Origin of the sequence: Bremerella cremea (assembly GCF_039541315.1) — a bacterium.
GTDB classification, from domain to species: domain Bacteria; phylum Planctomycetota; class Planctomycetia; order Pirellulales; family Pirellulaceae; genus Bremerella; species Bremerella cremea.
Genome location: NZ_BAABFZ010000005.1, coordinates 346,029 through 461,371 on the forward strand (window position 1 = coordinate 346,029; position 115,343 = coordinate 461,371).

The window sequence follows — 115,343 nt, forward strand, 5'->3', positions numbered from 1 at the left end:
GCCCATCGTGGTCGACATTTCCTTACCCTTGCTGCCGCCAAGGAATTCCTTGTAGGCTTCGAGCGTTGGAATGGTCGAGACTGGGTAGTTCTTCGGTCGCGAAGGGACGTAACCGCCCAGCGATTCGCGACGCTTCTGCAGGTAACGCATTTCAGCGCTATCTTCCGGCGGACGGTAGAACGGAGCCTTGACGACTTCTTCGTCCGAAATCGGAATGCTGAATCGCGTACGGAATTCTCGCAGCTCTTCTTCGTTGAGCTTCTTCTGGTTGTGGGTGACGTTGCGGCCTTCGCCTGCTTCGCCCAAACCATAACCCTTGATCGTCTTCGCGATGACGACGGTTGGCTTGCCCTTGCATTCGGTCGCTGCCTTGTATGCGGCGTAGACCTTTTCTGGGTCGTGACCACCGCGAGTCAGCTTCTGCAGCTTCTCGTCGGAGTAGTTCTTGACCAGTTCGAGCAGTTCTGGGTATTTGCCGAAGAAGTGCTTACGGATGTAATCACCCGATTCGACGACGTACTTCTGGTACTGACCGTCGACCACTTCTTCCATTCGCTTGACCAAGAGGCCGGTCTTGTCGGCTTCTAGCAGAGCATCCCAGTCGCTACCCCAAACGACCTTCACAACGTTCCAGCCAGCACCACGGAAGACCGCTTCCAGTTCCTGGATGATCTTGCCATTACCACGGACTGGGCCGTCGAGACGTTGCAGGTTGCAGTTGATAACCCAGGTCAGGTTGTCCAGTTGCTCACGCGAAGCGAGGCTGATGGCACCCAAGGTTTCTGGTTCGTCGCATTCGCCGTCGCCGAGGAACGCCCAGACGCGGGTCTTGCTGGTGTCCTTCAAACCACGGTCGTGCAAGTAGCGATTGAAGCGTGCCTGGTAGATCGAGCAGATCGGACCAAGACCCATCGAGACCGTGGGGAATTCCCAGAAGTCTGGCATCAACCAAGGATGTGGATAGGACGACAGGCCCATTTCAGGCTGCAGTTCGCGACGGAAGTTCTCGAGGTTCTTTTCGGTCAAACGACCTTCGACGAACGCTCGCGAATAGATCCCTGGCGAAGCGTGACCCTGGAAATAAACCTGGTCACCTTCAAAGCCGCTGCCACGACCACGCAGGAAGTGATTGAAAGCGACTTCCACCAGCGTCGCGCTGGAAGCGAACGTGCTGATGTGACCGCCGAGGCCTTCAAAATTCTTGTTGGCCCGAGTCACCATCGCCATCGCATTCCAGCGAATGATGCTCTTGATGCGGCGTTCAAACTCGCGGTTGCCCGGATAGGCTGGCTGATCCGAAGAATGGATCGTGTTGATATACGGCGTGTTGGCGGCGAAAGGAATATCGACACCACGTGCATGAGCACGATTTTCTAAAGCCGAAAGAAGGAAGCGAACCCGGTCGTCGCCTTTGCCTTCCAAAACGTAGTCGAGAGAATCAAGCCATTCCTGAGTTTCAGCTGGATCCACGTCGGCAGCGAAGGTCGCCGGATTGTTCCGCATCAAATTCTCTTCGGCCGGCATCATTTTGGCGTTCGCCATGCAACTTCCCTTTTATTCAGTCCGTTGCTTAACGCCAGTCATGTCATACGGAGTCGCCGCGTACTCTTTGCGCGGCTTCGTCTGGCGAAGCAACCCTCGATTAACTTATCTCAAAGATCAATCTCGGTTTAGGCCCGAGGCAGGCTTCGAGTCTGAATTCTACCGCGCTCGCTGCGTTTGTCAGCGAGTCGCGGACGAACCCTCTTCCGGTTCTGCAACCCGCAGAATCATCAGAAGCCTTAACATTTACGCAAACTATTACCAGAGAAAGCCTTACGACTTCTTCTTTGGCTTGTAAATTTCCGTGGCCGTGCCGAAAAATACCTCGCCCGCGTTCATAACCGTCTCGCTCAGAGTCGGATGCGGGTGGACAGTCGAGGTCAAATCAAAGACTTCAGCACGCATTTCCAGAGCCAAAACGGCTTCCGAAATCATCTCGCCGGCACCTGGGCCAACGATACCACAGCCCAGGACGCGCTGCGTTTCTGGGTCGATGACCCATTTGGTCAAACCATCGGTGCGGCCCAGTGCCTGAGCACGACCACTGGCAGCCCATGGGTAAAGGGCCACTTCGACCTTCTTGCCCATCGCCTTCGCTTCTTCTTCCATCAGGCCAGCCCAGGCAATTTCTGGGTCGGTGAAGATGACGGCTGGAATCGCAGCCGGTTCGAAGGAGACAGGATGTCCGAGGATCGCTTCCACAGCGGTACGACCTTCGTGGGTCGCCTTGTGGGCCAGCATTGGATTGCCGGTGACGTCGCCAATGGCCGAGATCTTCGGATCAGCAGTACGCAGCTGCTTGTCGACGCCGATGAAGCCACGCTTGTCGACGACAACCTGGGTGTTTTCCAGACCGATGCCCTTGGTGTTCGGCCATCGGCCGATCGAGACCAGGACGCGGTCGTATTTGAACGTTCCGAACTTACCGGGGCCTTCGAATGCGACTTCAACCTTGTCGTCGCGATCACCCAGCGAACCAACCTTGGTATTGGTGAAGATGCGGCCCTCGAACAGTTCGTCGAGCTTCTTGGCCAATGGCTTGACCAGGTTACGGTCGGCACCTGGCAGCAGACCGTCGGTCAATTCGACGACGCTAACCTTCGTGCCAAGGTGGGCGTACACCGTGCCCATTTCAAGACCGATGTAACCACCACCGATGACCAGCATGGTTTCTGGGATGTCTTGCAGCTCAAGAGCACCCGTCGAGTCCATCACGCGGGGAGAGTCGATCTGGAAAGCTGGAGGAACCGCCGCGACCGAGCCCGTAGCGACGATCGCGTGATCGAACGTCAGCTTGCCACCTTCAGGAATCGAAGGGTCGTCCCCTTCCAACTGGATGGTGCTGGAATCAATGAAGCTGCCCTTGGCCTTGATGACGGTGACGTTACGCTTCTTGGCCAATTGCCCAAGGCCAGTCGTCAGCGACTTGATCACGCCTTCTTTACGGGCGCGAAGCTTATCCAAGTCGATCTGAGGCTCACCGAAAGTAACACCCCAGTCCTTGTTCATCTCGTGGACTTCGTCGATCACCTTGGCCACATGTAGAAGGGCCTTCGACGGGATACAACCGCGGAGCAAACAGGTACCGCCCAGACGAGTATCCTTCTCGATCAGCGTGACTTCCATTCCTTCGTCAGCAGCCAGAAACGCCGCTGCGTAGCCCCCGGGACCACCTCCGATGACCGCCAATTGGGTATGAGCCATGATGTCTCTCTAGCAAATTTTCTAAGGCAATAAGGTGAGTTACTTCACTGAGATGCGATTGTGGGGCTCCACGTCTCAGTATTCACGGTAACAGGGCACATTGAACCAAAAAAAAAGGGATTCCGCGACGGGCCATCGTGCCGGAATCCCTTTGAAATCTACGAATTGTTGCGAATTGCCGAAAATGAACTTTCGGAAATTAACGCGACATAAATTCGACCACCATATTCACGTCGACCGGCAGGCTGATATCTTCCGGGCCTGGCACGGCGTCGAAGGTCGCCGAAAGGGTTTCCGGGTCAGCCGACAGGAACGCGGCTGGTTCACCCGAAGCGTCCGAGTGGATGCTGCGATACATGATCTGCAGCTTCTCGCGACCACGGACGTTGATGACGTCTCCAGGGCGAAGCTGGTACGATGGCTTGTCCACCTTCTGGCCATTGACCAGGAAGTGGCCGTGCACGATACCCTGACGGGCCTGGCAGCGGGTCAAAGCCAAACCAGCACGACGCACCACGTTGTCCAAGCGACGTTCGCAGAGGGTCAGCAGGTTTTCACCCGTGTTGCCCTTGCTGTGCTTGGCGTGGTCGAAGTAGCGGCGGAGCTGTTTCTCACCGATACCGTAATAGTGCTTGATTTTTTGCTTTTCCATCAAAGCAGCACCGTAGTTCGACGGTCGCTTCGGACGGTTGTGCATACCTGGGGGAGAAGGCCGGCGGTCGGCGGCGCGCATGGCACCACGGCTTTCGTAAATGACAGCTCCGAGACGACGATTAACTTTGGCCTTCGGACCGGTGTAATGGCCCATGAACGATTAACTCCTACACTACTTTCCCAGGAATCCACCAACTGTGATCGCAGCGGGAATGACGATTCCTACATCCACGATTGTTCCCCTGACGACAAAGAGAGTCAGGGTGGAAACCACACATTGTGCCGAAGCACTCCTCCTTTGACAAGGGGGCACCGCTAGCCCTACGGCGAAAATTCGTTATCGTCCGATTATGCTCAAGTTTCACCCCTCCAACCTCCCCTTAGCCCCTGTTTTGCCTAGGACAAAGTTCAAGAGTTATTCGTTATTAATAGGCCCCGTCCGAGATCTAACTTTGCAGATCGGGGAAAACTCGGCGATAATCAAAACTTCACACCCCTTCTCTACCCTCGCCTCACAATCAACTCTCGAAGGAATCTTGCCCATGCGACAGCCGTCTCTCAGTCGTCGTTCCTTTCTCCGCACCTCTGCCGCAGCCGCCATGGTTGCTGGCACTGGCTTCCACTCCCTGGCATCCGCAGCGGAATCGAAGTCGCCTAACGAGCTTCTCGATATCGCGTGTATCGGCGTGGCGAACCGCGCCGCGGAGAACGTCCGAGGTGTCAGTGGCCAAAACCTCGTGGCCATGTGCGATATCGACGACAACTATCTGAATCAGGCTCTCAAGCAGTACGCCGATAAGAAATCGAATCGCTACAACGATTTCCGAGTCCTGCTCGACAAAGAGAAGTCGATCGACGCCGTGGTGGTCAGCACGCCAGACCATACCCACGCTCCGGCTTCGATGTGGGCCATGCAGTTGGGCAAGCATTGCTATTGTGAAAAGCCACTGACGCACACCGTGCACGAAGCCCGCGAGATGACGAACTATGCCGTCAAACACAAGCTGGCGACGCAGATGGGAACGCAGATCCATGCCGGCGATAACTATCGCCGCGTGGTGGAAGCGATCCAGGCCGGCGCTGTCGGCGACGTCACGCACGTCGATGTGTGGGTCGGTAAAGGCTGGGGCGGCGGTACGATCCCGACCGATCCACCACCGGTTCCCAAGAACGTTCACTGGGATCTCTGGCTCGGCCCAGCAGCCGAACGAGCTTACTCGCCGGTTTACATGCCAGCCCAGTGGCGTCGCTGGTGGGACTTCGGTGGCGGTACGCTTGGTGACATGGGTTGCCACTACATCGACCTGGTGTTCTGGGCTTTGAAATTGAAGTACCCAACCAAGATCGGAGCGGAAGGTCCTTCGCCAGATCCGAACACCGCGCCACTCGGCCTGACGGTGAACTACACGTTCCCAAAGACCGACGTCGCACCGGCCGTCACCATGAGGTGGCGTGATGGCGATCACTGCCCACGCGAGATCAACGGGCAAGCGGTTCCTGGCAGTGGCGTGGTCTTCCACGGTACGAAGGGAATGATGATCGCGACCTACGGCGACTTCAAACTGCTGCCGGAAGATAAGTTCACCGACTGGAAAGCGCCAGAGCAAACCATTCCGCGGTCGATCGGCCACTACGAGGAATGGATCAAGGCTTGCAAAGAAGGTACGCCAACGACCTGTAGCTTCGACTATAGCGGTCCGTTGACCGAAACCGTCTTGCTGGGCAACGTCGCCTTCCGCACCGGCGGTCCCATTGAATGGGACGCCAAGTCATTGAAGGTCACCAACAACGATTCCGCCAACCAGTACATCGAGCGGAAGTACCGCGAAGGCTGGCGAATCTAAGTCGTTCAATTTGCAAATGAAGCAGCCCTGGGACATCCAACGATGCCCCAGGGCTTTTTTGTTTCTTGATCTTCAACTCGAACGTTCTTCCGCAACGATTCAATTCAATTCGGCCATACGTTCGGATGATGTGCCTCGCCTCTATCCGCTAGTCGATGAACGGCGGATCGGCCGGGTAGACGGCCACTTCAATCGAGTGCCCATCGGGGTCTTGGAAGAACGTTTGATGGATGTTGCCAGCGTTGACCCGTTGAATAAACGGGATGCCATGTTCGTTCAAGATTTCGACCAACTGGCGGTCATCTTCCAGGGCGAAGGCGTAGTGGTCGGCGCGCGAATTGGGGCCTTCGCCGAACTGACCGAGGTGTTCGGTTTCCAAGATATGAATCTGAATGCCATAGCCAACCAGCCAGGCCCCAGGGAAATCGAACGGCGGGCGTTCGACCTCGCGAAAGCCGAGGACATCGCGGTAGAAGTCGCGGCTTACCGCGGTGTCGCGAACGGCCAGGGCCAGGTGATTTAGTCCCTTCAACGGGAGTGGTCGTGTCATGCTTGCATTCCTTCGAGCGAACGTTTTCGAGGTGCTTCTAAGATACTTTCAGCACAACCCCCTGTCGCCATGGGTACAGTTGCGACTGTCACCAAACGGTTGTTTAGCTGTTAGCGATTTTCCTTAAACAACCCTCAACTTTGTTGCCTTTCCGCGGCATCCCGCCCATTCGCGAGTCGTAGTTGGCTGCTTACAATCAATCGAATGGGCCCCATGTTTAACTTCGCGCAGAGCACTCGCTAGGACCACCATTCAATGAAAGCGCTCGTCAAGCGTCATGCGGAAAAAGGGTTGTGGCTGGAAGACGTCCCGGAACCAACCATTGGCATTAACGACGTTCTGATCAAGACCTTGAAGACCGGCATCTGCGGCACCGACGTCCACATCTACAAGTGGGATGCGTGGGCTCAGAAAACCATCCCGGTTCCGATGGTCGTCGGTCACGAGTTCGTTGGCGAGATCGTCGAAGTTGGCTCGAACGTTCATATCTTCGAGCCTGGCCAGATCGTCAGTGGCGAAGGTCACGTCGTCTGTGGCAAGTGCCGCAACTGCATGGCGGGTCGTCGCCACTTGTGTGCCGATACCGTCGGCATCGGCGTGAATCGCCCAGGGGCCTTCGCAGAGTACATTTCGATTCCGATGACCAACGTCTGGCATCATGCCGATGGGATTCCGCTCGACGTCGCTTCGATCTTCGATCCGTTCGGCAACGCCGTGCACACCGCCCTCACCTTCCCGGTCCTGGGCGAAGACGTCCTGATCACCGGGGCAGGTCCCATCGGCTGCATGGCCGCGGCGGTCTGCCAGTATGCCGGGGCTCGCTACGTCGTGGTGACCGACGTCAATCCATGGCGTTTGGAACTGGCCAAGAAGCTGGGTGCGACTCGTGTCGTCGACGTGCGGAATGAAAAGCTGAGCGACGTCCAGAAAGAACTGGGCATGGTCGAAGGCTTTGACGTTGGCCTGGAAATGTCGGGCAACGCGGTCGCCTTCCGCGACATGATCGCCAACATGAGCCACGGGGGCAAAATCGCGATGCTTGGCATTCCACCAGATGAAATCTCGATCGACTGGAACGATGTGATCTTCAACATGCTGACGATCAAAGGCATCTACGGCCGTCTGATGTACGAGACCTGGTACCAGATGACCGTGCTGCTGCAGGGCGGCTTGGACATCAGTCCTGTTATCACGCACCACTTGCCGTTCACCGAATATGAAGCAGGCTTCGAGGCGATGTTCTCTGGCCAGTCCGGCAAAGTCGTTCTCGACTGGGCCGAACTTACGTAAGACACCATCCGCGGCGCGAACGAACCTCGCGCCACCCTCGACTCCGGTCCTCAGCGCACTTCTTTGGCCTGAGGACTTGGGGACACGACACGATGAGGAGCGAAGACAACCATGTGGAATTCTGACATTCAATCGCGTTACGCCGGCATCTTGAGCGAGATCCAAGAGGCAGGCCTGTACAAGAACGAGCGAACGATCCTGTCGCCGCAGAAGTCGAAGATCGACCTGCCGCAGCAGCAATCGGTGCTGAACATGTGCGCGAACAACTATCTCGGCCTGTCGGACAATGCCGAGATTATCGCCGCCGCTAAAGAAGGACTGGAACGCTGGGGCTACGGTCTGTCGTCGGTTCGCTTCATTTGCGGCACGCAGCAAGCGCACCAGTCGCTGGAAAACGAACTGACCAAGTTTCTGGGGATGGAAGACACCATCCTCTATTCGTCTTGCTTCGACGCCAACGGCGGCTTGTTCGAGACGATCCTCGGCCCGGAAGATGCCATCATCTCGGACGAGTTGAACCACGCCAGCATCATCGATGGCGTTCGTCTCTGTAAGGCGAAGCGGTTCCGTTACAAAAACAACGATATGAGCGACCTGGAAGCCAAGCTGAAGGAAGCATCGGATGCTCGCGTTAAATTGATTGCCACGGATGGCGTCTTCAGCATGGACGGCTACATCTGCAATCTTCCGGACCTTTGCGATCTGGCCGACAAATACGGCGCGATGGTCATGGTCGACGACTCGCACGCAGTCGGCTTCATGGGCAAGCATGGCCGTGGCACGCACGAGCATCACGACGTGATCGATCGCATCGACATCATCACCGGTACCCTTGGCAAGGCGCTGGGTGGTGCCTCAGGTGGTTACACCAGCGGCCGAAAAGAAATCATCGACCTGCTGCGTCAGCGATCGCGACCTTACCTCTTCTCGAACACCTTGGCCCCGCCAATCGTGGCAGGCTCGCTGAAGGCCCTGGAACTGATCCAAGCTTCGACCGCTCTGCGTGACAAGTTGGAGACGAACACTAAGTTCTTCCGGGAAGAGATCGCTAAATTGGGGCTCGATGTGCTGCCAGGCGAACACCCCATTGTGCCGGTGATGTTCTACGACGCCAAAGTGGCCGCCGATTTCTCTGAACGTTTGCTCAAACGGGGTGTCTACGTGATTGGGTTCTCCTACCCAGTGGTGCCTCAGGGTAAGGCTCGAATCCGAACCCAGGTCTCGGCTGGTCATTCCCTGGAAGAGCTAAAATTTGCCGTGGAACAGTTCGCCGCCGTCAAAGCGGAACTGGGCCTGTAACAGATATTAATGGTGCGAGTGGTCAGGAGAGTGTGCTTCTCCTGGCCACGACGACCCGGCGGTTTGCCCGGGCCTCTACTCTGCGCTAAATCGCGTAGTTCGTCGCCCAACCTCTTAGCGGGCAACAACTTTAGCCCAGTTGACTACTCGCCCCACGGCAACCTAGGATGATCCCTTTCACCATCGAATTAGTTCATCCTCCTACCGTTCGTTCGTACCCATGCACAAAACGAAGGTCGCCATTGTCGGCGTAGGAACCGTCGGAGCCGGCGTCGCCAAAATCCTGCTTGATCACGGTGATCGTACCGCGCGTAACGCCGGAACCACGCTGTGGTTAGAGAAAGCAGTCGTCCGCGATCTGAGCCGGGCTCGCGATTGCGAATTGCCCGAAGGCGTGCTGACGGACGACCTGAACGAAGTCACCAACGACCCAGATATTAAGGTCGTCGCGCAGCTGATTGGGGGTATCGAACCGGCCCGCACCATCATGCTGAAGCTGCTGGAAAGTGGCAAAGATATTGTCACTGCCAATAAAGCGCTGATTGCGGAACATGGTGCCGAGTTGTTCGCTCGGGCTCGCGAACTGGGCCGCTGCATCGCTTTCGACGCGGCAGTGGCTGGTGGGATTCCGATCATTACCAATCTCAGCCAGTGTCTGACTGCTAATCGGATCACCTCTCTCAGCGGCATCCTGAACGGCACCTCGAACTTCATTGCTTCGGCGATGGAAGAACAAGAGGCAAGCTATAAGTGGGCCGTCAAAGAAGCCCAGCGACTTGGCTATGCCGAAGCTGACCCAACGATGGACGTCGACGGCACCGATGCCGCTCAGAAGTTGGCGATCCTGGCGCACATCGCGTTTGGCGTGAAGATCGACTGGAAGAGCATCCCTCGCGAAGGGATCGACAAACTTCAGCCAGTCGACATTCGCTTTGCAAAAGAGCTGGGCTACCGCATCAAACTGCTGGCCTCGGCCCAGCTAAGCGACGATGGCCTGGAAGTCCATGTTTCTCCGACGCTGATCCGCGAAGGGGAACCTTTGGCAGAAGTTCGTGGCCCGTTCAATGCCATCAGCGTTGTTGGCGACCAGGTCGGTCCGCTCTTCTTCCATGGCCAAGGTGCCGGGCAGAAGCCAACCGCATCGTCGGTGGCCGCCGACATGATCGACATGGCGGTCGGGCGCACCGCGTTGACCTTCCGCACGCTGAAGCTGTTCACCGAAACGCACAGCGATATTCAGGTCTGCACGTCGGACAAGATCCGCGGCCGCCACTACTTCCGTTTCAGCGTCGAAGACCAGCCAGGCGTGCTCGCCGACATCGCTCGAGTTCTGGGAGACCAGGGAATCTCGATCGCCTCGGTCATTCAGCACGAGCCAGAACATCTCGACGGCGACACCAAAACGTACGTTCCGCTGGTCATCATGACCCACGTGGCAACCCAGGGCCAGGCAGGCAAAGCGTTGGAAATCATCGCGAAAATGCCTTCGGTCAAACCGGGTGCCCGCAAGATGCTGGTCCAAGACTAAGCACGCGGCCTTGGCTGAACCTGAGAAACGGATTTGCTCTGCGGCGACTGTTTCTCCATCCAAAGCCCCACCGGCGCGAAATGCCACGGAGATTCGCGTCGGCAAGTTCACTCTGCCTACATCCCATTTACGTCGGTTTTCACGAAGGAGATTCGGGAACTATGAAATACGCGATTGTCATTCCCGACGGCTGCGCTGATGAACCGCAAGAATCGCTCGGTGGGAAGACCCCACTGGAAGCCGCCAACATCCCGAACATGGACGCCGTCGCGAAAGCTGGCGTTGTTGGCCGTGCGGACAACGTTCCGAGCCATCTGCCGGCCGGAAGCGACGTAGCCAACCTCAGCCTTCTCGGTTACAGCCCGCTGGAATACTTTACCGGCCGCGCTCCGCTGGAAGCCGCCGCCCAAGGCATTCAACTTGGTGCCGACGACTGGGCGGTCCGCTGCAACCTGGTGACGATCCAAGACCAGATCATGAAGAGCTTCACGGCGGGACAAATCTCGACCGAAGAAGCTACGGCACTGCTCGAGTCCGCTCAGCAGGAACTGGCCGGCGAAGGGGTCGAGTTCCATCCTGGCGTCAGCTACCGAAACCTGCTGATCTATCGTGGTGAAGGGCGTCCGGCTCCGTTTACGATGGATACCCGCACCACGCCTCCGCACGACCTGAGCGACAAGTCGGTTGCCGACAGCTATCCGCGCGGCCTGGGCAGCGACTGGCTTGCCGACATGATGAGCCGCAGCGTCGAGCTGTTCGCCAACCATCCGGTCAATCAAAAGCGCATCGCCGAAGGCAAGCCGCCAGCGACCAACGTCTGGCTATGGGGTCTGGGTCGTCGCCCTGCCCTGACGCCGTTTGCGGACCTGTATGGCAAAACCGGCAAGATGATCACCGCCGTCGACTTGCTGCGAGGCTTGGCCGCGCTGATCGGGTGGGATCGCATCGAAGTCCCAGGTGCGACCGGCTACCTCGACACCGACTATGCTGCAAAGGGCCAATACGCCATCGACGCACTGGATTCGACCGACGTGATCTGTGTGCATGTCGAAGCCACCGACGAAGCCTCGCATGAAGGTAGCGTCGAAGAAAAGATCAAGGCCCTGGAAGCGATCGACGGAAAGATCGTCGGCCCACTGCATGAAGCCCTGAAGAAGCATGGCGAATATCGCTTGATCGTGCTGCCCGATCACCCGACCTTCTGCCGTACCAAGACCCACAGCCACGGCTTCGTGCCACTTGCCATGTGTGGCAGTGACATCGAAGCAGACTCGTTTGAAACCTACAACGAGCGCAACGCCGACGCTTCGCCGCTAAGCTTCGACGAAGGTTGGAAGATGATGCCTCACTTCCTCGGCGTGTAATTTTGAGGCCGCGGCGGTTGCCCGGCCAGTCTCTTTGCCCAGTGTTACCTTATTACGGATGACACCATTCCATGTCATTGATTGTTCAAAAGTTCGGGGGAACCAGCGTCGCTGATTGCGAGAAGATTGTTGCCGCCGCGCGAAAAGCGATTCGCGCGCAGCGTGAAGGTCACCAGGTGGTGATGGTCGTCAGTGCGATGGGTAAGAATACCGACGTGCTGGTCGATCTCGCGCAGCAAGTGAGCGACAATCCACCTGCCCGCGAAATGGACATGTTACTGTCGACTGGCGAACAGGTCAGCGTCGCCTTGATGGCGATGGCGATCGACGCCCTCGGCTCGAAAGCGGTCAGTTTGACCGGTGCCCAGATCGGTATCCGCACCGACAGCACCCACACGAAAGCTCGTATCCGTTCGATCGAAACTTCGCGCGTCAAAGAGTTGCTTGACGAAGGCAACATCGTGATCGCTGCCGGTTTTCAGGGGATCGACGAGAACTACAACATCACGACCCTCGGTCGTGGTGGTAGCGACACGACCGCTGTGGCTTTGGCCGCCGTGCTGGATGCCGACGCGTGTGAAATCTATACCGATGTTGATGGAGTCTACACGACCGATCCACGCGTTTTGCCAGAAGCCCGTCGCGTTCCACAAATTGCTTACGACGAAATGCTGGAACTGGCGAGCCTGGGTGCCGGCGTGATGCACAGCCGTTCGATCGAGTTCGCCAAGAAGTTCGGCGTGCCGATCCATGTGCGAAGCAGCTTCACTGATATCCCTGGCACGTTGATCGTTCAGGACCCGGAATCGAAGACCCGTCCTGTCAGCGGCGCCGCGATCACCAAGAACGAGGCCCGGATCACGCTGGAAGGCATTCCGGACGAACCAGGCGTCTCGCTGGAACTATTCCGCCGAATTGCCGCGAAGGCGATTTCGGTCGACATGATCGTCCAGAACATCAGCTCGGACGGCAAGGCGAACATCTCCTTCACGGTTCCCAAGAACGAACTGAAGGTCACGCTCGACGCCGTCAAACAGGCTGCAGAACTGCTTCGCCCAGAGAACGTCACCTACGACGAGCATGTCTCGAAAGTCTCGGTCGTCGGCCTCCAAATGGCGAACGTCCCAGGCGTGGCCGACAAGATGTTCCGCGTTCTTTCAAGCGAAGGCATCAACATCCAGGCCATCTCGACCTCGGAAATCAAGATCTCGGTCCTGGTCGCCCAGTCCGATGCCCAGAAGGCTCTGCAGATCGTCCACAACGGCTTCGAGCTTGATGTAACGCCAGAAGACTCGCCGCTGGAAGTGAGTGCCGTTCGCGTTCGCGACGTGACCGATCCGGCCGTCGTCGTGCAGCGTCTGCGTGAGATGGAAGACCTGGCGATCGACGATATCCAACTCGATCGCAGCCAGGCCCTGCTGGCCGTTCGCCGTGTGCCCGATCGCCCTGGCATTGCCGCCCAGATTTTCGAAGCGGTCGCGTCGAAGGGGATCAACATCGACGTGATCATTCAGAACGTCGGTCGCGATGGAAGTGCCAACGTCAGTTTTACCTGCCCAGCGTCCGACTACGAAAAGGCTTACGCTGCCCTGGAAGAAGTCGTGCAGGAAATGGGGGACGGCGAAGTCCAAGGCAACCGCGAAGCAGCCAAGCTATCGGTCAGCGGGATTGGCTTGCGTAGCCACACCGGTGTCGGCGTCCGCATGTTCAAGGCTTTGAGCAGTGCCGGCATCAATGTCGATCTGCTCAGCACTTCGGAAGTTCGCGTCAACGTGATCGTTGACGAGCACGAAGGCGAGCCAGGCCTGAAGGCGCTGGAAGAAGCGTTCAAAGACGTTCTGATCGATACCTAATCGATCGGGCGATTTCTCGAATCAACGAAGAAGGCCACCTGCGGGTGGCCTTTTCTTGGGGGATGACCGATCGGAAAGCCTAGACTTCCGACTCTTCCAGCACGTGTTCTTCCACATAGATCGGCAGGTGCGGCTGACTGGTGACCGCCACGGCAATCGCGTCCGAAGGCCGGGCATCGATCGAGACCAGTTCGCCATCGACCTTCACGCGCAGATTGGCGTAATAGGTCCCTTCCTTCAGATCGGTGACCACCACGCTGTCGAGTTCGCCTCCCAAACGCTCCACGATACTGACGATCAAATCATGCGTCAGCGGTCGAGGCGGGATGAAGTCCTTCACGCGACGATGAATGCTCGTCGCCTCGAAAATGCCAATCATGATCGGAAATTGGCGATCTCCGTCGACTTCTTTCAGATAGATAACCTGCTGGTCGTTTATCTCGCTGATGATGATCCGCGAGAGCTCCATTTGGATTGGCATGAGGGTGATCAGTCTTCCACAGTGATTCTCGTTCAACTGACTCGATTATATCCCTGGGAAAAGCTGTGGGAACAGTCCTTCGGCATGGAACTGTCCCCAGCGAGACAAGGGCGAACGGGTCGCTCCTTGTCGAAATCGCTAGAAGCGGCCTATTTAGCGGCCGATTCCCGCAGACGAGCCAAAGCGGCCTCGGTGCGTTCCAGTTCCTGCTTGGCCTGATCCAGGCTTTCCCGTTCGCGAGCCACGATATCGGCAGGAGCTCGGCTGACGAAACTTTCGTTCCCCAGCTTCTTTTCCTTGCTCACCACCAATTGCTGCAACTTGGACAGTTGCTTCTCGTTACGGTCGATTTCGGCTTCGACGTCGATGAAGTCCTTCAGGTCAACGAAGATCTCCATGCTGCCGACCGTCAACGTCGCGTTGGTTTCTGGCACTTCCACCTTCTGGCCCAAACCGCTGCTCTTGGCGTTGGCCATCGAGAGGAAGTACGGCGACATTGTTTCCAACAGCTTGGCGGTTGGCTCGTCGCAACGAATGACGAACTCAATCGTGTCTTTCGGCGCGATGTTCTGCCGGCTGCGGATTTCGCGAAGACTTCCCAGTGTTTCCTCGAACACGGCGAACTGACGCTCGATCGACTGGTCTTCCCACTTGCTGTCGATTTCTGGCCAGGTCGACAACATGATGCTCTCGGTCGCGTCGGTCAGCGACTCAAGACCACGCGTCGGGGCGATCTTGCCCAGGGTTTGCCAGATCTCTTCGGTGATAAACGGAATGATCGGGTGCAGCAGCCGCAACATGCAGTCGAGCACGTACGTGATCACGCGCTGAGCGACCGGACGCTGCTTCTCGTCCTGAAAGCGTTCCTTCAGCATCTCGACATAGAAGCTGCAGAACTCGTCCCAGGCGAAGTCGTACGTCGCGCGGGCCGCGTCGGCGTAGCCGTAGCTTTCGTAACAGCGGCTCACTTCCTGCGTGACCGTGTACAGTCGGGACAAGATCCAGCGATCTTCCAACTGCAGTTCGTCCGCCGAAACCGTGCCAGGCTCGAAGCCTTCCAGGTTCATCATCGTGAACCGAGCGGCGTTCCACAGCTTGTTGCAGAAGTTACGCCCCAGCTCGAAGCGTTCGCTGACGATTGCTCCGCGCGGCAGTGCCTTATCTTCGGCACTTTCAGCCCACTGGGTGCTGAACGGCTTGCCACACTTCTTGCACTCGATGCGCGGCTGCTGACGGTTCTTCTTCGTTTGATCGATGAGGAACTGGCAGTGCGGGCACTCGAACTGCACCGGCATGCGGACGTCTTGCGTTTCGGTGGTCAGATAGGCGAGACCGAATCGCAACGAGTCGGCACCGAACTTCTCGATCACGTCCAGAGGATCGACGCCATTCCCCTTCGATTTGCTCATGCGTTCGCCTAGACCATCGAGAATGGTCGGGTGAATGAACACTTCGCGGAACGGGATCTCGCCCATGTTGTTGATACCGGCCAGCACCATACGAGCCACCCACAGGGTGATAATGTCGCGGCTGGTGATCAGCGTGCTGGTTGGGTAATAGTATTCCAGCTCTGGCGTCTTGTTCGGCCAGCCCAATGTCGAGTGCGGCCACAGAGCCGAACTGAACCAGGTATCGAGCACATCTTCTTCCCGCACGAAGCCCATCGCTTCATAGCGAGTTGCCAGGGCCGCATCTTCTTCGGCGATGCAGACGTGAATCTGGCTGTAAGGCATCGTGACGCGAGCAGCACCCTGAATGGTGCCGATCTTTTCGGCCGCTTCCAGTTCTTCGTCCCGTTCGACCTGGAACTTGACCTTGCCGCTCTTGATATCGGGATCCGATTCGAGCTTGGCGACCATCTTGTCGTGGTCTTCTTTGTAGGCACATTCCTGCGACCAGATCGGAATCTGGTGGCCCCACCACAACTGGCGGCTGACAGGCCAATCACGCTTTTCGCTGAGCCAGTCGATGTAGCCGTTGGCATAGCGGGATGGGAAGATCTTCACGCGGCCATCTTTGACGGCGTCCATCGCGCTCTGGGCCAGTTCGTCCATCTTGATGAACCACTGGTCGGCCAGGTAAGGCTCGATCGGCGTTTTGCTACGGTCGGAGTAGGCGAGCTCGATCTTGCGGTCTTCGATCTTGTCGAGCAGATTCAACTTCTCGAGATCTTCGATCACCATCTTACGGGCCTGAGGAATCGTCAGGCCGATGTATTCCCCGGTCGCCTCGTTCATCGTGCCGTCGGGATTCAAGATGTTGATCATCGGCAGATCCTGGCGACGCCCCACTTCGTAGTCGTTCGGGTCGTGCGCCGGAGTGATCTTCACGCAGCCGGAACCGAGTTCTGGCTTGGCCCACTGATCGGCAACCAGTGGGATTTCGCGATCGACCAGCGGCAGCATCAGCTTGCGGCCTTCAAGAGCCATGTCACGCAGCTTGATCAGCTGTGGCAGCATCGACTCGCGACGCGCTTGGATCTCTTCGATCTGGGTCTGGATGCCCGCCTTTTCTTTGCCTGGGGCTTCCTTGAGCTTCTCTTTCAGCTCGGCTTCGATCGTGTTGAGGGCCTTTTCCGGATCAGGGTGAACCGCGACGGCCGTATCGCCCAGCATCGTTTCCGGACGCGTGGTGGCGATGGTCACATACTTCGGTTCGCCTGGCTTCGGATCGATAACCGGGTATTTGAAGTGCCAGAAGTTACCGTCGGTCGTTTCGTGGAAGACTTCGTCGTCGCTGACCGCGGTCTGCAGGAATGTATCCCAGTTGACCAGACGCTTGCCTTTGTAAATCCACTTCTTGGCGAACAGATCGAAGAAGGTCCGACGCACCGCGCGGGCACACGTTTCGTCGAGCGTGAAGCGGGTGCGATCCCAGTCGCAGCTACTGCCAAGTCGCTTGAGCTGGCCCAAAATGCGAGCTTCGTACTGATCTTTCCAGTCCCAGATTCGCTTGACCAGCTCTTCGCGGCCCAGATCGTGACGGCTCTTCTTTTCCTGCTCGAAGATTCGGCGTTCCACGACGGCCTGGGTGGCGATCCCGGCATGGTCCGTGCCCGGGATCCACAGGGTGTTGAAGCCCTTCAGCCGCTTGTAGCGAATCAGAACGTCTTGCAGCGTATTGTTCAACGCGTGCCCCAAATGGAGGGCACCAGTCACATTCGGTGGTGGAATGACAATCGTGAACGGCTCGCGACTGGGATCTGGTTCGCTGTGAAAAAATCCCTGCGATTCCCAGTACTCGTATATCTTGGGCGAGATCGAAAAATCGAAACGATTGGGAATGTCCTGAGCGGAAAACGCCACCAGTATGACTCGCTATGATTTGAAAAAGATGTTCAGGTCTACAATCCAGTATCCAGCAAGCGGAGTCCTTGCCCAGTCCCTCACCCGCTTTTTGACTTCTAATTCGCGGCGGCGACCTCGTCAGGCGTCCCCTGCTTGCTGGCAGCTTCGTCCTTGTGAAGTTTGTATTCAACGGCATCGACCAGTGCATTCCAACTGGCCTGAATGACGTTTTCGCTGACGCCAATGGTACCCCAGACGTCACTTTCGTCGCTGCATTCGATCTGCACGCGGGTTCGAGCGGCGGTTCCCGCTTCGCTATTCACCACGCGAACCTTATAGTCGACCAGTTTCATCCGCTTCAGGTTCGGGAATACCCCGTCCAGTGCCTTGCGGAGAGCCGTACTAAGGGCATCGATCGGGCCGTCCCCTTCGCCCACTTCGTGCCGCAATTGATCGCCGACCTGCAGCTTGATCGTTGCTTCGGTGGTCAATTCCATATCTTGCTGGTGGACGAAGTCTTCGACCTCGACATGATACTTCATCGTCTTAAAGTGCGGGGTGAAGGTTCCCAGGGTCTTGCGGACCAGCAGTTCAAAGGAAGCCTCGGCGGCCTCGAACTGGAAGCCTTTGTTCTCGAGATCGACCACGCGGGCCAGGATTTCGTCCATCACCTTGCGGTCTTGCTCGATGTTCATCTTGGTGGTTAATGCCATGATGTTCGATCGTCCCGACAGTTCGCTCACCAGTACGCGACGTTCGTTGCCGACCAGCTCTGGCGAGATGTGTTCGTAGCTGGACGACGCACGATTGACCGCATGCACGTGCATTCCACCTTTGTGGGCGAAGGCACTTTGACCAACGAAGGCCTGATTGTTGCGGCGATTGACGTTGGCCGTGTCGTAAACGAACCGCGAAAGCTCCGTCAGGTGATTGAGGCCGTCCCCACCGAGAACCTCGTAACCCTTCTTTTTCAGGGCCAGGTTTGCCACGCACGAGATCAGGTCGGCATTGCCACAACGTTCGCCAAAGCCGTTGATTGTGCCTTGAATCTGCTGGGCACCTGCGTCCACGGCCGACAGCGCATTGGCCACTGCCAGATCGCCATCGTTATGGGTATGAATGCCGACAGGGACACCGAATGGCTCTAGAGCTTCGATCGCGGCTCGGGTCAGCGAAGCGATCTCTTCCGGCAAGCTGCCGCCGTTGGTATCGCACAGCACTACCATCCGGGCCCCCGCTTTGGCCGCGGTTCGGATCGTTTGAGCAGCGTAATCGGGGTTGGCTTTCCAGCCATCGAAGAAGTGCTCGGCGTCATAGATTGCTTCGCGGCCCTTTTCGACCATGATGCCGATCGAGTCCGCGATCATCGCCAGGTTCTCTTCCAGGCTGACCCGCAGCACGTCGGTCACGTGGAAATCGTGGGTCTTACCGACGATCGTGACCACGGGGGCTCCTGAGTCAAGCAGCGCGTTCATGCCAGGATCTTCGTCCGCGGTCATCCCTTTGCGGCGCGTCATTCCAAAGGCACAGACCTTGATATTCTTCAGGTCCATTTCTTGAACGCGGCGGAAGTACTCCGAATCTTTCTCGTTGGAAGCAGGGTAGCCCCCTTCGATGTAGTCGACCCCAATTTCATCCAGACGTTCGGTGATTGCGAGCTTGTCCTGCAACGAGAAGCTGACGCCTTCTCCCTGGGCACCGTCACGCAAGGTCGTGTCGTAAATCTCGATCTTCTTCATGGGGCGATCCGCATACTTTTCACGACCCGAGGGGGAACTAATCCGGGTCAGGTCGGTTCAACAAAAAAGCCCTGAAACCTTTGTGGCGTCAGGGCTTACCTTTGAATCTTTCGTGTTCGCAGTCCCTACGCCGAAATGGTGGGTTCTCCCACAATGGTAATCACAGTGATCTGGATGATGGGCTGCAACATGGTAAACGCGAGGGGCATTTTCTAGGTGTATTTAAGCCGTAAGTTTAGGTGTGGTAATAAGAACTGTCAAGTTAGGACACCTGTCAGGGGAAATTGTCGAAGAAGCCTGAAACAGGCGGCCTCCCCTGGCAGCTAGCGGCTAGGCACTCTCTTCGTAGTACTCTTCCTCGTCGTCTTCGTCGGACTCCTCGTACTCTTCTTCCTCGTATTCCCCTTCTTCCTCTTCGTACTCAGCCTCTTCCTCTTCTTCGTACTCGTATTCCTCGTCTTCCGCCTCGGCGTCTTCCTCGGTTTCGTACTCTTCTTCTTCGAGCTCGTCTTCGACCTCTTCGTCGATTTCCTCTTCTTCTTCCTCATCTTCGACAACATGAGGTCGGATTTTGTTCGAGCGTTTCGCTTTTGGGGCTGGGGCCTCTTCGATCTCCAGTTCCGGTTCGGTCGGAGCGGCCTGTCCCGACTTCATCAATTCCCAGTCTTCCGGGGTAATGATCACTTCGCGGGCCTGTGAACCGTTGTAAGGTCCCACGATGCCATCTTCCGCCATGAAGTCGATCAGTCGGGCACCGCGGCCATATCCCACGCCTAAGGCTCGCTGCAGCAGCGACACACTGCCGCGCTGCTCGGCAACAATCACGTCGACGGCCGCTTCGTACAGCTCGTCCCGCTTCTTCATCTTGGCAGGGTCGGCGGTGGCGCCATCTTCGACCTTCAGCTGAACCAGTTCTTTGACGAAGTCTTGCTCGCCGGTGCTGACGAACTCGACTACGCGGTTGATCTCTTCGTCAGAGAGGTAGGTACCCTGACCACGCATCAGCGTACTGGTACCTGGCCATAGGAACAGCATGTCACCGTTACCCAGCAGCTTGTCGGCACCCATTTCGTCGAGAACGACGCGGCTGTCGGTACGGCTAGCGACCTGGAACGAAATACGAGCTGGCAAGTTCGACTTGATCAGACCGGTGATAACGTCGACCGTTGGCTTCTGCGTGGCGAGGATCAGGTGGATACCGACCGCTCGTGACTTCTGAGCCAAACGAATGATGTGCTGTTCGACTTCCTTCCCGGCGGTCATCATCATGTCGGCGATTTCATCCGCCACGATCACGATGTAAGGCAGGTTCGTGACGGCGTTGTTCCGCTCCCCTTCGTCTTCCAGTCCCAGCTTGTCCCAGATTGCTTCTTTGCCGAGAGAATTGAACGCACTCAAGTGACGTACGCCCACTTCGGCCAGCAACTGGTAACGCTCTTCCATCTTATCGACGGCCCAAGCCAGGATCGCTTCGGCCTTCTTCATGTCGGTCACGACCGGATGCATCAAGTGCGGCAGTGTGCGGTAGCAGCTCAATTCGACCATCTTCGGGTCGATCATCAGCATGCGGACTTCGTCGGGTCGACGCGTCATTAAGATCGACGTGATCAGCGCGTTCAAACAGACCGACTTACCGGTACCCGTTCGACCGGCGATTAGAAGGTGAGGCATGGCCGCCAGGTCAACCGCCAGCGAGTTCCCCGAGACGTCTTTCCCAAGGAAGATCGGCACCTTCATCTTGTTGATGCGGCCGCTCGCTTCTTCCATCACTTCGCGCAGGCGAACCATCTGGCGTTCGTCGTTGGGTACTTCGATACCGACGGTGTTCTTGCCAGGGATCGGGGCGACAATACGCACACTTGGCACGCGGAGGGCAATCGCCAGGTCGTCGGCCAGACCGGTGATCTTCGACAAACGAAGGCCTGCTTCCAGTTCGACTTCGTACTGAGCGATAACCGGGCCCGTTTCGATTTCGACCACCTTCACATTGAACCCGAAGTTCAGGAAGGTCTTTTCGAGGGTCTTTGCCTTCTTGCGGACTTCGCGTTCCTGTTCATCGAACGAGAAGTCGTCGCTCTCGATCAGCAGCTCGATCGGAGGCAGTTCGTAGTTTTTCGGGTTTTCCAGACCATTGGCGGCACTGTCGAGCTCGCTCATGACATGCTTGCGAGCGTCGTCCTGCGGCTTCTTGCTGTTGCGGTTCTTTACCGCCAGCGGCGCAGGCTCTGGCTTGTCGACACGGGTAATCGGAACTTCGTCTTCGACTTCTTCCTCTCCCAGTTCTTCTTCGACTTCTTCGTCGATTTCCTCTTCTTCTTCGAGCTCTTCTTCCTCTTCGACTTCCTCGTCACCGCTGGCGGCTTCTTCCTCGAAGACCTCTTCGCCATCTTCGAACGGAATCTCTTCGTCGACGTCAGTCTTGATCTGGCGACCGCCAATCTTGATGCGTACGCCCTTTTCGTCGTACTCATCCTCGTTCGCGACTTCTCCGTCTTCACCATCTAAGCCAAACTCGGCCCGGAGCTTCGCGCGGCGTTCTTCGGCAAGGCGTTCGCGGCGAGTCTTCCAGGCTGCGGCACCGGCCTGGGTCTTTTCTTTCGCCTTCACCAGGCCCCAGACCGTCAGGCGAACCAGTTCGTACTCGGTGCAAAGCAGTAACCCACACGCAGTCGCGGCCAGACACAAGATGATCGAGCCGGTCGTGGCGAAGTGTTCACTGAGGAACTGTTGCCCCACCAGGCCAAGTCGTCCGCCAGAACTGCTGATCGGGCCTGGCGATGCCCCCGGAGCGACGATGGTGACAAGCGTCGTAATACCGGTCAGGGTCACCAGCCAGCCGATCAATCGGGCACCGGGCGAGGTAATTTCCTTCCGCATCAACAGGAAGAAGTCGAGCGTGCCCAGGCTGAATACGGCAAAGTAGGCTCCGATACCGAGAGTCACCAACAGGAAGTCGGAGACCAGGGCTCCCATGCCACCGCACAGGTTATGGACCTGGTTCGGCTGGGGAAAGCTGACCTGATCGGGCTGATAGATATTACTGAATGGTGGCGGAAGCTCGCCAATGGCGTCATCGGCACGATACGACAACAGCGATAGCGCCAAGAAGATTGTCAGGGCAGACAATCCAATCGCGATCATATCTCGCTGGATGCTTCGCTCTTCGAACATTCGACGCTGCTGGGAAAACGGGGAGTATGAGCGAGGCTGCCCCCAGACGGGTGACTGGGACCTGACGCTCCACTTTCCTCCTTCGGCTCTGCTAGCGATCAAGCCGTAATGCGATTTCCTCGCACCGGCGCGATTCGCCAGTTCGCAGATCCGCCAACGCCGAAAGATTCGGCAGAACCGTTACAGGTAGTCGTTGGCGAAGTTCTTCACCGATCGCCAGCCCGATTCTTTCCCCGGCTGCAGCACCGCGACCAGCTCGCCAGCACTGGTCATGGCCGCAACTTCGTTTCCACTTGCTTGACCACTGGCGGAAGGCTTCACGTCGATCAGCTTCCCTTGGGCGAGCCGAACAATCTGCTCGGCATCGACCACCACCGACGGCAAGGCTTGAACGGCGCGGCAAGTCGATTGCAGCGACTGTTCGATCTTTTCTCGATTGAAGTTATCGAGTGGATTGAGTGCTTCCTCGATGCGAAAGTCGCCAATCGCCGTGCGAACTAATTCGGACATGATTGCCTCGGTGCCAAGACTTCGCGCGAGGTCTCTTCCCAGCGAACGAACGTACGTTCCGCTGCCACATTCAATCCGCATCGAGAGCTGCGGGTATTCGTACTGCAGGATCTCCAGCTTATAGACCTCGATCTCGCGACTGGCAAGCTTCACTTCTTTTCCCTGCCGGGCGAGGTCGTAGGCGCGCTTGCCGTCGACTTTCAGGGCGGAGTAAGCCGGCGGCATCTGCGAGATCGTTCCGAGAAACTGCGGCAATTCGGCTTCGATCTCAGCGAATGTTGGCTGCGGCGGACTTTCCAACTCAATCACCGCGCCTTCGATGTCTTCCGTATCGCTGTGACGCCCCAACAGAAAGACCGCTTCGTACGTTTTCGGCAATCGCTGGATGTATTCAATCAGCTTCGTGCCCTGTCCCACCGGGCAAACCAGGACGCCGGTCGCCAGTGGATCGAGAGTACCGGCATGCCCTGTCTTGGCGGGGCGAACCTGTCGCTGCACAATGTTCACAATATCGCGAGACGTTTTGCCAGCCGGTTTATTGATATTCAGAATGCCGTGCATTGCCGCCCAAACGCCGAAAGACGTCTTCCTGTCGATTCACAAATTCGATGCGCAATCCCTTGTCTTAACGGTTTCAGCGAGATCCGACAACGCCTGCCCCCGCTTGCCTTGTCAAGCCCAACGAAGCCCTCGCCGAGCGATCGCATCGTGGTTCCGCCAATTTGTTTGACGGGCGTTTGAGATCTCTACAATGAACTCAAGGGAAAGCGTGACCCGCATGGCGTCCTACGCCAGACGCTTCCTTACACAACCATCCAAGCCTCTAATGCCAGGGAGATTTCGTTCGATGTCCGACAACAAGCCCAAGCCGACCACGACTGACGCCGGCATTCCCGTCCCCAGTGACGAGCATTCGTTAACCGTCGGTCGCGATGGCCCGATCGTGCTGCACGATCATTATCTCATCGAACAGATGGCCAACTTCAATCGCGAGCGAATCGCCGAACGTCAGCCACATGCGAAGGGTTCCGGTGCGTTTGGTACCTTCGAGGTAACCCATGACGTGAGTGCCTACACGAAGGCAGCCGTCTTCCAGCCGGGCACCAAAACCGACACCCTGATTCGTTTTTCGACCGTGGCGGGCGAACGTGGCAGTCCCGATACCTGGCGAGACCCGCGCGGGTTCGCGCTGAAGTTCTATACGACCGAGGGCAACTACGACATGGTGGGGAACAACACGCCGGTGTTCTTCATCCGCGATCCATTGAAGTTCCAGCACTTCATTCGCTCGCAAAAGCGACGTGCGGACAATGGCCTGCGGGACCATGACATGCAGTGGGACTTCTGGACCCTTTCGCCCGAGTCGGCTCACCAGGTCACCTGGCTGATGGGCGATCGAGGGATTCCCAAGAACTGGCGACACATGAATGGCTATTCCAGCCATACCTACATGTGGGTGAACGCCAAGGGCGAACGCTTCTGGGTAAAGTACCACTTCAAGACCGATCAAGGAAACGACTTCCTGACCCAAAATGAAGCGGAAAAGATCGCCGGTGAAGACTCCGACTATCACCGCCGCGATCTGTTCAACGCGATCAAGGAAGGCAACTTCCCAAGTTGGACGCTCAAGATGCAGATCATGCCGTTTGAGGAAGCGGAAACGTATCGGTTCAATCCGTTCGATCTGACGAAAGTCTGGCCTCACGGCGATTATCCGCTGCACGAGGTGGGCAAGCTGACGTTGAATCGCAACCCGACCGACTTCCACACCGAGATCGAACAGGCCGCCTTCGAGCCGAACAATCTGGTACCAGGCATCGGCGCGAGCCCCGACAAGATGCTGCTGGGTCGGATGTTCGCCTATGCCGACGCTCATCGAGCCCGGATGGGTGTGAACTATAAACAGATTCCGGTGAATCGCCCCAAGTGTCCCGTACACAGCTATAGCAAAGATGGCGCGATGCGGATCGATAACGTTACCGATCCAGTCTACGCACCAAACTCGAAGGGAGGTCCTCAAGCCGACCCGAGTTTGAATCCGGTCAACGATGTCTGGGGAGCCCAAGGTGACTTCGTCCGCGAAGCTTACACGCTGCGGAAGGACGACGACGATTGGGGTCAGGCCGGCACGCTGGTTCGCGAAGTGCTGGACGACGCAGCCCGAGATCGCCTGGTCTCGAATGTGGTCGGCCACTTGAGCCAGGACGTTTCTGACCCGGTCCTGGAACGCGCCTTCACCTATTGGAGGAACATCGACCAGGAAATTGGCGACCGTATCGCGAAGGGAGTGAAGGGGAAGTAACCGTTTTCCCTCGCCCAAAGGCAGACGTTCGAAATCGAAAGAGCCCGTCGACCATTCATCGACGGGCTCTTTTTTTGGCTGGTCTGGAATGTGTGGATGCTATTCCGACAGTTCCAGGTTCACTTCGTTCGTCCCGACCCTGAGGACCGTCAGCAACGTGCTCGTCTGAGCACTTTGGTACTTCTTCGGAACATTCGGCATGTCCTTCGGTTTCATCGCGGGTGGCGAGTTCGGTCCGAGCGAGACTTCGACTTCTGGAGGCAGGATGATGACCTGATAGTCACCTGGGTCCATCCCACCGGCAGCACGAATTTCGTACTTGCCTTCTTCGTCCAGGACATCGCTGGCACTGTCACCAGTCGCCTTATTGCGAAACGACACGGTCGCTTCAGTGACTGGTTGACCCTTAAAAGTCACAACACCCTTCACGGTACCAAGCGGTTCCGACTTACTGCAGCCACAGATGACCACGGCAGCCAGGGCGATCGAAAACAGTTTCCAATTCAGCATCATCTTAAAGTTCTCAACGATTAGAACGTGAATGAAATCGATTGCGTTACGGGATCGTCAACACGTTGCCGTCATCGCGATCGACCAGGTTCTTCCACGTTTGCACGTCGAGGGTTTCCGCCAGGAAGTTCACGTGCCCATCCAAGCCCAACGCCATCACACCGCCTGGGTGCGCGGAGATGAGGGGCGAGTTGCACTTTTCGTTGCCCATCGTGGCCGCATCGTAAGTACGGGTACCCAGACCACGAATGACCGTGGTCTCGTTCCAGCAGCGATAGGCGGCTCCGGTCACACTGCCGGCCCCTTTAACCTCTTGCATCGGGCTGGTACCGTGCCAGCCACCATCCTGCCACGAAGCACGAATGTCGTACTTGGTGCCGGACGAGTCGACGACGTAGTCCGCTTGTTCGGCGACGACGATCGTGTTCGAGGTACCGTCGGTACATGCCGACATGTTCAAGGCACGGATACGAATAATCATGCCACCTGCCGAGATCGGCGAGTTGCCGCTGTTCACGTCGGTATCGGTCGACGAGTGATTGTTCGAGCCCGAGATCGCCACGTAGGAAGGCTCGATTTGCTCGGTCGCTCCGGCGCTGTTCGATTCGGTCCAGAACAGTTCCATCGGCGACGAAGGACAAACCATGTAAGGAGGCGCGATGCGATTCAGGACGTCCTTATTGTTCAGCGAGGCCGTGTCGCCACCACCCATCCAGAAGCCACCCTGATTCACCAACAAGCGATCGTACAGATTGCCTTGTTCGCAGAACGGCAGGATGTGAACCCACCAGTTGGCGCTGTGACTTCCCTTGGCGGCCTGAGGTGGCAGCACATTATGAGTGTCGTGATAGTTGTGCAGGGACAAACCGACCTGCTTCATGTTGTTCGAGCAACTCATACGTCGAGCTGCTTCGCGAGCCTGTTGGACGGCGGGCAACAGCAGTGCGATCAACACACCGATGATGGCAATGACCACCAGCAACTCGACGAGCGTAAAGCCACGAGACTTTTTCATGGGGGTGCACTTTCCTAGGTAGGAAGGAGGGGGTGGGAATTCGAAACGGAATGAATTCGGGGGAATCGCACCAGGCACAAAGAAGCGTGCATGAATCCTGATCAACAAGAATCAACGGTTCGGCTTGGCTTGAAATTGGGTAGGTAAGAAATGCCAGCGCGCCCGGAAGGTGGGTGATGGAGGTTGGACGCGTCAGATTTTCTATCTCTGTTCTGGCAAAATTCTAGTGACCCCGCTTCTGGGACTCAATAGAAACCCCGACTCCATTACGAGAACTTACGGGCTAGATCGCGAATATCACGCCATTTTTCTCCCTGTTTTCCATAACCCCCCGACAGGCGATATCCATCGGGGGGGAATGGGGGCAGAAGGTGGCTAATCAATAGCCAGAGCTCCGCAAGCTGCCCGGTCTGCCTAAGTCTCGTCTTCGGCGACCACCACCAGGCGGTCTTCTGGCCCGAGCGTCCAGCGGGTGTTCTTCTCTGGGATCAACTTTACCCCGAAGTTCTGCTGCATGTCGGTCTCCATTGCCTGGATTTTGACACCGATACAGACTTCGTTGCGCTGCTGTGCGATCGCCATCATATCGGCGAACGAGACTTCGATCGGGAACGAGGTGAAGTAAAGCCGAGCCGGCTTCAGGTAGATCTCGGAACCATCTTCGGAGAACAAGTCGTCATAGACCGCTTTGATACTCGCTTCTTCGCTGATTTGGGCGAGGATCGTACTGACGAACCGATTGGAAATGATGAAGTCGTGCACGCCGGCTCGGGCCACCAGTTCCTGGTTATCGGAGTCCATCACCTCGGTGATGATTTTGGTCTTGGTGATGTCGATGTCGGGGCCGGCCTCTGAGAAGATTCGCCGCAGCAGGATCAGAATGACAATCGTTTCTGAATCAGATGTTTCGGAATCCGCTTCCTGATCGCCAGAACTGAGGATAATGATGTTGTCGTAGTGAAACGGCTGCAGCGCTGTCAGCGAAGGAATATCAGTCGGGTTCGACTCGATCAACTGAATCGTCAGGTTCTCCAGCGACTCGTTCAACTGAGCGACCGTCTGCCGAACGTAATCGGTTGGCTCACGCATCATGATGTCGATCTGCGAGCCCGCTTGGACGTAGTCGGCATACTCGCGGACGATCAGCGGAACCTTCTCGTTCCAACCGATGAGCAGTTCGCGTTCGATCGATGGCTCGCTCTTGCGCCCTTCGGCCAGCGGTAATGTTTGCGGCACCGCGACCGGCTCGGATCGAAATTCGATGGTCGAGTCATCTTCGGCCAGAATCAGAATGTCGTCATCCTTCTGCAGCATCAGGCCGCTTTCTGGATTGATCACCACGGTTCCATCCGCATGCCGCAATCCAATCGGGACGCCATCAGGAAAGTGATAGATCGCTTTGCCGAACGCGATTCCGCTCCAATCGGCCTGGTGAAAGTAAAGTTCGCATCCGTCGAACGACAGCACCTCGGCATACACCACGCTCAGTCCGAGGGAACGGCTGGTTTGCACCAACAGCTTCGCCAAGATCTCTTGCCCGTCGATCGCGGTCACCTCCGGTGAGATTTCCTCGGCGATCTCGCGGCTGCGCTGCTGGAACAGTTCGACCACGATGTTGAGCTCGGTTCCCTCTTCCTTCGAGGCAACCACTCCGAGAATCGTCTTAATCGTGCGGATATCGCTGGCCGCTTTTTCCGCTTCGTTGGCAGACTCGCCGCACGATGCCAGGATGACGACGCTTTTGCTCGTCGGCAACGACACGATTTCCAGGTTATGCTTGGCGGAAGGCTTGCCCGACCGGGTCACGATTCGAGTCGTTTGTCGGTCCGTAACATGGACCTTCAAATAGTCGTCCATCTCTTCCTTGGGAAGATCGGCGAGAATCACCACGCAGGCATCGTCTTCACTTTCGTTGGCAATGATCAACTCGCGAAGGATCTCTGGCACGCGGTGGTTCCAGCCGAGAATCAACGTATGATCTGACTCGATTACGCGTGAGAACCCTTTCCGCAGCTCTGACAATTTTTGATCGAGAGCGGTCGTGATGAACGCGATCAGCATCGACAAGATGATTACCCCAGCCAGGCCGGCCAGCACGCCAGAGACCTTGAACAGCGGCGAAGCGAACTTATCCTGGTTCATGTTCCCGGGGTCGGTCAGTTCCAGAAAGATGATGTAGGACTGCCCCAGAAACGAATCGTGCGTTTCGTGCGAGACACCCTTCGGATGCATGAGCATGCTCACGCCGCGCAGGCCAGCCAGCAATCCGAACAGCACCAGAAACACGACCACCAGGCTGAAGAAGATCGATCGCCCTCCTTTGGAGATGAACGTATCGAACTTGTACCTCAGGCGCTCACGCAAAGTGGGTGTAGTCACGGCGATTCCTCACAGGAGCAAGACGTTTCAGCTGGTGCGGCAACAAGGTTGCGAGACGAGATCATCGCGCGAAAGATACCTTTCCGCGATCCGTTCGACAGGCAGTCTTATAACCGACTGCTGATGCCGAAACCAGCATTTTCCTGCGGGAATTGACAGAGTCTTACGGCGAGAGGATTTCCCTGTTTTCGCCTTGATTTCCGTTGGCTAGCCGCGTGAAGATTGGGCGTTTCCAGCCGCTGCCGGAAACGCCTGAGGTTTTGGCCAAGTCGGAGCTAGACGGCCGACTCCAATGCTGGATAGTCGGTATAGCCAACCGGTCCCGGCGAGTAGTAAGTGTCCGGGTTGGGCTCGTTCAGCGAGGCATCCTGCATCAACCGCTGCGGCAAGTCAGGATTGGCAATGAACTTCTGCCCGAACGCGATCGCGTCGGCTTCGCCACGCTCCAGACAAGCAATCGCCGTGTCTCGATCGTAACCACCATTGGCAATGAAGACGCCGTCGTACAACTTACGAATCTCAGGCGTGACTCGCGGTGCATCCGGATTGTAGATCCGACCTGGGCGAATCGATTCCGCCACATGCAAGTAAGCGAGACCCAGCGGATTCAAAACTTCCGCGACGTAGCGAAACAGCGAGATCGGATCGCTGTCGAACATGCCGGTTCCGTTCATCGTCGGGCTGATTCGCAGGCCAGTTCGATCGGCCGACCAAGCATCGGTTACCGCTTCGATCACTTCCAGCAGAAAGCGAGTCCGGTTCTCTTTCGATCCGCCATACTCGTCGGTGCGTTGATTGGAACCGTCACGCAGAAACTCGTCGATTAAGTAACCGTTGGCACCATGGATCTCGACCCCATCGAAGCCTGCGTCACGGGCACGTCGCGTTGCGGTGGCGTAGTCTTCGACGATCTTACGAATCTCGGGCTTGGTCAGCTCGTGAGGCACGACATAGGGCTTCTTTCCGGTCGGCGTATGAGCTTCGCCGGCGGCCAGAATTGGGCTTGGTCCAACTGGCAACTTGCCATCTTGATAGTCAGGATGCGAAACCCGCCCCATGTGCCAAAGCTGCACGACCATTCGACCGCCGGCGTTGTGCACCGCATCGGTAACCTTCCGCCAGCCGGCGACCTGGTCGTCGGAGTAGATCGCTGGAGCACCATGCCAACCGAAACCTTGCGGGCTGATCGCCGTCGCTTCCGAGATAATCAGCGCCGCACTGGCCCGCTGGGTGTAGTACTCGGCCATCAGATCATTCGGAATCCGATCGGTGGCCCGGGCACGCGTGAGAGGAGACATCAGAATCCGATGAGGCATCTGAAACGCCCCGGCCTGAAGCGGTTGAAACAGGACGTCATCGTCGTGGGTCGACATCGGCAGCGTCTCCAGTTTAGAGATGGAAAGAGCGAGCGAAGCCGAATTCTAGGCAGCATCCCACAAGTCGGCCACCCCTTGCGTTGTCTAGTGTCGGCCCTCCACATAATTGGTCATCTGATATGCAAAACGATCACGTAGAAAATGAGAAGCTTTCTGCCAGAACGTTTGCCTTCACGCAAACTTCTTGGGGGGAATTGTTCCTTAGCGAGCGAACAACCAGCCTCGAAACGAAATCGATCCAGCCCACCGAGCTGGATCGATCTTTTTGTTTTCAATCGTGATGTCGATCGTGCTTAGACGATCGCGGCGAAACCAGCGTAGAACGCGGCTTCCACTTCTGTCTGGGTGATGGTACCCACAACAAATACACGAACGCTCATCACGGTGACGTCGTTATCGTCTTTCAGCGTGAAGGTAGCGAACGAACCGCGTTGTTCCAGCTCTTCGGCACTCGCAGTGAACTTCACCTTTTCGTCGGTCTGGGTTCCCCAGCTAATGGTCGAGTACGCGCTGCTGAAGCCCTCGAACAGCAAGCTATCGCCATCGGCGAAGTCAAGGATCGTGTCGACGTCCTTTCCGTTGGACGATGCTTCGTCTGCTTTGAAGACAAACGTATCTTTGCCGCCGTCACCCTTCAGGATGTCGTTACCTTGGCCACCGTTCAGAATGTCGGCACCGGCACCACCGCGGATCTTGTCGTTGCCGGTTCCGCCATCGAGTTCATCGCGACCACCGCCACCCGACAGTTCGTCAGCGCCGCCGTCGCCGTAAAGATCATCGCCACCGTTGCCACCGACCAGGGTGTCGTTGCCGTTCTTACCTGACAATTCGTCGGCACCCCAACCGCCATCGAGCAGGTCGTTGCCGTCGCCACCATTCAGGATGTCGTCACCGCTTTCGCCGTACAGCAGGTCGTCGCCAGCCTGACCGAACAAGATGTCGTTGTCGGCACCGCCGTGGATCTCGTCGTTGCCGTCGCCACCGTACAGCTTGTCGTCGCCCGTGTTGCCCAGCAGGAAGTCGTCCCCTTCGTCGCCGTAGATGCGATCGTCACCGCTGTCGCCGGCAATGATGTCGTTGCCTTCGTCACCGTATAGGACGTCGTCACCAGCGCCGCCGCCAATGCGATCGTCACCGTAGTTGCCGTTGATCTTGTCGTCGCCGTCATTGCCATAAAGCATGTCAGCTCCACCGCCACCCGAGATAGTGTCGTTCCCTTCACCACCGTAGATCGTATCGGCGCTGCCTTCGCCGTAGAGGAGGTCGTTGCCTTTGTCACCATAGATGGTGTCCGAGCCTGCACCGCCGTGGACTTCATCGTCGTCACCACCGCCCCAGATCGTATCCGCACCGCCACCCCCGGCGATGAAGTCGTCGCCAGGTCCACCCAGCAGTACGTCACCTCCGTTGAGGCCGTAGATCGTGTCGTCGCCGCCATTGCCAGCGATTTGATCGGCATCGTCGGTGCCGGTAAGTGTGTCGTTGTCAGGACCACCGTTGACCGAGAGCATCGCCCGTTCTTCGAGCTGATAGCCCGCGGCGACGCCACCCGTGACGCGGCTTTTCCGTTTCGATTTGGAAGCCCCACGATTGGCCTGAATGAACTTCTTTAACATTGCGCTAAACGACGATTTCATGCTCTGTTCCTAACTGAAGCTGGCGGTCGACACGTTGTTTGCCTCTCGGGCTGGAAGCCCCGCCGAAATGACCACATCATCCGACACAACCGTTACAACCTAACGGTGGTGTTTCTACCGGCAGCGAGTATGATTCGTCAACTAACGAAAAGCTTTGAAATCGTCGTAACCTCCTCCCATGCCAACTCTTCATACGTGGCATACCTGATCTAAATTTGACCACACCCATCCATCAGCGAGAATCTGACCTGCCTTAGACCGAACGCTGCGGCTCCATTAACCCCTAGATTTGGCCAACACCTCCCACCCGGCCCAAACTAAGCGACTTAAACGAATCTGGTGAAAGATAAATAAATAGATTCTCCAAGGTTTTGAGTATCTCTACCTAGTCTTCGCAAAGCCCGTTTCTTCTGAAATTGAGATCGTTTGGAGCGTCACTCGTGATAAGACATAGCACCAGCTCTCGCCCCGACGGCATTCAACTCCTTCATCGCCTTGGGAAAACATACCGTCACGTGGATGCCGGTTTCGCGTGATGTTCTCACTGGCACACCCTCACCGGATTGCGCCGCTTAAGGACGAGCCTGTTTGAACCTCCGCACGCAGGTCGCCTTTGCCCCTCGGTTAGATTCATTGACCACTGCATGTTATCCGTGAACATCTTTTCCCGATTGATTGCACGTGTGACACGCTCTTGCGGTGTTGGCCTGACTGGCTGTGTTTACATTTGTTGGTAGGCCGTCCACTTCTGGACAAGACTTTCCAGATCCTGCTGCGACCGGGGGCGATACCCCTGGCGGTGCGATCGTCGGCGAGTACAGCTCTTCGCTGGGGGGAACCCATTTTCCACGCGCATCCGTTTCACATCGCACGGAAGGGAGCTGGCCACGCGCATTCGTTCACCGACTTTCGACTCTGCCGTTCCCCTACTGCCGAACGATTAAGGGCGTTTCACCGCAGTCGCTTGGCATCGTTCGACACGGTCGGTCTATTCGAACTGCGCGGCAACACCTGTTTCGCGGTCGCCCCCAACCTACATTGGCAACAACATCCAACTCCATAGGATCGGTGACGGGGTGAGAACGTGATGGGCCGGGAGCAGCTGCCGACCTGCTTAATTTCGGCAGGCCCCGGTTAGAGTCAGAACTGGTTGTCCGCTATAACATAAGGACCAGTTTCCCCTACGAATCTTGCCCTGAGGAACCGCCCTTATGTCGCGCACGAAAAGTCACGAGATTTTTGCCCGAGCCAAGCATTTGATGCCAGGCGGGGTCAACAGTCCGGCCCGTGCTTTCGGGGCGGTCGGTGGCGAACCCATCGTGTTCGAGCGTGGCGAAGGGGCTTATCTCTACGACGTCGATGGCAATCGCTACATCGATTACATCGGCTCGTGGGGCCCGATGATCCTAGGGCATCTGCATCCAGTCGTGAAAGAGGCTCTGCATGCCGCCGTCGATCAAGGAACCAGCTTTGGGGCTCCAACCGAACGCGAGAACACGCTCGCCGAGCTGATCATCGACATCGTTCCTTCGGTCGAACGGGTGCGTCTGGTCAACAGCGGCACCGAAGCGACCATGAGCGCCATCCGACTGGCGCGCGGCTTCACCGGTCGCAGTAAGATCGTCAAGTTTGCCGGTAACTATCATGGCCACGTCGATAGCCTGTTGGTGGCGGCCGGCAGCGCGGCAGCCACGCTTGGCGTACCGAATTCGCCGGGGGTTACGCCTGGCACGGCTCAAGACACGATCGTTCTTCCGTACAACGATACCCAGGCCCTGACCCAGCTATTCGAGACCCACAAAGAAGAGATCGCCGGCGTGATCTTCGAACCGGTTGTCGGCAACATGGGCTGTGTGCCGCCGGCCAAGGGTTTCCTGGAAACCATGCGTGAGCTGTGCACCCACTACGGTGCCGTCATGATCATGGACGAAGTGATGAGCGGATTCCGCGTGGCGATGGGTGGGGCCCAGCAACTGTTTGGCATTACGCCCGATCTGACCACGATGGGCAAGATTGTCGGCGGTGGTCTGCCGATCGGTGCCTATGGCGGTCGAGCCGATATCATGGGGCACATTCTTCCCGCCGGCGAAGTCTTCCAGGCCGGTACCCTAAGCGGCAACCCGCTGGCAACCGCGGCCGGTATCGCCACGCTCAAGACGCTGAAAGAAACGAATCCTTATCCCGAGCTCGACGCGAAAACGAAGCGTCTGGAAGAAGGCCTCTTGGCGGCTGCCAGCTCGGCAGGAATTCCGACCGTGTCTGGACGGGTCGGCAGCATGTTGACGATCTTCTTCCACAACGAACCCGTTCTGAACTGGGACATCGCCGCCCAGTGTGATACCGCAGCCTACGGTCGCTTCTTCTGGCAACTGATCGAACGAGGCGTCTATTTCCCCTGCAGCCAGTACGAAGCCCTTTTTGTTTCGGCGGCGCATACGGACGAAGACATCACGGCCACGATCAGCGCGGCGAAAGAAGCGTTCAAGGCGTTGTAGAAGTCGCCCGCGCGGCTGGATGAAGGTAAGCAGGGAAACGAGCATGTTTCCCTGCGAAGGATTAAAGCCAGCTTACGCTTCGGCCTCCAGCTTTTCTTCGGCAGCACTCTTGCGATAGTACTTTGGATTCAAGCTCCAGAAGTCATCCGACCTGCCAGCCAGGAAGTCGGAGATTCCCACGCGTCCCACCGCTTCTCCGGTGGGTGCCCAGTAGTTCTCGTCCACAACGCGAACGCCTTCCGGCACCAACTGATGCTTGTTGCGGAGGCCTGGCCCGGTGATCGATTCGCCAGCGACCAACGACTTCATCAGGGCTTCCTGATCGATGATCTCGGTTTCCAACACTTCCAGGCACTTGCCCTGGTCGTTGCATTCGTAGATGGCGTGGAAGAACTGGTTCCGCTGAGCATCCATGACCACGTGCAGCCGCGAGACCTGTTCGTTGCAGCGAGCCGCGATGGCGCGAAGCGAATTGACTCCAACCGTCGTTGCACCGGCCACATACGCAATCGTCTTGGCGGTCATCACCCCGATTCGGAGACCGGTAAACGAACCAGGCCCCTGAGAAACGATCACCAACTGCAAATCGGTTGGTTTCCAACCTACCTCGGCGACCAAATCCCGCAGCAGGGGTGTTATGGCCTGCGTAGTCGGCATGTTCGGATCGAACCACTGGGCAAGCAGCAATTCGGAGCCTTGAAAGAGGGCCAACGAACTTTGCCGGGTCGATGTATCGAGTGCAAGCGTCTTCAAGAATTCGATTCCTGGACACGAACAATGGGGTGAGGAGAGTCACCTACCCGCCATAACGGAAGTAGTGACTGACGCACGATTTGGCCGATCTTACCCGAACTCAGCGTTCGGTTCGAGTTGGCAGGCAGCGTCTCTGCCCCAAGATGCCCATTGTCATTGTTTTTGGGTTATCTTGACCGTAGGGTTGCTTCAACCTAAATTTATATCCTATATCAGGTTGCGACTGCTTCCCTCGATACGGATCCGTAGCGTGACGAAAGTGCCAGTCTTTCGATCGTGTGCTGCGAGATCGACCCCAGACCCATAGACTCGGAAAGGTAGTCGGGCGTGAAACGTGCCCTAATCAGCGACATCCACGGAAACTTGGAAGCCTTAAACGCGGTCTTGGACGACATTCGACAGCAAGGGATCAGCGAGATCTATTGCCTGGGCGATGTCATCGGCTATGGGCCGAACCCCGTCGAATGCCTCGACATGGTGCGACGCAAATGTGCCATGTGCCTATTGGGGAACCACGATCAAGCCGCTCTGTTTGATCCTGAAGGCTTCAATCCGGTAGCTTTCCGAGCCATTCTTTGGACCCGCGACCAGATCGACAATTCGACCGGCGGCGCCGCAGCTGTGAACGAACGCTGGGACTTCCTGGGGGAACTGCCTCGCACGCACGTCGAACCGACGCGCCTGTTTGTGCATGGTTCGCCTCGAGATCCAACCAACGAATATGTTTTCCCGGAAGATGTCTATAATCAACGGAAGATGGAAAACCTTTTCGACCGCGTCGAGAAATTCAGCTTCCAGGGTCACACGCATATTCCTGGCGTTTTCACGCCAAGCCTCGAGTTCTTTGGCCCGGACGAGTGCGACCACGAATACCGATTTGGCGACGAGAAAGCGTTGTTCAACGTCGGTAGCGTTGGCCAGCCTCGCGATGGCGATCCTCGCGCTTGCTACGTGATCCTGACCGACGAGTCGGTCGTGTTCCGTCGCGTCGACTACGATTCGAGCGTTACTGCCAAGAAGATTTACGACACACCTCAGCTAGATAACATGCTGGGTGACCGTCTGCGGGATGGTCGTTAACAACCACGCCGCGGCTATCCGCCTCCCGCATTGCAAGAGATCGAGCCCACGATGAAAACGGCTGTTGTCAGCGACATTCACGGCAACCTGGAAGCACTTACCGCGGTGCTGGCCGATATCGAGTCGCAGCAGGTCGATCGGATTTATTGCCTGGGCGATGTCGTCGGGTATGGTCCGAATCCTCGCGAATGCGTCGACATCGTTCGCAGTTTCGATCTCTGCATCCTGGGCAATCACGATCAAGCTGCCCTCTTCGACCCCGAAGGTTTCAGCCAAGGGGCCGAACAGGCGATCTTCTGGACCCGTCGCCAATTGGAAACGGGCGGATCGCAGGAAGAAGCACTCAGCCGGTGGCATTTCCTCTGCGGACTGCCTCGCACCCATCAAGAAGAACGACGGTTGTTCGTCCATGGCTCGGCCCGCAATCCGCTGAGCGAGTATGTCTTCCCGGAAGATATCTACAATCCGAAGAAGCTCGAGAAGATCTTCTCGCTGATTCCGAATGTCTGCTTCCAGGGACACACCCACGTTCCAGGCGTGTTTTACGAATCGGCTCAGTTCGTCAGCCCGAAAGACTTCGAAAACTCGACGTATTATTTCAATGGCGAGAAAGCGATGATCAACGTTGGCAGTGTTGGCCAGCCACGCGATGGCGACCCACGCAGCTGTTATGTGATCGTCGACGAGAAGTCGGTCACGTTCCGCCGCGTTGAGTACGATCAAAACATCACGGCCGACAAAATTCGAGGCATCGACGACCTTGACGACGGCCAGGGCGAGCGACTCTTCGAAGGGCACTAAGGCCTCTTCCCTTCCCTAAACATTGCTCTCGCCACAACTCTTGCCGGAGGTTCTTCCCTCCGACCTTAGTGCCGCCTCTAAGGTGATCCTTGGCTCAGCCAAGATTTTCACGGATTCCTGGCAAAATTCCGTAACCCCTTCGCGGCGATCGCTATTCGCCCATACCTCAAGCCTCTTTTCCTAGCGTTTTTCCACCTCAGGAAACGCGTTACTTCTCTCGAGAAGGAGTCCTCATCCATGCATACGTTCAAGCGTTTGCAACCCAATCGTTCTGGTTTTACGTTGGTGGAGCTTCTGGTGGTGATCGCCATTATTGGTGTGCTGATCGCCCTGCTCTTGCCCGCCGTTCAGCAAGCGCGCGAAGCTGCGCGCCGCATGCAGTGCACCAACCAATTGAAGCAGCTAGGCCTCGCCTGCCACAACTTCCACGATACCTTCGGCAAGTTTCCTGGCGGATCGCACCAAGATGCCTTCGCCGATCGAACTCGCACCAATCCAGACGAATATCACCACGACGACCGTGGCCGCTGGAGCTACCTGACCGTATTGCTTCCGTTCATCGAACAACAAGCCATGTACGATCAATTGACGTCGACGCACGTCGGGTCGGAATATCCCTGGAATGGCACCACACTGCTACGAAACCAGATTCCAACCATTCTCTGCCCATCCGATGGCAACGGCAGCAAAGGGGCCAACGATCAAGGTCGCAACAGCTACCACGTCAATCGTGGTGACTATTGGAACAACTGGGATTGGTGGGAATGTCGCGGCGTGTTTGGTAACCAGTACCGCGTGACCAAGAAGTTCAGCAGCCTCACCGATGGCTCGAGCAACACGATGATGATCTCAGAAATGCGAATCGGCGTGCCGAACAGCACCAAGATCGGCCAGAACGTTGCCAATGGTGTCGGTCACAGCAACGGTGCCGCCCCAAGTGTGTGTGCTGCCCGCAAAGGTCCCAATGGCTCGCTGACCGGTTCGGTCTATACCCGTGGCGATAACGAACTGCCTGGCTGGCGTTGGTCGGATGCCCATACGGTCTTCACGCAGTGGCACGTCGTCCTTCCGCCGAACTCTCCTTCGTGCTCCAACGACAGCGGCGGAACGATCGATCACGAATTGATGACCGCCAGCAGCTACCACCCAGGCGGCGTGAACGTGGTCTTCGCCGACGGTGCGGTGAAGTTTGTTCCCGATACAATCGACACCGGCAATCTGACCGCAGCCGAGTCGGACATCCTTTCCTCGAATCCGCAGGCCTATGCTGGTGCTTCGCTTCGTGGTGTCTGGGGGGCCCTGGGAACGAGCTCCGGTGGTGAAGTTGCCAAAACCCCTTAGTTCATAACCTGCCAGTTTATCCTCGCCTCGGCAGGGGAGCCGAGGCGCTACTTCATTTACCCCAATCTTGGTGCGCATATGTCTCAACACCTTCTTCGCACGAGTCTTCTCGTCCTGCTCGTCGGCCTGGTCGGCTGTGGCAGTGGCAATAACCTCAATACACAACTGGTCGAAGGGGTCGTTACCCTGGATGGTCAAACGGTCGACGGAGCCACCGTCGAGTTCCTTCCCGCCGAGAATGGCGAGGGCCTGGCAGCCTCTGGATTTACGGACAATGCCGGAAAGTTTACGCTCACAGTGTTGAATCCCCCGGAAGAAAATCAGGTCGAAGTCGGCAGCGGAACGACGCCCGGGCAGTACCAGGTCACGGTACGGAAGGCGATTGTGGCCCCCACGCCCGAGTCTTCGTCGCGACAAACGATGGGCAAGAAGACCTATATCGTTCCGCAGAAGTACGAAACGGTTCGCACGTCAGGTCTAACCGCGACGGTGACCGAGGGCAGCAACAACATCCAGCTCGACCTTCAATCCAAATAAGCGATTTGATCCTTCGAATGCCGGCCCAAGCGCAGGAATCGCCATGACCGATTCCGCCGAATTTATCCAGCTCCTGACTTCGCACCAAAGCCGCCTGTACGCATACATCCTCTCGCTGGTCTTCGACCGCAACGAAGCCGACGATGTGCTGCAGCAGACGAACGTGGTTTTGTGGCGAAGCGCTAACGATTTCGACCTGGGGACGAACTTCGTCGCCTGGTCGTTTCGTATTGCCTATTACCAGGTTTTGGCCCATCGCAAACGGCAGCAGCGAGACAAATTGATCTTCGACGACGACATGTTGTCCGAGATCGCCCATGTCGCGTCAGAAAGTGATCAGACGTTTCTCGTGCGGCAACGCTTGATGCGGGACTGCATACAGAAGCTGAACGAACGACAACGGGATGTGATTCAAAGGCGCTACCGCCGAGGTGCCACGCTGGAATTGATCGCGGAAGAAACGCAGCGAAAAGTAAACGCTGTCAAACAGATTCTCTTTCGAGCTCGTGAGAATCTGATTCGTTGCGTCCGAGCTGGATTATCGGAGAATGCCTAAGCCATGGATTCACAGAAACAGCAAGAACTAACCGAACTGATCAATCTGCTACTCGACGATCACCTCTCGGATTCCCAGCGAGATCGCCTGTCTGAACTGCTGCGCGATGATCGCGAGGCGCAACAGCTTTACGCCGAGTATTGCCAGGCCCACGCCATGCTGGCCTGGGAACATGGCGTACTGCCGGAGGTTGACTTCGATCCGATGCTTTCCGAACGGCTTCCCACAGAACAAAGCACCAGCCGGCTTCAAGCACTTCGCTGGTGGCAACGCTTTGCCTTGGCCGCGAGTGTGCTGTGCATGCTGACGTTGGGTTCGAGCATTTACCTGGCCCTACGGCAACAAGCACCAGTCGCCCAAGTCGAACCATCGACGCCTGACGTTCCTGAAGCGATCCAGCCGCCACGAGTTCCCTGGTCCGAACGCACGATCTTCGCCACGTTTGTTACCGGTCGCGGTGCACGGCTCTTTGCGGAAGACTTGCCGACCAATCTTCGTCAGGGCGATTCCCTTCGCAGTGGGCATTACCGCTTGAGCGACGGGTTCGCGGAAGTGAAGTTTCGTAACAACGTCGAAGTGTTGATCGAGTCGCCGGCCGATTTTGAAATCGTCAGCGACATGAAAATGATCATGCATCGGGGGCGTTTGTCGGCAAGTGTCTCGCCCGAAGGAATCGGCTTTTCGGTCGAGACCCCTTCAATCGATTTGACCGACTTCGGAACCGAGTTCGCCGTCGACGTGCTGCCCAACCAGACCAGCGAAGTCCACGTCTTCAGCGGCGAAGTGAAAGTAGCTCCGAAACTAGCCCCGGTCGATCAGGAACGAGTGCAACTGAATGCCAACCAGGCAACTCGCGTCCTCGGGACTAGCGGTATTCCGGAAGGCATCGACATTGCGATGGATCGTTTCTTCCGACACCTCAACGAAACGCCTGAAGGTGATGAGGCCTACCAGCAACTCATTACCAACCTCGATCCGGTTTCACTCTATCGCATGGCACCGTCGGTCGATGGCGTGATCCTGGCCGATCAAGGCCCGAACCATTCCGATGGTATTTTGCTGGCGGATCACATGATCAATCCACCTTTCAAACCCGGTCGCATCGGCAGCTCGCTTTACCTGGAAGGGCCGTACGCCGGCGCCTATGCCAAGGTGCCACGCTATGTCCCGGTCGAAAAAGGTGCGATCACCGTTTGTGCCTGGGTGAAAGCGAACAGTCGACCACGCTGGGCCGCGATCGCCAAGCATTGGTCGATCGAGTTCGACGAGAACAACAGCCCTTACGGCATCGGCGGTCAGTTCCACTTCGGGCTGCACGATTACACTGGCGATCTGGAAGTTCAAGTTCGTGATAAAGATGCCAACGTCATCAAGCTGCGCGAGTACCAACCGCTGCCACTGGGTCAGTGGCAGCATGTGGCGTTCGTGGCGGATGGCCAGAACGTGCGGCTCTATCGCAACGCGGTCGAGGTCGCGTCGGCTCGCTGCGATGGGCTGGCAACCAATGGGCCTCCGTCGATGGCGATTGGGGCCAAGCTGAGCCACGACTGCAGTCAGCCCGACGATCGCAACCCTGGCTATTGGCATGGCCGAATCGACGAACTGGCGATCTTCGATCGCGCATTGACCCCGGACGAACTCTCGCAATTGTTCGAGAACGTTCCGGCCGTAGCGCCGACGAAGTAAGGGGTGCGATCGAGTCGCCTAGCGACAATTAACACGAACTTTACGACGCCCCTTTCCGGTCGAGCGACAACTTCAAGCATCGTTTTTTCCAGACCTGTGAGGTACGCCAGGCGTCGCTCCGACCGTCAATTCTCGCTTCTCCGCAAAATGAATCTTCTTGAAGCGCACGTCGATCGATGGCTGACGATCTTCCCTGCGCAAACTTGAAATCGGTGGTTGGCAAATGGTCTGGGAAGGTTTTACGATAGCCGCGAAAAGCAACAAAGCTGCCTTCCCCTCCCTTCCCCTTGCAGAATGAATCATGCCCCACCAACGCTTCCCTCTCGCGACATTGCTAATCGTTGTTTGCTGTTTAACGAGCATCACCTCGCTGTCGGCTGCCGACCAGGGTCCGATCATCGTCGCCCATCGTGGCGGTGCGTACGAATACGAAGAGAACACCATGGAAGGTTTCCGGGCGTGTTACGATCGCGGCATCCGTGGCTATGAAACCGATATTCGCATGACCAAAGATGGCGTGCTGGTCGTGCTGCATGACGACAGCCTCGATCGCACCCATCAGGCCACCGGTCCCGTCGAAGAAAAGACCGTTGACGAACTGGCAGAGGTCGTGACCAAGAAGGGGCAAAAGCTGCTGTACCTCGACGAGTTGCTCGAGTTCTTCGCCGACAAGCCAGGCGTTTACCTCGAACTGGAAATGAAGACCAAGAACAAGAAGCTATACCCTGACAGCCGCATCGCCGAGTATTGCCAGAAGCTTCACAAGGCAGCCACGGCCCAGCAGCCCGCCGGTTCGACCTATGTCTTCACCTCGTTTGACGAACGTCCCTTGAAGGCGATTCACGAGATCGATGCGAAAGCTCCTTTCATGCTGATCGCCAGTAAGCCTTGCTCGACCGAGTTCATCGAACGCGCTAAAGCGCTGGGTACCAATCGCATGGCATGCCGCATCGAAGGGACATCGCGTGCCGCCATCGAAGAGGCCCACAAGAACGGAATGATCGTGAGCTGCTGGCCCGGCCGCGCCGTGAACGACTACTACATGGCACTTGGCTTGGGGATCGAAGTCCACTGCACCGATATCCCGACGGTCATCCAAAGTGTGAAAGAACAATTGCCAGAAGTCGCCGCGAAGTAAACGCTTCGAGTGCCCAACTCTGGTTACCAACCAAAGGCCTGCGGATCGCTTCCGTGGGCCTTTCTTCGAGATTCAGCTATCTTTCTGCTCGCCATCGGCCTGGCAACTTCTCGCAGAATCTACGCAACCATGGTTCCCCAATGGCGATAACCCCTGCAGCAAGGCAACGGCATCATGCACAAGGGGAACGTCGCGATGGCACCATATTTGAAGAAGCCGGCACTCGATCCGGTTTGGCCACCCAAAGGGTATCAAAAGAAAGTCGAAGTGACCGATGCCGACGATTGGTGGATCTTGGCCGCTGTCCATGGACGTTCGGACCCTTGGGATCTGATTGTCTACAACTTCCAGACCCGCAACGCGGACGAAGTGAACTGGTGCCTTCATCATTTGGTCGGATGCCGCCGCACGACCAAGGATGGCAAGAACTACGGTTTCGGCAAGCCCTGCACGCAGAAGCAATACGTCTATATCCCGCCGGCATCGTGGACGCCGCCCACTTCCGAGGACGAAGATGCCTGGCTGCTGGTTAGCCGGACGCTCAATTCATCCGCCGTCAAAGGCATGCATGTCTCCCTGGCTGGGCTCGGGCTTTCGATGAGCGCGCATGACTTCGCCAAGATTGGCTACCTGGTGAACGTCCGCCGGATCGATGTTCGCCTGCAACGAAGTCATCCCCATGCTGCGGAATATGTCCCGGAAACCGACACGATGATTCTCTCGACGCTCGGCGAAAGTGCCGTCGACCGAAGCATGATCGTGCACGAGGCGGTCCACGCCAGCTTCGACTACCGGCGGAGCCAAGGTGTTTACACCGGCATGATCCAAGAGGAATGCTTCGCCTACGTCGTTCAGATGGTCTATCTGCAGAAAGTACGCGGCAGCACATGGCCCAGCAGTTGGAAAGACTTCGACGCCCACGATACCTGGAAGGCGGCCTGGGTGATCGCCAGCAAGATCCGAACCAACGCCCAGGTCACGAAAGAAGACATCGACAACCTCCGCGCCGCGTACCAAGACTCGTCCGCCGGCCGAGGCATCAGCCCTGATCGCCGGACTAACCATAACGGGATCTATTAACGGCCTGCCCGATCTGACATGACAGGCAGTGATCACCCAGGGGCCACAAACACCTCTTCAGAGGCAGATGTAAGGCGACATCTGCCCCTTACTTCTTATGGGCCGTACTAAACTGCCAAGATTTTGGTAGATATCGGCGAATTCCCCCCTTCGGAAAGGTTTACAAGTGAAATGCGCATCCTTATCCTTCGCAATAGTAAAGCATATCTATTAAATTTGAATTTTTCGTCCCTCTAGGTGCCCCACATGCGTTCGCCTCGCCTTGCCTCCCTCCTGATGACTTTCGTTGGAATTCTAGCCGTTTCCGGCTGCACCTCCGCTCCTTCCGACTTGCCGGAACTTGCCCCTGTCACCGGAACCGTCACTCTCGACAGCAAACCGTTGGCGAATGCCTCGGTTTCGTTTGAGTCGTCCAACGGTCAGGTCGCCTTTGGTCAGACCGATGCCGAAGGCCACTACGAGCTGAACTTCCGTGACGGAGCCAAGGGCGCCGAAGTGGGCGAGAACAAAGTCCGAATCGAAACGGTTCTCGAAGGCCCACCAGCCCCGAACTATCGCGACCCAATTCCAGCCAAATACAACAGCAAGTCGACCCTGACCCGTAATGTCAGCAAGGACAACCCAGTCCAAGACTTCGAGCTGACCTCAAAGTAACTTCCAAGTCATGCCCCACTGCATGCGAGAAATTCCGGTTGCCCCAGGCCGGAATTTCTTATCGCATGTGGTTTGAAAACTCGAAACAACACCCACGCAGCTAATTCAAGGTCCGCTCTTTCAGGGCTGCCCTACCTCTCTTTTCATCAAAATCTGTTTTCCCTTTTCTGAGGATCGTTCCATGTCGCTTCGGAACCCAAAGACCGCTGGCGATCGCCACGGCTTCACGTTGGTGGAGTTGTTGGTCGTGATCGCGATTATTGGCGTCCTGATCGCACTGCTACTTCCCGCCGTGCAACAGGCCCGTGAAGCTGCCCGCCGCATGAGCTGCTCGAACAACATGAAGCAGATCGGCCTGGCGATGCACAACTATCACGACACCTTCAACATCTTCCCACCGGGCTTGGTCGATACCGACCCGGCGTTCATCGAAGGCAACTCGCAAACGGCCGCACAGAATGCCAATGGTTTGGCATGGTCCGCTTTGATCTTGCCTTTCGTCGAACAGAATGCCCTGTACGACGCCGTCCAAACGCAGACCGGCAACTTCGGTCATCACTGGATGGATAAGAACCATGATGGCTCGGCGAACGACCCGATCGACGCCTCGAAGATTGCCATCACCGCCTACGCCTGCCCATCCGATCCTCTTCCAATGATCAACAACAAGCGTGGTGGCTACGCCAAGTGCAATTACAAAGGAAACGCCGGTACCTACGCAGCCAATGACAAGAAGGGGGTCTTCTGGACCTCTTCGGAAATCCATATGCGAGATATCACCGACGGGACCACCAACACGATCCTCGTCGCCGAAAGTGGTGGCAAAGAAGATTCCGCCAGCCAGTTGAACTGCGGCGGGTCGGTCTGCAATTTCAAAGCCGGCATCTGGATCGGTGGCCGCTACGTGGGAAATGCCGCAAGTTGGCACTCCGGCGTGTTTGGTCACGACGTCCTGTCATTCGGCGGCGGTTCGGCCACATATCTGATTGGTCGCTCTTCGGCAAACTGGGGGCACGACTGGATCAACAACAGCACCCACCCTGGCGGGATCATGATCTCGATGTCGGATGCCTCGGTTCGCTTCCTGCCGGAAACGATCGACATCAACATCTACCGTCGGATCTCCGATCGTTCGGATGGCCAGGTGGTCGGCGAGTTCTAAGCCGCAGCCAGCCCCGCGGCGATGCCATGAGTTCTTCAAGGCACCTGACCTCCTAATATCTGGCGGTCGGGTGCCTTTTTTCGTGCCGGAATGTGGGCTGACCGCAGGGCTCGGTTGGGGAAAATTCGGGGCCGGTATCCCGGGAAGGGGCGTTTGAACGCGTAACATTCCGCGATAAATTGCCTAACTCTCCCGATTTCTGGCAAATATGGTCGTTATCCGCTCGAAGAAGAGTTGTGGCGTTTCCAAACACGGCCTTAAAGGTGAGAATGGGGCGGATTGATTCGCTTCCCCCAATTCATGGGTAATTGAAGCGGCCGGCCGCCCTGGCAGGTGTCTGGGCGACAGTGCCACAATCTAGTGGCATGCCCGGCCATGTTTACCCCGCAAAATATTGATATTCCAAGGACCTTCGCTCGTGGAACGGCGCCACATTACGTTTCTTTTGCTTGCCGCTTCGCTGCTGCTAACGTTCAACCTTTTTAATCGAATGAATCCTCCGGAACCGAAACCGGAGCTCGATCAAGAAGAGATCGTTGAGTTCGACGAAAAAGCGAACACGCCTGCCGATAACAAACCAGGCGAAGGTGCCGAGGATGTGGAAGAGGATAAGGTCGTCTACGACCGAACCTTCGCCACGCTCGGATCGATCGATCCTGAATCTGGCTATCGCATGCTGGTGACGGTAGACTCGCGCGGCGGTTCGATCCACCGTGTCGAGCTGAGCAATCCGAACTTTCAAAGCTACGAGCACGATGACGATGGTGGCTACCTAGGTCAGCTCGCCTTCGACGAAACCGATGGCAAGGGTGTCAAAATTCATGTCGTGGGTCCTGGCACTCCTGCTGCCGAAGCAACCTCGAAGACCGAAGGCGCGGCCAACGGCTTGAAGCCAGGCGACCAGATTGTTTCGGTCGATGGCACTTCGGTCACTGATATCGCCACCTTCCGCGAGGCGCTGAAGAAGACGCGACCTGGTCAAGAGATCGAAGTCGTTGTCGATCGTCCAGGCGAAGGGGACGCGGCCGCCACGAAAGTTACTTTCGCGATCCAATTGCGCAAGCATCCGATCGAAGTCATCAAGCCCGATACCTCCACCATCGATGGCCCCGACGGGCTGCCAAAGGTTGTCGACCATCCGCCCGCATTCTTGACCTCGCTGGCCCAGGTCGGTGCCCTGTCGTCCCGCGATGGACTGAAGGAGATCAAAGGTCTCCCTTCGCTGATCGACAGCAACTGGAAGGTGACCCAGGTCTCGGAAAGCGAAGTCCACCTCGAGATGACGCTGTTCCCCAGCGACCTCAAGCAGTTGGGCGAAAACCGCAAGCTGCGTCTGGTGAAAAAGTTCTCGCTGCCCAAGGTGACCGAAGAACAGAAGTCGGTCGAAGGGTTCGATATTCAGTACCAATTGGAACTGCACAACGAATCGGAAGACAGCCTCCCGGTTGCCTATCGTCAGTTCGGCCCGACCGGTTTGCCGCTGGAAGGTTGGTGGTACGCCCACAAGATCAGCCGTGGCTGGGGTACCGCAGGTATCCGTGACGTGACCTGGGAATCGCTCGACACGGGCAAATTCACCCTCTTCACCGTGCACAGCCTCGTCGATCAGGCCCAAAAAGAAGGTGCCGATCCTTGGACACCGCTGATGGCTGCCGGCAGCACCGACAAGACCAAGTACGCCGGTGTCGACGCTCAATACTTCAACTGCTCGCTGCTGCTCGATTACGAAGGCAGCGATCCGAAGTTCCAGATGTCGAAGGCTGCCGGGGCTCCGATTGCTCCGATCAACGAAGCTTACGAACCGAAGACCGACTGCTCATTCCTGCTGCAAAGCCAGGCCTATCCACTGGGTGCCGGCCAAACGGTTACGCAGAAGTTCCGCATCTTCGCCGGTCCGAAAGAGACCAGCGTGCTGCAGCACTACGGTCTGGGCAATGTCGAATACTACGGCTGGTTCAGTGCGGTTTCGTGGCTGCTGCTGCAGGTTCTGCACGGCCTTTACGCGGTGCTGGGCAACTATGGTCTGGCGATCATCGTGCTGACCTTGGCCGTGCGTGGTGCGATGCACCCGATTAGCCGTAAGCAAGCCAAAAACATGCAGATCCAGGCCGCCTTGGCTCCCGAGATCAAGCGAATCAGCGACCAATACAAGGACGATCCAGAAGGCCGCTTGAAGGCCCAGCAGGATCTGTTCAAGAAGCACAAATTTAACCCAGTCGGCGGCTGTCTGATGATGTTCATCCAGTTGCCAATCTTCCTGGGGCTGTACCGTGCGTTGGCGGTCGACTTCCAGTTGCGCCAAGCCCCGCTGATCCCTGGGATCTCGTGGTGCTCGAACCTGGCCGCACCAGACCAGTTGCTTTTCTGGGGCGATTGGATGCCGGAATTCATTTCGCGTCCAACCGGCTTCCTGAGCCTCGGTCCTTACTTGAACATTCTGCCGCTGGTAACTGTGGCGTTGTTCCTGGTGCAGCAGAAGTTGTTCATGCCTCCACCTCAGGACGAACAACAAGAGGTCCAGCAGCGAATCATGACGTTCATGATGATCTTCATGGGGATCATGTTCTTCAAGGTTCCCTCCGGACTCTGTATCTACTTCATCACCTCCAGCATCTGGGGCATCCTCGAGCGGAAGCTGTTGCCGAAGCCGAAGAACATTCCAACGGTGATCGAAGCGAAGAAAGAGGACATCAAGCAGCCTCGCATTCGTCAAAGCAAGAAGAAACGCTAGGCCGGGTCTGACCGAGGAGTTCTCTCCGGCACATGGCATTCGATCTAGAGCAAACGATTGTCGCGATCTCGTCCGCACCTGGAATCGGGGCGAGATCGATCGTGCGGTTGAGCGGGCCTGATTCCGTGCAACTAGCCATGGGCGTTACCACGACGCCCGATGCGACCGACATCGCTCGGGCCCAAGTCGTCACGCGAGAAGTCTGCTTGCCAGAAGGCCGAACGATGCCGGCCGACTTTTGGATCTGGCCGACGTCGCGAAGCTACACGCGGCAACCTCAGGTCGAAATGCACTTGCCAGGCAGCCGTCCGATTGCGGACGAGATCTTACGGCAGCTACGTGCCGCAGGCGCTCAATTGGCCCAGCCAGGCGAATTCACCATGCGGGCCTTTCTGGCAGGGCGACTCGACCTCACCCAGGCTGAAGCGGTGCTCGGCGTGATCGACGCCCAGGGAGAACAACGTTTTCAATCGGCGCTGAAACAGCTCTCCGGTGGTCTGTCGGGTCCCTTGCAATCGGCCCGAGACGAACTGATTGAACTGCTCGCCTTGCTCGAAGCAGGGCTCGACTTCGTGGAAGAAGACATCGAATTCATCACGAACGAAGAGCTCCATCAGCGCGTGACGTCGATCTATGACTCGCTCAGCCAACTGCGGGATCAAATTCAAAACCGAACCTTCGGGCAAGCAGTCTCCAAGGTTGTCTTGCTGGGGTTACCCAACGCCGGCAAGAGCAGTCTGTTCAATGCGTTGACCGAAAGCCACGACGCGATCATCTCGCCGGTGGCAGGCACGACCCGCGATTTCATCTCGAAACGGGTCCATTGGCATGGAATCGACCTGGAATTGATCGATACAGCAGGGCACGAAACGGTCGCCGATACCGATCTGCTGGGAAAATTTATGGAGGCCCAAACCCGATTTGCCACTGACGATTGTGACCTCGGTTTGCTCTGTGTAGACGTGACTTCGGGGCTTTCCGAGGCGGCGTGTCAGCTTCAATTGCGAATGACGGCCGATCGGCTGCTGGTGGTCGCCACGAAGGGGGATTCCAGCCCCGATGCCGACGCTTCCTTCGCGGCGCTAACGACCAGCGCAATAACTCTCAGCGGCGTGAAATCCCTACAAATTGCCATCTTAGAGCGATTGGCCGACTTGGAAGTCAGCAGTAGTGAACTGGTCCCGGCGACGGCGGTTCGCTGCTTAGGTGCGATCGAAGCGACCTTGGGGGCTCTCACCACCTCCTTGAATGGTATCTCGGGATATCATTCCGAGGAACTGATCGCTTCTGAGATTCGTTTCGCTATCTCACAACTGGCCGAAGTGGTCGGTGCGGTCTATACAGACGACCTTCTGGACGTGATATTCTCCCGATTTTGCATTGGAAAATAGGCTGATTATCCTGAATTTTTGCGTCGGGATTGATTGCATAAGGCCCGCCTAACCGCTAAGTTGAAACCTTAGGCGGCGTATAAGGGGCCTGTTCTATCAGAACCGGCGTAGTCGATTTTGACTGCTTCCTGCCGTCACCCGTCCCCATCTCGCCCATCCCTATTTCGCTTAACAATACCTCTCGGTGCCCCCTCGCTTTGTATTTCTTTATTGAGCTATCAGGCCCGAAATAAGGTACGCGTTTGCAAATCAACGAGGAGATTTTGTACATGAGTTCTCGCGAGAATCGTCGTAACTTCATGAAGCTGACCGCTGCTGCGGGTGCTGGCTTCTGGGCAACCGCTGGCGTTCAAGCCCAAGAAACGAAGTCGCCGAATGAAAAGATCAACTTTGCCAGTATCGGTGTCGGCGGTAAGGGTTCGAGTGACTCGAACGACGCTGCTCGCGCTGGCAACATGGTCGCCATCTGTGATATCGACCGCGATCGCCTCGAATCGGCTGGTGCCCGTTACTCGGACGCCAAGCAGTACACTGACTACCGCGAAATGCTCAATGAAATGGGCGACAAGATCGACGCGGTTACCGTCAGCACGCCTGACCACTCGCACGCTCCGGCCACCGCCATGGCCATGAAGATGGGCAAGCACTGCTTCACGCAGAAGCCTCTGACCCACAGCATCTGGGAAGCACGTCGCCTGGGCGAAATCGCCAAGGAGAACAAGGTCGTGACCCAGATGGGCAACCAGGGTACGGCAGAACGTGGCGTTCGTCGCGCTGCTGAAATCATCCAGGGTGGCGGCATTGGTACCGTGAACGAAGTTCACGTTTGGACCAACCGTCCTGTTTGGCCACAAGGCGTTGCGAAGCCAGAACCACAACCAGTTCCAGAAACCCTGGATTGGGAAATGTTCATCGGCCCAGCTCCTTACCGTGAATACGCCGACGCTTATCACCCATTCAAGTGGCGTGGTTGGTGGGACTTCGGTACCGGTGCTCTCGGCGACATGGCTTGCCATACGTTCAACATGGCCTTCATGGCGTTGAACCTGCGTGACCCATCGTCGGTCGAAGCCGAATCGTCCGGCCACAACAGCCAGACCTATCCAAAGTGGTCGGTGATCAAGTTCGAGTTCCCAGAACTCGCCGGTCGCGCCCCAGTCACCATGTACTGGTACGACGGCGGTAAGTTGCCACCACCGGAACTGACCAAGGACCTGCCACTGAACGACGGCAAGCTGTCGACCAGCGGTAGCCTGCTGATCGGTGACGGCGGCAAAATCTACTCGCCAAACGATTACGGTGCCAAGTTCAGCTTGCTGCCAGAAGACAAGTTCAAAGACTACAAGGGTCCAGAGGAAAGCATTCCGCGTTCCCCAGGTCACTTCAAGGAATTTGTCGACGGTATCAACGGCGGTCCAGAACCGATGTCGAACTTCCCGAACTACGCCGGTCCGCTGACCGAAACCATCCTGCTGGGTAACCTGTCGGTTTGGACCACGGGCGAATCGGGCAAGGGTAAGGTCATCGAATGGGATGCCAAGAACCTGAAGGCCACCAACGCTCCAGAAGTGGCTGACATTATCAAGCCGAAGTACCGCGAAGGTTGGGCCGACCTGGTCTAATCGCTGAGGCGACTTGATAGCTGCAAACAGCGAAGCGGAGTCACCCACTGGGGTGGCTCCGTTTTTTTATGCCCAGACTGCCAAGGAAGAATTCGGCGATTCATTTGCGGAATTTGGCACCCTTCTTATATCATTAGAAGCGATCGGTACTTCGGTCTTCGCCTGCACTTTTCCCTCTGAGCTCCGCAATGGCCTTACCCCCTTCCGCAACAAAGACGGCAACCGACGCACACGAGGTCGCGTCGCATGCTCAATCCGCCTTTGTCGAATACGACCGACGGAAGGCCGCGGAAGAAGATGCCCTGTTGATTCAAGCTTTGCAGTCGAACGACCGCGAAGCACTCGGCGCGTTTGTGCAGCGGCAACAAGGGTTCGTCTTCGGTTACCTGCGTTCCCGGATGGTCGACCCGACCGACGCCGACGATCTTTGCCAGGAAGTCTTTCTTCGCTGCCTGGCTGGTAAAGTCCGTTTTCGTGGCGATGTGCCGGTACGCCCCTGGCTGCTCGGCGTGGCCCGGAATGTTCTACGCGAACACATCCGCCGCAATCGTCGCCGCAAAGAAGTCGAATGGACGGAACTTTGCCTCGAGCTCGATTCGCTGACCCAGGACGACAGCTCTGACTATCGCATCGTCCATGGTTGGCTTCATTCCTGCATGGACTCGCTCGGGCATTCGGCCCACGAAGCGTTGAAGATGCACTACTTCGCCCGACTTCGGATGGCCCAGATCGCCGAGAAAATGCGACGCAGCGAAGGCGCTGTCAAACTGCTGGTCTTCCGAGCTCGTCAGGCTCTCAAAGAATGCGTTACCCGAAAGTCGCGGATCGCCTCGGATGAATGACACGCAACTGATCGAGCTAATTCAAGAAAGCCCGATCGAGGAACTCACCTTAGAGCAAATCCAAACCCTGCGCGCTCGCTTATCCGAGTCGGCGCCACTGCGTGACGCGCTCGTCGAGCGACTGCAGATGGAGCATCACCTGGTCGACGTCCTGGGTGCCTCGGGCGATACGCCAGACCAGTTCGTGCAGAAGGTGTTGGCCCGTAAGCAACGTCAGGCATCGACCTCGCGTTGGGGCCTCGGGTTCGGACTGGCTCTCGCTTTATTGTTGGTGATTGGCCTCGCTGCTTTCTATCCGTGGAACCAGGGGACGACGGTTCCCGATACGGCCCAAAACACGTCAGTGCCCACCAAACCCGAAGCTTCCACCGAAGAACCGACCGACACCAAAACAAAACCGGAACCTTCGCAGCCTCTGACGCCTGCTGCCCCGGCAACGTCCCAAGAGCCGATGCCCAATAACGCCGCAGCGACCGAGCCTTCCGCTCCGATGGAAGTCGCCGACGCGGATGGCAGCGACGAACTCGTAGCCCTAACGCCGCGCGACGTCGAACCAATTAGCTTCGCCCATCTGACCGCCCTGCCCGATTCCGATCGGCGCGACTCGCTGAATCGCACACAGTTTGAAACCTGGTTCACCAAGGCCTCGGACAAACTCCCATCCAACATCGAAGAATTCCGCGATGGCGATCGTCCCCAACTACGCATGAAAGGCTGGTTTCGCCTGCGAGGCACTTTGCCCGAATCGTCGGTCCTTCGTTTCCAGCTTTCCGACACGCATCGTGTCCGCTTCCACTTCTACGCCGGCGACACTGGTGTAACGATTGTCAAGCATCAGCACGATTACTCGCCTTGGTACGCCTATGCCATGCATGCAGGCGAAGATGGGATCCAGCCGAGCAATTTGCTGCTGCAAGCCAATGACGGCTATCGAGAACACCGCGGCCCAGCTCGGCACTTCGGTCCGGTCGCCTTCTATTTCGACGACTCCACCAAAGAATTGGTCTTCTACAAAGGGGACGTCGAAGTCATCCGCACGCCTCTGCCCCATTCCCCAGATCGGATTTACTTCGAGGGGGAATCGATCGTGCGGCAGATGAACCTCTGGCCGGTCGGCGATGCTCCGCAGGTCGCAGCCGACTATCCGATCCAATACGAAACCGATCGTCCGGCTGATTTGCCATGGCAATCGAAGCTGGCCGAAGGAACCACGCTAGAGAAGAACGGTGACGGTTCGCTTTCGATGGTCGCCAACAATCCCCAGAACCATAGCTGGGCAACCCTGCCCCTCCCAGGGCACGGCCTGCGGATGGTCGACCTGAAGCTGTCGAACCTCGATCACGCCGCCAGCGTGTTTCTGGCGCAGCCTGCCAAACCGCCAGAGGAAGGCAAAGAGGCCGAAGTCCCGCAACCGCAAGATGGCGTTGTCTTCAGTCGGAATCGTCGTACCGGAAAGCGTTTCGCGCGGTTCTCGTACGTCTTCGACAGCAACCACGAAGTCGACCGTAATCCGCTGGAACATCCTTCGACCGAAGTCGCCGATAACGTCTGGGTACGACTGCTGGTGGGTGGCAGCCAGATCCGTGGCTGGATTAGCCTCGATGGCGAGCATTGGGCACTGCTATCCAGTGAAGACAACGACACCAAGGGACTCTACAACCAGGTTGGTTTCTCGGTGGCGAAGGTCGATGGCGAGCATCGCCCGACGGTTCAAAAGCTGGTCGTTCGCGAACTACCAGGCCTTAACCACTTGTTCACCCCGGAACATTGGAAGCAGGTCGACCAGATTCCCTGGAAACAACTCGGTGACTCTCCCTATCCTGAGGAACCGTTCACGCTGGAAGATGGCACCAAGGTTCCGGCCGACCTGGCAACGCGTCTGCGTCGTTACAGCGGCACAAGTGCTTCGCTCGATCACATGACCGACCTTTGCGAAGAAGCCTTGGCCGCTGCGAAGTCGACGAGCCAGAAAAAGCAGATCCTGGCCGAGATGTTGTTGCTGACGCGTACCTGGCCGCTCGATTACCACGAGAAACGTTTCATCACATGGTGCACCGACCGACTCGATGAACTGTTCGCCCAGCAGCTCTTCACCGAAGATCGCCAGGACTACGCCGCATTCCGCAGGGAATTGTTGAACTTGCCTTCGATGAATCGCGATCCGATGGGCTACTTCGCTCAGGACTGCTTTAATGCCGAGATATTGGCCGCGATCCAGCAACAACGCTGGGACGACATCCTGAACGATAGCGAAGCGCTGCGACACTATTACAGCTACGAGCCCGCCAAGGTTCGCCGTGACTTCCCGATCATCAATTGGGGTGGCGGGATCGCGTCGCGTTATTCAGGCCGCTCCGGGATCGCCCAGGAATACCTGACCGAAGGGCGCTCGACTTCGATGCTGGTCGAAGACCTCAGCAAAGAGGCCTACAACATCAGTGCCGAATTGAACGCCGCGCTCGAAAGCGGAGCGATTGCTGACGCGTGTCGCTTGATCACGCAAATTCCGGAGTCGGCAGCAGAAGGGTTGGCACCCTCAGGCAGCGACCCGAACCACCTCTTCTCCGTTCCAGCGGCCATTCAAATGGCGGTTCAAAATCATCAGCCGCTTCGCGAACAGATGGAGAAAGAGAACGCCGACCTCGCTCAGCTTCGTGTGAACTCGGCTATCCAGCGTGGCGACCGCCAGGTGGTCGAACTGGTCACGCTCCAGTTCTTCGACACCCAAGCCGCCGCCCAGGCACATCTCTGGCTCGGCGATCAAGCGACCGCCGCAGGTGACTTCGCCACGTCGCTGCAGCACTACATGAAGGCTGGTCGTTCGGCTCATGGATCGCTCAAAGGGGAAATCGACGCCCGGCTGTTGATGCTGGGGCATGCCCCGATAGATGCTTCGACCGAACCGCAAGGCGAAGTGGTGCTCGGTTCCTCGAAACTGTCCGCCACGACGCTCGTGGACGAGACGAGCATGCTTCGTGTTTCGGCCCAGTCTGACAACCAACCTACGCCAACTGCCAACAAGTCACCAGAAGCTGGTCCCTGGATTGCATCCGGCACATTGCGGGACACGCCGATTGTGCTGCGTGGTCAGTGGGGCCGCGAGAAAGAAAAGCCTCCGACGTCGATTCGCGATCGCAAAGTCGATTGGCGGGCACGTTACCTCAGCTTCACCTTAGATGGCAACTTCGCCTTGGTCAGCAACCGATTCGAACTTTGGAAGCTTGATCTGGCCAATGGCAAAGAGGTTTGGAAGCAATCGGAAAAAGACAAAGACCGTGGCAAGGCTCATGACTTCCCGTTCACGCAAACCAAGCCGTTGATCGTGGGCAATCTGATCGTCTGCCGCATGCTGCATGAAAAAGGTTTCGCGCTGTATGGTCTCGATCGCAACACGGGCGAGCAGCGTTGGGCGACCAACCTCGACGGCCAACTGGTGCTGGCGACCGATCCTGTTTCGGTGCAAGGCCGAGCACTACTGGTCACGCTGAAAGAAGTATCTCAGTCGACCTACGCGGTTCGTTTATCGCGTGTCGATTTGACCACCGGCGAGATTCTCGACAGCCATCCGCTATTCCGCATCCGTGATACCTGGTTCGATCGGGGCGTGGGCAACATTGTGCTGCACCGCGAACAGTTGCTGGTCGACCTGGGCGGCGTGCTCGCATCGTGCGACATCTCCGGCCACCTTCAGTGGGTTCGCAAGCAATTGACCTTCCCACAGAAGATCGACGATCGCTGGGCGAAGCAGCGGCTTAGCGACATCGTTGTCGTGGGTGATCAAGCAGCCGCGTTTCATGCGGGTATCTTGCGCATGGAATGCTTCGACATCGCGACCGGACACTTGAACTGGACCTATCCTGCTTCCGATGTACGATCCATTCGGCGGACGCTCGACAATCAACTGCTGGTCGAAACGCCCGATCGCTGGGTCGTATTGTCGATGCAATCGGGAGAACCGCTCCACGAGGTTCTGCGTCCAGCTGGCGTGCTGTCGTGGCACCTCATCCCGGATGGGATCGTCAGCCTGGTCTACGTCGAGCCAACGGCGAAAGATGCCCCTGCGTCGGTTCAGGTCATCCAGACCAACCTGACCAGCGGTGAGGAAACCGCGGTGCAAAACTACGAGGTCCCGTCAAAAGAGGATCCGGCCGCCGGACCTCTGTTCTATGCCGACGGCAAATGGTACCTCTGGGCCATGGAAAACCGTGAAAAGGACGAGCGCAAGCTGATGGTCCTGGAATAAGCCTTTTCACGATTCTTTCGCTCGGAAAACGCCGGAAATCACTTTTCCGATCAAAAATGCCAGTTGAGCTTTTTTTCGTGTAACGAACCGTCCCCGCCGGGGCATAGGCTGGTAGAGATGACGCTTGGTACGGCTAATGCCCATTGGTAACGGCCAACGTTTGTTCCGACTGCCAAACCCTAACTCTTCGTACCTGGCCCATGCACTTTTCTCGTTGGACCATCTGGCTGCTGCTTTTGCCACTTTCGTGGGCGTATGCCTCGAATGCCATGGCAGAAGGCGACTGGGAAGTCACTCCCGAAAGTGAAAAAGCACTACAACGCGGGCTGACCTGGTTGGCAGAAAACCAAGGTCCCAACGGTGACTGGGAATCGGACGATCTTGGCCTGGTTGGTATGGGGGCTTTGGCCTTCATGGCAGATGGTCACGCCCCTGGTCGCGGTGAATTCGGACAACCTCTGGAACGTGCTCTCAACAAGATCCTTTCCAGTCCCCGCCCTTCTGGTTTGTTGAATGTCGCCGATGCGCAGCGCGACATGTATAACCATGGCCTGACGACGTTCGTTCTGGGGCAAGCCCATGGAATGACCAACGATGGCCGCATCAATCAGGTGCTCGACCGCGCGTTAAAACTAATCGCCTTCACCCAGGCCGAAGATGGTGGCTGGGACTATCGTGCTGTTCGTCGTGATTCTGGTCACGACTTGAGCCTCGCCGTGATGCAGGCCAAAGCGCTGCGGAGTGCGATGGACACGGGTATTGAAGTCGCTCCTGAAGTCGTCGATCTGGCGATCGGTAGTGTTCGCGAACACTACAGTCCCGAGGGCGTGTCGCGCGATGCTTCCGAAGCGGAGCAGATGAAATACCCTGGCCAGTTCACCTACACCCGTCATGGCGGCAAAGCGTCGCTGGCGATGGCGGCGGCTGGGGTCGTTTGCCTGCAAGAGTTCGGCCAATACGACGACTGGCGTATCGCCAAGAACATGGAAGTCATCCATGCCGAAATCGCCAAGCTGAAAGAGAAAACCAACAAGAACAACGGTCGTCTCCCGTTCGATGCCTATACCCTCTACTATGTCGGTCAGGCACTCTATCAAACCGGTGGCGAAGACTGGAAGCGTTCGTACCCGACCCTTCGCGATGCCGTGGTCGCTTCGCAAGTGGTGCGACCTGAAAACCCTCGCGAACATGGTCACTGGCACGCCGGAGCGCATGTGGGTGGCAAGCCAGGCGACCTGTATGGAACGGCGGTCGGCTGCTTCATTCTGGCGATGCCTAATCGCTATCTTCCGATCTTGCAGGAAGGTCGAATCGAATCGTTTCAGCAAGATGGTGTTCGATAACCCTCACGGAATATAGACGTCAGCAGCATGTTTCCTGTCTTCGTAGCATCTGGTTTTGCGATCGCCGGCGCCGTCATGATGGCTGGCCCTGCGTTGATTCACTTGATGAATCGCAATCGCTATCGCACCATTCACTGGGCGGCGATGGACTTCCTGCTGGAGGCGATGCAGTCCAATCGGCGGCTTTTGCGAATCCGCGATATGCTGCTGATGCTGCTTCGCGCACTCGCTTTGCTGCTCTTTGGTCTCGCCCTGGCACGACCTTATTTCTCCGCCTCCAGCGACACCGCATTACCAGGCACCTCGAAGCCGCCTCATGCGATTCTGGTAATCGACAACAGCATGAGCAACTCGCTCGAGTCGATCTCAGGTTCAACACTCGACGCCTCGAAAACTCAGGCCCGCGACTTCCTCGACAAGCTTCCCGCCTCCAGCCAGATTTCGGTCTTGGCTCTCTGCGGAAGCCAGTCGCGACGCTTGACCGATCCTTTCACCTCGCGAACTGACGCCGCCGATGCGATCGACAAGATCACCGCGACCGACGCCCCAGGGCAGTTGGCGCACGCTTTGAATCAAGCCCGACGCCTCGCCGAGCAAACACCGTCGCTTTCGCCTTACGTGGTGATCTTTGGCGACCAGCAGGCGGCCCAGTGGCAACGACTTGCCAGGGGCAATCCGCCGGAAGAAGAGATGCCGGTGATCCTGGTCGGCAACGAAACGCCAGCCCCCGACAATGCCTGGGTGGAAGAGTTTGGCCTGCCTGATGGCCTGGCCGAGATCGGGATGCCTTCGCGGCTGGTCGCCAGGGTCCGTTACCGTGGTACTCAACCAAGGGCCAACGTCGCTGTTACCTTTCAGGTTCGCGATAACGAAGTCGAAACCAAGTTCATCGATTTCCCGGAAGGAGATTCGGTCCGCACATTGGCCTTCGACTACGTCTTCGATCCGATGGAAGTCGATCCTACTCGGGCCTCGTCGATTCCGCTTTCGGTACATCTCACCGGCGACGCGTTGCCGGCGGACGACTCGCGTTGGCTCGTTGTGCCTTTGGTTGCGTCGACTCCGGTCGTCTTCATCGACCAGTGGAGCGACGCCGAAGAATCGCCTGCCCTTGGCCGCATTGGCGAGACTTGGATCTTGCGGCAGCTTCTCTGCCCGCAAACCGATTCGCAGCGGAACGAACCACACCTGATTCAACCAATCCACCTTTCACAGCGAGAAGCCACTGGCGAAGCGCTGCGTGCCGCATTGCGAGATGCCAGGCTGACCGTGGTTGCTGGGGTGGAAGCCCCGTCGGTCGAACTGGTCACGATGCTTCGCTCGTACGTCGATCAGGGCGGGCAACTGGCAATTGCCGCCGGTGGCAACTTTGATCCTCAGGCCTGGAACGATGTGGCCTGGCTGCAGGGCGAGGGCATCTTGCCGAAGCCATTGGCCGCCGATCCCATCGGCCAAAGCTTGAACAACGTGACCGACGACCTTCAGCCCTTCCGGATTTCGTCGAAAGGCCTGCTCGACCATTCCTACTTCCGCCTGGCCGACTTGGAAGAAACCCAACTGATCGATCTGTATACCGATGCTCTCTTCTTCAAGACGGTTGTCCCAACCGATCCGAACGAAGCGGAGCAAGCCAACAAGACAAATGCTCCGGCAATGCCGGCGGAAGAAAAGTGGCTGACCTGGACGCCTCCGGTCTCGACGATCACTGCCAGTGAAAGCGGCGAAGCGATGGCGGCCACGGCGATGCCTGCCAGTACGATCGCACAGTTCGACAACGGTGTCGACTTCGTCGTCGAGCGTCGCATCGGTTCCGGACGGATTGTCTTTTTCAGCTCTGGTGTGAGTCCGCAGTGGTCGACCTTGCCCAGTACCAATGCCGTGCTGATCTTCGATCGCGTCCTGCGAAACCAACTGGCGTCGACCTTCCAGCGATTCAACTTCGATGTCGGCGAGAACGCGCTGCTGCCGCTGCCCCCTGGCGTAGGCGATTCCAACATTCACCTGGAAGCCCCAGACAGTGGCCTCGTCAGTTCCGTTTCGCCTCGCTTCCTGAATGAAGAGACGCGTGGCGTGCTGATCGACAACCTCGAATCGGCAGGCGTCTATTGGCTGTCGGATCGCCGTGCCTCGGATCCATCCGGCGACTTGGCAAGTGCGAACGCTACCTTCCAGATCCCGATCAGCGCGACGCCAACTTCTTGGGAATCGCAACTTGAACGCCTTGACGAAGCAAGCTTCGCCGCGTTGAACCTGCCACCCCAGTATCAGTGGAAAGCAGGCCAAACGCTCGCCGCAGGTTCCGCCCTGCCCGGCTCTGGCCATGCGTGGTGGCAATGGTTGATCATCGTGGTGATCGTACTGCTGATTGTGGAAATGACCGTCGCCGCGATGCCATCGTGGCTGGCATGGATTGTCGACCGCCGCTCGGAGTCGGCCGGAGCCGCTTCGTAACGATAGGACTATCATGATTTCGCAACTTTTAGGCTGGCTTCTCGGGATCAGCGACGTCGAATCGGTCGACGGCGTCCGCTTCTCGTTGGCTGCCCCTTGGGCGGCTGATCCCACCTGGCTGATCGTTGGTTGTGCGGCCGCGGTCGGCTTTGCGATCTGGTACTACACCCGCATTCAATCAGGTCTTAGTACCATACCCGCCGCCGCATTGGCCGCCACGCGGGCCATCATCCTGACGATCCTCATCGTTACGCTGGCCGATCCAACGGTTCGCCTCACGGCCAATCGGTTGCTGCAACCAGTGCTGTACATGGTGATCGACGGCACTGAAAGCATGAGCATTCGCGACAACTTCACGCCCGATCAATTGGCCGAACTCAACGAAGCGGTCGGGAACGATGGCTCCGGCAGCGAAGCCGCTCCCCCAGCTCTGACACGGCAGCAATGGGTGAAGACGTATCTCGAGCGCGAGCAAGACAACCTGATCGAAAAGTTACAAGCAAAGCACGACGTCCAGCTCGAGTATTTCGTCTTCGACGGCGAATCGACCAGCATTGCCCGCCGGCTTGGTGGTGGCACTGAAAAAGAAACGGTCACGCCAGAAGCAATCGCCTCGGAACTGACCACCAACGGTAAGGTCACGGCCCTGGGCGAGTTGGTCACCGATCTCGGAAATCAATCCTCGCGTCGACTCGGCGGCGTGGTGATGTTCAGCGACTTCGCCCACAACTCGGGCATGGCCCCACTCGGCTCGAGCGGCCCGAATGAACCAACGCCGCTGCAGCGACTCGGCGTTCCACTTTACAGCATCGGAATCGGTGCGGTCTCGACGCGCGACCTGCAAGTCGAGATCCAGCCTCCGTTGAAAATGAAGAAGGCGGAACGCTCGACCATCACCGTCCGCGTTAGCCAATCGGGTGTGCAAGGCGAGTCGGCCCAGGTCACGGTCACCGCGCACCCGATGCAAGGCGACGCGGTTGTCGAAGGTTCGCAGCTGCAAGACATCGTCGTCGGCACACAAACGGTGACGTTTGACTCGTCGATTCAGTATTTGGAGTTCCCCTTCATCCCACAGCAGTCAGGGCGATTCCTGATATCGGCTTCGGTCGAAGTGCTGCCAGGAGAAGTCAGTGAAGAGAACAACCAGTCTTCAAGAGCCGTGAATATCGTCGACGACTACATTCGTTTGACCTACATCGAAAACGAACCGACCTGGGAATGGCGATTCGTCAAAGAAGTGTTTCACCGCGACCGCCTGGTGGGGATGGAAGGTTTCCGCACGTTTCTGCGATCGGCCGACCCCAAAGTCCGCCAGGCGAACGAAATGTTCCTGCCGACGCTCACGCCACCCCGCAGCGAGTTCTTCGCCAACGATGTGATCTTCCTGGGAGACGTTCCGTCGGAAGCTCTTAACGAACGCTTCTCACGAATGCTCAAACAATTCGTCGGGCAATTCGGCGGCGGTTTGGTCGTGGTATCCGGTCCGAACAACGGTCCTTCCGAATTGATCGACACCGAGATCGCCGACATGCTGCCGGTCAAACTCGATCGTTCGCAGTCGATTCGCTCGGCCCAGCCGTTCGAGATGCAGATTACGCCTCTCGGCAAGCAAGCCGACCTTATGCAACTTGGCGATGGCCTCGGTGGCGATCCCCTTCAACCATGGCAAAGCCTCGGCAAGTTGCCGTGGTACCAACCGGTGCTCGGGGTGCATTCGCAAGCCAATGTCCTAGCTCAGCATCCCACCGATCTATGTGCCGATGGCAAAACGCCTCAGCCACTGATCGCCACACGCCGCTACGGCAATGGCGAAGTGATTTACATCGGGTTCAACGAAATGTGGCGTCTGCGACGCATCCATGGAGAACGGTACTATCGCCAGTTCTGGTCGCAGATCATTTCGCGACTTGCCTTGAGCCATGCCTTGGGAAGCCAGAAGCGATTCGTCTTGGCGATGGATCAACCAGAATACCAGGTCGACGATCGGGCACTGCTCTCGGTCGAAGCCTATGACGAGAACTTCGACCCACTGACGCTCGACGATCTACCTGCTGATGGCCTTCAAGCACAAGTCTTTCTCGGCGACACCCCAGGTGCTCAGCCGCAAATGGTGAAGCTGAGCGAAACCCGTCCCGGTCGCTTTGAAGTCCGAGTCCCCGTCTTCGAGGCGGGCCGCTATACGGCTCGCGTAAACGATCCGATCACAGGCTCGCCAAGTGAAGTTCGCTTCGATGTCGTAGGGGCCTCGGCCGAACAGCGGAATCCGGCTCGTAATCTGGCCCTGCAATCGACGATGGCAACTTCGACCGGCGGCAAGTCCTATGAACTGCCCACCGCCGACCAACTGGTCGACGATTTGAAACTGGAACCTGTCGTCGAAGAGATTTCGCGAAGCTTCCCGATCTGGGGAACGCCCCTTTGGTTCATCCTGGTCGTGACCCTATTGATGGCGGAATGGATCGCCCGAAAGCGAGCGAACCTGGCATGAGCACTTCCAAGCTTAGTAGTTTGAAATCGCAGCTCACGCAGTTGCGAAATGCCCGTGATGGCGTTCGCCTGGCAACGGCGCTGACCAGTTCGTTTTTCTGGTTGGCTGGTACGCTCGTGGTCTGGTTCGTGCTGGATTACAGCTTGAACCTCAGCCCGCTCCATCGCGGTTTAGTGATGGCTGCCAGCATGCCCGTCTTGGTGTATGGTATCTCGCAAGCGTTCTCGGCCATGAAAGGCTGGGGCGCGTCGCTGATCGATACGGCAATCTCGGTCGAGCATCGCCATGGAATCGATGGCGATCTGGTCGCGGCCATCCAGTTCGAGCAAGGTCAGGCGGTCGGTTCCGCCGAACTTCGCTCGGCTGTCGTCGACTACGTGGCCGAGTTGAAAAACGAGATCAACATCTTCGAGGGCTTCGATTCCAAACCTACCCGAAATCGTTTTCTGGGGGTCGGTCTGATTGTCGTGCTGGCGATTGGGTTTTGCTTCCTTGCCCCACGGCATGTTTCGGCGTTCTTCCAGCGGCTGGCGTTTTACCACGTCAACTATCCGACCAAGACGCAGATCACCAGCATCCAGATCAACGGACAGCCGGTTGACCTCAGCAATCCTTCGCAGCCAGTAACTGTCGGTTACGGAAGTGCCCTGGAGCTTCAGATTGCCTGCGATGGCGTCGTCCCCACGAACTGTCGTGTCGCTTTGCGTGACGTAAAAGGCGAACAAACCGAGGCTCAGCTTTCGCAAGATGCCGACGCCGATCAGCAGTTCACTTACGCCTTGGACCGACTGATTCAGCCGATTCAGTACCAGGTCTTCGCCGGCGACACGCAAACGCCAGAGCTTTCGATCGAAATCATTCCGCTGCCGGCCTTGAAAGTCGAACTGGCCGCGACGCCGCCTGACTACGCGATAGGCATTCAGCTTTCGGCCGCCAATTCGTCGACGCACATGGCGGTACTTGCTGGCAGCAATGTCTCGCTGAAGGCAATTGCCGATCGCGAACTCAATCCACCCTCGCTCATTTTGCGGCACGGTGCCGAAGAGACGACCTATTCGCTGTCGGCCGATCCTAAGCAGAACAATTCCTGGCAGCTCGATTCCAGCAGCGGTCCTTTGAATAACGTGCAAGAGACCATTGCCTACGAACTGACAGCGATCGACCAGCATGGTCTTCAGCCAGCATCGCCCATCCGCGGGACGATTCGCGTCGTTCCTGATCGGGTCCCGAATGCTTCACTGCAAACGATTCACCACATCGTTTTACCGACCGCTTCGCCCGTGCTGCGGTACCGCGCCACGGATGACTTCGGTCTGGCCGATCTTGTGCTGCGGCTCGATATTCGTCGACCTGATTCGGCAAGTCGAACGGTCGAAGTCCCGATGAAGAGCTTTGCCGACGCCAAACCAGCTCAGACTTCGGTGGAAGGCGAGTACGCCCTCGACCTGTCCCAGGCGGCCCTGGAAGTGGGCGATCTGGTTCAAGTCACCTTGCAAGTCACCGACTTCCGAGGTGGTGCTGGCGAAATGATTGGCAAAAGCGATCCGGTCCATTTAGAGATCGGCGACGAAAGTACCGTCCTCGCAGCGATTGCCGAAGCGGACAAACAGTCGGAACAAATGCTAAGCGAGTTGATCCAACAACAATTGGGATTGGGAGAAAGCCGATGATGCGCTCGATTTTCCTGAGTCTGATCTTCCTCGCACCTGCCATTACCATGCCGGCCTTCACGCCGCTGGTCAGCGATGCGCAAGAGATCGATTCGGCGGCTCTTCGTCGGAAGCAATATACGCAGCAGCAAGCCCAGGCCCTTACCCGCCGGCTGGTCTCGCAAGTACTCGACCTTCAAGCCGCTCAGCTTCGTCAGAATGGTCTGGTCGAAGTTCCGATCTACAACGATATCTTGCAGATGCGAGAGAACCTCGACGAGTTGATCGGCAACGAGATGCAAGGGGTAGTGCAGAAGCTGGTCGAGGCCCAAGAAGTCGACGGCCAACAGCGAATCAACGCCATCACCCAAGCCCAGGACGAAGTCCGCAAGGTCTTGCTGACCTTGATGGCTGAACGTCAGCGACTGTATCGCCGCATGCGACTGGCCCGTCTCCACGCTCAGGTTCGTGAACTGATTACCGTGCAGGAAAAGGTCTCGACGCAGACCCGCGAGTTACCGCAACTGCCGATGCAATCGCGTGATGAAGCTGCCCTGGCAAATCTTTCCCGCCAGACCGATGCCGTGATGATGTTCCATCACCTGGAAGAAGCCCTGCTCGACATGCGGAGCTGGGGTGGATCGCTGGCAACTTCGGCGATCACCGGTCAGCAGGTTCTGAAAGACAATCATGCGTCCGAAGAAGTGCAGCAAGCATTGGCCAGCATTCGCGAAGGTCGCTTCTCAGGGGCTAGCGTTCACCAGGATGCCTTCGTCGCGGCACTCTACAAGATTCTCGAAGACCTGCAGAAAGCTCAAGGTCTTGCCGACAACAGCCTCGAATCGGCGATGAACGAGATCGAGAAGCTGAAGGATCAACAGCAAGAGCTGAAAGAAGAAACCAGCAAATCGGAACTGGCGCCCGAGAAAGCGGACCAACTTTCGCAACAGCAGGAATCGATCCAGAAGAAGCTGGAAGAGCTGGCCAAGTCGATGACGCGGCAACCAGAGAACGCGGAAGCCCTGGAAGAAGCGAGCCAGGCAGCCGCCGATGCGGTCGCCGAACTGTTTGAAGCGGACCAGGAAGCGGCGATGGAGAAGCAGGAAGAGGTTCTCGCGAAGCTCGACACGCTGAAAGAACAACTCCTGGAGCAAGCCGTTCCACCGAATGTTGCCAGTGCCGACCAACGCGAACAACAGATTGCCGCTCTGGAGAATGCTCAGCAAGATCTCCAACAAGCATTGGAAACGCAGACCAAGGCGGAAGATCATTTCGAGAAGGCACCGCAGAACTCTGAAGCGGTCGCCCAGATGGAACGTGAAGCAGGCCAGCAGCTAGATTCGGCGGCCCAGGCCGAGAATCTTCCGGAAGCGGTCAAACCAATGATCGCCGAAGCCAAGGCTCAAGCGAACGAGGCCGCCGCCGCTGCCGAGCAAGCCAACTCCGACAATCAAGCGTCGACGGAAGAGGCCCTCGAACAAGCAACCGACGCTACGCGGCAAGCTCTTGAGAACGTTTCTTCTGAATTGGCCGACGCTAAACGTCAGCAACTGGCAACCAAGATCGGCGAACTGGCGCGAGCCGCGGAAGCGCTCGACCGCGCCGCCGCCGCCCAGCAAGAGATCTCACGCGACGCCGCCAAGATCGCCAACGATCCACAGCAAAGCCAGAATCAGGACATGGAAGCGTTGGCCCAAACGCAAAGTGACATCGCTGCCGTGGCCAACCGTGTGGCGGAAGGGACCAAGAACACCGCTCCCCAGGCCGCCGATTCCATTGCCGAGGCCCAGCAGCAAGTGGCCGAGGCCAGCAAGGCTGCCCAGCAGATGGCCAAACCGCAGCAGTCGGCCGAAGCGACCAGCAAGCAGGCCCAGCAGCTTCAGGCCGATTCGCGTGAAGCCCAGCAGCAGTTGAATCAGGCCGCTAATGCTCTGCGTCAGGCAGCGAAAGAAGCAGCCCAGCAGTTGGCACAAACCGCCGGTGACCAGCTCGACCAGATCGATTCGGTCGATGAAGCACTCGGCTCGATGCCTTCCCAACAAGAAATGGCAGCCGCCCAAGCTCAGATGGAATCGCTGGCGAACGAAGCAGGGATGATCTCGCCCGAAGCGGCCGCTCGCCTGCGTCAACAACCAGAAGATAACGCCGCCAACAATCCAATGGGCGGCGCGGACGCTGCCAACAACCCAGCCGACGCAGCCAACGGCGAAATGGCCAACGACGACGCAGGCAATCCTTCGTCGGCCGAAGCTGGGATGCCAGAAGGTTCCGAAGCCAGCCCGGCAGAAGGCTCTGACCCGCAAAGTGGACAGCCAGGGGGAAACCAACCGCAGAACGGTCAGCCTGAAGGAAACGCCCCGGAAGGTGATTCTTCAGAAGGTAGCGACGCGGAAGATTCCCCTTCCGGAGAGTCGGCCGAAGGGGCTGCCCCGATGGAAGAAGGGAGCGGAGCGATGGAAGCTCAGCCGATGAACGCTTCCAACTCGTCGAATGCCCCGGAAGGGATGTCGGCCGAGCAGATGCAGAATCAGGTACAACAGGCCAGAGCCGAGTTGGCAGGTCGCCGGCAGCCGATCGCCGCTGACAAGAAGGCAGCGGAAGCGATCGCAGATTTGCTCGAAAACGTCTCTGGATCGAGCGAAAAGATCCAAGAGCTCTCGCAGCAATTGATGGAGAGCAACAGCGGCGAAGGCAACGACTCGCCAATGGGTGAGGGAGACGAATCGGCCGAAGGAAACGAAGGCCCGATGGAAGGCAGCGAAGGCGAAGGAGCCGTCGGGGAACCCACCGCCGAGAATCCAATCGCGTCACAGCTTGCTCAATCGATGATGCAGTTCGCCCAGTCCCAGCGTAAGGCTACCCAGTTGGCAGCGAACGCAGCCCAGCAGGGTCAGATCGCCAATCAACCCGTTCGCGAGGCACTACAAACGGCATCGCGTCTGCCAACGCCGATGCTACAGCCAGGACCGGCTCCCGATACGACCGCCGGTGAAACGATGCCTGGCGAGGCTTCTTCGGAAGCAGGTGAAGCGTCTGGCGAACCAGCCGAAGGAAGTCCGTCGGAAGGCACTCCTAGCGAAGGATCGCCAATGGGCGGCAACCAAGGCGAACCCGCCAATGGTTCGCCGCAGATGGCTTCGCAGCAGTCACCTGGCAATCAGCCAGCCGCATCGCAGCCAAACGCCGACATGGGAAATTCGATGGTTTCTCCCACGCCTCAGGTAACCGCCCAGGCCCTCGCTGGTTCGGATGCCTTGGAATCGCTGTGGGATCAAATGCCAGAGCTGTTCGCCGATGGTCGCTCGGAATCGAACGAAGTCGCGACGATCGATCCGATGGGGATGGCAGCCCCGGCCTCGGCAATGCTGGACGAACCGCAATCTTCGCAGTCGCAAAGTCCCACCGATGCGATGGCTCAGAACGCCATGCAGGGGCAACCAACCAATAGCCAACCATCGAACTCGCCACCGACCAGTTCGACCGAAGCGATGGCAGGCAGCGAAAGCCAGCCGGAGGAAGCCCCAGGGTCTGGCGGCAGCAGCGACTCGAACCCCGCTTCGCGAGCCTTTGAAAAAGAACCTTGGTTCACGAAGCTACCGCCAGGCGTTCAGCAATCGATTCGGGCCAGTGTCCGACGATCGCCTCCACCAGGCTACGAAGAACGGCTTCGCCGCTACTTCGAGAACATTGACTAAATCAACTTCAACACAACGAACATACCGATAGACCTTCGATTTTGAGGCACCTGAGAAATGGCATCTGATCCGATTTCCCAAAGTGACGTCGCCGCCGTGCAGGAATGCGAAAATGCCTATGGCAAACTGCGCGATGAGTTGGCCAAAGTGATCGTCGGCCAGTCCGAAGTGATCGAGCAAACCTTGGTTGCCATGTTCGCTCGCGGACATGCACTATTGGAAGGTGTGCCAGGTCTGGCGAAGACGTTGCTGGTCAGTTCGTTGGCTGAATCGCTGCACCTGAGCTTCAAGCGAATTCAGTTCACGCCCGACTTGATGCCAAGTGATATCACCGGTACTGAGATCATTCAGGAAGATCTCGAAACGAAGAAGCGTCGTTACGAATTCCTGGAAGGTCCGATCTTCGCGAACCTGATCCTGGCAGACGAAATCAACCGTACGCCTCCCAAGACTCAGGCCGCCATGCTCGAAGCCATGCAGGAACGCCAGGTGAGTGCCGGCGGTACGGTGCGGAAGCTGCCGAGCCCCTTCTTTGTGCTCGCAACGCAAAACCCGCTGGAGCAAGAAGGAACCTACCCAATGCCGGAAGCACAGCTTGACCGCTTCCTACTGCATATCCGCGTCGACTATCCGACCGGTGCCGAAGAATGGGAGATCGCTCGCCGCGTGACCTCGGGTGCCCAAGAGAAAATCGCGGCCTGCATGACCGGCGAACAGATCGTGCAGTTCCAAGACCTGGTGAAACGTGTTCCGGTTAGCGACCAAGTGCTGGGCTATGCCTGGGCTTTGATTCGTGCGACCCGTCCTGGTACGGCCGAGGCACCTTCGTTCGTCAATCAATGGGTGGCCTGGGGGGCTGGTCCGCGTGGTCTGCTGACGCTGGTGACTTGTGCCAAAGCTCGTGCCATTTTATATGGTCGGTATCATGCGAGCATCGGTGATGTGCAAGCGATGGTGAAGCCGGCCCTGCGTCACCGCCTGGCGGCGAACTATTCGGCTCAAGCCAACGGCTACACCAGCGACAAGTTGATTGACATGTTGCTGGAAGAAATCTCGTCGGAAAAGACCTACGCTTGTCCGGCTGCCTAGGCCTTGGCAATTGAACAGAAGGTGTGCAAGTGAATAGCGGCGTCCTTTCGCGATATCTCGATTACGAATTCCTGCGACAGATCTCGGGGAGACCACTCGAACCCCGAGGCCTGGTCAGTGGTAATTTGGCTGGCTCGCACAAGTCGCCGGCGTCGGGCTTTGCGGTCGAATTCTCCGGCCATCGCGAATACGTCCCTGGCGACGATCCCAAGCACATCGACTGGCGTGTCTTCTTCACACGCGACAAGTACTTCATCAAGCAGTATGAAATGGAGACGAACTTTGTCTGCCATTTGATGCTCGATGTCAGCAAGTCGATGCGTTACGGCGACGAAGCGAGCCAGAAGATGCTGTTTGGTTCGCGGCTGGCAGTCAGCCTGGCCCACAGCATCGTGCGTCAGGGAGACAAGGTTTCGTTCACCACGTTCGATACCAAGATCCGTGGCCACATTCCGGCCAGTAACGCACTTCCGCAGATCATTCGCATGTCGCAGCATCTCGACGAGATGGATGCCGACGACACCACTGATCTGAACGCTTGCCTTTCGGAATTCAGCCAGCGCATGGCTCGCCGCGAGATCGTGATGATCTTCAGCGACTTCTTCGGAGACCTCGAGTCGCTCGAGAACGCGATTCAGCGGATTCGCTTCAACAAGCACGACGTGGTACTGGTGCAGCTCATTCACGACCACGAACTGCACTTCAACCTGGACGGCATGACGCGGTTCGTTGGTCTGGAGGTCGATTCCGAACGAATCACCCAACCGGCCGATATCCGGGCCGCCTATCTGAAGGCTGTGGGCCGCTTCAACGAGCAACTGGCTTCGCTGGCCAGCCGCAACAACTGCGACCACGTGTTGGCGTGCACCAAAGAAAATCCGGGCTCGATCTTCTGGGAATATCTCAATCTACGAAGCCTCCAGAATCGCCGCATCTGACCCTAATCGCAAGAACCTGCCGTTTTTTTCTTTACCTCGGACAGGTGATTTCCCGGCCAATTAAGCCGTACGACGCATTCTGTCCGTATCGCGGGGTCAGATTTACCCGTTTTTTGCCTAAGGGTGCCGAAAGTCACGTTGACATCAAAGGTAAGATAGTCATCATTAAGAGAAGTGCGATATTCGCCATCGCAGGGAAGCTCGAAGGGACTGCCCTCAAAAGCACGAGTCCTGGGGAAGATTCCACCCTGTTAGGTTCAAGATTAGGTAGAGCAAAAAAACGCTCGGAGAATCACGATGAAATTCTCGTTTCGCCTTGCCGAATTGCTAAATCACTCGCCAGATCCTAAAAAGCGACCTGGCACCATTAAAGCAATTTGCGACTTCACCGGTTTGGATCGCCACCAGGTCTCTTCTCTGCTGAAAAACGAAGCGAAGTACATTCCGCTATCAGCCTTGGCTCAGGTCTGCGACTTTCTGATCAAACATGGCTACGCCGAAGCCAACCAATTGCCCGGCGCATTGTTCGCAGTCGAACCAGAGAACTTCTGGGAACTGCTCGCACGTCGCAAGCGTGTTGAAATGTGCCTCGGTATTCGAGCCGACGAAAACTGGGCGGAAGGTGCCTGGGTAGTTGCTTCCGATACGATCTTGCAGGGACAACTGCTGACCGGCATCTCGACGCTGGGCGGCACCGCCAAGTATCGTCAGACCGACTTGCCACGCGACATGATGTCTCTGGGTGGCGACGGTTACATCTCGCGCGACACACCGATCCCGCAGCCGGAAGACCTTTTCCAGACACTGGTCTGGGCTCCCGGTCAGGCGGAAGAAGAAGAAGTTCAGCGCCGCGCTCACGAAGTCTATACGAACTTCCAGGCAGTCGATGGCGACAAGGCTTTCATCAGCCTGGGTAGTATTCGTAGCAATCCGGTCATCGAGCTGAGCCTCGCTTCGGCTTTCAATACCGAGCCGTTCATCAGCCAGGACGAAGTTGAAGATCCGAGCCAACGCGCGATTCCGATATACCTGCGACACCGTGAAAAGAACGTTTCGTTCCCAGGTTCGTGCTGCGGTGGCGATCAGTTGTCGAAGAGCTATTCGCCGGACACGCCTGGTTTCTATTACGAAAAAGAAGATGGTAGCTGGGGCTGTGCGAAGTGGGACGAGACCACTTACGAACCAGCTTACTTGATCTACGTTTACCACGAATCGCAGGGCCGCCTCGAGATGATGCTCGGCGGTTACTCGGGTCGAGGTACTCGTCTGCTGGCCAAAACATTGTCGAGCCGTCCAGAAGAATTCTGGCCACCGGTTTACACCGGCAACGGAACGCAGATTGGCGCCTATGTCATTCAGTACGAACTGAAGAAGCAGAAGAAAGCCCGCAGCGTGCTGGTCGCCGATTACTCGGCCACGACCAAGATCATTCCGATCGACCCGAAAGCGATCCAACGCCGCATGACGGTCTAGTCGGCCGCGGCCATCGATTCCAAAGAAAAGGCGTCCGTTCGTTATCGAGCGGACGCCTTTTTCGTTTCGAAGTGTCAGCGAATCGCTTACGGCAGTTCGCGAATCTTGAGGCCTCGGAACTCAATTGGCGAGCCTTCCGATTCCAGGCACAAGTAACCGGTCGCTGGCGAGCAGCCGGTACCACCGGAGACCTCTTCGCCGTTGACCCACAAGCGAACTTCGCCATTGATCGCGCGAACGTAGTAGTGGTTCCATTCGCCGGTTCCCTTGCTCAGCTCTTTACTGGGGAAGCTCCGCTGCTTGTTGGGCGCGGTTGGGGGGAAAGGCGTCATCTTGGCGGCTCCCACGGGAAAAACGTCGCCATGACAGGTAAACCAATCCGCCTTGCGTTTGCCACCATCTTCGTAGGCGGCTTTGTAGCCGAGGTCGAGCACTTGCACTTCAATTCCTTGAGGAAGCCCAGGCTCTGTCAGCTTTTCGAGCGACGAAGGGATCGTCCACACGAAGATGCCGCTGTTGCCGGCGTTCTTCAAATGACGCCACTGGCAGACGAGCTCGAAGTTGGTGTACTGCTTCACGCTGCGCGTTACGCTGACCGGTTTGCCGGTGCACTCGATCAGGCCGTCATCGTGAAAGGTCCACGTATCATCATTGCTGTTTACTTTGGTGAAGTCATCTTGGCCGAGTTGTACCCAGCCAGGGCCTTCGCCATTAATCAGAGCCTTCGACACCGGCTCTTCCGCCAGAGAGAACGTTGCCAGGGCCATCACCGCCAAAGCGGATGTCAGACCGATCCAAGTTGCTTTCATCAATTGAGTTCCTCACAGGAAGTTATCGTAGTTCGACTTGATTGTTCTTCGTCGAAGGCTAAACGGTCCAGCCTTCGCGATAGGTCTTTGTCAGCAGGGCGTTCGCCTCGGGCACGTTGGTGATCTTTCCGCTGGCTGCATCGTACGTCAGCTTCTTGCCAACACGATGGGCGACATTGCCCAGCAGATTGTGCTCGATGAGTGCGCCGGAGTACTCGAAGTTGCAGAGCGACTTACCGCCGCTCTTGGCGGCCTGAATCCACTCGGCGTAATGCCCAGGGCTGGGGGTGATGCGATCTTTCGGCTGCGGATAGTCTTGGAACTTGTCACTCGGTGAAAGAACCAGTTTGCCGTAATCAGCAACCAGGGTGCCCTGTTCGCCGACGAACGCCACGCCGATTCCCCACTTCGAGATATCGGTGTCGTTGCCAACCAGCGGCTGAAGCCGTTCGCTTCGTCGTCGCATCCCTTCCGGGCCGTGATACCAAATCACCTTCGTATCGGTCTGCCAGGCGGCGTTACCATCGCGGGGCGCATGTTCCCACGTCGCGACTTGCCAGGCCGGACAAGCGATCTCGTCCGCTTCCGCACCTTCGGACTCGACCGTCAGCGGATGCTTCAGATTCAACGCCCAGTACGGCAAATCAATCAGGTGGCTGCCCATGTCTCCCAGAACGCCGTTGCCGAATTCCCAGCGACGGTTCCAGTTCAGATTGCCTCCCTGCCAATAGCCTCCGCTGTAAGGCCGCATCTCGGCAGGCCCAATCCAGACATCCCAGTTGAAGCCATCCGGAATCGGTTGCTCTGCCAGGACGGCTGGCTCGACCGGGTTGATCGTGCGGCTACACCAGACGTGGGCTTCCCTGACCGGGCCAATCGCTCCGGCCGCAATCAGTTCGACGACGCGGCGATAGTTTTCGGTCGCGTGAATCTGCGTTCCCATTTGCGTCGCCAGTTTGCCAGAGTTCTCGGCGGCGACTTGCTGCATCAAGCGAGCTTCGTGAACGGTATGAGCTAGTGGCTTTTCGCAGTAAACGTGCTTTCCGGCTCGCATCGCCGCCAGCGAAGCCACGGCGTGATGATGGTCGGCCGTGCTGATCACGACGGCATCGATACTTTTGTCGTCGATCAGCTCGCGCCAGTCGCTACAGGTTTTCGCGTTTGGAAATCGCGACTTTGCCTGCTCTAGGACCTGCGGATTCGTGTCGCACAGCGCGTAGATGTTTTCGCCAGCGACGCCGCCGGTGTTGGCGGCTCCGCGATTGCCGGCCCCGATGATGCCGATGTTCAACTTTTCGCTCGTTGGCGTTTCCGCTCCAGAAGCGAACAGAACGGGCCCTAAGGCCGCGGTGGCGGTCGATAGAGCAGATGTCGTCTGTAGAAAGCGTCGCCGAGATACGTGGCTCTGGGACATCCTAGAGGCTCCTGGTGGTGGGAGGTGCGCGGTTCCGATCGAACGTCGGAAAGGAGGGAGTTGCATGAGCGGCGGGACTTACTCGGGATATCGCCCGTCTTGGGCATCATAGCGAGTGCTTCCCGATTCTAATAGCAATTGGGCGCCGAATCCCAGCAAGATTTTCGGCTTGGCGCCCATTTTGGTTCCATTTATCGCCGGCGACACCACCAGAAAGAGCCGTGCGATGCCCTAAATCAAGAGGCGTCAGGTACGCTGCGAATCACAAGGTTTCGAATTTCTGACATCTCGTGCATCGCAAACCGGACTCCTTCGCGGCCAATGCCACTTTCTTTCACGCCGCCGTAAGGCATATGGTCGACGCGCCACGATGGGACGTCGCCGATAATCACCCCACCCACATCCATCGTGTCCCACGCCTTCATGATCTTCTGAATGTCGCGGGTGAAGATGCCTACCTGGAGCCCGAAGTCGCTATCGTTGGCTTGTGCGAGTGCCTCGTCGAAGGTGTTGAACTTGCTGATCACGGCCAACGGACCGAAGACTTCTTTTGCACAAACGGGCTGATCCTTTGGCACGTCGGCCAACAAGGTCGGCTTGACGAAGATGCCATCTCGTTTACCGCCTGCCAATAACTTGGCACCGGCCGAGATCGCCGACTCGGTCCACTCGGCGATACGTTCGGCATCGGACGGCGAGATGATCGGCCCCACGAAGGTTTCCTCGTCGCGAGGATCGCCCGTCTTGAGCGTCGCCACTTTCTGGCACAACAGCTCGACCATCTTGTCATAGACCTTTGTGTGAATCAGGATCCGCTGTACGCTCACGCAGCTTTGCCCCGATTGGTAGAACGCCCCGAAGACGATTCGCTGCACGGCATCGTCCAGGTTCGTATCTTCGTCGACGATACAAGCCGCGTTGCCCCCCAGTTCCAGCGTGACTTTCTTCTTGCCGGCCCGGGCCTTCAACTTCCAGCCAACATCCTGCGAACCGGTAAAACTAAGCTTTTTCAGTCGGTCGTCGGTTACCAGCAGATCGGCAGCTTCGCGATTAGCGGGTAAGATCGAGAACGCACCTTCGGGCAAATCGGTCTCGGCCAGGACTTCGCCGACCAGCAAAGCTCCGATCGGCGTTTTGCTGGCTGGCTTCAGCACGAAAGGGCAACCGACCGCCAGCGCCGGGGCGACCTTATGAGCCACCAGGTTCAGCGGGAAATTGAACGGCGTGATAAAAGCACATGGTCCAATGGGCACTCGCTTCCACATACCGCGGTAGCCGGCCGCACGGGAACTGATATCCAGCGGCATGACCTCGCCCACCATCCGCGTCGCTTCTTCCGCCGCCACGCGAAACGTATCGATCAGACGCGTCACTTCACCACGACTGTCGCGGATTGGTTTGCCTGCTTCGACGCATAACGCCTCGGCGAGTTCCTCGGAACGTTCTTCGAACCGAGCGACGCAGTGCTGGAGCACTTCCTGCCGTTTGTAAGACGGAAGCTGAGCCATCGGCCCGGCGGCTTGCGAGGCGGCTTCGATTGCCTTGTCCATTGCGGCGGCATCGGCCAAAGGAACCCTGGTGGCTTCTTCTTGCAGGTATTTATCTTCGACCGAAAGGTCGGTATTGGCCTGGTACGGCTTATTGGCAAGATAGGCGGAATAAGTTGGTTGAATTGTCATGTCGCGTCCTCTCGATCGAATCCTCAGGCGAACAGAAAAGCCCGGCGTTGTCATCCTACGCCAGATGTATCGTCGAGGCAGCTTGAGGAATGAAGAAACACGCAATCTGGAGGGCTTTTGTATTTGACGTTCGGGGGTGTCCGGCGTTATGATCGTGACACCCCTATCGGGCTATAGATCAAGGTTCGCTGTATTGATATCGCGAGCCCCTGCAACAACACCACTACTTAGCCCGATAAGCGTAGTTTTTTCTCTGATTTTATCCTATACAGTGGCGCCGCGCACTGACTTTGCGACGGCGAGTTGAAGCGTCACCCAAGACGGGAGCTCATCCATGTCCACCTGCCGATTTGCAGCTAGCCTGCTGCTCGTAGGATTGGTCGTATCATTTCTGAATGCCGCTGAAGTTCGCACTTGGACGAACAACAAAGGCCAAACCTTGACGGGCTCCCTCGTCGAAGTGACCGACGATGGCCACGTGAAGATTGATTGCGATGGCAAGGTTTATACGCTGGCCGTCGATGTCTTCACCGATGTCGATCAAGAGTACATCAAGAACCATAAGGACGACGATGCTTCTTCTTCGTCGCCTCGGACACGCCGCAAAAGCGATCTGACTTCGTTCCGTACCTGGACCAGCTCGACGGGGATGGAAATCCGCGCGAAGTTTGTTCGCATCCACGAAGGCAAAATCATCTTGCTGCAAGGTCGCAAGTCGCACCACGTGACGTTCTATGAACTGAGCGAAGAAGACCAGAAGTACCTGAAAGAAGAGATGGACGCCCGTGGCGAGTCCGACCTGCTGGCCACGACGATGGTGCAAACCAACGGCGGTGGTGCTTCCGGTCCTGGCGGCGAATCGAATCCGATTGCGAGCGGTGGCGGCATGAGTCCTCCCGGAATGATGGGCAACCAGGGCCCTCCTTCGATCTATGCTCCGCCGAAGACCGACGACTTCGCCAAGATGCAGCAAGAGATGCACGAGAAGAATCGGCAAGAGATCGCTCGGGTTGAAGCCGAGAATCGTCGTCGTGCCGAAGAAGCTCAACGTCAACAGCAAGAGCAGGCTCGCCAGCAGCAGGAAGCGGAAACCCGTCGCCAGCAGGAACGTGAACGAGCCGCCCAAGAGCAAGTTGCTCGGCAAGAACAGCGCATGCAAGAGATGATGCGCGGACCAGAGCTGGTCGAATACAAATACTGCACCAACTGCAACGCAACGCTGCCTGACAACGTTGGCGCTGGCGATAATTGTCCAAGCTGTGGCGTTTACTTTGCTGGCGAACAAGACCGGTTCGGCAATACCACCAAGACGGCTTCGTCTTCCTCGTCATTTAGCGGTGGCCGCTTCCGATTCCGTCCAGGTGTGCTGGTTAGCATCATCGGTGGACTTTTCGGTTGCCTGGTCGGTGCGGCACGCTGGCTAATGAAAAGCGATAACTAGGTAAACGATATCTGTGGGCAGAGAATAGAGACTCTGCCGACTTGGCTTCTGCCCAAGAGAAGCCAATCGGCAACTGATAGAAACCAGACTGGCGGGGTGACGGAGACGTGCCCCGCTATTTCTTTTTACGAGCCTCGAGAATGGCTTGAATCAGTGGCTCGGGAATCGACGCCGGGACTTCGTCTTCAGCAAACTCTTTACAGCACGACACGCCCAGACGGATCGCCGTGCGGTAGTTTTCCAGGTAGTGCTCACAACACGGACAGCGCGACAGGTGCGTTTTCATCACGCACATCACGTCGTCAGGCAAATTACCTTCGAGGTAATCGCCCATGAATTCGTAAAGTTCCTTGCAGGTCAATTTCATCGTTAGTATCCGTCATTCATGTGCGGATCCAACAGCGTTTTTAGGGCTTGGCGGGCACGGTGCAGCCGCGTCTTGACGGCTGAAACACTCATATTCAATCGCGACGCGGTTTCATCGGTACTTAATTGTTCGATGTCGCGAAGCAGCAAAACGGTTCGATAAGTTTCCGGTAATTGTTCAATTTGATCACGAACCAGGTCGCGGGTTTCCCGACTTTGCACGGCCGTGTCAAATGTGACCGCCCAGGCAGGTTCCACCCGATCGCGATGTCCGTCGTTGACGAAGTGAGGCAACAAGTCCTCGACCGGCTTTTCGGGTTTCCGCTTGCGAGTTCGCAGTTTCATCAGACAGGCATTCACCACAATCCGATGTAACCAGGTCGATAGTTTCGAGTTTCCCTCGAAATCGGCAATTGCTTTAAAAGCCGACAGGAACGCGTCTTGAACCGCGTCCTGAGCATCTTGGTCTTGCCCCAAGAATCGTTTGGCGACGACAAGCATACGACCACTATACGCTCGAACGAGGTATTCGTACGCGTCGTCGTCCTGGCGGCGAAGAGCATCGATAAGATCCTCTTCGGATTTCCAGGCACTTGTCGGCAGTTCTGATCCAGTGCTGTCCATAATCGCCAAAATTACCAGATGCGGTGCAGGTCGTCTATGAGCGATTATTGTTGCCACATTCCGCGCAACACGCGACCCCGGTGACTCGTCGGGACTTGAATTGTCTCGACCAGGGTGCCACCATGAACGTAAAGCTGGGCACGGCAACCAGAGGGAACTTTTTGCTCACTCCAGGGGGTGTGATCAACAGTGCGATTACTGACATCGATTTTTGCCATAGCCCTGGCATTCTTTGTACCCAGCGTAGCCCGCGTGGTGATGGCTGCTAATTTGCAGTTTTCGATTGGCCACGCCGACATTACCCCGGAAGTCGAGGGACGCCCGGCCGTCTGGATGGCAGGCTATTATCACGGCCGAGCCGCAACGGGGGTCCACGATCCACTCTACGCTCGTGGCATGCTGCTCTCGGACGGGAAACAGAAGATCGCATTGGTCAGCCTGGACGTGGTGGGCTGGTCGTATCCTTCCACCGTCAAGATTCGTGAGCAGTTGCCAGAGATCGACTACGTGATCATCTGCAGCACGCACAACCACGAAGGGCCCGACACGATCGGAATCTGGGGAGAGTCTCCCATCAAGCGTGGTTCCAACGATCGCTACAACGCGCGGATCGAGTCGACTGTCGTCGGGCTTGTCCAGCAGCTCAACACCCAACTTCAACCGGTCACCGCCGAGTTCGCCAAGATCGATCGGCCCGACCTGATTCAAGACAACCGCTTGCCGGAAGTACTTGATCCCACGCTGCGAGTGCTTCGCTTCCGATCGACCATCGATCAGTCGTATGTCGGCTTGTTGGTTCAAGGGACGAGCCACCCGGAGTCGCTCGGCCCGAAGAACACATTGATCACAGCCGACTTTCCTGGTTATACGATCCAGCGGCTGGAAGAGCACTTCGATTGCCCGACCGTCTACGTCAGCGGTGCGATTGGTGGATTGCTCGCGCCGCCGGAAGAAGGTGTCTTTAACCGCCAGGGCGTGGCAGAAGAGCTCGGTACGTTCTCTTACGCGGAAACCTATGGCCAGATGATCGCCGATGCCTTGGCGACCGCGCTGAAAAGTAGCCAGCCGGTTGAACTGGCTCCCTTCGATATCGTACGGCAAGAGATCGCGATCCCGATCGACAACCCGCTCTATCGACTCGCACGATCGCTGAATGTGATTCGACGCGTCAGCTACGAGTGGACTGGTCGCCCCGAATCTTGGGGACAGCAAGTCACACGGGAGTATCGTCCCGAACGTGCCGCAGCGATCACCGAAGTCGCCGTCATTCGTTTAGGAGAGTTGTATCTCCTTTCGATTCCGGGCGAGCTTTACCCGGAACTGGTGACCGGACAAATACCGAATCCGGCGGAAGAACACGCCGACTTCCCCGACGCCCCAATCGAGCCGCACATCGCGGCCATGGTGCACGATAAGCCCTACATGCTGTTGGGCCTGTCGAACGACGAGATCGGCTATATCTTGCCAAAACGTCAATGGGACCGAGATCCCCCGTACGCCTATGGTCGGGGGTTGCCCCAGTATGGAGAGATCAATAGCTGCAGCCCTGATGTTGGGCCGATCATCATGGCGACCTTGGCACGCTTATGGAAGCAAGCCGAGGCCGCCCAAGGCAAACCGTAGTGGCTAGTTGACCGGTGGCAACAGGCGAGGTGGTTCCAATTCCGGAGCTGGTGGAATCTTCGAGGATTCGTCAGGCGTCGAAACTGGCGACGTCCGATTCATCGGCTGATCGCTGATGAACATCGTGTTCGGAGATTGCTGAGGCCCCCGAGCCGGGACAGCAGCTGGCATCTGCGGAGCACTCTGAATTCGGGCCAGCATATCTTCGGCCTGCTTCAGCTTCGGATCGATCTGCAAAGCAGCTTGAAACTGCTGAGCGGCACCCTGCTGATCTCCCTTGCGGAAGAGCAAGTAGCCCAGATTGTAGTGCCCGGCCGATTTGCCGTGAGCATAAACCAATTGCGACAATGCTTCGTCGCTACGGCCGGCATCTACCAGCACCATTGCCAAGTTGTTGCGATAGCGAGGATCTTCCGGAGCGAGCGTGGTCGCTTTGTGGAAGTGAGCCATCGCATCGTCCTTCTGCCCCATGCGTGCCAGGCACAACCCGAGGTCGTTCTGGACGACGGCGTCTTTGGGATGTTCCTTTTCGGCCTTCTGGTACATCACCAGCGCGTCTTTCAATCGCTGATTGCGATGCAGCAGACGTGCATAGCTGACCAAGGCTAGGCGATTGCTGGGGAACTTTTCCAGACAAAGCTTGTACTGGCGTTCAGCCCCTTCAAAGTTGCCCGAGTTTTCCATCATGCGGGCACCGCTGAGATAGACGTCGGCACCAATTTCCGAAGGCATGTTGGACAGGCGAATCGGATCGTCGTCTGCGCTTGGCTCCCGTGGCTCAGAGCTGAAGAAACCGGAGATTGAATCTCCTGCCTTCTTGAAAGCAGAGGTAATCCCACCACTCTCTTCTTTTTCGCCCGTGAATTGAATCAGACGGAGCTCACTCGATTCCGAGTTGCTCGCCGCGACAGCCTTCATCTGATTGATGGGCTTTGGCCGATCGGCAGCATCCAGCACGACCGGTGCCAGAAGCAAGCCCTGGATGGCCAGGCCGGTGCAGATCAGTTCGCGGCTGTATTGGACGAATGCGCGTTTTAGGGTCAGGTTTTGCATCGATCCCTTGCAGGGCCCCGCAGGGCCATTGCCTCCATGCACTGGTTTGGGTTCGGCCGCCGGCCCCTCCGCTAGCAATAGAGGAGCCTGCAATGAATAGTATTTCCTATCATTGCATCGGCATTTTTCGCAGGCCACTCAAGCGTTTTGCGCGAACCATTCGCGCAACCCTACTTCAGGGCCTGATCGAACTTGGCTTTTAGCAGGGAACCGAACCTATTGATCGGTGAATGCTGGCAGACGTGGAGCTGGGATCGACGAGCGTTCGCGACGGTAGATTTCGTCGATGTATTCAGCCGAACGACCAACTGGCTGCTGTGGGCTGACGTAGACCTCGGTGACATCCGGAGTACCAAACATGTTGGTTAGGCTGGCCTGGACCGTCTTAATGCGGGCTTCCGTTTCTTCCTGGCTCAAACCCTGCATGACGTAGACAGCACGGCGGCCTTCCGGGCCCATGACAATCTGGCGAACTTTCAGCTTGCCGGAGGAAGTCAGATCGCCGGTGCGGGCGTCAAAGTAGTGATCGCTCAGCGTGTTCTGCAAGCGGATGCCAGCAGCGGTCATCGCCGAGTAATAGTTATTGACCGAAGCACGGTCAGCTTCCACGAACGGAGATGGCCAGCACTTGTTGCGAGCGTAATCGAGGTGGGCTCGATCCCAAAAATCGTTCCATCCTGCCTGGCTAACCGAGCAGAACAACAGGGTTGCCAGAATAGATTGTGTAAAGAGGGTGCCGATCTTCATGCGTGGCCGCCTTCCATGGGATTATCGCAAGTCCGTGCGCCGGTGCTGACCTGTGGCGCGGTATATCGTTCAGAGCTTGCATCGGCCATCGTTCGGCCAGGTCAACAGTAACGAGGACCTGGCCGTTACGACACGTAGAACCGGTAAACTTTCCACAACCTTACGAGTTGGCAGCCATCATTGGCAGCATCTCGCGGACCACCGTGATAGCAGCCGGACCGACCAGCACCACGAAGATGCCAGGGAAGATGAAGAACACCAGCGGGAAGATCATCTTCACCGCGGTCTTGGCGGCCTTTTCTTCGGCGATCTGACGGCGACGGGTACGCATGGCATCGCTCTGCACGCGAAGTGCCTGGGCGATACTCGAACCGAACTTATCGGCCTGAATCAGAATCGCGGCGAGCGATCGCAGGTCTTCTACACCGGTACGCGAACCAAGTTCGTGCAGCACGTCGACGCGCGCACGGCCCATCTGCAACTGGAAGTTACACATGCCGAACTCTTCTGCGATGACGCGATAGGTCTTTTTCATTTCTTCGGCCACGCGACGCATCGCCTGGTCGAGACCAAGACCTGCTTCGACACACACGACCATCAAGTCGAGGGCGTCTGGCAGACCGCGGAAGATTTGTTCTTTACGGCTCTTGCCGAGGTACCACAGCCCGATATCCGGCAGATAAAAGAACCCGCCCAGCACGATAGCTGCCTTCAAGATACCGAACAACGAGAAGTCGCCCAGCACGAAGAAGGTACCGCCACCCAAGAGCAAGCCGAGCATCAGTCCGGCGAACTTCAGGCCAAGGAACGTCGTCGGAGCGGTCTCGCCACGGAAGCCGGCGTGCGAAAGCTTGTCTTTCAGCGCGTTGGCATCTTTAGCGTTGGTTGGCTGCAGTGGCTTGGCCAACGCAGGCGAGGCCTTTTCCAGGACCTTACCCAGCGCGGTAGTTTTGCCACCCTTCTCGCCTCGACCGTTACGTTGGTAAGGATCTTTGATCCCGTCCAAGCGGTCTTCAGCGCGGCTTTTGTCTTTGAGGAAAATGTCGGCCAGAAAATAGATTCCGGCCGCAAACAAGCCAAATACGGCGACGGTGATGATCAATACACCGTTGGTTCCAGATTCAAACATGGCTCGGTTACACCTTGATATCGATAATCTTTTGAATCACCCAGGCCCCAATCAACTGCATGACAATCGCACCGGCCAACATCTTCTGGCCCAGCGGGTCGGTGAACAGGGTCATCACGTAGTTGGCATTCAGGTACCACATCACGGCGAACAGAGCTGGAGGCATGCCTAACAGCACGATACCCGAGATACGGCCTTCGCCGGTGAGGGCCTGAATCTGACCGAACAATTCCATGCGCTGACGCACCAGTCGGCCAATCTTGTCGAGAATTTCAGCGAGGTCACCACCCGTCTGACGTTGCAGAATCACGGCGGTACCGAAGAACTTAAGGTCGAGGTTCGGGACGCGATCGGTCATATCGAGGATCGCTTCTTCCAGCGGCACACCCAGGTTTTGCGACTCGAACACTTTGCGGAACTCGCCGCCGATCGGATCGAGCATTTCTTCGCTCACCAGGTGAAAACCAGCACCCAGGCTATGACCAGCACGCAAAGCACGTGCGATCAATTCCAGGGCATCCGGCAGTTGCTGGCCAAACTTATTGAGTCGCTTATTCCGGACCCACCAGACGTAGAGAAACGGAATCGCCGCACAGATGACCGCCAGGACAGGCCCCACGTAAAATGGCATTCCCAGCAAAAACGGGATCACTGCGGCACCGCCTGCCAGGCCGGCAGTCAGCATGATGAAGTTCGAGACCGACGTATCCATGGCGGCCTGATCGAGCAATAATCGCAGATTGATGTAACGTGCGATGTACTCTTCCAGCGCACCACTATCGGCGTCGACATTGCGGCTGAGGATGCCTCCCTGCTGCTCTCCTTTGCCCGGCTCGTTCTTGCTTTTGCCGGTCAGGATTTCGAGACGATTCTCGATGTCGGGATTTGAGTCCCCACGAAACAGAATCGCTACGGCGCCTACCAGGGTGGCAACACCTACGAATACCGTAATGAGTACTACTAGCGTCAACATGATCGCTTCTCTAAGTGGATTAGTTTCTAGTCATCAAGCATCACACGTTCACGGAACGCACTCGCTGGCAGACGAACACCAGCCGATTCCAGTCGTTCCATGAAGTTCGGACGAACACCGGTCGAGATGAATCGACCACGTGCGCGTCCGGTTTCGTCGATACCTGATTGTTCGTATCGATAGACGTCCTGCATCACGACCGTTTCCTGCTCCATCCCGATCACTTCGGTGATGTGCGTGACACGGCGGGGACCACCTTGCAGACGGTTCGCCTGGATGATCAAGTCGACAGCACTCGAAATCTGCTGACGCATGGCCTTCACAGGCAGATCAAACCCCGACATCGAAATCAGGGTCTCAATACGCGAGATAGCGTCGCGTGGTGTATTGGAGTGGATCGTGGTCATCGAACCTTCGTGACCGGTGTTCATGGCCTGAAGCATGTCGAGCGTTTCAGCACCACGACACTCACCGATGATGATTCGTTCAGGACGCATACGCAGGGCATTCTTCACCAGGTCGGTCGCCGTCACGCCACCCTTCCCTTCCACGTTCGGTGGGCGGGTTTCCAGGCGGACAACGTGTTCCTGTTGCAGTTGAAGTTCCGCCGCGTCTTCAATCGTGACGATACGTTCGGCGCCACTGATGAAGCTTGAGAGTGTATTGAGCAGCGTCGTCTTACCAGAACCGGTACCGCCCGAGATAATGATGTTCAAGCGGGCTTTGATCGCACCTTCCAGCAGCATCACCATTTCAGGCGTGAAGGCTTTGTAGTTCAGCAGGTCTTCCAGTTTCAGCGGGTTCGAGCCGAAACGACGAATGGAAACCGCGGCACCGTCGAGAGCTAACGGGGGAATGATCGCATTGAAACGCGAGCCGTCTGGCAGGCGGGCATCGACCATCGGACAGGTTTCGTCCACACGGCGGCCCACCTTCGATACGATACGGTCGATGATCTGCAGCAGGTGTTCGTTGTCGCGAAACTTGACACTGCTCAGTTCCAGCTTGCCACCCTTTTCGCAATAGATCTGGTGTGGACCGTTGATCAGAATATCGCTGATCCCGTGATCCTTCAGCAAAAGCTCAAGTGGGCCCAGACCAAACGTTTCGTCGAGAACTTCTTCAATCAGACGTTCACGTTCGGTTCGATTGAGGAGAGTTTCTTCCGTATCGCACAGGTGTTCCACCACCAGGCGGATCTCGCGACGCAGGACTTCCCCTTCCAGTTCACCAATCTTTGACAGGTCGAGCTTGTCCACGAGCTTGCCGTGGATCTTCCGCTTGAGATTTTCGAATTCCGCTTGTTTCGAGTTGCTCGCTTTCGGATCCGTTGCCGCCGTCCGCATGTTTCGATTCCTTCGCAAACTGAAGTGCTGCCATTGACGCCCTTTTGACCGTTTCGTGTCGCGTCAGGTAGCCAGTGCAACCGGTGTGGTCCGACCGCACGAAGAGTTTCGCGGCGCATTGGTTGGACGGAGCTACCCAAGGAGACAGGAACCGTGCCGATGAAGGGCTTTGGAACGGTCCCCCAAAACATAGCTCACGTAGAGTTGCGCGAGAGGAAGGAAGTTTCGAAATTGGCAAACCGCACGGAATGTGCGGTCGCTACAACCTTCGCGGATTGAACGAGATAATCCACGAGCTTTGATGCGGCGGTATTAAGCGTCCGCCGATGCTTCCGATTCTTCGGCTTTTCCGGCCTTGTCTGCCTTTGACGACAGGAAGCCAAACCAGCGTCCCAAGCCAGATTTGCCACCAGCATTCTTCTTCGAGCCATCGCCCGAGAGTGCTTCGGCCAAACCGGTGAGGGCCTGCGTAATGCCGGCGCGAGGGGCCTGTTCAATCAACGGAACGCCGTTGTTGCGAACTTCGACCATGATTCGGTATTCGTTCGGGATCTGCCAATAGATCTCGCTGCCGATCGTTTCCTGAGCCTTCTTCAAGCTGATCTCGCCATTGTCGAGACCGACGCGGTTCACGATCACGCGGGTCTTTTCCTTCAGCCCGTCAACCTCGCTGAAGCTCATCATCAGACGTACCACGTTCCGCAAACATGGCAAGTCGAGCTGAATCGTCATCAGGTTGACGTTCGCCTCTTTCATCGCCAGCATGTCAAGCGCCGAGTAGGCCTTCGATGTATCGATGATCAAGTGCGTGAAGGTAGCCTTCATCAGACCGATCACGCGCGAAAGGTCGTCCGGGCTGATCGGTGCTTCTTCCTGCAATTGGACCGGGCGAGGAAGCAGATACAAGCCACTGCTATGCCGAGTCAGCGATCGCTTCAAGAGATTGAAGTCGAGACGCTTGATGTTCTGGGCAACGTCCAGCAGGGTGTAATCGGGAATCGTATCGAGGAAGACATCGCTGTCTCCCAGCGCCAGATCGAGGTCGATCAGCGCGACGTTGTTTTGTTCCTGGGCAGCGAGAATACACCCCAGATTGACGGCGAGGCTGGTCGAGCCAACACCCCCGGTAGCACCGCAAACGGTAATCACTTTACAGCCGCGGCTCTTCGAGTCACCTTTGCCGAAGCGATGATGACCGATGCGTTCCAGGGCGCTAACCAGATCTTCGATCACCAGCGGCTGGGTCAGAAACTCTTTGGCTCCTGCCCGCATCGCCTTGAGGATCAACTGGCCATCGCTCGAACCACTGATAACCAGGATGCTGCAGTCAGGCGTGCTCTCGTTGACTTCACGAATGAGGCGAATCGCCTTTTCTGGATCGGAGTCAATCGCGACGATGCCAATGTCCGGGTTTGTCTGACCCACGACGTCGGAAAAGAACTCGTAGCGCGAGCACTCCGCTTCCAGCCAGACAATATCCATGCCTAGCAGTGTCGATTTTAACGATTCTCGCGATGAGTCTTTCGGATCGACAAGGGCGACTCGTAATACATTGCTCATAGCGATTCGTACTTTCCTAACTCGACAGATGACACCTGGATAAGAATTCCCCTTTTGGGTTCAGGGGAATTCTAGTACGCAAATGTCGGCCCCGTTCTAAAAATCGAGCGTATCGTAGCCCGAAGGTCCGATCATGGCCGGCATCGGTCCGGAAGAGGCGACCGGAGCAGGCTTTTGTGCCGACGAGGGGCGAACGCCGGGATTTGCTTGAATCGAAACGGGCTGCATTCGCGGCCCGGAAGGGGTATGCACCCCCTTCATTTCGGTGCTGGTCTCAAACGCTGGCCCTTGGTTCATGGCCGGCGTTGGAACTTCCATCAGCGGAGCACCCGGTTCGATGATTTCGCCTTCGATAATCGAAGGACCGCTTGGACCGATCATGCCACCGCCGTAAGCACCGCCTGGGACACAGTTCGGCACTTCCATGTAACCCCGCCAGTACAGCTCGGTATCGTTCAGCGGGCCCGAAGCCGTACCAGGCTTTTCGCATGGTTCTTCGTCAGCGTTCAGCGGAGCAACCAGTTCTGGCGTGACCACGAACAGCAGTTCCACTTCGTTGCGTCGGTCTTGGACGCGGCGGAAAGCGGCACCAGCCCAAGGAATGTCAGCCAGGTAAGGAATACCGCGGTTTTCCGTTTCGATCTTGTCCTGGATCAGACCAGCCAGAGCGAACGTTTGACCTGCCTGCATTTCGACGGCCGTATCAACCCAGCGAGTACGGAAACCAGGCGTGCCGTTGACCGAGACGCTGGAGTCAACTTCGCTAACCAGTGGGCGAACTTCCAGGCGGATGTTGCCGTTGCCCAGGACGATTGGCACAACGTCGACGCGGGTACCGAACTCTTTGAATTCGATCGACGTGGTACCAAGACCGGACGAAACCTGAATCGGCACTTCACCACCAGACAGGAAGCTGGCAGGACGACCGCTCATGGCGTTGAGGGTTGGTTCCGATAGCAACTTGGCCAGGTTGTTCTGACGCAAGGCTTCGATGAAGCCGAAGAATGCACTGTTGTTGCCCACCACACCAAAGGTGACGGTGTCAGCACCGTTCGTCGCAATCGTCTGGCTTGACTGAGTAACGCTGTTGATGATGCCGCTGACGCTCGAGACAACGAAGTCGTTGCCGCTGAACGCTGCGAAGTCGAAGCCAACCGTACGCAGCTTGGTGCGCGAGACTTCGTAGACCTTCACCTTCAGCATGACCTGCTGGACACCACCGACCGTGATGTTGTTGATCACTTTCGGGTAGTAGTCTTGAGCCATTTCCACGATGCGGCTGATGGCATCTGGCCGATCGACGAAACCAGACAGCACCACGCTGCTCGCCAGTGGACGAACCTTGATGGTGGCGTTCGGGAATTCGCTTTCCAGAAGCATCTGTAGTTCGCGACCGTCGCCAATGACGACGACGTCGACGGTGAAGATGCTGCCGTCTTCGGCCCACAGATTGACCTGGGTCACACCCGGCTTCAGGGCAGAGACCTGAATTTTGTTGGGGGCCAACGGCGTCAACCGAAGGAGGTCAGGATTGTTGACCTGAGCCTTCGGAATCTTGTTGTCCAGGGTAAAGATGCGGCTCGAGTTGACGATCATCTCCAACCGCTGATTCGGTGCGGCTACTTGGAAGTTGACGCCTGGGGCCTCGTTTTGAGCTTGAACGGCTCCGCACCAGGCGGTCAGCGCGATCATAGCTGCAGTCGTGACAAGTTGTCGCGCGAAGCGGTACTTGGTAATCATCCGTGATTTTCCTTGCGCCGAAATTATGACTTCCCAATCCGTGGAAAATCTAAACTGGTTTAGGCGTCGTCCTGTCCAAAGTTTGAATCCGACCCCGCTGGCATGGAGTCGTCGGTTGACGTGTTGGCATCGTCGACTGGCACCTTGTCGGTGTCGGTGTTCGATCCCATTGGGGTTTGACCCGTCGTTCCTGGCGGAAAGCTGGGCGTATTGCTACCAGCCGAAGGCGTATTGGTCGACGTTGGCATGGTCTGCTGACGCGAGGTCATCGAACCAGGGGCCACTTCCTGGGGCAGCTCGTCGGCATGTCCCCATTCAAAGCGTCGGACACCATCTGGGCTGAGCAGGTCCATCGACCATTCGACTTCGTCTTCCACTGCTGTGGCTGCCGAGGTCGCTGACTTGGAAAACTTCTGTTCAGCGTTCTTCAGGAAATCGAGGAAACCACCACCCGACGACGGCTGGCTGCCGCTTTGGGTCATTTTGTTCTGTGGCTGCGGCGGAGCACTGGTGTTCATGTCCGGGTCAGCATTTTCGGTAATATCCAACAGTTCCGCGATCGTCGCGTCGTCGGTCGTTGCCGCAACGTCATCTGGCGTTTCATCTGGCGGACGGAGCGACAAGCTGAGCTTACCGAGTTGGCCGGCGAGCACCAGGATCTCGACCTGCTTCGGAGTCACCAGCAGCGACACCGTCTTGGCGTTGATCGAATTGCCCTGGGCATCGGTTTCGCGATGAATCTGTTCGTTCACAGCGAAGACGCGGCAGTTGGTCAGAATGGTGCGGGTCATCTGACGTTTTGTACGGTTCTTATCAAGCTGGTTGACGACCTGCAGGTAGACCAGCACGTCGACACGGTCACCAGGCAGAATCAAACCCGATGCGGCACTTTCCGCGGTCACCTTGATCGAGTGAACTCGGTAACCCTTCGGAATCAGCTTCGAGGCACCCTGATCTTCATCCGAGCCAAACAGCTTCCCTTCCAGGATCACTTCGCCGGCAAACAGTCGCGAACGTGGTCGACGTCCTTCAACGTTTTCCAATTCACGAATGGCTCCTTCTGGGATCTTGTCAGCAGGCCACGGTTCCAGCTTGATCATCTCAGGAGCGATAGGCTCGTTGATGTCAATGTCCTCGAGGGCGACGAAGATGTTCTCCATTTCGACCTGAGGTACCGGTTGTGCGGTCTGCTGCTCGAGCACTTGGCTGATGCCGATCGAGGCGACCAGCCCACACCCGAGAGCGATGATGATTAGGATTAGTGATTTCGGACGCATTTGCTTTTCCTTAGTTCAGCTAGCCTCCATGCCCGCACCTAGCTAGCTCCTCAGGCCCCTTTAATCGCGAGTGCGATGTAGGGGAATCATCGGGCCTCCGAGACGAGAAGGTCAAAACAAACGTCTCGAGTCGGACGACCATTGCGTTTCGCAATTTCCGGACAACCGGAATATTTTGCATCAACGTTTATTGAACGGTTTCTCTCCGCATTGTCGTTTTCGCTTCTAAGGTGGTCGCTCCTAAGTACATAGGAGACGGTAACCAACTGACTTTGGCGAAAGGTATGCGAACGGTAACGCTGACCGCTCCGCCAAATCCGGCATTTTCAGGCGGATCCGGCGAAAGGGTAACTTGTGCACCACTGCTATCGACGGCTGCTGAGTCGAGGAAGCCATTCACCGCCGAAACAACTTCGGCGGTGGTTGCTCCGTCCAGGACGGCTCGGCGAGCACCTTCGCGGGAAGCGTTGGTAATCACCTGCTGCACCATGACCATGCGACCGTACTCAATCATTCCGAAAATCAGCAGGAAGAAGAGCGGCGCCACAATGGCAAATTCAACAACCGCTGCCCCTGACCGTTTCAATCGGAATAATCGGCATCTCTTATCAAGGCCGAAATGTCGGGAACGCAAAGTCCCCGTCATCTCACCCAAGTTAACATGGTCGCTTGCGCGGTCTGTGCATGCAGACGATATCAGGCTCATACCAGCAGTCCCATCCAGAAGAAGTAGCCAATGGTTCCGATAGCGATCGGAATACCATAAGGGAGCAGCAGCATCGTTGGCTTACGCTCCGCAGCGATGCTCGACAACTGATTCGGATCACGAATGGTCATGATCTCGTTCAGGATGATGCGAGCGTTGTCCGAGTGTTTCTTCCAAGCTTTGCGGAAGGCGACCATACCGACAGCCAGGACGGCACCGACAATGGCCGAGATGCAGAATGCATAGAAGGTGTGCGTGCCGTACATCCAGGCGCCAACACCTGCCAGCAACTTAACGTCGCCGGCACCCATGCCGCCAATCGAGTAGGCTGGCAGCAGCAGGGCCAGGCCGACGACGGTGCCCAACAGGCTCCAGCCAAGGCCTTCAAAGCCAAATGCACAGAAGCTGTAGACCCAGCCGCTGGCGACGAAAGGGAACGTGATCCAGTTCGGGACCTTCAACTCGAAGCCGTCAATCACAGCGGCCAGAATCAAGGTGAACGTGACGACCCACACGGGCCAATTTTGTGCGATTGCTTCTGACAGGCTTACAAACAGATCCATGACTTTCTCCTCACCTCGCGCGTCTCATGCGAGGCCGACCACTAAATGCGCAACAACAGGGATACCACCACTGGTTTCCGGACGTGTATTTACAAAAATTCCGGCACAAAACAGTAGCTCACGCTGGCAACGATGCGGCCAAAATAGACCGCTTTTTCCCCGATTTCTGCCTATTCGGAATAAGTTGCCGTGGTGCGGTGTTTCGTTAATCCCGCCAAAGTCGGATCAACCGGAAAAAGAGAAAAGCCCCGAGTACCCCGTGTAAGGGCGCCCGGGGCTTTCCAATGTTTTCACGAAAAAAACGCGTGAGCCCGAAGGCACACGCGTTTGCTGGCGGCTTAGAGAGCACCACCAGTGGTGTTAGCGGTCTGCATGTCAGTACCGATCTTGGTGAACGTAGCGTTCGCCTGGGTACCGATCGCCTGGATGGCGGTCAGACATACGATGACGATCAGAGCCAGCATCACGGCGTATTCAACCGCGGTGGGACCGTCTTCCGATACGAGGAAATTCTGTACCTTCTGGATGAGACCTTGCATGAGAATTCTCCAACGTTGCCTAAATTCGGCAAAAACTAAAGATGCTTACTACCGCCGTTCAACCGTTGCGATTCCATCACGCTGGTCTGCAAAACTTGGTTGAATGCGGTCCTCTTGATTAAAGCCTCAGTCCCATACACAGCCATCAGGAAGTGGACGTCAAACGTCCGGAGTCAACCCTTCGGCAGCCTGGCCGCCACGGTTAAGTGGTCCTAGGCTTTGCGTCCTGACCTCGCGATCAGTTTGCCTTTGTCGGGGGACATTGGCGGCAGACCATTGCCCGTACACCGGAAGCCTCGATTTCGATGAGTTTCAGATGAGACGAGCATTAGTCCGGCAACTTGTCCTGTTGCCATTCAGTTCTGTGCGATGCACTTCCCTGAACACCTGAAACCTATGTCACGTCCGGGCCATGTCAAATTACGACCTTTAGAAAAACTTGGCGATTCCGGGACATTTTTCCGAGAGAGCATCTAAAACCCCGCTTTTAAAGGACTTAAGTGTCCCAAAATCCCATCTCAGCGCATGAAAAACGCCGCGAAGCCTTCGTTTCGCGGCGTTTTCTTCATTATTTATATCGCTCGAATCACACGTTTTAGTGCGATGGTTCGGTCGCCGGAGCCTCGTCGGTACCGTATCCGGTCTCGTCGTCGGCTGCATCCACCTTATCGTTGAACAGCAGACCGAACAGGATCATCACGACGCCGGCCATGATACAAGGCATCAGCCAGATCATCTGCCAGTTCGAGACTCCTTCTTCGTTGGTGAATGCAGCGGCGATTGCCCCCATCACCTGGGCACCGATACCCAGACCAAGACCTTGGGTCACAAAGACCAGGAAGCCTTGGGCCTGACCACGCAGCTCCTTGCCACATTTCTTGTCGGTGTAAATAAACCCGGTGACAAAGAAGAAGTCGTAGCAGATACCATGCAGCAAAATGCCGAGCACCACCATCCACTGCACGTTGCCAACATCGGCACCAGCAAACAGACCGTAGCGAACAACCCAGGCAGCCATACCGGCGAACAGCATCCACTTCACACCCAGACGGCTGAAGAAGAGTGGCATCAGCAGCATGAACACGATTTCCGAGGCCTGCCCGGACGCCATGACTGTCGCCTTTTGCTCGAAACCAACCTTGCCCACGAATGTGGAGGCATAGGCGTAATAGGCGGACAGCGGAATACAGATCAGGAACGAGCCGATGATGAACACGCTGAACGAGCGTTCTTTCATCAGTGCCAGGGTATCTGCCCCAATGATTTCGCGAAACGAGATCGCCTTACCGGCCGACGGAGGCGGCGTGTGCGGGAGTACGAAGCTGAACAACGCGAGCGCTAACCCTGCGAACCCAGCCACGTAGAACTGCAAGTCGGTGGTATCTGCCGACAGCAAAGAGCTGACCGTAACATTCGCCGCGATCCAGCCGATCGTCCCGAATACGCGAATGATTGGAAAGAGCCGTTCCTGATCGTCAATGTTCGAAAAAGCCAGCGTGTTGGTAAGCCCCAGCGTCGGCATATAGCACAGCATGTGCAGGAACACGATCACCACCAGTGCGGTCGCACTCTGCTCGGCGGCGAAAGGTGCGGCGAACATGGCCAACGCACCGAGCAAATGCATCGCGAACAAAACCCGTTCCGAGGCAAAAAAGCGGTCGGCGACAAACCCAAGAAAGAAAGGGGAAATGATCGCCGCTATCGGCCCCACCGTGTACGCCCACGAAATCATGTCGAACATTTCGTGCTTGGCCATATAAGGCCCCAGCGTCACGTACCATGCCCCCCAAATAAAGAATTGGAGAAACATCATCACCGAAAGCCCGATCAACTTCGGATTCTCGATCATCTCAGCCACGATCGAGAGAATGTAGCGACTGATGAACTTCTTCACCATCAACCAGGTTCCTTTTGTGTTATTTCACAGCGAGAGGCAAATTTTGGCGGGGCGGTCGGGGTCCGATTGTAGCCCAGCTAGCAACGTTCAAAAACCAGGGACCATGTTCTATTTCGCGCCGCCGCGATAGTTCGGGTTCGGCTGAGGCATCTTGGCGTTCATTTCTTTCTGCCATGTACGCAGCTTCTCGCGAAGCTGGGTCGTCTTTTCCGGCATCGAGGCACTCACGTCGTGTTGCTCGCCAGGGTCGTTCGCCAGGTCGTAGAGTTCGACCTTACCGTATTCATAAAACTCGATCAGCTTCCAATTGCCATCGCGAATCGACGCACCTGGTTTCCAGGCAGAACCATGGTAGTGGGGGTAGTGCCAATAAAGAGTCCGATCTTCTGCCTGCTTCTCCCCCTTCAGCAGCCCCACCAGCGACTCGCCGTCGTTGTGCACGTTCGGTTGCAGCGGCAAACCGGCCAATTCGAGGAAGGTTGGAAAGAAGTCCATGCTCACCACCGGGGCTTCCGATTCGGTGCCTGGTTGCGTCACGCCAGGAGCTTTGACGATCATCGGACTTCGCACGCCCCCTTCATAGAGCCAGCCCTTGCCGCTCCGAAGCGGAAGATTCGACGTTGGTCCGACCCGTTTGCCACCCAAGGTGCACAGGCCGCCGTTATCCGAGAAAAAGCAAATGACCGTGTTGTCGTCTAATTTCAGTTCGCCGAGCTTCGCGACGATTTCCCCCACGCTTTGATCGACCGCAGCGATCATCGACGCATAAGCCGCATTGTCTTGGCGTGCCCGGGAATTCCCTTCGTGCTCTTTGAGCGTGGGCGTTTCACCTTCAAATGTCGCTTCCGCTTTCTCTTTGAAGTGCTCGATTCGCTTCTTATAAGGAGTGATTGGCGTGTGGACGTTGTAATAACACAGATAAAGCAGAAACGGCTTTGCCTGGTCGCGGGTCTCCAGGAAGTGGATCGATTCCTCGGTCAAACGCTCGGTGAGGTATTCCCCTTCCCGCTTCGCTTCTAGCGCAGGATTCTTCCAGGGAGCGTAATACCCCCCGGGCGGCGATCCGGCGTGGTGACCGCCGATGTTCGTTTCAAACCCTTGATCGTCCGGCCAATGCCCCTTCTCACCCAGATGCCACTTGCCGGCGAAGAAGGTCTGATACCCCTCTTCCTTCAGGACTTCCGCCATGGTGACTTCTTCGAGAGCCAGATTGTCGCGGTCGTCGACGTGTAAAAACTTGCCGATCGTGCCGTTGCCAGGGATCCAGTCGGTCACATCGACACGCACCGGATGACGTCCCGTGACGATCGAAGCTCGGGTCGGCGAGCAGACCGGGCAAGCCGTGTACGCCTGGTTGAACTTCATCCCGCTCTTAGCGAGCGCATCGATATTCGGAGACTCGTTGAAGGTACTGCCGTAGCACGAAAGATCGGCCCAACCGAGGTCGTCGACCAGGAAGAAGACGAAGTTAGGTCGCTTCGTCTCGGCGGCCTCGACTAAGTCGATACCCCACACGAGGAAGGCCAAAGCCACGACGAAACCCGGAAAGATACGGTGGATCATGCCGTCTCAACTCCAACAAGTTTGCTCGATACAAGACGGCCTGCACGGTTCAATCCATGCAGGCCGATGTTTGAGCATACTCGGAATCGAGACCAGATTCACCCAGTCCCCACCAGAGCGTTAGGCGACTGGACCCGCCTTGCGCACTTCTTCGCTGACGCCAGAGGTGTACTTCTGGAAGTTCTCGATGAAGAGCGAAGCAAGCTTCGAGGCAGACTTGTCGTAGTCGGCTGGGTTCTTCCAGGTCGACTTCGGCGTCAAGATCTCGTTCGGAACGTTCTGGCATTCTTGGATCACATGCACGCCGAAGACCGGATCGACGGCGGTCGGTGCACTGGCCAGCGTGCCATCGTGGATGGCGTCGATGATCGCACGGGTATACTTCAGCTTGATACGCTGCCCTTCCCCGTAAGCCCCACCGGTCCAACCAGTGTTCACCAGCCAAACGTTCGCCTTGTGCTTTTCGAGCTTCTCGGCCAGCAGTTCCGCATACTTACCAGGATGCCAAACGAGGAACGGCCCGCCGAAGCAAGGACTGAAGGTCGCTTGCGGCTCGGTGATACCGACTTCGGTGCCGGCAATCTTGGCGGTGTATCCACTGATGAAGTGATACATGGCCTGAGCGGAGGTCAACTTGCTGACCGGTGGCAACACGCCGAACGCATCGCAGGTCAGGAAGATCACATCGCTTGGGTGACCGGCGACGCAAGGAATCTTGGCGTTGCCGATGAACTCGATCGGATACGCACCACGGGTATTCTGCGTGATGCTGGTGTCGGTGAAGTCGACGTGATGGTCTTCTTTGTCGTAGACCACGTTCTCGAGCACGGCACCAAAACGAAGGGCCTGGAAGATTTCCGGCTCGTTGTCAGGCGTCAGGTCGATCGCCTTCGCGTAGCAGCCCCCTTCAATATTAAAGATGCCGTCATCGCTCCAGCAATGTTCGTCGTCGCCGATCAACATCCGCTTCGGGTCGGCCGAAAGGGTCGTTTTGCCCGTTCCCGAGAGGCCGAACAAGATGCTGCTGCGGTCCGAGTCGGGGGCGGAAGTCGCACTGCAGTGCATCGACAACACACCCTGTTTGGGCATGTAATAGTTCATCATCGTGAAGACCCCCTTCTTCATCTCACCGGCGTATTCCGTACCGAGGATGACCATTTCGCGGTCTTCAAGATTAACGTCGACGCTCGTTTTCGAGGTCATACCTGGCGTGTGGCGGTTGGCCGGAAAACGTCCTGCGTTGTAGATCACCACATCCGGATCACCGAAATCCTTCAACTCTTCCGGAGTCGGACGGATCAGCATGGTATGCATGAACAAAGCGTGGTAGGGACGCGAGCAGATCACCCGGATCTTCAGGCGATACTTCGGATCCCAACCGGCGAAGGCGTCGACTACGTACAGCTTCTTACGGGTGTTCAGATAGTCTTTGGCCCGCTCGAGATTGATTCGATAGATCCGATCTTCAATCGGAATATTGATCGGTCCCCACCAGACATCGTCCTTCGAGTGGACCGATTCGACGACACGCTTGTCCTTCGGCGAGCGGCCCGTCTTTTCGCCGCTGTAGGCGATCAAAGCGCCCGAATCGGCGACGGCGGCGTCTTCTTCGTCGCGAATGGCTTCTTCATAGAGGGTCGAAGGGGCCATATTACGGCGGATGTCTTCGACTTCGATTTCCAATCCCTTTAAATCGATTTTACTCATCTCAGCACCACATCATTGGAGAGAAAAGACCCTGCGATCACTGCATTCACGCATTCTACTCCCTTTCTCTAAACCCGCGTACCCGACTACATGGCGCGCAAAAAAAGCGTCTTCCCCAGCCGAAGGGAAGACGCTTGTAGCGATTTGTCGAATTGTCTTGAGGCGGTCGGTTTCTTGACCAGGACAGCCTAAGAAATGACTTCGTGGATCGGTTCGACGTGTTCGACGCCGACCAATTTTTGATCCAAACCGCTGTAGAAATAACTCAAAGCGTTTGGATCGAGACCCAACTGATTCAAAATCGTGGCGTGAATTCGCTTCACATGCAGTGGGTTTTCAACCGCTTCGGCACCCAGCTCGTCGGTGGCACCGTACGACACGCCACCCTTGATACCGCCACCAGCCATCCACATGGTGAAACCATACGAATTGTGGTCACGGCCAGTACCCTTTTCGTATTCGGCAGTCGGCTGACGACCGAACTCACCACCCCAGATGATCAGGGTGTCGTCCAGCATGCCCTTTCGCTTCAGGTCCTTGATCAGACCAGCGATTGGCAAATCGGTACGACCAGCATGGTAGTTGTGGTTCTTTTCCAGGTCGCCGTGCGCGTCCCAGTTGTTGTCGTTGTGGTGACCGCCCGAGTAAAGCTGAACGAAACGAACGCCACGTTCAACCAGACGGCGAGCCAGCAAGCAGCGACGGCCGAATTCTTCGGTTTGTGGGTTGTCGATACCGTATAGCTTCTTTGTTTCTTCCGTTTCATCGGCCAGGTCAACCGCTTCCGGAGCATGTTCCTGCATGCGGTAAGCCAGTTCATAGCTATGAATTCGAGCGGCCAACTCCGAGTTATCCGGCCGATCTTCCAGATGATGCTGGTTGGCTTCCTTCATTGCATCGAGGATACGACGTTGAGCCGCCCGCGACATTCCTTCTGGAGTCGCCAGATCGATGATTGGGGCACCCTTGCTACGGAACATCGTGCCCTGGTAGTTGGCCGGCATGAAACCGCACGTCCAGTTCTTGGCACCGCTGATCGGACCGCCCGATGGATCGAGCATCACGACATAGCCTGGCAGGTTCTGGTTGACCGTGCCCAAACCATAGGTGATCCACGAACCGAGGGTCGGGAAACCGCTGAGAATACGGCCCGAGTTCATCATCAACATGGCCGAACCATGGATCGGCGAATCAGCCTGACACGACTTCAGGAACGAGATGTCGTCGACACAGGTCGCCAGATTTGGGAACAGTTCCGAGACCCACTGTCCCGACTGGCCATATTGCTTGAAGTTCCATTTAGGCCCGACAACGCGACCTTCGTTCTTTTCGCCGCCACGACCTTTGGTTTTCACTGGAACGGTTTTGCCGTCGAGATCGTACAGCTTTGGCTTGTAATCGAACGTGTCGACGTGGCTCGGACCGCCATACATGAACAAGAAGATGACATTCTTCGCCTTGCCTTCAAACATCGGCTGACGGGCGGCCAATGGGTTATCGAAGGCCGACACACCGTCGGCAGCGACGGCCTGATTCGCCAGGAAGCCATCCTTGGCCAGCATGTAGGTCAATGCGAGACCTGGGAACTTGGCCCCAGCGTTCCACAAAAACTCGCGCCGAGTGTTGCCACAATAGGTTGATTTCGGCATTTCCGAGTTCGACATGATTCACCTTCCTCTTACATATGGATTCTTACACTGAACAGCTCACGACATTCCAGCAGTTGTGGAAATGACGCCTTAGTCCAGGAAGAAGAATTCGTTCAAGTTGATCAGCATCAGGCAGTACAAGTCGAATGACCGTTCGGCATCCAGACCATGGTCTTTCTGCAAGTCATTCATCAGCGAGATACCAACCTTCACGTCGCGGTCGTTGGCTTCGCGGGCCATCGCAAATTCGATCGCTTCGCGAATCTTATCTTCGGGCGTGGTCGCTCCGGTTTCGCGAACTCGCTTGGCCAATTCTTCAGCCTGCTGATTCGCAAAGAAACCATTGATCATCCCCAAGGCCTGAGCGGGCTGCGTGGTCACAAACCGTTCTTCGCAAGGGGCGTCTGTATCGGGGAAGTCGAAGGTCGACAGCAGTGGCGTCACCAGCGATCGCTTCACGTGGATGTAAACCGCGCGGCGAGCCTGTTCGTCGTACGCCGAGTTGCCCCAGCCGTCACCAGGCTTCGACTGGCCAGCCATCACTTCGTCCGAAATCTTCGGATAGAAGCCATGACCGTACATCTTGTCGTTCAGGCGTCCGTTGACCAACAAGATCGAGTCGCGAACCTCTTCAGCCGTTAGACGACGCGAATTGAATCGCCACATCATGTCGTTGCCGGGGTCTTGGGCCAGCCCCTTTTCGGTCCCGTCGGACGACATCTGATAGGTTGCCGAGAGCATCATCAGCTTCTGCATATGCTTGATGTCCCAGCCACTTTCCACGAACTCGGTAGCCAGCCAGTCCAGCAGTTCTGGATGGGTTGGAGGGGTGCCGAGCTGACCGAAGTTGCTCGAGGTTCGCACGATGCCGCGGCCGAACTGGAATTGCCAGATACGGTTCACCATCACACGAGCGGTCATCATGTTCTTGTCTGAGGCAATCCACTTGGCGAGCACCAGACGGCGTCCCGAGGTTTCCTGGCCATCCTTTGGTTCTGGAATTTCAGGCTTCGGTTCATTGAAAAACTTCGGGAAGCCTGGCTCGACCACGTCACCAGGAACGTGGGGATTGCCACGCATCATGATGGTGGTTGGCTCTGGCTTCTTATCACTTTGATTCACCGCCAAGGCGAATTCACGAGCCGGCAGATACTTTTCCTTCTCGCGCAGACCATCCATCTGCTTCTTCAGTTCGCGATACTCGGAAGCGTCGTTCGGGACGAGATCGGCGATTCGTTCGTCCATCTTTTCGCGACGACGGTTGCGATCGCGTTCCTTACGGATCTCTTGGCGTTCTTCTTCAGGGAGCTGTTCGATGGCCGCCCGAACGATCTGGTTCATTCGGTCTTCGACGGCTCGCACTTCCCGATGGTGGTTTTCGTGAGCCGAAATGATTTCTGGGCCCGAGATTTCTTTCTGGCTGAAGGCGACACTACCACGCGTACCGTACGGTTTCATTCCCTTGAAGAAGGAAAGGAATTCGTAGTAGTTGGCCTGAGTGATCGGGTCGATCTTGTGGTCGTGGCAACGAGCACAGTTGACCGTGACCGCCAGGAAAGCCTTCCCGGTGGTGGTAATCAGGTCATCGTATTGATCGTAAATGTGCAGCAGCGGATCGGCTGGTTCGTCGTCCCACACACCGAGGCGATAATAGCCAGTAGCGATGATCGATTCTGGCGTGGGGTTTTCGATTTCATCGCCAGCCAACTGCTCGAGGACGAATTCGTTGTAGGGCTTGTTTTCGTTGAAAGCACGAATCACGTAGTCACGATACTTCCAGGCATTCGGCTTGACGCCGTCTCGCTCATAGCTGTTCGTCTCGGCGAAACGAACCAAGTCGAGCCAATGTCGGCCCCACTTTTCACCATAATGCTCCGAGGCGAGCAATCGATCGATCAGCTTGGCATAAGCGTCTGGCGATTGATCGGCTTCAAATGCTTCGATCTCTTCCTTGGTCGGCGGCAGGCCGGTCAAGTTGTAATAGGCCCGGCGGATCAGGGTCCGCTTCGAGGCCTTCGGGTTCGGCTCAAGGCCCCCTTCTTCCAACCGAGCCAGAATGAACTGGTCGATTGGATTCACGGCCCAACCTTCATGTTCGGTTTTGGGTGGTTCTGGATCGGCAACTGGTTCGAAGGCCCAGTGCCCCTGATACTTGGCCCCCTCGTTGATCCAGGTCTTCACCACTTCAAGCTCCTCCGGCTTGAGGGGATCGCCTTCGGGGGGCATGCGTTCGAATTCGTCGGTCGACAGAATCCGGCGAATGAGTTCGCTTTCTTCCACTTTGCCCGGCACGATGGCAATTTCGCCGGAGTCGGTTTCCCCCGTTGCGATCTCTCGATCGTCCAAACGAAGGCCCCCCTCCTGAGCCCCAGGACCATGGCAAGCAAAGCACTTTTTCGCCAGAATTTGCTTGACATCGCGGTTGAATTTAACGGTGGCTTCCGGCTCGTCTTGAGCCTGGGCCAGACCGGTGCAAACAGCGACCATGGTGCAAACCATGGCCAACATCGACGACCGGGAAATGCGCGATAAATAGAGCATTGGCAACAACTTAAGGCGGATTTGAGGTGGAATCAGGTGCCTGATTTTACGAGTGGTATTGGAAGGGCACCCTCTAAATCTAAAGAGATCTTCCTACATTACACCCTCAATTCTTGTACTTGGGGCACTCAGAATCAATGAGATTTCCCGAAAACCTTTTGAGAGCCTTTTCCTACCGAGAATCCTGGCACCGTATATGGGTGGAATTCCGATTTAAAATCCTTTGCCGAGCCCACTTGAGCCGCAATTCCCTCGATCGTAACCCAGGAATAAAAATCGGGGAAAATTTCCCTGGAAATTTGGCACACGATTGCTTTTGAGAATCGTTTCGGCTCATAATGGGGTCCTTCCTTGATAAGCATCCTCATCAAATACTGAGTCTCTTTTCCAATGCAACGACGCCGTGTCATGCTCATCGTGGAGACCTCGCTGGTCTACGGTCGCGAGGTCCTTCGTGGAATCAATCGCTATGTGGTGGCTAATGAACCTTGGTCGATGTTCGTCGACCTGCGCGAACTCGCATACCGCCCGCCTGCCTGGTTAGAGAACTGGGACGGAGATGGCATCATCACTCGTAGCACCACTCCCAGCCTTGCCGAGCAATTGAAGGCGTGGAATATTCCCACAGTCGATCTCACCGATATCTATGGTGACCAAGGCTTGCCGCATATCGGCACCGATCACGAAGCGGTCGGTCGGATGGGCGCGGCCCACCTGCTGGAACGGGGATTCCGTCACTTCGCGTTCTGTGGGTTTAGTGGCCACAATTGGTCCACGCGACGCTATCACGGTTTCAAAGACGCCATCGAAAAGGCGAGCGGCCCGGTCGAATTGCTGGAAGGTCCTTGGGATTCTTCGTCGGCCCTGACCTGGGAGCAACAGCAAGCCCAGCTTTGTGATTGGCTGCGGGGACTTCCTCGGCCCATCGGGATCATGGCCTGCAACGACATGCGTGGTCAGCACGTGCTTGACGCCTGCCGCCGGATCAACGCCGCCGTTCCGGAAGAAGTCGCCGTAATCGGCGTCGACAACGACGAACTCGTTTGCGAGCTCTGCGATCCGCCACTTTCCAGCGTGATGCCAAATCCACAACGCATCGGTTTTGAAGCCGCTGCCCTGCTCGACCGCCTCATGAAGGGGGAAGAGCCAACGCAGATGAGCAAGCTGGTCGAACCACTGGGGATTGTGACGCGCCAGTCGACCGACGTACTGGCGATCGAAGATCCGCTGGTTGCCTCAGCCGTGAAGTACATCCGCCAACATGCCTGCGATGGCATCTCGGTAGTCGACGTGCTGCAGCATGTGCCGGTCTCGCGAAGCATCCTGGAACGTCGCTTCCGAAAGTTCATCGGACGCAGTCCCCAGGCCGAAATCCGCAACGTGCAGCTCAAACGGGTGAAGCAACTGCTTCGCGAAACCGACCTTCCGCTCGAGCGAATCGCCGGTCTCTCTGGCTACGATCACCCCGAGTACATGAGCGTGGTTTTCAAGCGTGAACTCGGCCAAACGCCAGGCCAGTACCGAACCCAAAACGTCAAAGGTGCTTCGCGTCGCTTCCGATAAGCAACGCCGAGCCAGAAAAGATCGACGGCCAGTTCCCTGGGAACTGGCCGTTTTGATTTCGAACGCCAGCTTCGAGGAACGATCCAGGTCGTCCTTTCCCAACGTTGACCATTGGCCAGCGGACTACTAGATTTGTCGGTACGCCGATTCTTGGCGATCGTGGCCAATCCACCACCTTGAAGGTTCGTCCCATGCCTCGCTTGTTCCTGCTTACCATTGCTGCCCTCTTGTCGCTCGCCGGCTGGACCCAGGCCCAAGAGAAGCCCACCACCGAAAGCGTCAAGCCAGGCATCAACGACTCCTTCCTCGATCCCGATCTCGATGTCGAGCAATGGGTGAATCGCTTCGAGGTCGAAAGCCGAGAGGTCTTTCATGCGAAGGACGAAATCATCGAACGCTTGAAGCTAAGCCCTGGCGACCGGATCGCTGACATCGGAACCGGTACCGGTTTGTTTGTTGAGCCGTTCTCGAAAGCGGTCGGCGACCAAGGCTGGGTCTATGCCCTCGACATTGCTCCCAAGTTTGTCGAACGCGTCGAGAAGCTGGCCGAAGTGCGGAAGCTCACGAATATCACGCCTGTCTTGTGTGGTCAGAACGACATTCGCCTTGCCCCAGGCACCATCAACGTTGCATTCATTTGCGACGTCTATCATCACTTCGAGTACCCAGCCGAGTCGCTTGCTTCGATTCATAAAGCGATGAGCCCTGGCGGAAAGTTGGTCGTGATCGATTTCAATCGCATTCCCGGCGAATCGCGAGACTGGACGTTGAACCACGTCCGCGCCGGCCAAGAGGTCTTTCGAGAAGAGATCGAAAAAGCAGGCTTCCGTTTCCTGGGTGAAGTCAAAGTCCCGTCGTTCCAAGAGAACTACTTCCTTCAGTTCGAGCGCCGGTAGCCCACGCTCCTGGGTGGCAATGGAGCAACGCGGCCTCTTCCAAGCCGCCGAAACGCGGGTCTTTTTGTTCTGGAGCGGCTCACCCCCTCTGCATAGGCATGCAACCCACTCCCCGCGATTTTCCCCGCTAAAAGCCAACTTTTGCCGCTTAACAGGGGACTCTTGCTCGCTCCGCAATCTTCCATGCGAGCCCTTGTATAATTTTATTTCCGTAAATAAAATCCCTTCTCCTTCCGCATTTTTCCTCCCATAACCTCCCCCTGGATCCCCCCAAATGTCCAAGCCTAAGCGCTTGGGGTTCACCTTGGTTGAACTCCTGGTCGTCATTGCCATTATTGGTGTCTTGATTGCTTTACTGCTGCCAGCCGTGCAGCAAGCCCGCGAAGCCGCTCGCCGTATGAGCTGCTCGAACAATTTCAAGCAATTGGGCCTGGCGTTCCACAACTATCACGACACCTACCAGACCTTCCCAACTTATGTGCTGCGTGCTGGTGACCCTGCGGTTTCTCACTGGCAGAGCTACAGCGGTCTGACCTCGATCCTGCCGTTCATCGAGCAGAACAATCTGCGCGAACAGATCCGTTCGTCGTCGAACAACTTCTTCCTGTCGAACGAGAACAATGCGGTCCATCCGCGCCATCGCCTCACGCGGATCGATGCGTTCGTTTGTCCTTCCGACGGCGACTTCCCCGATACCAACTTCAAAGGCAACACGAACTACGCAATGTCGGCCGGCTCGAACCTTGGCTGGGACGTTTCGGTGGATCAGCAGAATGGTGCCTTCCGTCGCGATCAAGCCACGAACTTCGCGAGCATGACCGACGGTACCTCGAACACGATCATGCTGGGCGAGATCCTGAAGGGCAACAACAGCAGCTCGTCATACAAGTACGATCAAGTCGTGGTCAGAGGCCAAAGCTGGAGCGGTTCGTTTCTGTCGACTTCCCAGGGTGCCATCACCCAGGCAACCGTCGATGGCTACGGCTCGACGTGTGCCTCGAACAACAGCTCGCTTTCGGTTGTCCCAGGCCGCGAGTGGATTCGTGGTGTGAACTACATGGCTGTCTTCACCACGTTGGCTCCACCCAACTGGAAGTATCCCGCATGCCAGGCCTGCTCGGTCTGTGGTGCCAGCGATAGCCGCGGTGTGTTCCCGGCGCGCAGCCGTCATCCAGGCGGAGCGATGCACGGGCTGTGCGATGGCTCGGTAAGCTTCATTGCTGAAACCACCGACTACACCACCTACCACGCGATCGGTTCGCGAAGTGGTGGCGAAACGGTCACGCTCCCTTAATCGGGGCCCGTTCGCGTCATGCCTACTTCCCGCCTTATATGCTGAAGATACTCGCCATGAAGTTTACCTCCCGTATTGTTATCACGCTTGGTCTGGCAGTCGTCGGTTTCGTCGGCTGTTCCGAGAATGCTCCGGTTGCCGTGACGCCGCCGCCAGCGATCAAGACCTTGGAAGTTGCCTTGGACGAGATCAACAAGGCTGGGCAGATGGGCAGCATCGCCGACGAACTGCCGCGTCTGGTCGAAGAGATCAAAGTCGCCGATCCTGACAAGGGTGCCGCCCTCGAGAAGGACCTTGGCGAACTGCTCGCCGCACGTGGTGGTGCAGCCGTCCGAGCGAAAGCAAAGGCGATGTCGACCACGCTGACGAAGTAACGTCTGCGTTTCACCCAGTAACGATCGCCAAAACAAAAGCCCGACTGAAGGGGATCACTTGAGTCGGGCTCTTTTGTTTCGAATGGCGTGCTGCGTGGTTATACCTTCGATGCTTCCACGATACTGATTTCAGAATCAGTCGGAACGACTCGCTCGAGTCGGAAGCCTGCTTTGGTGAGGAGCTCCTGGTATTCGAGCTCGGTTCGTTCTTTACCGCCTGGGATCAGCATCATTACGATATCGAGCAGCTTGCCGCCAAAGGGGTCGTTGCCGGCGGGGATGACACTTTCGACGATCAGCAGCTTGGCATCGTCAGGCATCGCGGCGTGGCAGGCATTTAAGATCTTCAAGCAGCTTTCGTCATCCCAGTCGTGGATGATGTGCCGCAAGACGTAGGCATTGGCACCTGCAGGTACCGACTCGAAGAAGTTGCCCCCCACACGTTGGCAGCGATCGGCCAGGTTGGCGTCGGTGAAGAGCGATTCGGCCCGCTCGATGACGTGAGGCAGATCGAACAGGATCCCTTTCATGCCGGGCGTGTGCTTCAAGATCGATCGAATCTGCGAGCCATTCCCGCCGCCGATATCGGCCAGCACGCCGAACTGCGAGAAGTCGTAGACGTTCAACAACGCATCTACTTCTCGGCCATGAATGCCGACCATCGCGGCATCGAAGATCTTCGCCTTGCTGGGGTTTTCTCCCAGGTACTGAAAGATCGGCTTACCATAGACATGATCGAAGGCGGTCTTACCGGTTCGCACGCTGTATTCAAGTTCAGCCCACGTGCGGAACTGTTCGTCGCCGGTCATCAAGGCCAAGGCATACTTGGATCCCGGTACATCTTTGCGAAGCGGTTCTGCCGAAGGAGTCAACGCGAAGTGCCGTGGGTCGGTTTCCGTAAAGATCCCGACGCTCGCCAGACCTCGCAGAACACGGTATAGGGCGTCGGCGTTAGCCGCACTCGCTTCTGCCAGATCTTCCACCGAACGGGGACCCTCTTTCAGCAGATCGGCGATCTCGAGTCGAGCAGCGACATAGATCAACTGCGATACCCAATAGCCGGTAATCAAACGATCCAATTGCAATTCGTGCGACATGACGCCCTTGCTGTGCCGGAACATACCTCTGGGGGAAATTCCGCTGCCCGAACGAGCGGGCACGGATAAGTCCGAATTGTGGCAAATAGATCGACACATTCAATCTGGCTAGCAGGGGTTTTCGTCGATTTTCTTTCTACCGACCTTCGCCCACAAACGGCCCCGTTTACACGGCAACGAAACAGCCTTTCAGTAAGTCGACTTTTCGCCGCAGAACCGCGGCATTTCGTTTCGTCCCTGTGGTTAGCTCCAATAAACTGAAGGCAGACACGATGCCCCGTTCCCTTCTGCTTTCCTTTTAACTTCAGCTCTACCGATGATCACCTACACTTCGACCACTGCTCGTTGGGTCGCGATCGTCATCACGGTTTTCGTGATGACAGGCTGTGCCCAGTTTGAACACCCTTTGTCTCCCATAGAGGAAGCGAAGGTCGACCCCGATTTGCTCGGAACCTGGGTGGTCCAATATAAAGATGAGAATGGCGTTGACCTGGAAGCCTACATCCACATCGGCGAAGCGGGCGCACTCGATCCTGACGATAACGACAGGAACATCCGTATCGAGAACTGGCGAGATCGCCATGCACCATTCCCCTATAAAGGTCTGACGCGGATCGTGTGCGTTTCTTACGAAGCCGAGGGCAAGCTGAAATCGGAAAGCTGGCTCGCCTTTCCAACCAAGATTGGCAAACAACGGTTCGCGAGTGTCCCGATGTCTCAAGATGGCGAGGTGGTCTCGTACTATTTCTGGCGTTACGAGGTTAGCAACGATCAGTTGAAGATCTGGACCGATACAGTTGACGAAAAAGTCGACTCCCTGCTCGAGAAGCAACGCCTGACGCGAACTGACTCACTGATCACGAACGACACCGCGAGTTTACGAAACTTATTGGAAGAAAACGGCGGCGACATCCTCTTTGCTGAAGCTCCTTCTAACACCCTCAAGCGGCTGAAGAAATCTAACTAGTGGCATGGTTATTTCGGCCAATCTTGCCCAGCAAGTTCGCATCTTTTTAACGGCTGCCTAGTCGGCGTGTAGCGACTTGCCACTGCATGGATCTGCTTTCGTGCGGCATTGTCTCCTCTTCATCGCCGCACACTCGTCATTCGATTCGCGCTTTCGTTGAGAGCCTGTTGAATGCAGAACGAAATTCGAACAGACCGCGCGCGTCGGTCTGGTTTTACCCTGGTCGAACTGTTGGTGGTCATTGCGATCATCGGCGTATTGATCGCCTTACTCTTGCCTGCGGTGCAACAAGCACGCGAAGCGGCGCGGCGTATGTCCTGTACGAACAACCTGAAGCAACTCGGGTTAGCAGTACACAACTATCACGACAGGTTCGGTTGCTTTCCGCCGGGAGGCATGACCTACTTCAACCCTGGCGGCAATGGCGACGGTAACGCCTGAGGCTGGGCGTTGCATCTGTTTCCTTTTTTGGAACAAGACAACCTCGACGAAGCGTTGAAACCAGGGACCATTCGCCTCGACGAAGCCGTCACCGATGGCACCAGCAACACACTGATGATCGGCGAACGTGTTACCTGGCTAAAAGAACCAGACGGGTACGACGCTCCCGATGACGACGACTCGACCCCAGGCGGAAAGTGTCCCTGCGTGGGAACGAATCGGTATGGCTTCTCGTACGACGGAGGCTATCTGTGGGACTCGGCCAACGTCGAACAAGGAAACCGAAACGAAATCAACTTCGAACTCGCTTCCCAATGAGGCAGGTATCTCCCTACCTCCAAAGCACCGGGCCGATCTATTCTGAGTAGGTCTGGTGTTTTGGTTTTTCACGTTTGCAGCGCGAACCTTTCTAGTAACAGCCACCTCTACCCTTACGACGCTGATGCCGACCGGCCAGGCGGTTGCCTGCAAAGCAACTTCAAGTGGGTTCGACTCCCACCGGCGTTTCTGACCGATCAACTGCCTGCTCGGATTACATCTTACTAGGGTTGTATCACCATCTGGGCATCTCCTTCGTTGATCGATCTTTTCATGTTGCTTCAACTGCCGGTGCTTTGGTTCTTCGCGAAGCTCGCCAACCTAGGACGCCACCGGCGAAGAAGACGCCCAGCGAGTCAATCAGTACGTCGGTGACGGTGCCATGACGATCGGGTACAAACGTTTGATGCCACTCGTCTCCGGCGGCGTACAGAATGCAAACGATCATGGCTGCATTGATCGCATGGCGAGTCGAGAGCCAGCCGATGGCCTGAAGCGCCCAGCTAACCAGCCAGGTTAAGACAGCGAATTCGGTGAAGTGCCATCCCTTCACGATCGTGAACCACCAGATCCCCCAAAAAACACGAAACTCGTACATCGCTTCCGCATCGAGATTCAGAAACTCTTGGATCCGCCGAAAGAACTCTTCAGGCCGGATCACATAGCACGACGTCGCAAAGATTGCCGCCGCCCAGAACAGGGCCAGCAGCAAGATCAGCCGTGCCCCCAGCGACCACTTTGACCTCGCATTTGGTTCACATTCCATTCGGCCCGGTCCCTTTCTCAACGCGAGGATGGCACTGCGTGCATCTCTGTTGGGGATCGACTATCATCATGCATAGTCCTTCCCTACCCTGCACTCCTGCTCGAGTATCCTCATCATGAAAATGATCGCCCTGACGATTGCCTTGGCTCTGTTAACCTCGACGAGCCTCGTTGGCCAAGAGATTTCTAAACCGGCGAATAAAAAGCTGGGCCAATGGGCTGAAACGCCAGATCCGAAACTGCCCAACGTGCTGATTTTGGGCGACTCGATTTCAATCGGTTACACGCTGAAGGTTCGTGAAGAACTGGAAGGCAAGGCGAACGTCTTCCGCCCCCACACCGCCGATGGCAAGAAGGCCGAGAACTGCAGTGGCACCACGAAAGGTGTGGAGTCGATCGATCGCTGGCTAGGCGATCGCAAGTGGGACGTCATCCACTTTAATTGGGGTCTGCACGACTTGAAGCACGTGACCGAGCCAGGCGGCAACACCGTTTCGACCAATCCAAAAGATCCTGTGCAAGCCACTGTCGATCAGTACGCGGCGAATCTCGAAAAGATTGTCGCCCGCCTGAAGAAGACCGATGCCAAGCTGATCTTCGCGACCACCACCCCGGTTGTGCCCGGCACCAAGGGTCCCCTGCGTGAACCAGAATCGCCTGGCAAGTACAACGCCGCGGCTTTGAAGATCATGGAGGCCAACGATATCGAAATTGATGACCTGTATACGTTCTGTCAGCCTCGCTTGGACGAGATTCAATTGCCCAAGAACGTTCACTTCTCGGACAAGGGCTCGCAGGCCCTGGCAGAGCAAGTGGCATCGGTCATCGAGAAAGCACTTGCTGCCAAGCCATCTAACTAGTGCGACTCATCAAGTGGTCGCCTAGCGAAGCTGTCGCAAGGTAACCACAACTTCCGCCGAATCGTTGCCGGGCCGGACCTTATTGATTCGGCCCTCGCGACTTAGTTCTCCGACATGAGTTCGGTTGGCACCTGCCACCACAAAGGCCGTGATGTAGTATTCGCGGTCTTTTCGCGGCTGGAAGTCCTTGCCAAGCTCAAACGGCACACTCTCTTCTTTGCCAGCGGCGTGCGAGAAGTCGTCGATTACGACCTCATCGATCAGGTCAGCCGATACGTCCGCGAGCAAAGGATCGTACTCGAACAGCTTGATCTCAAGCGCGTTCCGCTCGAAACCGGGCAGGTCCTTGCCGATCAGAATCTTGCCATGCACGGCCGAAGCGTTCATCGGCTGCCCGTTGATCGTCTTCACGCCGTCACGATCGACCGCAACCATGCGATAACCGAAGCCCGGCCCAGCCATTCGGGTCCCACCGACGACGTACTTCAGGTTGCCGTCGGCTTCCAGTTTCGGATTCAGCATCACCAGATTCGGCCCGTCGACGGTTCCCACGATCACCAGCTTCTTTTGGAAGTCAATGCCAGGCAACGCTTCCTCGCCGCGGAATGCTTGCCACAACTTCTCGAACGTGGCCCGATCGGTCACGATGCCTGACTTGGGCACCTGCTTCAAAGTATCGTTGATCTGGATCTTGCCAGAAGCGACGTTCTCTGGCTCGGCGGCCGAAAGTGCCGACAGCGTTGCCAACAGTAAGCCAAGCGTTAAAAGTACGAGCCGCATAGAAATCTCCTCACCGGGAATTGAGCATGTTTGTCACTGATCGAGACGAATCTCAGCGGCGAATGGTTTTCTGCCCGGGGCTCGAATTTTGGGAAACGTTAGGGACATCATTAGAAAATCGCGGCATCACCTCGCTTCGACTCACCTGAAAAGATGGATTCTGGAGTCCGCAAGAGGCCGTTTCATGGTTAGCTGGCCTGTTTCTTCTGGTTTTAAATCTTTACGCTGTTAAGGGTGGCGATCGACGCCTTTCCGGAACGAACATCCAGTATCTCGGCCATTGCGATGAATGCGGACTTTCAGAAACAATTCTTTGCGCAGATGGGGTCACGGCACCAGATGCAGTTTCTGTACGATGCCGTCCCGGACGTATTCTTTTTTACGAAGGATCGCGACAGCCGAATGGTCTGGGCGAATCGCCAGTTAATCAAGCGGTTGGGTGCCACGCGCGAAGAAGATGTCGTTGGCGCTCACGACTCGAAGTTCTTTCCGATGGAAGTCGCCAAGAAGTATCGCGCGGACGACTGCTACGTGATGGAGACCGCCCAGCCGATCAACAATCGCGTGGAAGTGTTCTACAACGAAACGAAGATCCTCGACTGGTACATCACCAGCAAGATTCCGGTCTTCAACGAATCAGGCAGCGAGGTCATCGGCGTTGCCGGCGTCATTCGCAGTTACAAGGCCGGCAAACGCTGGGCCGCTCCGGCTTCCGAAATCGAAGAGATCGTCGAATACATGCGAACGCCGGAAGGCTCGCTGGCGACCGTAGAAGAACTGGCCGATCGGGCTCACATCTCTTCTCGGCAACTCAATCGCAAGTTCCAGGCGGTGTTCGGCATGAGCGTGCGTGACTTTAAGATTCGCACCCGTTTGAATTCCGCGGCGGATGATCTTAGCAACACCGATCACTCGATATGCCAGATCGCGACCGATCACGACTTCTCGGATCAAAGCACGTTCAGTCGTCTCTTCCGCAAGCATATGGGGATGACGCCGCTCGAGTATCGACGGAGCTATCACAATCCGCTCGGCTCAAGCTCGGAAAGCGAAGGCTAACTAGCCGCCGGGGAGCTTCACGCCCCAAACTCCATTGCGGCGGCGATTGCTGGGAATCGGTCCGTTGGATTGAAGCCGTTTGCGTCCCTCTTCGGTGATCCCAACATCTTTGTAAGTCCCCCCGTGCGCGGTCGCGATCGCCGAAAAACGTCCACGATCCTTCGGCAACACTTGCATGCCCAGGGTGTGAATCGTGATCCCTTCCAACTTGGTGTTGGCCAGTTCGACGTCGGCATTGTCGGTGAATGCACCATCCCCCAAGATGTAGATCAGGTCTGGCTCAAGCTGCAGAGCCAGCGTGATCGCGTCGCGGCCATCGGTCAGCAGACACATCTGCACCGTATCGAGCCACTGGGTCACCTTCTTCTTGTTCTTATCATTCGCGTGGACCATCTGCTTTTCGACCGAGGGATAGAAAAGGGGGTAGGCCGTATCGCTGTAGAAGATGATGTAGAACTCCTGGTTCGGCGTGAGACCTTCGATCGTCTTGCGAAGCTCGATCAGGGCGGTCTCCATGCGGCCGCCCCCCATGCTGATCGAGTTGTCAACCAGGAACAGAATTTTTCTCCCCTTCGCTCCGGTGCCGAAGAACTTGGTCATCTTGCCGACGTCGTCCCCTAGCCCGTCGATTTCGGAAAGGAGACCGTCTGGGTTCATCCCGGCGAAGTCGATCGTTTGCGTCGGCATTAGCTCTTCGACCGAGATCGCTTCGCTCATCATCACCGGGTCAGGGGCAGCGGTCAGCAATTCAATCGACTCCGACATGAGCTGCGGCGCTGCCATCGCCAGTTCCACTTCCTCTTCGATCTGCGGCTCGATCTCCAGCACCATCTGCTCCAGTTCTTCGCTCTCTGGCTGATCGGTCGCGACCAGGTTCAATGCCTGCGGCAGCGGTGGTGGCGAGAGGGTTGCCAGCAGCAGCGTCGTTAGGCCCAGACAGTGAACAATGACGCTGATCAACCAGGCCGGCATGCTCCAGATGGCAGCCTTAAACCACCATCGATTCTGAACTGGGGCATCGTCGTGTTCTGGGTGCGGATCGTGACGACAGCGCGAAGTCGATTCGCGATGAAACGAAGATGACGATGAGTATGCATGACTCGACATGGCGATGGTAACTCCTGACCAACCGAAAGTTCGGTGGAGGTGATTCGAGCGGTGAGAAGAGACTGGCGAATCTAGCTACCTCTTGCCTTTCGTACTTCGTGTAGTCTGCCTCGAAATATTCTGCAGCTCAACACATTGGTCGAAAATGCCTCAAAAGCAGGAGATTCTTGCGCAACGCCTCGTTGGCAACACGCCCTCTACCGTAAGCATTTCCGTCATCAACGTTGCGTCAACCAGCGACGCATATTGGCCTGCCGATGCCAGCAGCCCCAGAAAGAAAAATCCCTGCGTAGCCAACACCACGCAGGGATAAAGTGATTCGTCTGATCGATGCGGAGAGAAAACTTACACCACGCGGAACTTCGACATCAACGCTTGCAGGTCATCGGCGACGCGATTCAGTTCAACGCTCGTTTCCGAGGCCGTTGTCGCTCCATGCGACGTTTCGCGAGCCGCCATGTCAACCGCCAGCATGCTGGAACGAATCTCTTCGCTAGCCGCAGCCGACTCGGCCACACCTCCGCTGATTTTGTTCACGGCGGAATTGGTTTGCGAAATATGCTCGGCGATCGACTGTGTCGTGTAGTTTTGTTCCTGGATCGCAGCGGCAATCATGTTAGACACTTCGTGCACCTGAGCGACGTGCACACCGATGTCACCGATCGAACGCGTTGTCTTCACTGTTGCGTCTTGAATGGCGCCGATTCGGTGGCGAATGTCTTCCGTGGCGGAAGCTGCCTGCCGGGCGAGTTCCTTCACTTCATTCGCCACAATGCTGAAACCCTTCCCTGCCTCGCCGGCACGGGCCGCTTCAATGGTCGCATTGAGCGCCAAGAGATTGGTTTGCTCCGAGATGTCTTCGATCGTTTCAATCACCCGGCTAATCTCTTGGGCGGCGGTCGACAGTTCGGCGATGTTGGCGTTGCTTTGCTCTAGTTCCTCGGCGGCCAGCCCGGCGACCGATGATGCCTTCTCGGTATTGGTCGAGATATCGTTGATACACGCCGCAAGTTCTTCGATTGCGTTGGCAACCGTGCTGACGCTGACTTGCATCGACTGGGTCGAGTTGGCGGCTTCGCCCATGCGGGTCGCCATTTGGTTGGCCGCATGAGAAACAACGGCCGAACGCTTGGTGGTGTCGTCGGCTCGATCGGTCAGCGAACCCGCCGTGGCGGAAAGCTCGGACGACGATTGAGCCAGGACCGAAGCACTGCCACCGACGCGAATGATGACATCCTGCAACTGATCGACAAACTTGTTGAACCACATCGAGAGTTCGCCCACCTCGTCGTTGCCATCAACCGGCAACCGGCGGGTGAGATCCCCTTCGGCCTGGGCGATGTCGGCGAGCAGACGCGAAACTTTGCGGATTGGTTTCAAAATCCACAGCACGATGAAAGGACATGGCACCAGGGCGATCACCGTGCCGATTGCCATCGCCATCCGCGAGTTGCTGGCCACCGCTTCCGACGTTTCGATGCGATGCGTGAACAACTCGGTCGCGGCGTCGGCAACCTGATCGATCCCTTCTTCCAGGTCGTGAATTGGCACCTTAAACGGAGCCATCATTTTGTTGGCTTCCTGCGGTGGCAGTTCCGCGTCTGCGATTGCCTTGTCGGCCACCTGCAGCACGCCATTCATGTAAGTGTCGTGCAATCCCGGCAACCGTGCAGCGACCTGTTTGATTTCAGGGCTGAAGCGCGGGTCTTCCGCGATGACTTGGTTCATTTTCTTCAGCAGCGTCTGAATCTCGGCCTGCTTCTCTTTGAGCTTCGGCAAGTACTTTTCGACCTGGCTCTCGCGGTTGCCAATATTCAGGAACAAGTCCTTCTCGTACCGGCGGTGCTGAAGCATCAGGTTTTTAATGGCCTGGGCGTCGCCGAAGATTTGTTTGTCGGCCGCGATGTAGTCGAGTTCCGACTGCAGCGAACTGAGTCCGCGGTCGCCGATGAAACAGGCCGTCGCGGCGAGAATCAACACCAGCGCGAACCCACCGATCAACTTCGTGCTGAGACGGATCGAGTTCAAACGATTACGAAAGTTGCCTGGTGCACTGTTAGTCTGCTGACTCATCTTCGGCCCTTTGATTTCACGCGATTGCCTAGCCAAGTGGCATCTGGTTACTGTTGAAATCTACGGCAGAAGCGGCGTTGCAAATCAATTGCCGACAATGCGCCGAGAGAATTGCTCAGCTCGAATCGATACGTTCGGCAAATCTCATCCATTTCGCAATAGGATGGGACCGCTCCAACACAACCTAAGTATCTTCGTGAACTAGCGTTAGGCCTTACCCCCGCACTTCGCAAATGGCTTTTTTGCGGGAACTCAAACTGCGAGAATCCACATTGGCCAATCTTGGCTCACAGGCCCTGTTTTTCCCGCGAGGGGGATCGTGATCCCCGATGCTTACGGCATCGATCCTTCAGATAAGCTAGATTCTGGTCGCGGCCTATGCAGCTCGGTTTCGAGACTCTATCTGCCGGGTGAGCATTTCAAACTCGGTCACGATCTGAGTCTGCAGTTTGCGTTCTAACGCACACAGAATGTCGGCGACTTCTTTGCCATCCATGACGCGATGGTCGTACGCGATGGTGACGTTGCATCGCCCCTGCTCATCCAGCGGACCGTAAGTCAGCGTCGTGGTGACCGGTGCCTTGGGATCGACGATGGTTACCCCTTGGCCGGCGAGTGTCGTCAGGGCGAAGGTTCCCAGACGTTTCACACGTTTCTTCGGGGTGAAATGAAAGCGTAACCACCACATCACGCGGCGAAGCATATCAGGATAGTTGGCAAAGCGGACCTGATTCTTGAAAGCCGTTTCGACCGGAGCCGTCTGGTAGCGTTCCAAAAGCCCCTGAAGTTGAAGCAGTGGCATGGTGTGGGCTTCGTCCATCGGTGCGAAGAAGAGCCATTGCTCTCCGTCGACCACCCGAGAAATCGCCAAATTGCCGATCGGATGGGGATGCTCGTAAAGGTGCGGCCAGGGCCACTCCATATAGGTCTGCCGCAAACTGGCCGTTTCAGCCGAGAGCAGTGCATAGGCCCGAAGGACCGCAATCGACCATGAAATCCGAATGGGGCATTTCGAGCGTGCGTCCGCGAGTCCTTGAAGATCGAAGGTCTTTACCTGCGACACCGTCGGCATCGTTCGATGCATCCGCATCAAATCTGATACGATCGCCCGATGAGGTGGTAATCCACCGGGAATCCAACGCTTTCCGCGGGCTTTGGGGGCCTGGGAAGTGGCAGAAGAAACAGGTAAGTCAGACATCCGTTGAGAATAGCACGAATCAGAGTCTTGGCACTCCCCTAGCGCCCGTAGACTCATGACCCAGACGCATGGCCACTTAGATAGCGGAAGACTGGGCTTTAAAGCAACCCCAGTTCCCCTATTCGTGCTGGTTGATGTTTGGCTAGTTGACCGGTGCTTTATCGTCCGGCGTGATGCCTTCAACCTCGATTACTTCCCCGGTCGGCTCAGGCGCCTCAGGGGCCCGAAGCTTCAAGGCTTCGATTTCGGCCTGGCGACAATAATCGATTGACTCACCCAGGATCCGGGCCGCTTCCTGGTCGGCGTGGAAGCCTTTCGAGTTCTCGCTGCTG

The 115,343-nt window shown here is 56.8% G+C and carries 84 protein-coding genes, 1 tRNA gene, 1 pseudogene and 1 riboswitch (2 of these 87 cut by a window edge); of the genes and pseudogenes, 43 read left to right on the forward strand and 43 right to left on the reverse strand.

Annotated elements, in window-relative coordinates:
• From aceE to rpsD, 3 genes are all read right to left on the reverse strand, one after another.
• Positions 1 to 1,527, reverse strand: partial view of a pyruvate dehydrogenase (acetyl-transferring), homodimeric type gene (gene aceE, locus ABD890_RS18390; RefSeq protein ID WP_373356489.1) — the 5' portion only. 1,176 nt of this gene lie to the left of the window's left edge; the window shows 1,527 of its 2,703 coding nt (coding positions 1-1,527); its start codon is at positions 1,525 to 1,527; its stop codon lies beyond the left edge, outside the window.
• A 288-nt stretch (positions 1,528 to 1,815) separates the two neighbouring features.
• Positions 1,816 to 3,246, reverse strand: coding sequence for a dihydrolipoyl dehydrogenase (gene lpdA, locus ABD890_RS18395; protein WP_345093130.1), 1,431 nt, complete (start codon positions 3,244 to 3,246; stop codon positions 1,816 to 1,818).
• 199 nt (positions 3,247 to 3,445) lie between these two features.
• Positions 3,446 to 4,054 carry a 30S ribosomal protein S4 gene (gene rpsD / locus ABD890_RS18400; protein WP_345093133.1) on the reverse strand — a complete coding sequence of 203 codons (609 nt, stop codon included), beginning with the start codon at positions 4,052 to 4,054 and terminating at the stop codon, positions 3,446 to 3,448.
• A 388-nt stretch (positions 4,055 to 4,442) separates the two neighbouring features.
• On the opposite strand from rpsD, the gene ABD890_RS18405 reads away from it, so the two are divergent.
• On the forward strand, positions 4,443 to 5,744 hold the full coding sequence (locus ABD890_RS18405) for a Gfo/Idh/MocA family oxidoreductase (protein ID WP_345093136.1): 1,302 nt from the start codon (positions 4,443 to 4,445) through the stop codon (positions 5,742 to 5,744).
• Positions 5,745 to 5,892: 148 nt separating this feature from the next.
• Here the strand turns inward: ABD890_RS18405 and ABD890_RS18410 are convergent, their stop codons facing one another.
• Complete coding sequence (locus ABD890_RS18410) at positions 5,893 to 6,294, reverse strand: VOC family protein (RefSeq protein WP_345093139.1); 402 nt, start codon at positions 6,292 to 6,294, stop codon at positions 5,893 to 5,895.
• 255 nt (positions 6,295 to 6,549) lie between these two features.
• Between ABD890_RS18410 and tdh the strand changes: the two genes are divergently transcribed.
• The 5 genes from tdh (at position 6,550) to ABD890_RS18435 (ending at position 13,628) form a co-directional block, all read left to right on the forward strand.
• Complete coding sequence (tdh, locus tag ABD890_RS18415; protein ID WP_345093142.1) at positions 6,550 to 7,584, forward strand: L-threonine 3-dehydrogenase; 1,035 nt, start codon at positions 6,550 to 6,552, stop codon at positions 7,582 to 7,584.
• A gap of 111 nt (positions 7,585 to 7,695) precedes the next feature.
• Positions 7,696 to 8,883, forward strand: coding sequence for a glycine C-acetyltransferase (locus ABD890_RS18420; RefSeq protein WP_345093145.1), 1,188 nt, complete (start codon positions 7,696 to 7,698; stop codon positions 8,881 to 8,883).
• A 220-nt stretch (positions 8,884 to 9,103) separates the two neighbouring features.
• Positions 9,104 to 10,411 (forward strand): homoserine dehydrogenase, encoded by a 1,308-nt coding sequence (locus ABD890_RS18425; RefSeq protein ID WP_345093148.1) that lies wholly within the window; start codon positions 9,104 to 9,106, stop codon positions 10,409 to 10,411.
• Between the two features lie 161 nt (positions 10,412 to 10,572).
• Positions 10,573 to 11,775 carry a cofactor-independent phosphoglycerate mutase gene (locus tag ABD890_RS18430; RefSeq protein ID WP_345093151.1) on the forward strand — a complete coding sequence of 401 codons (1,203 nt, stop codon included), beginning with the start codon at positions 10,573 to 10,575 and terminating at the stop codon, positions 11,773 to 11,775.
• A 71-nt stretch (positions 11,776 to 11,846) separates the two neighbouring features.
• Positions 11,847 to 13,628, forward strand: a complete 1,782-nt coding sequence (locus ABD890_RS18435; protein WP_345093154.1) for an aspartate kinase — start codon at positions 11,847 to 11,849, stop codon at positions 13,626 to 13,628.
• A gap of 79 nt (positions 13,629 to 13,707) precedes the next feature.
• Here the strand turns inward: ABD890_RS18435 and ABD890_RS18440 are convergent, their stop codons facing one another.
• The 5 genes from ABD890_RS18440 to truB all read right to left on the reverse strand — a co-directional run bounded on the left by ABD890_RS18440 (position 13,708) and on the right by truB (position 23,377).
• Entirely contained in the window at positions 13,708 to 14,109 is a 402-nt protein-coding gene (locus ABD890_RS18440) for a bifunctional nuclease family protein (protein WP_345093156.1), read from the reverse strand.
• A gap of 149 nt (positions 14,110 to 14,258) precedes the next feature.
• On the reverse strand, positions 14,259 to 17,417 hold the full coding sequence (locus ABD890_RS18445) for a valine--tRNA ligase (protein ID WP_345095044.1): 3,159 nt from the start codon (positions 17,415 to 17,417) through the stop codon (positions 14,259 to 14,261).
• A 95-nt stretch (positions 17,418 to 17,512) separates the two neighbouring features.
• Positions 17,513 to 19,135, reverse strand: coding sequence for a citramalate synthase (gene cimA / locus ABD890_RS18450; RefSeq protein WP_345093159.1), 1,623 nt, complete (start codon positions 19,133 to 19,135; stop codon positions 17,513 to 17,515).
• Between the two features lie 330 nt (positions 19,136 to 19,465).
• Positions 19,466 to 22,306, reverse strand: a complete 2,841-nt coding sequence (locus ABD890_RS18455) for a DNA translocase FtsK (protein ID WP_345093161.1) — start codon at positions 22,304 to 22,306, stop codon at positions 19,466 to 19,468.
• A 180-nt stretch (positions 22,307 to 22,486) separates the two neighbouring features.
• Positions 22,487 to 23,377 carry a tRNA pseudouridine(55) synthase TruB gene (gene truB, locus ABD890_RS18460; protein WP_345093164.1) on the reverse strand — a complete coding sequence of 297 codons (891 nt, stop codon included), beginning with the start codon at positions 23,375 to 23,377 and terminating at the stop codon, positions 22,487 to 22,489.
• A 286-nt stretch (positions 23,378 to 23,663) separates the two neighbouring features.
• Here truB and ABD890_RS18465 point away from each other — a divergent pair, with 286 nt between their 5' ends.
• Positions 23,664 to 25,118, forward strand: coding sequence for a catalase (locus tag ABD890_RS18465; protein ID WP_345093167.1), 1,455 nt, complete (start codon positions 23,664 to 23,666; stop codon positions 25,116 to 25,118).
• A gap of 99 nt (positions 25,119 to 25,217) precedes the next feature.
• Here ABD890_RS18465 and ABD890_RS18470 read toward each other — a convergent pair whose 3' ends face one another.
• The 5 genes from ABD890_RS18470 to ABD890_RS18490 form a co-directional block, all read right to left on the reverse strand.
• Positions 25,218 to 25,631 (reverse strand): carboxypeptidase-like regulatory domain-containing protein, encoded by a 414-nt coding sequence (locus ABD890_RS18470; RefSeq protein ID WP_345093170.1) that lies wholly within the window; start codon positions 25,629 to 25,631, stop codon positions 25,218 to 25,220.
• A gap of 43 nt (positions 25,632 to 25,674) precedes the next feature.
• Entirely contained in the window at positions 25,675 to 26,643 is a 969-nt protein-coding gene (locus tag ABD890_RS18475; protein ID WP_345093173.1) for a DUF1559 family PulG-like putative transporter, read from the reverse strand.
• Positions 26,644 to 27,057: 414 nt separating this feature from the next.
• The gene (locus tag ABD890_RS18480; protein WP_345093176.1) at positions 27,058 to 29,022 is read right to left on the reverse strand and encodes a CASTOR/POLLUX-related putative ion channel; all 1,965 of its coding nucleotides are present in this window, start codon (positions 29,020 to 29,022) and stop codon (positions 27,058 to 27,060) included.
• Between the two features lie 275 nt (positions 29,023 to 29,297).
• On the reverse strand, positions 29,298 to 30,395 hold the full coding sequence (locus ABD890_RS18485) for an alkene reductase (RefSeq protein WP_345093179.1): 1,098 nt from the start codon (positions 30,393 to 30,395) through the stop codon (positions 29,298 to 29,300).
• Between the two features lie 296 nt (positions 30,396 to 30,691).
• Complete coding sequence (locus ABD890_RS18490) at positions 30,692 to 32,035, reverse strand: calcium-binding protein (protein ID WP_345093182.1); 1,344 nt, start codon at positions 32,033 to 32,035, stop codon at positions 30,692 to 30,694.
• A gap of 1,211 nt (positions 32,036 to 33,246) precedes the next feature.
• Between ABD890_RS18490 and hemL the strand changes: the two genes are divergently transcribed.
• Positions 33,247 to 34,530, forward strand: coding sequence for a glutamate-1-semialdehyde 2,1-aminomutase (gene hemL, locus ABD890_RS18495; protein WP_345093184.1), 1,284 nt, complete (start codon positions 33,247 to 33,249; stop codon positions 34,528 to 34,530).
• A gap of 72 nt (positions 34,531 to 34,602) precedes the next feature.
• Here the strand turns inward: hemL and tsaB are convergent, their stop codons facing one another.
• Positions 34,603 to 35,283 (reverse strand): tRNA (adenosine(37)-N6)-threonylcarbamoyltransferase complex dimerization subunit type 1 TsaB, encoded by a 681-nt coding sequence (gene tsaB / locus ABD890_RS18500; protein WP_345093187.1) that lies wholly within the window; start codon positions 35,281 to 35,283, stop codon positions 34,603 to 34,605.
• 327 nt (positions 35,284 to 35,610) lie between these two features.
• On the opposite strand from tsaB, the gene ABD890_RS18505 reads away from it, so the two are divergent.
• From ABD890_RS18505 to ABD890_RS18615, 23 genes are all read left to right on the forward strand, one after another.
• Positions 35,611 to 36,363, forward strand: a complete 753-nt coding sequence (locus ABD890_RS18505; protein ID WP_345093190.1) for a metallophosphoesterase family protein — start codon at positions 35,611 to 35,613, stop codon at positions 36,361 to 36,363.
• A 51-nt stretch (positions 36,364 to 36,414) separates the two neighbouring features.
• Complete coding sequence (locus ABD890_RS18510; protein WP_345093193.1) at positions 36,415 to 37,164, forward strand: metallophosphoesterase family protein; 750 nt, start codon at positions 36,415 to 36,417, stop codon at positions 37,162 to 37,164.
• A gap of 237 nt (positions 37,165 to 37,401) precedes the next feature.
• Complete coding sequence (locus ABD890_RS18515) at positions 37,402 to 38,505, forward strand: DUF1559 family PulG-like putative transporter (protein ID WP_345093196.1); 1,104 nt, start codon at positions 37,402 to 37,404, stop codon at positions 38,503 to 38,505.
• Between the two features lie 78 nt (positions 38,506 to 38,583).
• Positions 38,584 to 39,042, forward strand: a complete 459-nt coding sequence (locus ABD890_RS18520) for a hypothetical protein (RefSeq protein WP_345093199.1) — start codon at positions 38,584 to 38,586, stop codon at positions 39,040 to 39,042.
• A 43-nt stretch (positions 39,043 to 39,085) separates the two neighbouring features.
• Entirely contained in the window at positions 39,086 to 39,598 is a 513-nt protein-coding gene (locus ABD890_RS18525) for a sigma-70 family RNA polymerase sigma factor (RefSeq protein ID WP_345093202.1), read from the forward strand.
• A gap of 3 nt (positions 39,599 to 39,601) precedes the next feature.
• Positions 39,602 to 41,284 carry a LamG-like jellyroll fold domain-containing protein gene (locus ABD890_RS18530; RefSeq protein WP_345093205.1) on the forward strand — a complete coding sequence of 561 codons (1,683 nt, stop codon included), beginning with the start codon at positions 39,602 to 39,604 and terminating at the stop codon, positions 41,282 to 41,284.
• A gap of 301 nt (positions 41,285 to 41,585) precedes the next feature.
• Entirely contained in the window at positions 41,586 to 42,422 is an 837-nt protein-coding gene (locus ABD890_RS18535) for a glycerophosphodiester phosphodiesterase (RefSeq protein WP_345093208.1), read from the forward strand.
• Between the two features lie 195 nt (positions 42,423 to 42,617).
• On the forward strand, positions 42,618 to 43,502 hold the full coding sequence (locus ABD890_RS18540) for a hypothetical protein (protein ID WP_345093210.1): 885 nt from the start codon (positions 42,618 to 42,620) through the stop codon (positions 43,500 to 43,502).
• Positions 43,503 to 43,748: 246 nt separating this feature from the next.
• The gene (locus tag ABD890_RS18545; RefSeq protein WP_345093212.1) at positions 43,749 to 44,156 is read left to right on the forward strand and encodes a carboxypeptidase regulatory-like domain-containing protein; all 408 of its coding nucleotides are present in this window, start codon (positions 43,749 to 43,751) and stop codon (positions 44,154 to 44,156) included.
• A gap of 181 nt (positions 44,157 to 44,337) precedes the next feature.
• The gene (locus ABD890_RS18550; RefSeq protein WP_345093214.1) at positions 44,338 to 45,318 is read left to right on the forward strand and encodes a DUF1559 family PulG-like putative transporter; all 981 of its coding nucleotides are present in this window, start codon (positions 44,338 to 44,340) and stop codon (positions 45,316 to 45,318) included.
• 418 nt (positions 45,319 to 45,736) lie between these two features.
• Complete coding sequence (locus tag ABD890_RS18555) at positions 45,737 to 48,049, forward strand: YidC/Oxa1 family insertase periplasmic-domain containing protein (protein WP_345093216.1); 2,313 nt, start codon at positions 45,737 to 45,739, stop codon at positions 48,047 to 48,049.
• 32 nt (positions 48,050 to 48,081) lie between these two features.
• Positions 48,082 to 49,440 carry a tRNA modification GTPase gene (locus ABD890_RS18560; RefSeq protein WP_345093219.1) on the forward strand — a complete coding sequence of 453 codons (1,359 nt, stop codon included), beginning with the start codon at positions 48,082 to 48,084 and terminating at the stop codon, positions 49,438 to 49,440.
• A gap of 269 nt (positions 49,441 to 49,709) precedes the next feature.
• On the forward strand, positions 49,710 to 51,062 hold the full coding sequence (locus ABD890_RS18565) for a Gfo/Idh/MocA family protein (RefSeq protein WP_345093222.1): 1,353 nt from the start codon (positions 49,710 to 49,712) through the stop codon (positions 51,060 to 51,062).
• 188 nt (positions 51,063 to 51,250) lie between these two features.
• On the forward strand, positions 51,251 to 51,904 hold the full coding sequence (locus tag ABD890_RS18570; protein ID WP_345093225.1) for an RNA polymerase sigma factor: 654 nt from the start codon (positions 51,251 to 51,253) through the stop codon (positions 51,902 to 51,904).
• Positions 51,897 to 56,147: an outer membrane protein assembly factor BamB family protein gene (locus tag ABD890_RS18575; RefSeq protein WP_345093228.1), complete on the forward strand. Its 4,251-nt coding sequence runs from the start codon at positions 51,897 to 51,899 to the stop codon at positions 56,145 to 56,147. Before ABD890_RS18570 ends, ABD890_RS18575 begins: the two co-directional genes overlap by 8 nt.
• Before the next feature lie 200 nt (positions 56,148 to 56,347).
• Positions 56,348 to 57,490: a squalene--hopene cyclase gene (locus ABD890_RS18580; RefSeq protein WP_345093231.1), complete on the forward strand. Its 1,143-nt coding sequence runs from the start codon at positions 56,348 to 56,350 to the stop codon at positions 57,488 to 57,490.
• A 27-nt stretch (positions 57,491 to 57,517) separates the two neighbouring features.
• On the forward strand, positions 57,518 to 59,941 hold the full coding sequence (locus tag ABD890_RS18585) for a BatA domain-containing protein (protein WP_345093234.1): 2,424 nt from the start codon (positions 57,518 to 57,520) through the stop codon (positions 59,939 to 59,941).
• Positions 59,942 to 59,954: 13 nt separating this feature from the next.
• Positions 59,955 to 62,429, forward strand: coding sequence for a hypothetical protein (locus ABD890_RS18590; RefSeq protein WP_345093237.1), 2,475 nt, complete (start codon positions 59,955 to 59,957; stop codon positions 62,427 to 62,429).
• Positions 62,426 to 64,099, forward strand: a complete 1,674-nt coding sequence (locus ABD890_RS18595) for a hypothetical protein (RefSeq protein ID WP_345093240.1) — start codon at positions 62,426 to 62,428, stop codon at positions 64,097 to 64,099. Before ABD890_RS18590 ends, ABD890_RS18595 begins: the two co-directional genes overlap by 4 nt.
• Entirely contained in the window at positions 64,096 to 67,773 is a 3,678-nt protein-coding gene (locus tag ABD890_RS18600) for a hypothetical protein (protein ID WP_345093243.1), read from the forward strand. The genes ABD890_RS18595 and ABD890_RS18600 overlap by 4 nt, the downstream gene beginning before the upstream one ends.
• 57 nt (positions 67,774 to 67,830) lie before the next feature.
• Entirely contained in the window at positions 67,831 to 68,862 is a 1,032-nt protein-coding gene (locus ABD890_RS18605; protein ID WP_345093246.1) for an AAA family ATPase, read from the forward strand.
• Positions 68,863 to 68,891: 29 nt separating this feature from the next.
• Entirely contained in the window at positions 68,892 to 69,800 is a 909-nt protein-coding gene (locus ABD890_RS18610) for a DUF58 domain-containing protein (protein WP_345093249.1), read from the forward strand.
• 297 nt (positions 69,801 to 70,097) lie between these two features.
• Entirely contained in the window at positions 70,098 to 71,273 is a 1,176-nt protein-coding gene (locus tag ABD890_RS18615) for a helix-turn-helix domain-containing protein (RefSeq protein WP_345093252.1), read from the forward strand.
• Positions 71,274 to 71,359: 86 nt separating this feature from the next.
• On the opposite strand, the gene ABD890_RS18620 is transcribed toward ABD890_RS18615, so the two are convergent.
• The 3 genes from ABD890_RS18620 to ABD890_RS18630 all read right to left on the reverse strand — a co-directional run bounded on the left by ABD890_RS18620 (position 71,360) and on the right by ABD890_RS18630 (position 75,175).
• On the reverse strand, positions 71,360 to 72,082 hold the full coding sequence (locus ABD890_RS18620) for a 3-keto-disaccharide hydrolase (protein ID WP_345093254.1): 723 nt from the start codon (positions 72,080 to 72,082) through the stop codon (positions 71,360 to 71,362).
• Between the two features lie 58 nt (positions 72,083 to 72,140).
• A complete protein-coding gene (locus tag ABD890_RS18625) occupies positions 72,141 to 73,496 on the reverse strand; it encodes a Gfo/Idh/MocA family oxidoreductase (RefSeq protein ID WP_345093257.1) in 1,356 nt (451 codons plus the stop codon).
• A 236-nt stretch (positions 73,497 to 73,732) separates the two neighbouring features.
• Positions 73,733 to 75,175 carry an aldehyde dehydrogenase family protein gene (locus ABD890_RS18630; protein ID WP_345093260.1) on the reverse strand — a complete coding sequence of 481 codons (1,443 nt, stop codon included), beginning with the start codon at positions 75,173 to 75,175 and terminating at the stop codon, positions 73,733 to 73,735.
• Positions 75,176 to 75,614: 439 nt separating this feature from the next.
• Between ABD890_RS18630 and ABD890_RS18635 the strand changes: the two genes are divergently transcribed.
• Entirely contained in the window at positions 75,615 to 76,616 is a 1,002-nt protein-coding gene (locus ABD890_RS18635) for a hypothetical protein (protein WP_345093263.1), read from the forward strand.
• Positions 76,617 to 76,731: 115 nt separating this feature from the next.
• Here ABD890_RS18635 and ABD890_RS18640 read toward each other — a convergent pair whose 3' ends face one another.
• Positions 76,732 to 76,983 carry an anti-sigma factor gene (locus ABD890_RS18640; RefSeq protein WP_345093266.1) on the reverse strand — a complete coding sequence of 84 codons (252 nt, stop codon included), beginning with the start codon at positions 76,981 to 76,983 and terminating at the stop codon, positions 76,732 to 76,734.
• Between the two features lie 2 nt (positions 76,984 to 76,985).
• On the reverse strand, positions 76,986 to 77,606 hold the full coding sequence (locus ABD890_RS18645; RefSeq protein ID WP_345093269.1) for an RNA polymerase sigma factor: 621 nt from the start codon (positions 77,604 to 77,606) through the stop codon (positions 76,986 to 76,988).
• Positions 77,607 to 77,876: 270 nt separating this feature from the next.
• On the opposite strand from ABD890_RS18645, the gene ABD890_RS18650 reads away from it, so the two are divergent.
• The gene (locus ABD890_RS18650; RefSeq protein WP_345093272.1) at positions 77,877 to 79,229 is read left to right on the forward strand and encodes a hypothetical protein; all 1,353 of its coding nucleotides are present in this window, start codon (positions 77,877 to 77,879) and stop codon (positions 79,227 to 79,229) included.
• Between the two features lie 3 nt (positions 79,230 to 79,232).
• On the opposite strand, the gene ABD890_RS18655 is transcribed toward ABD890_RS18650, so the two are convergent.
• The 16 genes from ABD890_RS18655 to ABD890_RS18730 all read right to left on the reverse strand — a co-directional run bounded on the left by ABD890_RS18655 (position 79,233) and on the right by ABD890_RS18730 (position 100,165).
• Positions 79,233 to 80,282 (reverse strand): tetratricopeptide repeat protein, encoded by a 1,050-nt coding sequence (locus tag ABD890_RS18655; RefSeq protein WP_345093275.1) that lies wholly within the window; start codon positions 80,280 to 80,282, stop codon positions 79,233 to 79,235.
• Between the two features lie 216 nt (positions 80,283 to 80,498).
• The gene (locus ABD890_RS18660) at positions 80,499 to 81,029 is read right to left on the reverse strand and encodes a hypothetical protein (protein ID WP_345093278.1); all 531 of its coding nucleotides are present in this window, start codon (positions 81,027 to 81,029) and stop codon (positions 80,499 to 80,501) included.
• Between the two features lie 160 nt (positions 81,030 to 81,189).
• Entirely contained in the window at positions 81,190 to 82,158 is a 969-nt protein-coding gene (locus ABD890_RS18665) for a type II secretion system F family protein (RefSeq protein ID WP_345093280.1), read from the reverse strand.
• 7 nt (positions 82,159 to 82,165) lie between these two features.
• Complete coding sequence (locus ABD890_RS18670) at positions 82,166 to 83,131, reverse strand: type II secretion system F family protein (protein ID WP_345093283.1); 966 nt, start codon at positions 83,129 to 83,131, stop codon at positions 82,166 to 82,168.
• Positions 83,132 to 83,157: 26 nt separating this feature from the next.
• Complete coding sequence (locus ABD890_RS18675; protein WP_345093286.1) at positions 83,158 to 84,477, reverse strand: TadA family conjugal transfer-associated ATPase; 1,320 nt, start codon at positions 84,475 to 84,477, stop codon at positions 83,158 to 83,160.
• A 312-nt stretch (positions 84,478 to 84,789) separates the two neighbouring features.
• On the reverse strand, positions 84,790 to 86,037 hold the full coding sequence (locus ABD890_RS18680) for a CpaE/TadZ family protein (RefSeq protein ID WP_345093288.1): 1,248 nt from the start codon (positions 86,035 to 86,037) through the stop codon (positions 84,790 to 84,792).
• A 96-nt stretch (positions 86,038 to 86,133) separates the two neighbouring features.
• Positions 86,134 to 87,777 (reverse strand): type II and III secretion system protein family protein, encoded by a 1,644-nt coding sequence (locus tag ABD890_RS18685; protein ID WP_345093291.1) that lies wholly within the window; start codon positions 87,775 to 87,777, stop codon positions 86,134 to 86,136.
• A gap of 59 nt (positions 87,778 to 87,836) precedes the next feature.
• Complete coding sequence (gene cpaB / locus ABD890_RS18690) at positions 87,837 to 89,054, reverse strand: Flp pilus assembly protein CpaB (protein ID WP_345093294.1); 1,218 nt, start codon at positions 89,052 to 89,054, stop codon at positions 87,837 to 87,839.
• A gap of 187 nt (positions 89,055 to 89,241) precedes the next feature.
• Positions 89,242 to 89,760 carry a TadE/TadG family type IV pilus assembly protein gene (locus ABD890_RS18695; protein WP_345093297.1) on the reverse strand — a complete coding sequence of 173 codons (519 nt, stop codon included), beginning with the start codon at positions 89,758 to 89,760 and terminating at the stop codon, positions 89,242 to 89,244.
• Complete coding sequence (locus tag ABD890_RS18700; RefSeq protein WP_345093300.1) at positions 89,757 to 90,323, reverse strand: A24 family peptidase; 567 nt, start codon at positions 90,321 to 90,323, stop codon at positions 89,757 to 89,759. Before ABD890_RS18700 ends, ABD890_RS18695 begins: the two co-directional genes overlap by 4 nt.
• 338 nt (positions 90,324 to 90,661) lie before the next feature.
• The gene (locus tag ABD890_RS18705) at positions 90,662 to 90,862 is read right to left on the reverse strand and encodes a Flp family type IVb pilin (protein ID WP_105332387.1); all 201 of its coding nucleotides are present in this window, start codon (positions 90,860 to 90,862) and stop codon (positions 90,662 to 90,664) included.
• A 180-nt stretch (positions 90,863 to 91,042) separates the two neighbouring features.
• A riboswitch (cyclic di-GMP riboswitch) is annotated at positions 91,043 to 91,120 on the reverse strand.
• Positions 91,121 to 91,457: 337 nt separating this feature from the next.
• Positions 91,458 to 92,759, reverse strand: coding sequence for an MFS transporter (locus ABD890_RS18710; RefSeq protein WP_345093315.1), 1,302 nt, complete (start codon positions 92,757 to 92,759; stop codon positions 91,458 to 91,460).
• A 108-nt stretch (positions 92,760 to 92,867) separates the two neighbouring features.
• On the reverse strand, positions 92,868 to 94,322 hold the full coding sequence (locus ABD890_RS18715; protein WP_345093318.1) for a sulfatase: 1,455 nt from the start codon (positions 94,320 to 94,322) through the stop codon (positions 92,868 to 92,870).
• A 120-nt stretch (positions 94,323 to 94,442) separates the two neighbouring features.
• Entirely contained in the window at positions 94,443 to 96,029 is a 1,587-nt protein-coding gene (pckA, locus tag ABD890_RS18720) for a phosphoenolpyruvate carboxykinase (ATP) (protein ID WP_345093321.1), read from the reverse strand.
• 188 nt (positions 96,030 to 96,217) lie between these two features.
• Positions 96,218 to 97,693, reverse strand: coding sequence for a DUF1501 domain-containing protein (locus ABD890_RS18725; RefSeq protein ID WP_345093324.1), 1,476 nt, complete (start codon positions 97,691 to 97,693; stop codon positions 96,218 to 96,220).
• Between the two features lie 75 nt (positions 97,694 to 97,768).
• Entirely contained in the window at positions 97,769 to 100,165 is a 2,397-nt protein-coding gene (locus ABD890_RS18730; RefSeq protein ID WP_345093326.1) for a PSD1 and planctomycete cytochrome C domain-containing protein, read from the reverse strand.
• 462 nt (positions 100,166 to 100,627) lie between these two features.
• Between ABD890_RS18730 and ABD890_RS18735 the strand changes: the two genes are divergently transcribed.
• From ABD890_RS18735 to ABD890_RS18750, 4 genes are all read left to right on the forward strand, one after another.
• Positions 100,628 to 101,782 (forward strand): XylR family transcriptional regulator, encoded by a 1,155-nt coding sequence (locus tag ABD890_RS18735; RefSeq protein WP_345093329.1) that lies wholly within the window; start codon positions 100,628 to 100,630, stop codon positions 101,780 to 101,782.
• 191 nt (positions 101,783 to 101,973) lie between these two features.
• Positions 101,974 to 102,678, forward strand: coding sequence for a class I SAM-dependent methyltransferase (locus tag ABD890_RS18740; RefSeq protein ID WP_345093332.1), 705 nt, complete (start codon positions 101,974 to 101,976; stop codon positions 102,676 to 102,678).
• 274 nt (positions 102,679 to 102,952) lie between these two features.
• Positions 102,953 to 103,972 (forward strand): DUF1559 family PulG-like putative transporter, encoded by a 1,020-nt coding sequence (locus ABD890_RS18745; protein WP_345093335.1) that lies wholly within the window; start codon positions 102,953 to 102,955, stop codon positions 103,970 to 103,972.
• Between the two features lie 56 nt (positions 103,973 to 104,028).
• Positions 104,029 to 104,346, forward strand: coding sequence for a hypothetical protein (locus tag ABD890_RS18750; RefSeq protein WP_345093338.1), 318 nt, complete (start codon positions 104,029 to 104,031; stop codon positions 104,344 to 104,346).
• Between the two features lie 98 nt (positions 104,347 to 104,444).
• Here the strand turns inward: ABD890_RS18750 and ABD890_RS18755 are convergent, their stop codons facing one another.
• Positions 104,445 to 105,443, reverse strand: a complete 999-nt coding sequence (locus tag ABD890_RS18755; protein ID WP_345093341.1) for a methyltransferase — start codon at positions 105,441 to 105,443, stop codon at positions 104,445 to 104,447.
• A 316-nt stretch (positions 105,444 to 105,759) separates the two neighbouring features.
• Here ABD890_RS18755 and ABD890_RS18760 point away from each other — a divergent pair, with 316 nt between their 5' ends.
• The 4 genes and pseudogenes from ABD890_RS18760 (at position 105,760) to ABD890_RS18775 (ending at position 107,358) form a co-directional block, all read left to right on the forward strand.
• Complete coding sequence (locus ABD890_RS18760) at positions 105,760 to 106,410, forward strand: hypothetical protein (RefSeq protein ID WP_345093344.1); 651 nt, start codon at positions 105,760 to 105,762, stop codon at positions 106,408 to 106,410.
• A 171-nt stretch (positions 106,411 to 106,581) separates the two neighbouring features.
• Positions 106,582 to 106,827 (forward strand): annotated as a pseudogene (locus ABD890_RS18765) (type II secretion system protein); the annotation flags it as partial.
• 33 nt (positions 106,828 to 106,860) lie between these two features.
• A complete protein-coding gene (locus ABD890_RS18770) occupies positions 106,861 to 107,169 on the forward strand; it encodes a DUF1559 family PulG-like putative transporter (protein ID WP_345093346.1) in 309 nt (102 codons plus the stop codon).
• Between the two features lie 117 nt (positions 107,170 to 107,286).
• A tRNA-Cys gene (locus tag ABD890_RS18775) sits at positions 107,287 to 107,358 on the forward strand.
• A gap of 82 nt (positions 107,359 to 107,440) precedes the next feature.
• On the opposite strand, the gene ABD890_RS18780 is transcribed toward ABD890_RS18775, so the two are convergent.
• On the reverse strand, positions 107,441 to 107,935 hold the full coding sequence (locus ABD890_RS18780; protein WP_345093349.1) for a VanZ family protein: 495 nt from the start codon (positions 107,933 to 107,935) through the stop codon (positions 107,441 to 107,443).
• A 115-nt stretch (positions 107,936 to 108,050) separates the two neighbouring features.
• Here ABD890_RS18780 and ABD890_RS18785 point away from each other — a divergent pair, with 115 nt between their 5' ends.
• Positions 108,051 to 108,794 (forward strand): SGNH/GDSL hydrolase family protein, encoded by a 744-nt coding sequence (locus ABD890_RS18785; protein ID WP_345093352.1) that lies wholly within the window; start codon positions 108,051 to 108,053, stop codon positions 108,792 to 108,794.
• Between the two features lie 21 nt (positions 108,795 to 108,815).
• On the opposite strand, the gene ABD890_RS18790 is transcribed toward ABD890_RS18785, so the two are convergent.
• Positions 108,816 to 109,574, reverse strand: coding sequence for a hypothetical protein (locus tag ABD890_RS18790; RefSeq protein ID WP_345093355.1), 759 nt, complete (start codon positions 109,572 to 109,574; stop codon positions 108,816 to 108,818).
• A 321-nt stretch (positions 109,575 to 109,895) separates the two neighbouring features.
• On the opposite strand from ABD890_RS18790, the gene ABD890_RS18795 reads away from it, so the two are divergent.
• Positions 109,896 to 110,633 carry an AraC family transcriptional regulator gene (locus tag ABD890_RS18795; RefSeq protein ID WP_345093358.1) on the forward strand — a complete coding sequence of 246 codons (738 nt, stop codon included), beginning with the start codon at positions 109,896 to 109,898 and terminating at the stop codon, positions 110,631 to 110,633.
• On the opposite strand, the gene ABD890_RS18800 is transcribed toward ABD890_RS18795, so the two are convergent.
• From ABD890_RS18800 to ABD890_RS18815, 4 genes are all read right to left on the reverse strand, one after another.
• Positions 110,634 to 111,740: a vWA domain-containing protein gene (locus ABD890_RS18800; RefSeq protein WP_345093361.1), complete on the reverse strand. Its 1,107-nt coding sequence runs from the start codon at positions 111,738 to 111,740 to the stop codon at positions 110,634 to 110,636. It abuts the gene before it with no gap.
• A gap of 345 nt (positions 111,741 to 112,085) precedes the next feature.
• Positions 112,086 to 113,813 carry a methyl-accepting chemotaxis protein gene (locus tag ABD890_RS18805; protein ID WP_345093364.1) on the reverse strand — a complete coding sequence of 576 codons (1,728 nt, stop codon included), beginning with the start codon at positions 113,811 to 113,813 and terminating at the stop codon, positions 112,086 to 112,088.
• 376 nt (positions 113,814 to 114,189) lie between these two features.
• A complete protein-coding gene (locus tag ABD890_RS18810; protein ID WP_345093367.1) occupies positions 114,190 to 114,897 on the reverse strand; it encodes a hypothetical protein in 708 nt (235 codons plus the stop codon).
• A gap of 256 nt (positions 114,898 to 115,153) precedes the next feature.
• On the reverse strand, positions 115,154 to 115,343 hold the 3' end of the coding sequence (locus ABD890_RS18815) for an ammonia-forming cytochrome c nitrite reductase subunit c552 (RefSeq protein ID WP_345093370.1). The gene runs 1,406 nt beyond the window's last position; the window shows 190 of its 1,596 coding nt (coding positions 1,407-1,596); the start codon falls outside the window, past its right edge; the stop codon is at positions 115,154 to 115,156.

Coding starts and splice junctions, on each gene's coding strand:
- ABD890_RS18745 (WP_345093335.1), top strand. CDS start 102,953: ATGTCCAAGCCTAAGCGCTTGGGGTTCACCTTGGTTGAACTCCTGGTC.
- ABD890_RS18455 (WP_345093161.1), bottom strand. CDS start 22,306: ATGTTCGAAGAGCGAAGCATCCAGCGAGATATGATCGCGATTGGATTG.
- ABD890_RS18755 (WP_345093341.1), bottom strand. CDS start 105,443: ATGTCGCACGAATTGCAATTGGATCGTTTGATTACCGGCTATTGGGTA.
- ABD890_RS18735 (WP_345093329.1), top strand. CDS start 100,628: ATGCTCATCGTGGAGACCTCGCTGGTCTACGGTCGCGAGGTCCTTCGT.
- ABD890_RS18760 (WP_345093344.1), top strand. CDS start 105,760: ATGATCACCTACACTTCGACCACTGCTCGTTGGGTCGCGATCGTCATC.
- ABD890_RS18575 (WP_345093228.1), top strand. CDS start 51,897: ATGAATGACACGCAACTGATCGAGCTAATTCAAGAAAGCCCGATCGAG.
- ABD890_RS18580 (WP_345093231.1), top strand. CDS start 56,348: ATGCACTTTTCTCGTTGGACCATCTGGCTGCTGCTTTTGCCACTTTCG.
- ABD890_RS18685 (WP_345093291.1), bottom strand. CDS start 87,777: ATGATTACCAAGTACCGCTTCGCGCGACAACTTGTCACGACTGCAGCT.
- ABD890_RS18490 (WP_345093182.1), bottom strand. CDS start 32,035: ATGAAATCGTCGTTTAGCGCAATGTTAAAGAAGTTCATTCAGGCCAAT.
- ABD890_RS18710 (WP_345093315.1), bottom strand. CDS start 92,759: ATGGTGAAGAAGTTCATCAGTCGCTACATTCTCTCGATCGTGGCTGAG.
- ABD890_RS18660 (WP_345093278.1), bottom strand. CDS start 81,029: ATGAAGATCGGCACCCTCTTTACACAATCTATTCTGGCAACCCTGTTG.
- ABD890_RS18550 (WP_345093214.1), top strand. CDS start 44,338: ATGTCGCTTCGGAACCCAAAGACCGCTGGCGATCGCCACGGCTTCACG.
- ABD890_RS18430 (WP_345093151.1), top strand. CDS start 10,573: ATGAAATACGCGATTGTCATTCCCGACGGCTGCGCTGATGAACCGCAA.
- ABD890_RS18630 (WP_345093260.1), bottom strand. CDS start 75,175: ATGACAATTCAACCAACTTATTCCGCCTATCTTGCCAATAAGCCGTAC.
- pckA (WP_345093321.1), bottom strand. CDS start 96,029: ATGAGTAAAATCGATTTAAAGGGATTGGAAATCGAAGTCGAAGACATC.
- truB (WP_345093164.1), bottom strand. CDS start 23,377: ATGCACGGCATTCTGAATATCAATAAACCGGCTGGCAAAACGTCTCGC.
- ABD890_RS18790 (WP_345093355.1), bottom strand. CDS start 109,574: ATGCGGCTCGTACTTTTAACGCTTGGCTTACTGTTGGCAACGCTGTCG.
- cpaB (WP_345093294.1), bottom strand. CDS start 89,054: ATGCGTCCGAAATCACTAATCCTAATCATCATCGCTCTCGGGTGTGGG.
- ABD890_RS18600 (WP_345093243.1), top strand. CDS start 64,096: ATGATGCGCTCGATTTTCCTGAGTCTGATCTTCCTCGCACCTGCCATT.
- ABD890_RS18435 (WP_345093154.1), top strand. CDS start 11,847: ATGTCATTGATTGTTCAAAAGTTCGGGGGAACCAGCGTCGCTGATTGC.
- ABD890_RS18705 (WP_105332387.1), bottom strand. CDS start 90,862: ATGCAAGGTCTCATCCAGAAGGTACAGAATTTCCTCGTATCGGAAGAC.
- lpdA (WP_345093130.1), bottom strand. CDS start 3,246: ATGGCTCATACCCAATTGGCGGTCATCGGAGGTGGTCCCGGGGGCTAC.
- cimA (WP_345093159.1), bottom strand. CDS start 19,135: ATGAAGAAGATCGAGATTTACGACACGACCTTGCGTGACGGTGCCCAG.
- ABD890_RS18520 (WP_345093199.1), top strand. CDS start 38,584: ATGTCTCAACACCTTCTTCGCACGAGTCTTCTCGTCCTGCTCGTCGGC.
- ABD890_RS18800 (WP_345093361.1), bottom strand. CDS start 111,740: ATGTCGAGTCATGCATACTCATCGTCATCTTCGTTTCATCGCGAATCG.
- ABD890_RS18425 (WP_345093148.1), top strand. CDS start 9,104: ATGCACAAAACGAAGGTCGCCATTGTCGGCGTAGGAACCGTCGGAGCC.
- ABD890_RS18730 (WP_345093326.1), bottom strand. CDS start 100,165: ATGGTCGCTGTTTGCACCGGTCTGGCCCAGGCTCAAGACGAGCCGGAA.
- ABD890_RS18675 (WP_345093286.1), bottom strand. CDS start 84,477: ATGCGGACGGCGGCAACGGATCCGAAAGCGAGCAACTCGAAACAAGCG.
- ABD890_RS18565 (WP_345093222.1), top strand. CDS start 49,710: ATGAGTTCTCGCGAGAATCGTCGTAACTTCATGAAGCTGACCGCTGCT.
- ABD890_RS18530 (WP_345093205.1), top strand. CDS start 39,602: ATGGATTCACAGAAACAGCAAGAACTAACCGAACTGATCAATCTGCTA.
- ABD890_RS18545 (WP_345093212.1), top strand. CDS start 43,749: ATGCGTTCGCCTCGCCTTGCCTCCCTCCTGATGACTTTCGTTGGAATT.
- ABD890_RS18440 (WP_345093156.1), bottom strand. CDS start 14,109: ATGCCAATCCAAATGGAGCTCTCGCGGATCATCATCAGCGAGATAAAC.
- ABD890_RS18605 (WP_345093246.1), top strand. CDS start 67,831: ATGGCATCTGATCCGATTTCCCAAAGTGACGTCGCCGCCGTGCAGGAA.
- ABD890_RS18715 (WP_345093318.1), bottom strand. CDS start 94,322: ATGATCCACCGTATCTTTCCGGGTTTCGTCGTGGCTTTGGCCTTCCTC.
- ABD890_RS18510 (WP_345093193.1), top strand. CDS start 36,415: ATGAAAACGGCTGTTGTCAGCGACATTCACGGCAACCTGGAAGCACTT.
- ABD890_RS18465 (WP_345093167.1), top strand. CDS start 23,664: ATGTCCGACAACAAGCCCAAGCCGACCACGACTGACGCCGGCATTCCC.
- ABD890_RS18485 (WP_345093179.1), bottom strand. CDS start 30,395: ATGTCGACCCACGACGATGACGTCCTGTTTCAACCGCTTCAGGCCGGG.
- ABD890_RS18700 (WP_345093300.1), bottom strand. CDS start 90,323: ATGGATCTGTTTGTAAGCCTGTCAGAAGCAATCGCACAAAATTGGCCC.
- ABD890_RS18475 (WP_345093173.1), bottom strand. CDS start 26,643: ATGAAAAAGTCTCGTGGCTTTACGCTCGTCGAGTTGCTGGTGGTCATT.
- ABD890_RS18725 (WP_345093324.1), bottom strand. CDS start 97,693: ATGTCGAACTCGGAAATGCCGAAATCAACCTATTGTGGCAACACTCGG.
- ABD890_RS18420 (WP_345093145.1), top strand. CDS start 7,696: ATGTGGAATTCTGACATTCAATCGCGTTACGCCGGCATCTTGAGCGAG.
- rpsD (WP_345093133.1), bottom strand. CDS start 4,054: ATGGGCCATTACACCGGTCCGAAGGCCAAAGTTAATCGTCGTCTCGGA.
- ABD890_RS18625 (WP_345093257.1), bottom strand. CDS start 73,496: ATGTCCCAGAGCCACGTATCTCGGCGACGCTTTCTACAGACGACATCT.
- hemL (WP_345093184.1), top strand. CDS start 33,247: ATGTCGCGCACGAAAAGTCACGAGATTTTTGCCCGAGCCAAGCATTTG.
- ABD890_RS18665 (WP_345093280.1), bottom strand. CDS start 82,158: ATGTTTGAATCTGGAACCAACGGTGTATTGATCATCACCGTCGCCGTA.
- ABD890_RS18590 (WP_345093237.1), top strand. CDS start 59,955: ATGATTTCGCAACTTTTAGGCTGGCTTCTCGGGATCAGCGACGTCGAA.
- ABD890_RS18560 (WP_345093219.1), top strand. CDS start 48,082: ATGGCATTCGATCTAGAGCAAACGATTGTCGCGATCTCGTCCGCACCT.
- ABD890_RS18640 (WP_345093266.1), bottom strand. CDS start 76,983: ATGAAATTGACCTGCAAGGAACTTTACGAATTCATGGGCGATTACCTC.
- ABD890_RS18780 (WP_345093349.1), bottom strand. CDS start 107,935: ATGGAATGTGAACCAAATGCGAGGTCAAAGTGGTCGCTGGGGGCACGG.
- ABD890_RS18620 (WP_345093254.1), bottom strand. CDS start 72,082: ATGAAAGCAACTTGGATCGGTCTGACATCCGCTTTGGCGGTGATGGCC.
- ABD890_RS18655 (WP_345093275.1), bottom strand. CDS start 80,282: ATGCAAAACCTGACCCTAAAACGCGCATTCGTCCAATACAGCCGCGAA.
- ABD890_RS18805 (WP_345093364.1), bottom strand. CDS start 113,813: ATGAGTCAGCAGACTAACAGTGCACCAGGCAACTTTCGTAATCGTTTG.
- ABD890_RS18740 (WP_345093332.1), top strand. CDS start 101,974: ATGCCTCGCTTGTTCCTGCTTACCATTGCTGCCCTCTTGTCGCTCGCC.
- ABD890_RS18680 (WP_345093288.1), bottom strand. CDS start 86,037: ATGAGCAATGTATTACGAGTCGCCCTTGTCGATCCGAAAGACTCATCG.
- ABD890_RS18525 (WP_345093202.1), top strand. CDS start 39,086: ATGACCGATTCCGCCGAATTTATCCAGCTCCTGACTTCGCACCAAAGC.
- ABD890_RS18410 (WP_345093139.1), bottom strand. CDS start 6,294: ATGACACGACCACTCCCGTTGAAGGGACTAAATCACCTGGCCCTGGCC.
- ABD890_RS18405 (WP_345093136.1), top strand. CDS start 4,443: ATGCGACAGCCGTCTCTCAGTCGTCGTTCCTTTCTCCGCACCTCTGCC.
- ABD890_RS18570 (WP_345093225.1), top strand. CDS start 51,251: ATGGCCTTACCCCCTTCCGCAACAAAGACGGCAACCGACGCACACGAG.
- ABD890_RS18585 (WP_345093234.1), top strand. CDS start 57,518: ATGTTTCCTGTCTTCGTAGCATCTGGTTTTGCGATCGCCGGCGCCGTC.
- ABD890_RS18750 (WP_345093338.1), top strand. CDS start 104,029: ATGAAGTTTACCTCCCGTATTGTTATCACGCTTGGTCTGGCAGTCGTC.
- ABD890_RS18540 (WP_345093210.1), top strand. CDS start 42,618: ATGGCACCATATTTGAAGAAGCCGGCACTCGATCCGGTTTGGCCACCC.
- ABD890_RS18670 (WP_345093283.1), bottom strand. CDS start 83,131: ATGTTGACGCTAGTAGTACTCATTACGGTATTCGTAGGTGTTGCCACC.
- ABD890_RS18795 (WP_345093358.1), top strand. CDS start 109,896: ATGGGGTCACGGCACCAGATGCAGTTTCTGTACGATGCCGTCCCGGAC.
- ABD890_RS18645 (WP_345093269.1), bottom strand. CDS start 77,606: ATGGACAGCACTGGATCAGAACTGCCGACAAGTGCCTGGAAATCCGAA.
- ABD890_RS18515 (WP_345093196.1), top strand. CDS start 37,402: ATGCATACGTTCAAGCGTTTGCAACCCAATCGTTCTGGTTTTACGTTG.
- ABD890_RS18810 (WP_345093367.1), bottom strand. CDS start 114,897: ATGCATCGAACGATGCCGACGGTGTCGCAGGTAAAGACCTTCGATCTT.
- tdh (WP_345093142.1), top strand. CDS start 6,550: ATGAAAGCGCTCGTCAAGCGTCATGCGGAAAAAGGGTTGTGGCTGGAA.
- ABD890_RS18695 (WP_345093297.1), bottom strand. CDS start 89,760: ATGAGCCTGATATCGTCTGCATGCACAGACCGCGCAAGCGACCATGTT.
- ABD890_RS18615 (WP_345093252.1), top strand. CDS start 70,098: ATGAAATTCTCGTTTCGCCTTGCCGAATTGCTAAATCACTCGCCAGAT.
- ABD890_RS18595 (WP_345093240.1), top strand. CDS start 62,426: ATGAGCACTTCCAAGCTTAGTAGTTTGAAATCGCAGCTCACGCAGTTG.
- ABD890_RS18785 (WP_345093352.1), top strand. CDS start 108,051: ATGAAAATGATCGCCCTGACGATTGCCTTGGCTCTGTTAACCTCGACG.
- ABD890_RS18470 (WP_345093170.1), bottom strand. CDS start 25,631: ATGATGCTGAATTGGAAACTGTTTTCGATCGCCCTGGCTGCCGTGGTC.
- ABD890_RS18535 (WP_345093208.1), top strand. CDS start 41,586: ATGCCCCACCAACGCTTCCCTCTCGCGACATTGCTAATCGTTGTTTGC.